This window comes from Photobacterium iliopiscarium (assembly GCF_003026395.1).
Classification (GTDB): Bacteria; Pseudomonadota; Gammaproteobacteria; order Enterobacterales; family Vibrionaceae; genus Photobacterium; species Photobacterium iliopiscarium.
Genome location: NZ_PYOO01000010.1, coordinates 1 through 115343, shown reverse-complemented (window position 1 = coordinate 115343; position 115343 = coordinate 1). Strand labels below are relative to the sequence as shown.

Sequence of the window (115343 nt, the reverse complement as noted above, 5' to 3'; positions counted from 1 at the left end):
ATACGAAGATGATGTTGATAATACCGTCGATAACTTGGGTCAAATTTTAGAGCCGTTTATTATCATTATTCTTGGTATCATTATCGGTGGTTTATTAGTCGCGATGTACATGCCTATCTTTACGCTAATGAGCGTTATGGGGTAATGACAACCCAGTCTAGCCGTGACGTTAATGTTAGCAGATCCATTTTTTAAGAGAGTATTGCATGGCTGTACTGAGTTATTACCCGTGGCTGTATCCGCTGTTCGCCACTATTTTTGGTTTATTGATTGGCAGTTTTTTAAATGTGGTCATTTACCGCTTACCAATCATGATGGAACGTCAATGGCGTCAAGAATGTCATGATTGCTTCCCTGAACTCGATGTACCGCATCAAGATGATCCAACGCCATTTAATTTAAGCGTACCGCGCTCCCGTTGCCCCCATTGCAATCATGCCATCAGTGCGCTAGAAAATATTCCAGTGATTAGCTGGTTAGTATTAAAAGGTAAATGCCGCGCGTGTCATGCCCCTATTAGTAAACGCTACCCTGCGATTGAAATACTAACCGCGATTATTAGCTTAATCGTCGCCTTAGTATTACCGCCAACATGGTGGGCAGTCGCGGTATTAGGCGCAAGCTTTGCCCTGATTGCACTGACCTTTATTGATCTCGACAAAATGCTACTGCCTGACCAAATCACGCTGCCATTAATGTGGGCGGGTATTTTATTGGCCGTCATGGGGATTAGCCCGATTTCATTAACCGATTCCGTTATAGGCGCAATGGCGGGGTATTTATCACTGTGGTCTGTTTTTTGGGGCTTTAAACTGCTGACCAAAAAAGATGGCATGGGTTACGGTGATTTTAAACTGTTAGCGGCTATTGGGGCGTGGGTTGGGTGGTCATTATTACCGTTTGTGATCTTACTCTCCTCTCTTGTCGGGGCAATCTTTGGCATTATCATGCTGCGCAGCAAGCAGGAAGATCAACAAACCCCGTTCTCTTTTGGACCATACCTTGCTGTCGCTGGCTGGATTGCTATGCTATGGGGCGAACCAATTTTAAATTGGTATGTTAGCTCTTATTTAGGATTCTGATTGATGACAATGGTGATTGGTTTAACCGGAGGAATTGGCAGTGGAAAAACCACGGTAGCCAATGTATTTGCTGAATACGGCATTGATTTAATCGATGCCGATATTATTGCCCGTGACGTAGTTGCCATCGGCAGTGTCGGTTTAGCTCGTATCACTGAAAAATTCGGTAACCGTATACTGCTTGATGATGGCAATCTTGATCGTAGCCAATTAAGAACCGCTATTTTTAGTGACCCACAACTCAAAAACTGGCTCAATCAACTGCTGCATCCGTTGATCCGTGAAAAGATGTTAGCGGATATAGATCGTGCAACATCGCCGTATTGCCTGTTGATTGTGCCGTTGATGATCGAAAATAACCTTCAAACCCTAACCGATCGGTTACTGGTGGTTGACGTTGACCAACAAACACAGATAATGCGTACCCAGCAGCGAGACAATGTATCGCTTGAGCAAATAAATAATATTCTTGCAGCGCAAGCTTCGCGCCAACAACGGCTCGATGCAGCCGATGATATCATTTGTAATAACGGTGATAATCAGGCACTGTTGACGCAAGTTGCTCAGCTACATCTGCATTATCTTGCTCTCGCGCGAGCGGCGAAATAACGCTCTGCGTGCATTGATTATTCTTTTTTGTCTTCCACTGGTTTCCGTTATGCAAATACATCGTTATGAACACCCACTGAATGAAAAAGTGCGTATTTATTTACGCCTAGAACACTTACTCAAACAATTACATGACAGCAACGACCTTAGCGACCCATGGCAATATACGATTTTCTTTAACGCCTTGTTTGATCTGTTAGAGTTAATTGAACAAATTCCGGTTAAAACCGATCTTGCTAAAGCGCTCGATAAGCAAAGCACAAAATTAAAAGCATGGTTAGATTATGACGGTGTTGATCCAACGGCGATCCAATCATTACTCGATAACATGAGTCATGCTCAGAAAAACTTATTAGCAGCACCACGTTTAGGCCAAAGCCTACGTGAAGATCGTTTTCTAAGCTCGATTCGTCAACGTTTCTCGATTCCTGGTGGCACTTGTAGTTTTGACCTGCCAGCACTGCACTTCTGGCGTCAATTGCCATTAGAAGATCGTCAACAAACCACTCAAGCATGGCTTGATCAATTAGCTGAAGTCGATGAAGCTCTCAAGCTATGGCTACACTTAGTCCGTCAATCTGCACAATACCAACCACAATCAGCGCATAATGGTTTTTTCCAAAATGATGCGAGCTTATCGTGTTTACTTCGCATTGAAATCGATGCAAGTTATGGTGTTTATCCTGTAGTATCAGGTCATCGCAGTCACTTCTCGATTCGCTTTTCTCCTTATGAAGAAGGCTCGACAGTGGCAAGTAATATCGATTTTAAACTAGCTATTTGCTGAGGTAACTATGTCGCAATCTCAACCGACGGTGGTGAAATGCCCAACCTGTAAAACTGATGTCGTCTGGGGCGAACAAAGTCCGTACCGTCCATTTTGCTGTAAACGCTGCCAATTGATTGATCTTGGTGAGTGGGCGGACGAAGAAAAAGCCATTGCTGGCGCGCCAGATATGTCTGACACTGATGTGTGGTCAGAAGATAATTACTAAGTCTTCACACTGCAAACAAGCAACCGATTACTGATTAAGGGCGAGCCAATGTTGACATTAGCTCGCCCTTTTTTTAATAACGACATTATTACTGACTAATGAAATGTAGGCTCTGACTATGATTAAAAAACGCCTTTGGATAGCCGCAGGGATCATTTTAAACTCAACCCAAGATCACGTTTTTATTACGCGTCGCCACGCTAATGCTCATCAAGGTGGATTATGGGAATTTGCAGGCGGCAAAGTAGAAGCCAATGAAACCGCTGAACAAGCGGTTATTCGTGAACTTAACGAGGAAGTGGGTATTCAAGTCATTACGCTAACGCCATTGATTAGCCTTGCTCATGATTACCCCGATAAAGCCTTACAGTTTGATTTTTTCGCCATCACAGCATTTGCAGGTGAAGCGTGTGGTAATGAAGATCAAGCGGGATTGTGGGTCGCAATTAATGAGCTTGAGCAATACCCATTTCCTGAGGCTAATGCGAGGGTATTGGCGAAGATCATTGAGGTTTATGGGAAATAAAAAAAGGTCGCTCTAGGCGACCTTTTTTATAACAGCTTAACGGCGATCTTAGTCGATCTTACCGTGACACTGCTTGTATTTCTTACCAGAACCACATGGGCAAGGCTCATTACGGCCGACTTTACGCTCTTCGCGCTCAAACGTACCTTGATGGCTATCATCTTCTTCTTGAGATGACTCATCAACAATTTGATTGTCAGCATTTTGATGTTGGAATTGTTGACGACGTGCTAGCATTTCTGCCATTTGACGACGTTCTTCTTCTATGCGATCAACTTCTTCCTGCTGCTGTACTCTTACCTTACTTAAGATAGAAACAACATCACTCTTTAAGTTATCTAACATCTCTTCAAACAGTTCAAACGACTCACGCTTGTACTCTTGCTTAGGGTTCTTTTGTGCATAACCACGTAGGTGAATACCTTGACGAAGATGATCCATCGCCGCTAGGTGTTCTTTCCATAATGTATCGAGGTTTTGCAGCATTACCGTTTTTTCAAAGTTACGTAACACTTCAGTGCCAACAACTTGTTCTTTTTCACGGTAAAGCTCAAACGCTTTTTCAACAATACGCTCACGAAGGGCTTCTTCATAAAGCTTATCTTCAGTGTCTAGCCAGTTTTTAATTGGTAGCTCTAAATCAAAGTCTTCTTTTAGGCGCGCTTCTAGGCCGTCGATATCCCACATTTCTTCTAGCGATTGCTGAGGAATGTAGTTATCAATAATTGCGTTCAACACGTCTTCACGGTTGTGCTCAATCATTTCACTGATATCGTTCGCATTCATAAGCTCGTCACGTAGTTCATACACTACCTGACGTTGGTCGTTCGCAACATCATCAAATTCAAGTAATTGCTTACGAATATCGAAGTTACGTCCTTCAACTTTACGCTGTGCGTTCTCGATAGCTTTTGAACCCCATGGATGTTCAATTGCTTCGCCTTCTTCCATACCTAGCTTCTTCATCATGCCTGAAACACGATCAGAGGCGAAGATACGCATTAAGCCATCTTCCATTGAAAGATAGAAACGAGACGAACCAGCATCACCCTGACGACCCGCACGACCACGTAACTGGTTATCGATACGACGAGATTCGTGACGCTCAGTACCAAGAATGTGTAAACCACCTGATGCTAATACGGCATCATGCTTGATTTTCCAATCAGCACGGATTTTCGCGATTTGCTCATCAGTAGGATCAATCAGTTTCTCAACGTCCGTTTTCCACGAACCACCGAGCATGATATCGGTACCACGACCAGCCATGTTAGTAGCGATAGTTACCGTACTTGGCGCACCCGCTTCAGCGATAATGTCAGCTTCTTTTTCGTGGAATTTAGCATTCAGTACGTTGTGCTTGATGCCTGCATCTTTCAACGCTTTAGATAGCATCTCTGATTTTTCAATCGAAACCGTACCGACAAGACATGGCTGACCATTTTTAACACGTTCAGAGATATCTTTACTGATTGCCACGAATTTTTCAGCTTCAGTCATGTAGACTAAATCGCCGTTATCAATACGTGCCATTGGGCGGTTAGTCGGTAGCACTACCGTGTCTAAATTATAAATAGACTGGAATTCAAATGCTTCAGTATCCGCAGTACCTGTCATACCTGATAACTTCTCGTATAAACGGAAGTAGTTCTGGAAGGTAATCGATGCCAAGGTTTGGTTTTCGTTTTGAATCTTAACGCCTTCTTTCGCTTCAACAGCTTGGTGAAGACCTTCAGACCAACGACGACCCGGCATAGTACGGCCAGTGTGCTCATCGACAATGATAACTTCATCATCTTGAACAATATAATCGACGTCTTTTTCAAACAACACGTGTGCACGTAAACCGGCATTAACGTGGTGTAATAAACTAATATTAGCTGGAGAATACAGGGTATCGTTCTCAGCCATAATGTCGTTTTTAATCAACAATTCTTCGATGAATTCTTGACCTGTTTCAGTAAAGTGCGCTTGTTTTGATTTTTCATCAACAGTGTAGTGACCTTCACCACGGTAATCGACGCTGTCTTCTTTATCTTGACGCACCAATAACGGAATGAGCTTGTTCACTTTAATGTACATTTCTGAGCTATCTTCAGCAGGGCCAGAGATAATCAGTGGTGTACGCGCTTCATCAATTAGGATGGAGTCAACTTCATCGACAACCGCAAAGAAGCGCTCACGTTGAACGCGATCTTCAGGACGGAACGCCATGTTGTCACGTAGGTAATCAAAACCAAATTCGTTGTTAGTACCGTAAAGTATGTCGGCAGCGTATGCTTCTTTTTTCGCTGGCGGTGACATATTAGGTACATTAACGCCAATACTCATACCGAGGAATTCAAATAATTCACGGTTAGTTTCGGCATCACGCGCAGCTAGGTAGTCGTTCACGGTTACGATGTGAACGCCTTTACCTGTAAGGGCGTTAAGGTATGACGGCAATGTTGCAGTAAGAGTTTTACCCTCACCAGTACGCATTTCAGCAATTTTGCAGTCATTTAGAACCATGCCACCCAGTAGCTGTACGTCAAAGTGACGCATGCCATAGACACGGCTTGATGCTTCGCGAACAGTCGCAAAGGCTTCTGGTAGTAGTTGATCTAGCGTTTCGCCTTGATCTAAACGCTCACGAAATTCAGCTGTTTTTGCTTGCAGCTCATGATCTTGTAGGCTTTCAAACTGAGGTTCTAGCTTATTGATTTGATCAACAATTTTGCGCATACGACGCAGAGTGCGGTCGTTACGGCTACCGATAACTTTAGTCAGTAGTTTTGATAACATGGTGATGCCGTTTTCTCTTTGTTATATCAGCGTTTCTATTGCTGAATCGCTTAATTCGGGTTTCATTCCTAGGGGGACCTAAGCCATCCATATCCCACAGGAATCGTCACAACGGTGACTAAGAGATTAATCCTAAAACGTGTAATAATGATATTGTGTCATGATAGCTGCTTTTCAAGGGCTAACATTACTATCCTAACAAAAAGCACCTTACTCAATGCTAAACTAATACTATTTATTGCCACTTCAGCACAAAAAATACAATGCGCGCTGTTGGGTGGCAGACATATCACTCGACATATATTAACCTATATGCCTGATATGATAAGTCATATTAGTGTCATCGCCTATGATAAAAGCCGCAGCAAAGCTTTTTATCTTTGAAAAATTAAGATCATATCCGCAAAAGTGACATTTTTATTCTATCGAATATCCAGGAATTAAAATCATGAGAGATCATCGCCCCCAAACCGCAGCACATCTACTTGAGAGTGACGGTCTAACATCGATTCAACAACGGGCGGCGGCATTAAGCCAATTGAATACTGCGGTAAAAAACCATCTCAATTGTGCTGAGCATTGTCGCGTCAGTAATTATCGCCAAGGAGTGCTGATTATTGAAACAGCATCGGCGGCATGGTCGATGCGACTTAACTATGAACGTTACCAATTAACGCTTAAATTACGCGAAAAATTATTACCTAAATTGCGTGAAATTGAGGTTAAGGTAAACCCTACATTGGCAGCGGTGACGATTCGTAAACAAGATAAAATTCCCGATATTATTCAAAAACCAATCAGCAATGTGGCAGCGCAACATCTGTTAGCTACCGCTGCGAATGCACCGGATAAAGTCAAAGCTTGTTTAGAACGATTAGCAAAGCTGGCACAAAAGAACCCCCGCTAATGCTTTGTTGAACACAAATATCGCATCGGCAATTTGACAAACAACAGATACAAAAACGCCGAACATAAATGCTCGGCGTTTTTTAATACAAGGCAGTTGCGTGATTTACGCCAATACCATACCCGGTTGAGCAAAAGTGACTGGCACTTCACGCTCATCTTCAAAGGTTGACCACTCATAGGCTTCTTGATCAGCCAATACTGCACGCAGTAGTTGGTTGTTCAGCGCATGACCTGATTTATAAGCGCGCATTTCACCAATGATATTGTGACCACACATGTAAAGGTCGCCAATGGCATCCAATACTTTGTGAGTAACAAGTTCATTGTCAAAACGCAAACCGTCATCGTTCAGGATGCGGTAGTCATCCAGTACAATTGCGTTATCAAAGCTACCACCAAGACACAAGTTTTGTGATTGAAGGTATTCGATATCGCGCATGAAACCGAAAGTACGTGCACGGCTAATCTTTTTAACAAAAGACTGGCTTGAAAAATCTAACACTAGACGCTGCTGATCTGAATCAATCGCAGGGTGATTAAAGTCGATAGCAAAATCGAGACGGAAACCGTTATAAGGTACGAGTTCCGCCCACTTGTCGCCATCTTCAATGCGAACAGGCTTTTTAATACGTAAAAAACGCTTAGGCGAATTTAGCGTATCAATACCTGCTGATTGAAGCAGGTAAATAAATGGGCTTGCGCTACCGTCCATAATAGGAATTTCAGGTGCATCAACTTCGATAATGACATTATCGATACCCATACCGGCTAGTGCAGCATTCAAGTGCTCAACAGTTGAAATGCGCACGCCTTGTTCATTCACAAGAGCGGTACATAACATGGTATCGCGCACTGAGTCTGCATTTGCAGGGAAATCCACAGGTGGATTAAGGTCAGTACGGCGATAAATCACGCCAGTATTTGCGGCTGCAGGACGCAGGATAAGCGTCACTTTACGTCCAGAGTGGAGGCCCACACCAGTCGTCTGCACAATGCTTTTAAGTGTACGTTGTCTGATCATCTGCTTTATATCTCAACGGTTAAACAAACTTTTGCTTGCAAACTTATTAGGTGAATAGAAACTATTCTCAACACCGAATTGGTGAATTGAACACTTATCATACCATAACCTAAAAAATATCCAAAATAATTCACGGTAGATATAAAAGAGCACCTTTTGTGGTGAAACAAAAGATGCAACTCTTACTCAGCTAAATTAGCTCTACAATCAATATGTTGGCTATTTTAGTCTGCTTGCTTACGCAAGAATGCAGGGATATCTAAGTAGTCATGATCCGCACCCTGAGCTTTAGCTTGTTGAGTTTCAGCAGGCTTATCTTCAGCGATTGCAGCAGGTTTTTCCTGTGCAACAACAGGTGCAGGTTTTGATGACGTTACTAATGTGATATCAGGCTTACACTCTTTACCAATGCCTGTTGCAACTACGGTTACACGTAGCTCATCAGTCATATCTGGGTCAAGTGAAGTACCAATAACCACGGTAGCGTTATCAGAAGCGAATGCTTTAACTGTGTTACCTACAGTTTCGAATTCGTCAAGACGCATATCCATACCAGCAGTAATGTTAACTAAAACACCACGTGCGCCAGCTAGATCGATATCTTCTAGTAATGGGCTAGAAATTGCCATTTCAGCAGCTTCTTCAGCACGGTCATCACCAGCAGCAACACCACTACCCATCATTGCATGACCCATCTCAGACATTACGGTACGTACGTCCGCAAAGTCGACGTTGATCATGCCAGGGCGAGTGATTAGCTCAGCAATACCTTGAACTGCATTCTTAAGTACGTCGTTTGCTTTCGCAAAGGCATCAAGTAATGTGATACCACGACCAAGTACTTTAAGTAGCTTTTCGTTAGGAATAGTAATTAATGAATCAACATGCTTAGAAAGCTCGTCAATACCTTGCTCTGCAAATGCCATACGCTTCTTACCTTCGAAGCTAAATGGTTTAGTCACAACAGCAACGGTAAGAATACCAAGCTCTTTCGCTACTTCAGCAATGATTGGCGCAGCACCAGTACCGGTACCACCACCCATGCCCGCTGCAATGAAGATCATGTCAGAGCCTTCAAGCTCTTTCTTGATTGCTTCGCGATCTTCTAACGCTGAATCACGACCCACTTGTGGGTTTGCACCTGCACCCAAACCTTTAGTGATATCACCACCGATTTGAATAACAGTACTTACGCTTGTTTTACGAAGAGCTTGTGCATCAGTGTTAACACTAATGAACTGCACGCCTTCAATAGACTCACGTACCATGTGATCGACTGCATTACCGCCGCCGCCGCCAACGCCAATGACCTTAATTACAGCTTCATCAGACATTTCCATCATCGGTTCAAACATTTGTTCTCTCCGTTATCCTGTTCGCATCAGGTTTAAAAATTCTTTTCGAACCAACCACTGATTCGTGAAAATAACCCAGTTACCGAGCGTTTCGGTTCTTGTGCATTTTCATCAAATGATTGACTATCCTTTCCGTAATGCAGTAATCCTACTGCAGTAGCATAGGGTGGAGCCTGAACATAGTCAGTCAATCCACTCAGATCAAGAGGCTGACCGATACGTACTTGATTGCGGAAAACCCGCTCAGCACATTCAGTTAAACCTTCCATTTGCGCAGCGCCCCCGGTAAGGACGATGCCCGCTGCTAGGTGGTGTTTAACACCAGCCTCTCGCAATTGATCTTGTACGGTTAGTAATTTTTGATTTACTAACCCTAGCAATTCACTATATCGAGGCTCTATTACTTCTGCTAGTGTTTGACTTTGCAAGCTTCTAGATGGACGACCACCAACACTCGGTACATCAACCTTAGCATCTTTGCTCACCAATTCACTTAGAGCACAACCGTATTTCACTTTAATATCTTCAGCGTCACCCGGTGGTGTACCAAACGCATAAGCAATATCACTGGTTACAACATTACCTGCATACGGAATCACTTCCGCATGACGCAATGCGCCGCCAGTCCAAATGGCAAGATCCATTGTACCGCCGCCAATATCGACCACGCATACGCCGAGCTCACGCTCATCTGGGGTCAGTACAGCATGGCTTGTTGCTAATCCTGAAAAAATCAGATGATCAACAGTTAAACCACAACGCTCTACTGCTTTAACGATGTTGCGCGCCATGTCGTTATGACAAGTGATCAAGTGAACACTTGCTTCCATACGAACACCTGATAAACCAACAGGGTTTTTAATACCCTCTTGGTAATCAATCGCAAATTCTTGTGGAATCACATGCAACGTACGTTGCTCATCGCTTATTTTTACTGATTTCGCCGTATGAATAACATTATCGACGTCATCTTGAGTTACTTCTTTATCAGAAATAGGCACCATGCCTTTTTCTGTTTGGCAACTAATATGTTTACCTGATAGCGATAAACACACGGAACCAATTTGGCAGTCAGCCATCAGTTCAGCTTGATCAACAGCACGCTGAACAGACTTCACTACTGACTCAAGGTCATTAACCCCACCTTTATCCATTCCGCGTGATGGGCTGCTACCTACACCAATGACATTAACATTGCCATCGGGTAGGACCTCCCCAACCAAAGCGCAAACTTTGGAAGTGCCGATATCAAGACCAACGATGAGTTTTTTATCTGCAGCCTTAGTCATCAGTGCACGCTCTTATTTTTTATCCGGCGTATGATTATCATACTCCGGCATTGTTTTCCAACCCACAGCTGCGCCAGTATCATAACGCAAATCTACATAATCAATCGGCTTATCCTGCTTTAATAAGTCAGGATAAATCTCGATAAAACGCTTTATACGTTGCATTCGAGCATCATGCCCCAATTCAAGTTTAATTCCGTTTGTTAATACCACGCGCCAAGCACGGCGTTCATTAAACGATAATGACGCAATCCCAAAACCCGCTTTTTTCAACACTGGACGCATTTCTTTGAGTCCAGCTAAAACTTCTTCACTGCTGCCTTTAGGACCAATAAGATTGGTTAATCCTAACCCTGCCACTTGTAATGCTGGTGCTTTAAAAACCACACCAGAACGATTCACTAAATAGGTACCGTTCCATTCTGCGACAGGTTGATTCTCAACCAAAAATACTTTAATGGTATTGGGCCATTGTTTACGCACAGCAGCTTGAGCAACCCAAGGTAACGCCTCGACGGATGCTTGAATACTATTCACATCTTGGGTCATAAAACTACCCAGATGGTTTAAATGTAAAATTGACTGTCTAACATCATCTTTAGTGAGATAATGTAACTGCCCTTGAATGACTAAATTTGACAAGGGTAATCGGTTTGCATCTGTCATCCAGTCTTTGGTAGCACTGACAAGCCAAACCGTAAAACCAATGACAAAGAGAAAAAACGCTAATCCACCCCAACGCTTCAAACCACGAGGAGAGGATGATATATGCTCTTTATTTTCGACTTGTTCAGTCATCGCGTGTCTATTTACCTTACCATTTAAGCCAAACCATTCCATAAAGGTATTTTATGATGGTGCGCTCAGTCAGGTATAACGAGCAAAGTTAAACGATTATACCGAGCAACTCGACCCACTCCAACACTCATAAGGCGTTTTCCGAGCATAACCTGACAATAAATTTATCTATTTGTCGAGAAATAGCAAAAAACAGCGATCACTGACACTAGAATCTTCATTTTATAACCAGTGATCAGTGTTTATGCCATAACTCAAAGTAAAAAATACCAATTAAGCATCTTGGCGCATAGCTGCAATATTCAACTGCAATTCGGCCAATTGGCGGGCTATTTTGCCAACATCACCCGCACCTTGTGTCAGAACCAAATCATCATTTTGGATAATATTGGCTAAAATCGCAGGCAAATGTTCGGCCTGGGGCACAAAAACAGGATCAATTTTAGCGCGAGATCGAATAGTTCGGCACAATGATCGACTATCCGCGCCAGCAATAGGCGTTTCACCTGCGGAATAAACATCCAGCATCACTAACACATCGACTTGCTCTAATACATTAGCAAAATCATCGTATAAATCACGGGTACGACTATAGCGGTGTGGTTGGAATATCATCACTAAACGCTTATCAGGCCAACCTGCACGTGCTGCTTGAATAGTAACGTCAACTTCACTTGGGTGATGACCATAATCATCCACCAACATCACGTTACCATTGCCCGTTTCAAATTCACCAAGATGATCAAAACGACGACCCGTCCCTTCAAATTCAACTAATGCACGCATGATAGCATCATCACTGACGCCTTCTTCAGTGGCGACTGCAATCGCAGCGGTTGCATTTAAAGCGTTATGTTTACCGGGAATATTAAGCGTAATATTCAATGCAGGTTTATCATTACGCAATACCGTAAAGTGACCTTGCTGACCAGTTTGGGTGTAATTAATCAAACGTACATCGGCATCTTCAGCAAACCCGTAGGTCAACATTGGACGACCAACGCGTGGTAATAATTCACGTACCACTGGATCATCAATACACATAACTGCTAAGCCATAAAATGGCAGATTATGAATAAAATCAATGAAGGTTTGTTTTAACACTTCAAAGTCGCCACCATAAGTATCCATATGGTCAGCTTCAATGTTAGTGACTACACACACCATCGGTTGTAAGTGTAAAAACGACGCATCACTTTCATCAGCTTCTGCGATTAAATAACGACTACAACCTAAACGTGCATTAGTACCGGCACTTTTAACTAAACCGCCGTTAACAAACGTTGGATCAAGACCTGCTTCAGAATAAATCTGAGTGGTCAGTGCGGTAGTGGTAGTTTTACCGTGTGTTCCTGCAATCGCAATACCATGACGGTAGCGCATTAATTCTGCCAACATTTCAGCGCGACGAACGACGGGAATACGTAATTCAGTTGCCGCTAATAATTCTGGATTTTGTTTGTTGATAGCGGTTGATGCCACCACTACACTTGCGCCGATGACATTTTCAGGCGCATGGCCAAAAAAGATCTCTGCGCCTTTTGCAGTAAGACGATTAGTCACGGCATTGGGTGCGATATCAGAACCACTAATACGGTAACCTTCGTTAACCAATACTTCTGCGATGCCGCTCATGCCAGCACCACCAATACCAACAAAGTGAATTCGTTCGACTCGGCGCATCTCGGGCACCATAGTTCGAATTTTTGCTAATTGCTGGTTATCCAGTTTACTCATCACTTTGTTCCTGTTTAATTCTTTGCTAGTGATTTAATCACATCAGCAACACGCTGGTCTGCGTCAATGATAGCAGCATTACGCGCGGCACAAGCCATGTGCTCAAGCGCAATGCGATTTAATAAATTAATTTGTTGGGCTAAACCATCAACCGTTAATTGCGGCTGTTCAATCATTTTAGCGGCACCACATGCGACTAAATGTTCAGCATTTAAGGCTTGTTGACGATCTTTATGCATAAACGGAATGAAAATAGCGCCAATACCCGCCGCCGATAATTCCGATACCGTTAACGCACCAGAGCGACAAACAACTAAATCAGCCCAACCATAAGCAGCGGCAACATCGTCAATAAACTCAGTCACTTTATGTGGCGTTTGAGTACATTTTGCATAGGCTTGCTCAGTAGATTGCTGATTACCTTTACCGGCTTGATGCCAAATGGTGACGTTCTCCCCTAGAATCCCCGCCACTTCTGGCATGGTCTGGTTTAAGATACGTGCACCTTGGCTGCCACCCATAACAAGGATTCGAATCGGCCCAGTACGTTCAGCAAAACGTTGTTTAGGTGCAGGCAATAATGTCACATCTTCACGAACCGGATTACCGACCACTTGCTTATTTTTAAATGCACCGGGAAAAGCTTGCAGCACTTTGCTGGCAATTTTAGCGAGCCATTGATTGGTTAATCCAGCCACTGCATTTTGTTCATGCAAGACCACGGGAATACCCAAAGACCATGCCGCTACACCACCAGGGCCACTAACATAACCACCCATGCCCAGCACCACATCCGGTTGCCATGCTTTGATGTATTTACGTGCTTGAATAATCGCTTTTATAATTTTAAATGGCGCACCTAATAACGATACAATACCGCTACCACGTAATCCTTTAACTTTAATAAAATCAATATCAATACCATGCTTAGGGACTAAATCCGCTTCCATACGATCAGCGGTACCCAACCATCGAATTTCCCATCCTTGTTGCTGCAATCGACGTGCAACTGCTAGCCCAGGGAAAACGTGACCGCCAGTACCACCAGCCATCACTAATAATCGTTTATTCTTTGTCATTAGAATGCTTTTTATCTTGTTCTAGTTGTGAATTATCAGCAGTTGCAAGCACTTGAGAATCTAAAGAGACTTGTTCAACCGCTACTTCCATATTATCCAGTGCTTCATCGTCAACCTCAGCTGGTTGCTCTGATGCAAATTTAGCCGCGACCCGTTGCTCAAAATCAATTCGAATCAAAATAGCCACGGCGGCTGCCATGATAAATAGACTTGAACCACCATAACTGATCAAGGGTAACGTTAAGCCTTTGGTCGGTACGATACCAGCGGCAGCACCAACGTTAACCAAGGTTTGAAACGCAAACCAAATACCAAAACCAAACGCTAAATAACCGCCAAATAATAACCCGCTTTCTAGACATTTTCGTCCAATAACGATCGCTTTAAACACTAAGGCAAATAATAATGTTAAAACAACAATTACCCCAGCTAAGCCTAACTCTTCGGCTAAAACAGCAAATACAAAGTCAGTATGAGCTTCAGGTAAATACGCTAATTTTTGAATCGAGTTACCGAGTCCCTGCCCAAACCATTCACCACGACCAAATGCCATTAATGATTGAGTTAACTGATAACCACTACCATAAGGATCTTGCCATGGGTTTAAAAACGAGGTTACCCGTCGCATACGATAAGGTTCAAAGGCAATCAGCATTGCAATACCGACTAAGGCAGTTGCTAGCATCACTAAGAATTGCCATAACCGCGCACCCGCAATAAATAGCATCCCGATAGTACCAACAAACATTACCACGAACGAACCTAAGTCAGGTTGTTGTAGCAATAGAAAACCCATAATACCGAGTACAACTAATGGCTTAGCAAAACCGATAAAACTACCACGCACTTGGTTATATTGACGGACTAAATAGCCCGCAAGAAACACAAACAGTGACAATTTAGCGACTTCTGCTGGTTGCAGGTTAAATACGCCTAATGGAATCCAACGTGCAGCACCATTAACGGAGTGGCCGATAGCCAATACTACAATCAATAATAAAATTGAGGTCAATAACATCGGTACGCTGTACTTTTCCCATTTAGCTAATGGGATCCGCATAACAACCGCAGCGATCACTATCGAACAGACTAAAAAGAAGCCATGACGAAGTGCGAAGAAGAAAGGAACACCAGTAAGACGAGTTGCGACAGGTATGGATGCTGAAGTAACCATGACTAAACCGATCATCATCAGAGCTATTGCTATCCACACCAATTGGCGGTCATACAGAATCGGTTTGGCAGGTTTTAAAAACCAACCAGAAACTACCGATAATCCGTTACGGGCCATTTTAAACATTACATTTTTCCTGAGACTGAATCTTGTAGCCGAATGGCTTGTTCAACAAAAGCATCACCGCGTGCCATAAAGTTGGCAAATTGATCCCAACTCGCACATGCCGGTGATAATAAAACCATATCGCCAGCTTTTACGGTAATTGCTGCGCGATCCATTGCTTCACTCATGGTATCGACATTTATCGCGTTTTCGACTAATTCGCTAAACAAATGACCATCACGACCAAAACAATAAAGTTGTACATTTAAGTCAGCCAGAACCGGTTTAAGTTCACTAAAATCAGCGCCTTTACCGTCACCACCCATTAATAAATGCAGTTTCCCTGCCAATTGCAAGCCGGTTAATGCGGCCACTGTGCTGGCAAGGTTTGTTGCCTTTGAATCATTAACCCATCTCACACCATGGCTATTTACCGCCAGTTGACAGCGGTGAGCTAATCCGGTGTAACGACGCATTGTTTGGCAAGCTGCTGCGCGATCAATACCAACCGCATCGGCTAATGCTAATGCCGCTAAACAGTTCGCCACATTATGACGGCCAACTAACGCAATTTCACTGACCGCCATTAATGGTTCACCCGCAATGGCTAACCATTCCGCGCCATCAACCATCATTAAACCATAATCAGCATTATCAAAACCAAAACTGGTCATTTTACCGTTAAAATCAGGCTTAGTCGCAAGATCGTCACGGTTATAAACGGCTAATTTAGCATGATCAAAAACACGCATTTTGGCATTGCTATAGTCGGCTAAACCACCGGGATAGCGATCCATATGATCTTCCGACAAGTTTAGATACACCGCGGCTTCAACCACTAACGACGAGGTAGTTTCTAACTGAAAACTCGATAATTCAAGAACATAAAGATCATGATCTTGCGCCAGCATATCTAGCGCTGCAAAACCAATATTACCGCCGACACCGACATTAACACCGGCCTCTTTAGCCATTTCACCGACTAAACTGGTGACGGTACTTTTGCCATTAGAACCAGTGATAGCCACTACGGGTTTATTAACCGCACGAGCAAATAGCTCAATGTCACCAACAATTTCAATGCCAGATTGAGCGGCAACCACTAATTCAGGGGTCGCTAATGCAATCCCTGGGCTGGCGACAATTAAATCCGCCTCAAGCAACCATTGTTGATTCCATTGGCCAGCACACACATCAATACCCGCCGGTAATTGTTCTTGGCCTGGCGGATTATCACGGGTATCAATTACTTTAATATCCAGCAATTGTGGTAATCGAACTAAATGATTCACCACCGATAGACCTGTCATACCAAGTCCAATCACAACAACCTTGTTAATACCTACCAAGCCATTCATGTTAACGCACCTTCAATGTCGCTAATGCAATCAATACCAGCATCAGAGTAATAATCCAAAAACGAACAATAACTCGTGGTTCTGGCCAACCTTTTAATTCGTAGTGGTGGTGAATCGGTGCCATACGGAAAATACGTTGTCCACGCAGTTTAAACGAGCCAACTTGTAAAATTACCGATACCGTTTCCATCACAAACACACCGCCCATGATCACCAATAAAAATTCTTGGCGAACCAAAACAGCGATAGTACCTAATGCACCACCTAATGCTAATGAGCCTACATCGCCCATAAATACTTGGGCTGGATAGGTGTTAAACCATAAGAAGCCTAAACCTGCACCAACGATGGCAGTACATAGAATGACTAACTCACCCGCATTACTTAAATAAGGGATATGTAAGTATTCGGCATAATTGTAGTTACCCGTCGCCCATGCAATAAAGGCAAAACCTGCGGCAACCATCACCGTTGGCATAATCGCTAAACCATCTAAACCATCGGTTAAGTTAACCGCGTTACTGGTACCAACAATCACAAAATAGGTCAGTACAATGTAAGACAAACCAAGTTGTGGCATCACATCTTTAAAGAAAGGCACCACTAATTGTGTCGCGGCGGTGTCTTTACCGTAGGCATACAGCACAAAAGCCACCACAAGTGCGATGGCTGATTGCCAAAAATATTTCCAACGCGCAATTAAGCCATCGGTATTTTTACGCACAACTTTACGGTAGTCATCGACAAAACCAATCACACCATAACCTAGCATCACAGCCAACACTGCCCATACATAAGGGTTGCTAAGATCACACCACAATAATACGGTTAACGTGATCGCGGCTAAAATCATTAGCCCGCCCATGGTTGGCGTACCACGTTTACTAAAGTGTGATTCGGGGCCATCGTTACGTACAATTTGACCGATTTGCAGCATCTGCAAACGCGCGATCATGCGCGGGCCTAACCATAATGAAAACAGTAACGCTGTTAAAATACTCATGATGGCGCGGAACGTCAGGTATTCAAACAGACGAAAAAAGGGGATTGAGGACTGAAAGTGGTCAGCTAACCAGTAAATCATTATTTATCTTCCTGCAGTGCAATAATAACATCTTCCATACGTGAGCTACGCGCGCCTTTAGCAAGCACAGTCACTTGAGGAGTATTAGATTGGCTAAATTGTTGATGTAATTGTTGTTTAAGTTCATCGATCAGCGCAGTTTTATCACTAAAATGCAGACCGTTATTCAGTTCACTGACCACAGCACTGGCACGACCAAACGTCATCACACCATCAAACTGTTTATCACGTGCATATTCACCGACTTCACGGTGTAAGCTTCCGCTTTCTTCGCCCAGTTCAGCCATGTCACCTAAAATAAAGTAACGCTTTCCACTGAGGCTATGCAGTACATCAATTGCCGCTTTCACAGAAGCAACACTGGCATTATAAGTGTCATCAATTAACCGTAATCCAGACGGAAGCATCGTGATCGCTAACCGACCTTTTACATTAACAACATGCTCTAACCCTTGTTTCACTTCCGCAAGAGTTGCACCCAACGCCATGGTTAATGCTGCTGCTGCCAGTGCATTACTCACATTGTGAGTACCCGCTAACGTTAAACTAATATCAATCGCGCCCATCGGGGTTTGCATTGTAAAACACGCTAGCCCTTGAGCGTTGACTTTTATATCAGCCGCAAAATAATCAGCATTTTGTTGTGTCGTAGAAAAGTGACTCACCGTGTGCTGCGCGAGCAATGGCTGCCACGTTGCAAGCTGGTTAGAATCAAGGTTAATCACCGCCTGCCCTTGCGCTGCCAGTCCTTCAAAAATCTCACCTTTGGCTTTAGCAACACCGTCTAATGAACCGAAACCTTCAAGATGCGCTGCCGCAAGGTTATTGATTAATGCCACATCGGGTTTAACTAAAGCGGTGGTGTAAGCAATTTCACCTAAGTGATTAGCGCCAAGTTCAATCACTGCATAATCATCGGCAGCGGTTAAACGCAATAATGTTAACGGCACACCAATATCATTATTAAAATTACCTGCGGTGGCTAATACTTGGCCTTTAGTGGCTAAAATTGCCGCCGCCATTTCTTTAACGGTGGTTTTGCCACAACTGCCTGTCAATGCTAATGTTTTTAGACCATGTTCAGCGGTCATTTTAGCTTTTAGCCATGCACCTAATTGTCCCAATGCTTGATGGGTATCAGCAACAACCAGTTGTGGAATATCAACAGCTAACGGTTTACTAACCAATAATGCTTTCGCCCCATTCTCAACGGCATTTTGACAAAAATCATGAGCATCAAAACGCTCGCCAATTAAGGCAATAAAAAGGGTGTTATTATCAATGGTACGTGTATCGGTTGATACCGCAGCTATCTCAGTATCCATACCAATGAGTTCGGCATTTAATACTGACTGTAGATGACTTAGTTGAACCTTTATCATGCCTGTTCTCTAAACTCTAAATAATGCGGCCACGGTTTCGCGGTCTGAATAGTGGATCGTACGATCAGCTAAAATTTGGTAATCTTCATGGCCTTTTCCAGCCACTAAAATAATATCATTTGATGCTGCCTGCATAATCGCATAAGCACATGCTTGAGCGCGATCATGAATCACAGTCGCTGCCGTTGCGGCAGTTAATCCCGCTTGCATATCTAACATGATTTGCTGTGGATCTTCACTTCGCGGATTATCATCGACTAAAATAATATGATCCGCATATTGCTCTGCAATCGCAGCCATCATCGGGCGTTTACCCGTATCACGATCACCACCACAACCAAATAGGCACCACAATTTTCCTTCACAATGAACACGTAAGGCTTGCAGGGCTTTTTCTAGCGCGTCAGGCGTATGAGCATAATCAACCACCATCATCGCTTTGTCGTTAAGCGGTGACTGAAACACTTCCATTCGTCCAATAACCGCTTGTAAACGTGGGGCTACCGCTAATAACTCAACTAATGAATGGCCACTGACTAACAATGTCGCTAATGCCAATAATAAATTGGTCGCATTAAATGAACCGACTAATGGCGCGGTAAACGTACCGCCACCCCAGCTCGACTCAAAACTAATGGTGACACCTTGGGTGCTAAAATCGACCGCTGTTGCCCATAGTTTTGATCCTGAGAATGTCGCAACAGCATCGGCGCTCATTGCGACAGCAACCGCTTGAGGTAAATCAGCTAACCATTGCTGACCGACGATATCATCGGCATTAATGACCGCAACACCGCTATTATGTTCAGTAAATAAACTTTTTTTCGCTGCGGCGTAATGTGCCATATCACCATGATAATCAAGATGATCTCGGCTAAGATTAGTAAAGATACTCGCGACAAAATGTAACGCGCTAACCCGTCCTTGTACTAACCCATGCGACGACACTTCCATTGCCGCAAAATTAGCGCCTTGTGCAACCAATTCAGCTAAAGTCTGCTGGATCTCAATCGCACTACCCGTGGTATTGGCGGCTGGACGTAGATCCGTTAACAGACCATTACCCGTCGTACCCATCACACCAGCACGATAACCGACTAAATCAGCCCACTGTGCCAATAATTGGCTAATGGTGGTTTTGCCATTGGTCCCCGTGACGGCATACAATTTAAGCTTGCTATCAGGTTCAGCATAAAAGCGCCCAGCAATAGCGGATAACTTATGCCCGAGATTGTGCAAATAGATAATAATGATCCCATTGTTAAATAGGATCTTACCGTCAGTGGCAACATCATCGGCTTCTGCAATAATCGCGCTCGCACCAGCAGCAATAGCATTATCAATAAAACGACGTCCATCTACGGTATGACCATTAACCGCAGCAAATAAACAGCCAGTGGTTACTTGGCGGCTATCTAATGTCATTGCGGTTAACGCCAACTGTAAATATTCAGTTGGTACCTTTGCGGCTGTTAACCAAGGCGCTAACACAGCGCCTAATTGTACTTCCTGTTTAACCAATGCCATGAATCACACTCATTTATCTATTTTTAGCGTATCTGCATCTGGCGGCACGTTTAAGATCTGTAATGCGCCACCAAGTACTTTTGATAAAATTGGCGCAGCAACTGCACCGCCGTAAAATTTATCGCCTTTAGGTTCGTTCACCATCACCACAATCGCTAACCGAGGATGACTAATGGGTGCTACACCGACGGTATAAGAGAAGTAGTCATTACCATAACCACCAGCAATTGCTTTTTTCGCGGTACCGGTTTTAACACCCACACGGTAACCAGGAATAGCAGCACGCCAACCACCACCACCGCCCGCTTTATCGGTAACAGATTCAATCATCAACAGAATTTTTTTAGCCACTTTAGGATCAAGCACTTGCTCACCCGGTACGACTTTTTCTGTTTTTAAAATTGATAGTGGACGTTTAATGCCATACGCACCTAAGGTGGTGTAAGCATGCAACAATTGGATTGGCGTTAATGAAATACCATAACCATACGCTAAAGTAGCGCGACCAATGTCAGACCAACGATAGCGATTCGGGAAGTGACCCGTTGTTTCACCAATCAAGTTGATCCCTGATGGTTCATCAAAACCGACTTTACGGTACGTATCTAAAATATCTTCTACAGGCATCGCTAACGAGAGTTTACTCACACCGATGTTGCTCGATTTTTGTAAAATACGTTGTACGGTCGCTAGAGGTTCAATGCGTGATACGTCAGAGATAACCTTACTACCAACACGGAAACGCTTACTTTGCGGAATATTAATCAAAGTATGTTCGTTAACAACCCCAGTCTTAAGCGCGGTATAAACCACAAAAGGTTTCACCGTTGAGCCAGGTTCAAAGGTATCGGTAATAACTCGGTTACGCATTTTATACGGCTGACGATCATTGCGATCATTGGGGTTAAATGATGGTGCATTAACCATCGCTAGAATTTCACCAGTACGCACGTCTGAAATGGCAATACTGACCGAGGTCGCTGGAATATCCATCACCCCTTCTTTAGCGGCACGGTAAGCAATCGCTTGAATGCGCTGATCAATACTCAGTTCTAACGGTTTACCCGGTTGACGACTTTTCTGGGATATATTTTCAACAACACGACCATAACGATCTTTACGTACCGTGCGTCGACCCGGCTCACCGGTTAACCAACCATCATAGGTTTTTTCGATACCATCAAGTCCATGACCATCAATACCTGTAAAACCAATTAATTGCGCACTCACTTCACCCGATGGATAAAAACGACGTGATTCCGCTTTTAAACCAATACCGGGTAATTTAAGTTTTTTAACGTAATTCGCCATGGGAGGGCTAACTTGGCGAGCAAGATAAATAAAACGACGGGTCTTATTTTTTTCTAAACGGTGGAGTAATTTTGCGCGGTCAAGATCGAGGACATCTGCAAGTGCATTCCAGCGGTTAGTTTCACTTAAACCACCGTGTTTAAATATTTCGACGGGATTGGCAAATACGGCTTGTACCGGCACACTAACGGCAAGTTGCTCACCGTTCCGATCGGATATAATACCGCGTGCGGAGGGCATTAGCTGTACGCGTAACGAACGAGCATCACCCTCTTGAATAAGACGGCCAGGTTCAAGTACTTGAATATAAGCTGCTCGAGCAATTAAGCCAAAGAAACCTAATAAAATAAAACCACAGACGATGACAAAACGCCATTTTAGAAATGGCGTGCTCTTAGGACTAACCTGAGTCTTTTTATTTAAGCGGTTAAATAATTTCATCTTTTAATGTATAACAATTTCATTATCAACTGATGGACGTTGCATTTTGAGCTCAGTTTCAGCTAATCGTTCAATCCGGCTGTGCTCTGCAAGTGAATTTTCTTCAAGTATTTGATTTCGCCATTCGACATCATAGGTTTCACGTTGCATTAATAGCTTTTCTTGCTTAGCAATTAATTGACGAGACTCATGAGTAACATAAACAACAGACAAGGCAGAAATGAGGATAGTGAAGGCTAGAATCAGCGGCACCAACCCGACCGTGACGAGGTCTCGTCCGATCAGGCTAGCCAGATTCATTGAAGATTCTGTTGTTTTCATAGACGCTCGGCCAAACGTAGCACTGAACTACGAGCGCGAGTGTTATAACCTAGTTCATTTTGTGATGGTTTAATTGCTTTGCCGATAGGTTTCATATCAGCACTGCCTAACGCTTTAATTTGATCTTCGGTCAATGGTAAGCCAGCAGGTACATCAGGCCCTTTACTTTGCTTACGAATAAAGCGTTTTACCATGCGATCTTCCAGTGAATGGAAACTGATCACAGATAATCGACCACCTGATGCAAGGGTATTCATTGCGCCATGCAAAGCCGTATCAATTTCTTCTAATTCACTGTTGATGTAAATTCGAATCGCTTGGAAACTACGGGTTGCTGGGTGTTTATGTTTATCTCTAAACGGTGATACTTCAGCAATCAAGCTCGCTAATTCACGCGTACGTGTTAATGGCTCTTTATCAGCATTTTCACGGTGATCAACAATACCGCGAGCAATACGTTTAGCGAAACGCTCTTCACCAAACTCTTTTAATACCCAAGCAATATCATCAGCATCCGCTTCAGCTAGCCATTCTGCGGCAGACATACCTGAAGTAGGATCCATACGCATATCAAGTGGGCCGTCACGCATGAAACTAAAACCGCGTTCCGCATCATCAAGTTGTGGTGACGAAACACCTAAATCAAGTAATACACCGTCAACACGACCAATCAGATCACGTTCTTGCATGTATTTTTCCATGCCCGAAAATGGACCATGGATAATTTCAAAACGTGGATCATCAATTTTTTGCGCTTCTGCAATGGCTTGAGGATCGCGATCGATACCATAAAGGCGACCGTTGTCACCTAATTTAGAAAGAATTAAACGGCTGTGACCGCCACGACCGAAAGTACCATCGATATAGATACCGTCGGGTTTAATTGCTAATCCGTCTACTGATTCATTAAGTAAAACGGAAACGTGCTCAAATTGCTCAGACATAAATATAATTTCAGCTAAAGTGAAAGCTCACTAAGGCGCGGGGAACATTCCGGCGCATCCTCAGCCTGAAGGTCGATATCATGTTCAATTTGCTGTTGCCATAAAGGCGCGGACCAGATTTCAAATTTATTTAACTGGCCGACGACCACTATTTTATTCGCTAATTGAGCATATTGTCTTAACGTCGGTGGAAGTAATATCCGTCCCTGCGCATCCAGTTCACATTCGCTAGCATGACCAAGCAACAATCGTTGTAATCGGCGTTCTGCGGGGTGAAGGCTAGATAGACGTACTAATTTAGCTTCAATTCGTTCCCATTCATCGATGGGATATAGCAACAAGCAACAAAACTGGTGATCGATAGTACATACAAAGTGTCCCTGACATTGTTCAATTAATGCAGCACGGTAACGCTTAGGCATTGCCCAGCGACCTTTATCATCAATAACAATGTTAGTGGCACCTCTTAACATTTGGGGATCTCGGTTAAATTACACGATAAAAAGAGTACGTTAAATACTCACTCTAGCAGCATAACAACAAAGATAATAAGACAACACCACTTTTCCCCACAAATTCCCACCACAAAGTGTACGTATGAGACAAAAACGATGTCAAGCAATTAGCAGTAATTCAGACACACTTCTAACAGTGGCCGAATAAACCTGATTGCGAAATGTAATTTTGGCGGAAAATAAAACGAAAAAAAGGTGGTGCTTGTAATCAAACACCACCTTCTCTAAATGTAGGGAGTCGGTCGATAAGCCGGGTTTTGTTCCGCTTTCGCGGCGGCAATCATTCGTCTAGGTCTGCAATCGCTCACAGACTCAAGCAACCTACCCGTCCCCAACGCGGGCCGCGCCATTAGGGACCTATTTGGTCTTGCTCCGGGTGGAGTTTACCCTGCCACAAACTATTACTAGCCGCGCGGTGCGCTCTTACCGCACCCTTTCACCCTTACCTGTGCACCATTGCAAGCAATGGGCCATCGGCGGTTTGCTCTCTGCTGCACTTGTCGTGGGCTCGCGCCCCCCAGACGTTATCTGGCACCCTGCCCTGTGGAGCCCGGACTTTCCTCCCCTCCATTGATTTCCCGAAAGTTATCAACGAAGCGGCGATTACCTGACCAACTCCGCGGCGAATTGTATAAGACAACGCTCACAGTTACCAGTGAAAATATCACCAAAATTACAGCTTGAACAAAAAACCAACGGCTCAATTTTAATTTGTTGATTAAATCCACGCTCTTGGTACTGCAAGCAAATCTAAACAATCACCGATAATGCTTATTCTAGATTTTCAAGGCCCCACTTATACAATGCATTTTTCTTCGCCCCATGAATCTCAGCAGTTAATGCTGCTGCTTTTTTAAGCGGTAATTCTGCCGCAAGCAATGTTAGTGTACGTAGAACCTCAACTGACAATTCGTCTTTCTGAGCACGGTGTCCTGCAACAAGGACTACCATCTCACCACGAACACGATTACTGTCTTCTGCAATCCAATCAATCAACTCGCCAAGAGGGGCGCTATGGATAGTTTCATAAGTTTTTGTTAACTCACGCGCTAATACTACTTGGCGATCAGGGCCAAGCACAGCTAACATATCACTTAGGGAATCATTAATACGATGTGGCGATTCATAAAAAATCAATGTTCGCGCATCGTCAGCTAATGCTTGAAAACAATCGCGGCGGCCTTTACTTTTTGGAGGAAGAAAACCTTCAAAGCTAAAACGGTCAGAAGGTAAACCAGAACCGCTCAAGGCTGTAATTACAGCACATGGGCCAGGTAATGGCACAACTTTAACACCCGCATGACGACAGCGATTAACAAGATGATACCCTGGATCACTGATCAGCGGCGTACCAGCATCAGACACAAGCGCAATGCTAGTACCAGCCTGAAGTTTCTCAATCAAAAAGTCAGCTTTTTGCTGCTCATTATGATCGTGAAACGCAAAGGTGCGGGTCGAGATAGAGAAATGGGACAACAATCGCGATGTATGACGTGTATCTTCAGCAGCAATTAAATCTACGTTTGCTAATACGTCTAATGCGCGCTGCGTTATATCAGCAAGATTGCCAATAGGTGTCGGTACGATGTACAAAGTTGCGACATCTACCATGCTTGAATTGCTCTCACTCATTTGTCTAAGATCTCATCTGCAATTAATATCAAGAGTAATTTGTCACAGTTGAATAAATTCAATGCCCAATTTTACCCATAAGCGTAAAAGTGTATCACGACTGATGGCGCCTGTAGCCCTTGCTGTTGCTTTAGCAGGGTGTAGCACGCCAAACCTGTACAACAATCAGGTGCCATTAACGGATATCACTGCGGTAGCCGCTCAAAGCTCAACCGCCTATTTAAGTAAAGCCAATACCAGTGATGGCGCAGAGCGCACTAACTGGGAGATCATGGCTGTTAAAGCAATGATCCTCGAAAATAAATGGCAACAAGCCGATCAATGGATTGCTAAATTATCACAGCAATCTATGAGCCCAACTCAAATCGCGGAATGGCAACTCGCGCGTGCAATGGTACGTGAGCATCAAGGTCAACCACAAGCGGCACTTAACAGTTTAAACTTTCAGCCATCGTGGTCACTAACAAAAAGCCAATATCAACGTTATTACACGTTACGCGCTAACCTATTGGAACAATTGAATCATCAGTTCCAAGCAGCACGTGAACGTACTAAGCTTGATTTCTATTTAGATCACAGCCAAAAAGCGGCTAACTGGCAGCAAGTTTGGCATGATCTATCGGGTTATACTAACGCTCAATTAGGCAGTGTTAAGCTGACTGATAACGACAGTGTACTCAAAGGTTGGGTTGAACTCGCAATGTTGAAAAACAGTGCGACGTTACCAGCAATGCAACTTAAACAAGCGATTGAACAATGGCTGTCTCGTCATCCAAACCATCCTGCAAATCAATATTTACCGGCTGATTTAAAAGCGTTAATCGAAATGAAAGCCGTTAAGCTTGATAATATTGCCTTATTATTGCCTTTATCAGGTCGTTTTGCTGCACAAGGCAAAGCGGTTCGTGATGGTTTCATTAATGCAATGATGGATGATAAAGGTCGCGATACTGATAATGAGCTCAATATTTATGATACTGAAGCTCAATCAATACCAACGATCATGGCACAGCTACAACAAAACGGTACTCAGTTTGTTGTTGGTCCATTACGTAAAAACGTTATTACTGAATTTCAGCAAGACAATACCAGCCATATCAATATGCTGGCGTTAAATATGCCGCCACAAATCAGTAATAATAAACCTAATGCTTGTTATTTTGCGTTATCACCAGAACAAGAAGCCCAACAAGCGGCTGAACGTATTTATGCTCAAGGTCACCGTAACCCTGTCATATTAGTACCTTCAAATAGTTTTGGTCAACGCGTTGCACAGGCATTTAGCCAGCAATGGGCGCAACTTGATGGTCAACCAGCGCTAACCGTTAGCTTTGGTAATCAAGCGCAAATACCGCAACAAATAAGAAGTGCTTTTGGCCATGGTGCCAGTAGTCATGCTGATGCGATTTATATGGTCGCAAGTCGTAATGAATTAATGCTACTTAAACCTTTCATTGAGGCGGCAATGCCACCAACGGGTGATCCTGCACAAATCTATGCAAGTTCACGCAGTAACCCTGATAGCCATAACACTAATCGTGAGTTACGTGGTATCGAATTGAGCGATATTCCATTACTGATTAACCCGCAATCCGCTTATATGGAGCGCTTTAATCAATTATGGCCAAACCAAGGTAACACCAGTATCCGTTTACATGCCTTTGGTATGGATGCTTACCTTATCGCCAAGCAACTACCTGAAATGCGTGCTAATAACCATTACAGTGTTGGTGGTGAAACCGGTCAACTTACCGTAAATAACCAATGTGTTATTCAACGACAAATGGATTGGGGGAAATTTAGTAGTCATGGCATAGTCTCGCTATCTACGACACATATCCCAACCGCAACCATTCCAGATGCTACCAACAATATTGATCTTATTAGTGGTGATACGCCTGCCCAATAAGCGTCAGATTGGCCAAGCCTATGAACAGATGGCGGAACAGTATTTGTGCCGCCATCATCTGATCCCTATTACTCGAAATTTTAGCTGCCGTAGTGGTGAGATTGATTTAATCATGCAACAAGGTAAATGTTTGGTATTTATTGAAGTAAAATACCGAACGCAATCTCATTATGGTTCTGCAGTTGAAGCCGTTAATTGGCAAAAACAACAAAAACTCAAGCGAGCTGCTTTTTTTTGGATGCACAAAAATGGCTACTCTATTGAGCATTGTCAATTTCGTTTTGATGTCATTGCCATCCAAGGTCACCACCACCATATTGAGTGGTTTACTAACATATTAGTTGAAGGTTAGTCATGCTAGATAGCATTCGAGAAAGTTTTACCGAAAGTATTCAAACCCAAATTGCGGCTGCGGAAGCACTACCTGACGCAATTTCAAAAGCTGCTCAAGTGATGGTACAAAGCTTATTAAATGGTAATAAGATTTTAAGTTGTGGCAATGGCGGATCAGCAGCTAATGCTCAACAACTCGCATCATGCTTAATCAACCGTTTTGAAATTGAACGCCCAAGTCTACCCGCTCTGGCATTAACAGCTAACAGCACCGTTTTAACCGCTATTGCTAACGATTATCACCATGATGAAGTGTTTTCAAAACAAGTGCGCGCTTTAGGTCAAGCTGGCGATATTTTAGTGGTGTTATCAACCAGTGGTAACAGCAAAAATATCATTAAAGCAATGGAAGCGGCATTAACACGAGATATGAATATCATCGCCTTAACAGGTAAAGATGGCGGCGAAATGGCAGGATTATTAGGTGTGCAAGATGTTGAAATACGGATTCCGTCGCAACGCACGGTTCGAATTCAAGAAGGCCACTTATTAACAATACATTGCTTATGCGATTTAATTGATCAAGTTTTATTTCCACACAACGAAGGCTAATCGATGAAGTGGTTATTGATATTACTCGTTATATCAAGCCTATCATTATCTGGATGTTCGGTGTTTTCAACCAAAGATCCTCGCGATAATGCTCAACATTGGCAAGATCAAAAAATAGAAATGGATATTGCGGGAATAGCCCACACTCGCGAATATACTAAACGACTCAGTATGGATAGCATCGCGCTAGATGGGACGGTATTGTTGGTTGGTCAAGCCACGTCACAGCCCGTAAAGCAGGCATTTGTTAGTCAAGTACGTCATGTCACGGATGTTAATCGTGTTTATGATCAAATCCAAGTGCGTCCTTTGTTATCAATGGCAAATATTAGTGAAGATGCATGGCTAACAACCAAGGTAAAATCACAACTGATTGCTAGCAAACAACTCACCAAGGTGGTTATTAAAGTGATCACTGAAAATAAACGAGTATTTTTATTAGGCTATGTTGCACCAGAGCAAGCAACAATAGCGGCAAATATTGCGCGTAATGTTTCAGGTGTTGAACATGTAATTACCCTGTTTGAAAAGCCTCTGACTTTCTAATCAGGATCTTCATTTTGCAGTGATAAAAAAACGCAGCCAATGGCTGCGTTTTTATTTTAGCTAATTGCCAATGTTATTTGACAACGCGTAAGCTTGGACGACCACGAGGACGTGGTGGCTCATCATTAGGTTCATCACTTTCAGTTGCTTCAGTAACAACAGCAAATGGTGAAACACTAGGAGCGACAACATTATCGGAATGCTCGTCTTCTAACGCATGCTCATCATCATAGATAGCAGAATCAGTATCATATGCAGCTTCAGGCTCGAACATCGTTCCTGCACCGTTTTCACGGGCATAAATAGCTAAAACAGCATACATTGGTACGATAACTGAATGTGGACGACCACTAAAACGCGCACTAAAGCTTACCGCTTCATTACTGAGTTCTAAGTTACCCACAGCCATAGGTGCAATGTTAAGGATGATTTGACCATCACTAACAAATTCCATTGGCACCTTTACACCAGGTAAAGTCGCATCAACGACTAAATGAGGTGTAAGGTCGTTATCAACCAACCAATCATAAAACGCGCGCAACAAATAAGGGCGACGCGGCGTCATATTTTCCATATCCATAATTACTGACCAGTTAAACGCATTTCACGTTCAGCTTCAGTTAAAGAAGCAAGGAATGAATCACGTTCAAATACGCGCGTCATATATGCTTTCACTTCTTTAGCACCAGTTCCACTTAGCTCAATACCCATTTCAGGTAAACGCCATAGTAGTGGAGCTAGGTAGCAATCAACTAGGCTAAATTCATCACTCATAAAGAATGGATATTCAGCAAATACAGGTGCTAGCGCTAATAACTCTTCACGTAATTGCTTACGTGCTTTATCAGCTTCATCAGTAGTGCCTGAGTTAATCTTGTTTGCTAGTGAGTACCAGTTACGTTCAACGCGGTACATCATTAAACGGCTATTACCACGGGCAACAGGATAAACAGGCATTAGAGGTGGGTGAGGGAAACGCTCATCCAAGTACTCCATGATAATGTTAGCTTGGTATAACGCTAATTCGCGATCAACCAATGTTGGAACTGAACTGTATGGGTTCAATTCTAACAGATCTTCCGGCAGGCTCATTGGATCAACCAGCTCAATTTCAACACTAACGCCTTTTTCGGCTAGTACGATACGCACCTGATGGCTGTAGATGTCTGAAGCATCAGAATACAGAGTCATCACAGAGCGTTTATTGGCAGCAACAGCCATCAACCCCTCCAGTATATTTAATACACAAAAAGCAATGGAGGCTTAGGCCCCCATTGCGAGATTCTTAACCGACTAGATTACCTTATCAGTGGACATCACGCCAATATTCTTTCTTCAACAACACGGTTAATACCAAGAATATGCCAATAAATCCCATCACCCACAGCCCTAATCGCTGCCGTTCCAGTTTCATCGGCTCGGCGGAATAGTCTAAAAAGTTCACTAAGTCACGCACGGCAGTATCATATTGCTGTGGATTTAGATCACCACTACCATCGGTTTCAATCCCCATTAACACTTGCGTAGGGGTGCCATCGATCATCTGAGTGTCATAAACCTTTCGTGGGATCCCTTGAAGTTCTTCTAATACATGTGGCATTCCTACACTAGGAAAAAGGCTATTATTTACGCCAAATGGACGACTAGGATCAGCATAGAAGGAATGTAAATAAGTATATAACCAATCTGTCCCCCGTACCCTTGCGACCATGGTTAAATCAGGTGTTGGCGCACCAAAAGAAGCGGCTGCATATTGTTTTGACATTGCATTTGTCATTAAATCGCCAATTTTTGCATTAGGGTTAAACATTAAATTTTGCTGCATAAGATCAAATGGGATCCCTAAATCAGTTGCAACCCTTTCATAACGTTGGTATTGAGTTGAATGACAACCTGCACAATAATTCATAAACAATTGTGCTCCGCGTTGTAAAGACACTTGATCGGTTAAATCATTATTCGCAGCTTGCAAAGGTACATTTCCACCACCAGCAAATACCAATGTCGGCAGCCAAATCAGCAGTGCTACAATCCATTGTTTCATTTGAAGTTCACCCTCTTTGGTAGCGGTTGAGTCGCTTCATTTTTACTGTAGAAAAACAACACAATAAAAAACATAAAATAGGTAAAACTAAATATTTGCGCCAACACTGTAAATAATGGAGTGACGGGCAATGATCCTAAAATACCCAGCGCAATAAAACTTACCGTAAATTGAGCAAGATTAATCAAATGCCATTTACTCCGATAACGGAACGAACGCACATTACAGCGATCAAACCACGGTAATAAGAACAAAAATACAATTGCAGCGCCCATTGCGGCAACCCCCAGCAATTTATCGGGCACGGCGCGCAAAATGGCATAGAACGGAGTGAAGTACCAAACAGGAGCAATATGTTCAGGGGTTTTCATTGGATTAGCCGCTTCAAAGTTTGGCGCTTCTAAAAAATAGCCACCCATTTCAGGCGCAAAAAAGATCACATAACTGAAGAACAATGCAAACACCGCCACCCCAATTAGATCTTTTACCGTGCCATAAGGATGAAACGGGATCGAATCAATAATGTCGTATTTTTTAGTGTAATCTTCATGAAATGTAAATTGGGTCTGATAGTCATCACCTTGGCTACCTTTAGGTAATTTTGTCTCAATACCATCGGGGTTATTTGAACCCACCTCATGTAGCGCCAGCACATGCAACACCACTAGCAATAATAAAACTAACGGTAAAGCAATAACATGCAAAGCAAAGAAACGGTTTAAGGTTGCGCCAGAAATGACATAATCGCCACGGATCCATAAAGTGAGATCATCGCCGATCACCGGAATAGCCCCAAACAGCGAAATAATAACCTGTGCGCCCCAATAAGACATTTGTCCCCACGGCAACAAATACCCCATAAAGGCTTCTGCCATAAGCACTAAAAAGATTAGCATTCCAAATAACCACAATAGCTCGCGTGGTTTTTGGTAGGAGCCATAAATTAAGCCACGAAACATGTGTAAATAGATCACCACAAAAAATGCTGATGCACCGGTCGAATGCATATAACGTAATAGCCACCCATACTCAACATCCCGCATAATATATTCTATTGATGCAAACGCCCCATCCGCTGACGGCACATAATTCATGGTTAACCAAATACCTGTAATTATCTGATTCACCAGCACTAACATCGCTAATGAACCAAACACATACCAAAAATTAAAATTCTTCGGCATCGGATATTGAGACAAATGTTTACGGTACGCATTGGTTATCGGTAAGCGCTTATCGATCCAATCAACTAAGCCCGCCATTATGTTGTCTCCTTATCAAGCCCAATCAAAATGGTGTTATCGTCCAAGAATTGATGAGGGGGGATCACCAGATTAAGAGGTGCTGGAACACCTGCAAACACACGACCAGCCATATCAAACGTAGAACCATGACATGGACAAAAGAAGCCAGCGGCGACACCATTAACTTGTTCATTAAAACTATTCGGTAAATATGTCGGTGAGCAACCAAGATGAGTACAAATACCCACGGCTAAAAAAATTTCAGGTTTTAATGATCGATAGGGATTTTGCGCGTAAGCAGGTTGCTGTGGTTCTGCTGAGATAGGATCACGAAGTTGATCATTGTGCGTGGTTAATTGATCTAAAACGGCTTTACTGCGACGTACGATCCATACTGGCTTGCCTCGCCATTCAACGCGGATCATTTGCCCATCCGCTAATTTACTGATATTGACTTCAACTGGCGCCCCTGCGGCTTTTGCTTTTTCACTTGGGTTCCATGATTTAATAAATGGAATGGCGACCGCAATTGCCCCCATTCCGCCAACAACCGATGTTGTAACCGTTAAAAAGCGACGTCTTCCATTATTTATTCGCACATTGCTCATCCATTTTCTCCAATAGCTCCTGCTTGGATTTTATTTTTTTTATATGATTACCGTTTAGCTTGATGTTTACCTCAGAGAAACAACATCACAATCTGATTACACCATTAAATTATTAGTAACATTTAAAGAATAAGTAAAGCTCAACATATTCACAAGTTCAAGCCATTGTTTAGCAACAAATGTTGGATAAACGTCATTTTTCATGATTATGCATTAGTGTTTATTGAAAAAGATGACGAGGTGCGAGGTGCGAGGTGCGAGGTGCGAGGTGCGAGGTGCGAGGTGCGAGGTGCGAGGTGCGAGGTGCGAAAATATTCTATTAAAGATAAGAAACAATACTTTTATAGAAAATAATCAAAAAAAAAGCCCAACCCGAGGGCTGAGCTTTTCTGTACACAGTATCCAGATATAAAAATCTGGAAGCGTAATATTAACGCTTAGAGAACTGTGGACGACGACGTGCTTTACGTAGACCAACTTTCTTACGCTCAACGCAACGAGCGTCGCGAGTAACGTAGCCAGCTGCACGTAGAGCAGGACGTAGAGTTTCATCGTATTCCATAAGAGCACGAGTGATACCGTGACGGATAGCACCAGATTGACCAGTGATACCACCACCTTTAACAGTGATGTATAGGTCAAAATTCTCAGTCATACCAACAAGCTCAAGAGGCTGAAGAACTACCATGCGCGCTGTTGGGCGGCTGAAGTACTCTTCGATGCTACGCTTGTTGATTACGATGTTACCAGTACCCGGTTTGATGAAAACGCGAGCTGCTGAGCTTTTACGGCGACCAGTGCCGTAGTATTGATTCTCTGCCATTGTCATAATTCCCAATTAGATGTCTAGTACTTTAGGCTGTTGTGCAGCATGGTTGTGCTCAGTACCCGCGTAAACTTTAAGCTTACGGAACATAGCACGGCCTAGAGGACCTTTTGGAAGCATGCCTTTAACAGCAGTTTCAATAACCATTTCTGGTTTCTTAGCAATTAGCTTATCAAAGCTGATTGACTTAAGGCCGCCGATGAAGCCAGTGTGGTGATGGTACATTTTATCTGTACGCTTCTTACCAGTTACTGCTACTTTCTCAGCATTGATAACTACAATGTAGTCACCAGTGTCAACGTGTGGAGTGTACTCCGGCTTATGCTTGCCACGTAGACGAGAAGCGATTTCAGTTGAAAGACGACCTAGAGTTTTACCTTCAGCGTCAACAACATACCAGTCACGTTTTACAGTTTCTGGTTTAGCAACGAAAGTTTTCATGCTAATTAATACCCATTATTTAAATAGTTTCACTTACTAGAACCATCGAATGATGATTCCTCTGTTAAGAGCCCAGTCATCACCCCTTCGAGTGGGTGGTACTCCTGGCTTTCGCCATACAGGTACGGTGGGTCGCAAGATTATAGAGAAGGGTGCGGAAAAAATCACCTTTTTTCCCAAAATAAATGGTTTTTTTTCATATCAACGGCCATTAATTGCTAATTAGGCCAATAAATCACAACTTAATGTGTGCTAATTGAACCAAAACGCCAATAACATGAGCCAACTTATTTCTCACTTGCTAGTCAATCAAATGTGGTTTTGCTAAATATTGTTCACTTTGCATTTCAATTAAGCGCGAACAACAACGCTCAAATTCAAATAATAACCGCCCTGTAGTATAAAGTTCAGCCAATGGCACCTCGGCAGAGATAATTAATGTGACATGGCGCTCATAAAACTCATCAACCAGAGCAATAAAACGTCGCGCAGCGTCTTGATGGTGTTCTTCCATCACCATCACATCAGCCACTAATACCGTATGATAGAGCTGAGCAATTTCAATATAATCATTTTGACTGCGTGCCGTTTGGCATAATTGCTGAAAACTAAATTGAACAATACCATTCGCTTCACGTTGAGCGATGATTGGCCGCTGATTAATAATAATATCTTTCGTCTTATAACGTGGCTCAACACTTAATTGCTCAAAATAATGGGCTAAATTTTGAGTGGCTTGCTGCCCTAATGGTGAATAGTAAATCTCGGCTTGAACTAACGACCGTAAGCGATAATCAACACCAGCATCCACATTAACCACTTGGCAATATTGTTCAATAAGTGCAATTGCAGGTAAGAAGCGTGCACGTTGCAAACCATTTCGATATAAATCATTAGGTACAATATTCGATGTCGCCACCAATGTTATGCCGCGTTTAAATAGAGCATCAAGCAAAGTGGCTAAAATCATCGCATCAGTAATATCACTAACAAAAAACTCATCAAAACAAATAATATCTGTCTGTTGTTTAAAATTATCGGCTACGTGCTCTAATGGATTCTCAGTGCCATCAAGCTGTTGCAACTGTTGATGAACCTGATACATAAAACGATGGAAATGAATCCGCATCTTTCTTTCGATAGGTAAACTATGATAAAAAGTATCAACCAAATAGGTTTTCCCTCGCCCGACACCGCCCCAAAAATATAATCCAGTTACTGGCACGATATCTGCTTGAACATCAGCGCTAACAAATGATTTTGTTATTATGGACCATAATCGTTGCCATCCTGTCAAGGTGGGTAATGGTGCAACTGGTATTATCAATCTATGATATAAATCATCTAAATGAGCGACAGCTTGAGCTTGCGCTGAGTCGGCAAAAAAATCAGGACGTTGTAGATCTACATAATATTTATCGAGCGGTGTCAGCGTCTTCATTTAAGGTGATCCCTTTTAATCTTATTACCATAAAATTAGATCATAAATAGTCATAATATATGTTTGAATCAGTATCATGAACAACCTGCTCAATGTATAGTAACAAGGTTATTACATACGAATAAACAGCGACCTAACTAAAAAACACGTATTAACACCAAAATCACAAGGAGTTATCATGGCTATGAGTTGGATTATTGCAATTGCTATTTTTATTGCCGGAATTTTTGTGGGCTTCATCATAAATCGATTAACAAATAAAAATCAAAATCAGCAAATATCACTAAAAAAAGATCTTGATAAATCAAAATATGAACTAGAACAATATCGACAAGAACTTGTCGATCATTTTGCGCGCAGTGCTGAATTATTAGATAACGTCTCAAAAGATTACGCTAAGCTTTATGAGCACATGGCAAAGGCATCAACAGAACTAATGCCTAATTTACCCACCCAAGATAATCCATTTGCACAACGAATCACCACGTTGAAACCGGTAGAAAACGGTACGCCGATCGAAGATGAAGTCATGGATCATCAACCGCGTGATTACGCCAATGGTGCAACCGGACTCTTTAGTGACAAACCAACATCCATTAGCAATGACGAACTACCAGCGTCAGATCAACCAGCAAAAGTTGGTTAACATTAACGCCAGTTACCAATAATTGGCTGTAATATCATAATTATGGAACTTAATTCCAGTTAACAAGTCATACTTTAACTTGTTAACTGGGAGTTAAATCATGCGTAAAAAAAACCGTTTCGTTATTAGTGTGTTAGCCTTAGCCGTTAGTAGCTTAATGACACCAATAATCGCTAATGCTGCATTACCTATCGCGGTAAATAATCAATTAATACCGAGCCTTGCTCCGATGCTTGAACAAGTAACGCCAGCCGTTGTCAGTATCGCTATTGAAGGCAAGCAGGTTTCAAAGCAACAACTTCCTGACGCTTATCGTTTTTTCTTTGGACCTGACTTCCCTACCGAACAAGTTCAAGAGCGCCCTTTTCGAGGTCTTGGCTCTGGCGTCATTATTGATGCCGACAAAGGTTATATTGTCACCAACCAACATGTCATCAATAACGCTGATAAAATCATGGTTCAACTTTATGATGGTAATGAAGTCACCGCGAAGCTGGTTGGGAGTGATAAATCCTCCGATATCGCATTATTAAAAATCGATACTCCAAAAAAATTAACTGCAATTAAATTAGCCAACTCTGACAAGTTACGTGTGGGTGATTTCGCAATCGCTATTGGTAATCCTTTTGGTCTTGGGCAAACCGTTACCTCTGGCATTGTCTCAGCCCTAGGACGTAGTGGCTTAAACCTTGAGAATATAGAAAATTTCATCCAAACCGATGCGGCGATTAACAGTGGTAACTCTGGAGGCGCACTGATCAATCTTAATGGTGAATTGATCGGCATCAACACCGCTATTCTTGCCCCGGATAAAGGTAACGTCGGGATTGGTTTTGCTATTCCATCGAATATGGTTAAAAACCTTACCGCACAAATTATCAAATTTGGTCAAGTTCACCGTGGAACATTAGGTGTCCAAGGACGTGAACTAACCGCAGAATTAGCGCAAACCTTTGGTTATGACACCAACCATGGCGCATTTATAAACCAAGTAATGCCAAATTCCGCAGCCCAAAAAGCAGGCTTAAAAGCAGGCGATATTATTACCGCGGTTAATGGTGATCCTATTCGCTCATTCAGTGAATTACGCGCTAAAGTCGCAACGTTAGGAGCAGGAAAAACCTTAACCTTACAAGCAATGCGTAATGGTAAGTTACAACACTTTACAGTCACTCTTAGTGCGAGTGCTGATAATATCGTTGATGCAGACGATCTTCACTCTAGCTTAAACGGCGCGCAATTTAGCAATGCTACCGCTAATGGAAAAGCACTCGGGGTTGAGGTTACACAACTGGCTAAAGGATCACTCGCGGCCCGTTCAGGGTTAATTAAAGGTGACATTATTATTGGGCTCAACCAACTGACGATTAATAATCTAGGCCAATTACGTAAAGCATTAGAACACCCACCCAAAGTCATCGCGTTAGAAATTCAACGTGATAATAATGTGCTGTATCTTATTATTCGTTAGTTTTAACGAATAGACGTATATTAAGGCCTAATTGTGGGATTAATTTAACAACAGCATCAATGCCAGTAGTTGGTCTCACTTAAGAGGGGTGCTATTCTGTTAGCACCTTTTTATTACTCACTTTATAAGGACTGTTAATGCTGGCATTTTTTGGTCGTTCTATTTTTCTCGGCCTTATCGCGGCGATTATTCTACTGATTGCCGTTCCTGATTTACGTCCGACGACGCCAGTGTCCTTATCATTACCAGACAGCAACGCTACCCCACTTTCTTTTAATTATGCGGTTCGCCGAGCTTCGCCTGCGGTGGTTAATATTTATAATCGCCGTTATGACAATAGTAATAGTGAAGAACGAGAATTACGTACTCAAGGGCTAGGATCTGGCGTCATCATGAGTGACAAAGGCTATATTGTTACTAACTACCATGTTGTAGCCCATGCTGATCAAATCATTGTCGCGCTTCAAGACGGTCGAGTGCTGAATGCACAATTAATTGGTTTAGACCAACTGACCGATCTGGCAGTATTAAAAATCAATGCCGATAATCTGCCCGTTATTCCGGTTAATTCCCATTATAAAGCCGCTGTGGGTGATGTCGTACTTGCGATTGGTAATCCCTATAACCTCGGCCAAACAACAACCTTTGGTATCATCTCGGCAACGGGACGATCAGGAATGAGTTTTTATGGCCCACAAGATTTTCTCCAAACTGATGCGGCGATTAATAAAGGCAATTCAGGTGGTGCTTTAGTCAATACTGATGGTGAATTAGTCGGTATTAATACCGCTTCTTTTCAGCAAGCAACGGATATTGAAACCTATGGTATTTCGTTTGCGATCCCCTATCAGCTAACAATTAAAATTATGCAGAAATTAATTGCAGATGGACGTGTTATTCGAGGTTGGATTGGCATTCAGGGACGTGAAATCAACCCATTAATGGCACGGCTTTATGACGTTGCTAAAGTGAATGGCATCATTGTTGAAGGCATGGATCCAACGGGCCCAGCATCAAAAGCAGGATTTGAGAAAAATGATATTGTGATTGAAATAGCAGGTAAAGAAGTCACCAATGTGCAGAGCGTGCGTGATATCGTCACGGATATTCGCCCAGGTACTCACATTGAGGTGAAGATTTTACGTAATGGCAAACCGATGATGATTCCAGTAACAGTGGCTAATCGACCACCAATGACGAACCCACCCAAATAGCCTGTTATTACGAAACTAACAATGATGATAAGAATAACCAACAACCAATAATAGAAAAAAACGCCATAAAAAAACCTCGCACAATGGGCGAGGTTTATTATTTGTAGTTCGACATCAAACCATTATAGTTTATGCAGAAATACGCTCGATGTTCATACCTAGCGCACTGAATTTCTGCTCAATAAACTCGTAACCGCGATCGATATGATAAATACGATCAACAATGGTTTCGCCTTTAGCAATACTGCCCGCAATAACAAGACTCGCCGATGCACGTAAATCTGTCGCCATTACTTGCGCGCCGCTTAATCCTTCAGTGTCACCGCAAATCACAGTATTACCTTCGATTTCAGCGTGGGCACCCATACGAATCAATTCAGGAATATGCATAAAACGGTTTTCAAAAATCGTTTCAGTAATAATACCTGTACCTTTCGCGATAAGGTTTAATAGCGAAAATTGTGCTTGCATGTCAGTTGGGAAACCTGGATGCGGAGCGGTACGAATATTAACAGCCTTCAGCTCACGATCAGTCATGTCTAGGCTGATCCAATCAGAGCCCGTTTCAACTAATGCGCCCGCTTCTTCTAGCTTGGCTAATACAGCTTCAAGTAACTCAGGCTTAGTGTTACGACAAACAATTTTGCCACCAGACACTGCTGCTGCTACTAAAAAAGTACCCGTTTCGATACGGTCAGCAACCACTTCATGGTAACCACCAGCAAGACGTTCAACGCCTTCAATCGTAATTGTTGCTGTACCTGCACCTGTGATTTTTGCACCGATAGCATTTAAGAATGCCGCAGTATCTTCAATTTCAGGTTCACGGGCCGCATTTTCAATCACGGTCGTCCCTTCAGCTAGCGTTGCCGCAGACATAATAGTAACAGTTGCGCCAACACTGACTTTATCCATTACAATATGTGCGCCTTTAAGACGACCATCGACAGAGGCTTTAACATAACCTTCATCAAGCATGATGGTTGCACCAAGCTGCTCAAGACCAACAATATGCAAATCAACTGGACGCGCGCCAATCGCACAACCACCAGGTAATGATACTTGACCTTGACCAAAACGAGCCACTAGTGGACCTAATGCCCAAATAGACGCGCGCATGGTTTTTACTAGATCATACGGTGCACAAAACTCATTAACATCACTAGCATCAATATGAACAGATGAACCATTACGAGATACTTTCACGCCTAAACGTGACAGTAATTCCATGGTAGTATCAATATCGCGCAACTGAGGAACATTGGCAATTTCTACCGGACCTTCAGCAAGTAACGCAGCAAATAAAATCGGTAGTGCTGCATTCTTAGCACCAGAAATAGACACTTCACCACTTAGTGGGCCACTGCCCTGAATACGAAACTTTTGCATCATTTAGCTCTCTATAACGACATTAATTTTTTATCACGCGCCCACTCTTCAGGCGTATATGTTTTAATACTTAACGCGTGAATGTCGTTTGCTGCAATACGATCCATTAATGGACCATAAATTGTTTGTTGTTTTTTAACACGGCTCATGCCGTCAAATAATGTACCCACTGCGATCACTTGATAGTGGCTACCTTCACCTTTAACGATGATTTCATCAACGTCTAAAGCGCTTTCTAGAATTTGTTTAATCTCAGAGATTTCCACAAGCTATCCTCTCTACAGCTTACTCCATGCAAGCTGTTAACATTGGTTCGATATGGCTTAAGCGAAACAGCGTTTTAAGCTGTTGAGGTACATTGTGCAACATAATGCTATTCCCTGCTTGCTTAAGGTGTTGGCACAAATGCAGTAACATCACCATACCCGCAGAGTCTACTCGATACAAATCAACAAGATCGAGCACGATTTGCTTATTATGCGGCATCCATTCGCTTCTTTGGTGCCAAAAAGCTGGCACTGTGTCACGATCTAACGACCCTGACAAGCGGTATTGCCCTTCAGCAACCACCTGCCAACAAATCTTATCAGCAGTCATGGTTATTTGTTCTCAATTTGAATCGGTTTCGCCGCCAAATCACGTAAACTTTGTGTCACAGCATCAATACCTTTGGTACGTAACTGACCACTCCATTCACTCTGCTTAGTAGAAAGCATACTGACACCTTCAGCTACCATGTCAAATCCCTGCCATTCTTTGGTTTTTTTATTCAAACGCAATTTAAAATCCAGACGAATAGGTGGGCGTTGCGGATCAATAATATCAACCCGAACCGAAATAATACTGCGATCAGCAGGAACGGGTTTAGGTGATTCTAATTCAATTTTTTGATCGGTATATTGCGTTAATACTTGCGCATATGACGCCACTAAATAATCAGTAAAAGCCGCAGTGAATGCATCACGTTGTTCAGTCGTTGTATTACGTAAATTAGCCCCTAAAACTTTATAAGCGGCATAACGGGTATTAATGTACGGCAATAATTCTTGCTTCACGATCACCCGTAATTGTTCTGGATTCGCTTGAATTTTTGTTTGTTCCGCTTTTAAAGTACCAAATAAATGTGCAGATACAGTGTCCATCATGCGATAAGGATTGGTCTGATCAACCGTTGCTGCTTGCGCTAACATTGGTACAGCCAATAAGCACAGCATTAAACCTCGTATAAATTTCATGGTGATTCTCCTCGTTATTTTTTATCACCGCCAAGGCTATACAGCACTTGACCAATCATATCTTCTAATACTAACGCAGATTTGGTGTCTTCAATTAGGTCACCGTTATGTAGCATTTCAGTATCCGTATCAACAAATCCTGGGCTAATGCCTAAGTATTGTTCACCTAATAGACCTGAAGTCAAAATAGAAGCTGAACTGGTCTCAGGGAAATAACCAAACTTTTTATTAACGTCTAACGTTACTATTGGCACATAGGTCTGTTTATCTAAGGTAATCGAGGTTACCTCACCAACAGTAACACCACCAACCTTAACAGGTGATCGTACTTTTAGGCCGCCAATATTGTCAAAGTGGGCTTTTAACGTATAGGTTTCAGTACTGCCAAAACTTTGTACATTTGCGACTTTAAACGCTAATACTAATAAAGCACTAATGCCGGCTAGCATAAACACACCAACCCACAATTCTAATCGTTTATTTTGTTGCATTATCTTTTATCCATGTAGTTTATGCCGTCGTATGCATGCGGCTAAGTGAATGTTTAGCTACCAAACATTAATGCTGTTAACACAAAATCAAGTCCAAGTACCGCCAGTGATGAATTCACCACTGTCCGGGTTGTCGCACGGCTGATCCCTTCAGAGGTTGGCACCGCGTCATAACCATTAAAGACGGCAATCCATGTAATCACGATAGCAAATACGACCGACTTGATAATGCTATTACCAATGTCAGTACTGAAATCAACCGATGACTGCATCACCGACCAGAAACTGCCGTAGTCAATGCCTTTCCAATCGACACCAACCAGTTGTGCACCCCATAAGCCAATAAGTGAGAACATCAACGCTAATAATGGCATCGAGATAACACCTGCCCAAAAACGTGGAGCAATCACGCGGCGTAGAGGATCAACCGCCATCATTTCCATGCTCGATAATTGTTCGGTGGTTTTCATTAATCCAATTTCAGCAGTTAATGCTGAGCCAGCACGCCCCGCAAACAGCAGTGCAGTAACAACCGGACCTAATTCTCGCAATAATGATAATGCGACCATTTGTCCAAGACTGGTTTCTGCGCCATAACCTGCCAAGACCAAATAGCCTTGCAGGCTTAACACCATGCCGATAAATAATCCTGAGACTAATATAATCGCCATTGATAACACCCCAACTGAATACAGTTGTTTGATCACTAACGGCAACATTTTTATCGGTTGGGGCTTACACACTAACGCCCCATATAACATCAAGCTTGCACGACCGCATGCCTGACACTTTTCAATGGTCGCTCGCCCCAATTGGGAAATAGCATTAATTATCATTTTTTGCTCATATTCTCTGTTGTCATTCACTGATGTCATTACTGCCATGAGTGCTACACATTAGCCAAATAAATCATCACTTAATGGCTGCGCGGGAAATTGAAACGGTACCGGACCATCAGCATCACCATCTAAAAATTGGCGAACTTGAGGGTTGGTATCAGCGCGTAACTGATTTGGCGTACCACTGCCAATGATCTTAGCACCAGAGAGAATATAGACATGATCGGCAATACTCATCACTTCCGGCACATCATGCGATACAATCACCGATGTGATATTTAAGGCTTGATTAAGATCGCGGATTAACTTGACCAACACCCCCATTGTAATTGGGTCTTGACCAACAAAAGGTTCATCATACATCATCAAATCAGGATCAAGGGCAATTGCGCGCGCCAATGCAGCTCGACGCGCCATACCGCCCGATAACTCATTTGGCATTAATTGTGCCGCCCCTCGCAAACCAACTGCTTCTAATTTCAATAACACTAAGGTGCGCAGTAGATCTTCGGGTAGCTGAGTGTGTTCACGTAATGGAAAAGCCACATTATCGAACACGGTCATATCGGTAAATAAGGCCCCTGATTGAAACAGCATACTCATCCGTTTACGTGCTTGATAAAGCTCACTACGACGTAATGTAGGTATATTCCATTGATCGAACCACACCTCACCACTTTCAGGGGCAATCTGACCACCAATCAAACGTAATAAAGTCGTTTTACCTATTCCTGATGGCCCCATAATTGCGGTGACTTTTCCGCGTGGAATATCAAGACTAATATTATCAAAAATAGGTCGTTCACCACGGGAGAAGCTCAGATTTTTAATCGAAACTAGTACATCATCATTGAGCATTATGTTTACGTTACCTCTAGCTAACTAGCTTGCGTAAGCGATGGATATTGGTGATATTTGACATAATAGCGTTTCATGTCACTTTCTAATAAACAACTTAAAAACAATCAGTCGATATTATAAAAATAGAGCGTTGATGATAGGAGGAATTAAACGCCAACTCAACCTAAGCACAGTATTATCACGCTTTAATGATGGATTTTTATCAAAAATAATATATTTACGATAAAACTGACACTAACTGCATTATTCCATCCTAAAACAAATCACCCTGATTATAATTCACCTAAAATAAAACATCGTTTTAATACTGTAAATAGTCAATTGCTATTTTCGAACCTTAATCGGTTCTGATTCAGCGTTAGTTAATCAATCAGGGACACTAAAACCGTCTTAAGATGATAATTAGTATTGGCTTATGCTTCCCTTTTGCATGAGTTAACGTCAAAATTAGCAACTCAAATTGAAAATATTTCATCAATTGACTAAAAATCGCTGTTTTAGCGGGTCGTACTAAAAAGGAATTAAAATGCTAGAAGCCATTGTGTTGCTCTGTATCGGATTAGCTTTACTGGTTTGGAGTGCAGATAGATTGGTATATGGTGCCGCAGCATTAGCAAAAAACTTTGGTGTTGCACCACTGGTTATTGGTATGACTATTTTGGCAATGGGATCTTCTGCGCCAGAAATGATGGTTTCAGCCACCGCAGCCCTGGCAGATAAAACCGATACCGCCGTCGGTAACGTACTAGGTTCAAACATTGCTAATATCGCATTAATTCTCGGTATTACAGCGATAATAAAACCATTATGCATTAGCTCGACCATTATTCGACGTGAATTACCGATAATGTTGGGTGTTACCGTTATTGCTGGTGCGGTTTTATGGGATAATTATTTAAGCCGTCATGAGGGTATTATTCTCGCGGTACTGTTTGGTATTTTCTTAATCGCTATGCTAAAAATTAGCCGCGACAGTAAGAGCGATCCATTAGCAGAAGAACAACAAGCAGATATTCCCGCAGGCGTCAGTAATACTAAAGCGATTATCTGGGTATTTATCGGCCTAGGTATTTTATTATACTCTTCTGATATGGTGGTAGGGTCAGCAGTTACTATCGCTAAATATTACGGTATGAGTGACTTAGTGATTGGTTTAACCATCATTGCTGTCGGTACCAGCTTACCGGAACTTGCCGCCTCAATCGCCAGTGTTTTTAAAGGCGAAGATGACATGGCAGTGGGTAATATTATCGGTTCTAATATTTTTAATATTTTAGCGGTAATGGGCATTCCAGGGCTATTGAACCCATCAGCATTAAGCCCACTGGCTATGAGCCGTGATTTTTATGTTATGTTGGCGATTTCAATTCTATTACTCGTAATGGCACTGGGTAAGCGCCGCCTGATTAATCGCATTGAAGGCGGAATACTCGTGGTTTGCTTTATTGCTTATCAAGCGTTCTTATTTCTTAATGTTACCGCATAACAGGAGCATTCACTGATGTCTGGTCAATTTGATTTTTGCAGCCTTGGTAAAAAAGTACTCGATACTGAATTACACGCCCTTGAAAAAATCCGTGATTACATTGATAACAGCTTTACCCTTGCGTGTGAGTTAATCTTACACTGCCAAGGTAAAGTGATTGTAATGGGTATGGGAAAATCAGGTCATATTGGGCGGAAAATAGCCGCAACATTGGCCAGCACAGGAACCCCTGCATTCTTTGTTCATCCAGGCGAAGCGAGCCATGGTGACTTAGGCATGATCAAGAAAAGTGATGTCGTGATTGCCATTTCTAATTCAGGTGAAGCGGTTGAAATACTCGCATTACTGCCCGTTATTAAACGACTCGGTATTGCGATGATCAGCATGACGGGCAAACCTGAATCCAGCATGGCAAAAATGGCACAAGTTAATCTTCAAATCACGGTAGATAAAGAAGCCTGCCCATTAAACCTCGCGCCAACCTCAAGCACCACCGCCACTCTGGTTATGGGGGATGCAGTTGCTATCTCAGTAATGGAAGCTCGCGGTTTTACTGCTGACGATTTTGCACTATCGCATCCTGGTGGTGCGTTAGGTCGTAAATTATTGCTTCGTATTGCCGATGTGATGCACAGCGGTGAGTTACTACCTATGATTGAAGAGCATGCAAGTATCAAAGATGCGCTGCTAGAAATATCACACAAAGGTTTAGGAATGACGGCAATTGTTGATCATAACCAACAATTACGTGGTATTTTTACTGACGGTGATTTACGCCGCTTGCTGGATAATCATATCGATATTCACAACACCAGTATTGGTGAAGTGATGTCAAATAACCCACAAACGATTTCACCTCAACTTTTAGCCGCAGAAGGGCTAAAATTAATGGAAGATAATAAAATTAATGGCTTATTGGTGACAGAAAACAACCAATTAGTCGGCGCACTAAATATGCATGATTTGCTTAAAGCCGGTGTTCTATAACGTTTATATATCTAAAAATCATCGGTAACACCTAAGAAAATAAAGGCTTAAGTCTATGACTTTTAAAAAGCTATTCTATGTACTGTTAATGATTATATGTGCATGGCTCGGCTACTATCTACTTGAACAACATTGGCAACAAGATGTCCAAATCAAACCTAATGACGAAAAACCAATGTTTATTGGTAATAAAGTCAGTAACACCAGCTTTGATTTAAAAGGTATACGCCAATACCAAATTGATGCTGAACATCTTGAGCATTTTAACGTCAGCGGTGAAACAACATTTATTCACCCTGTCTTGTGGGTCTTTAAGCAAGGTCAGAATGCTGAATGGCGAGTAAGTGCTAATAATGCCAAACTAGAACAAGATAAAATCTTACACTTACAAGGTAATGTGCGTATTTTCAATCTATTACCTGACTCTGATGTGCAAGTTATTAAAACAGATAGTTTACGCCTAAATTTAGTCAATAAAGATTTTAGTACCGATGATCATGTCACTATCAATGGTCCTGTTTTCCAAAATCAAGGCGATGGCATGAAAGGTAATATGACTCGAAATGTGGCAACTCTTCTAAAAAATGTAAAAGGTAGATATGAACCGACTAAAAATTAGTACTCTACTATGCTTGTTGTGTATCAGTGCACCAACATGGGCAATGAAAAGTGATACCAAGCAACCTATTTATATTGATTCAGACAGTCAACAAGTTGACATGCCGAATAATATTGTCACGTTTATCGGTAATGTTAAGTTACGCCAAGGAACGATTGATATTCACGCTAATAAAGTTGTAATCACTCGAAAAAACGCTAAATCACAGCAACAAACCATCATGGCATATGGACAACCAGCAACATTTCATCAAGTAATGGATGATGGTAAACCTCTTGATGGTGAAGCACTTAAAATGCGGTATGAAACCGCCACTGAACGCTTAAAGATGACAGGCAAAGCAGAACTCAATCAAGATGGGAGTAATATTAAAGGTAATATCATTACTTATAATATTCGTGACCAACGTTTGGTAGCAGAAAGTGGCAACAAAGAACGTGTCACTACCGTGATACTACCAAGTCAATTAAACAATAATAAGAAATAAACATTATTTATGGCTATTCTAAAAGCTGAGCACCTTGCAAAAAGTTACAGCGGACGCAAAGTCGTTTCCGATGTCAGCCTTGAGGTAGAATCAGGAAAAATTGTTGGTTTACTTGGTCCTAACGGTGCCGGTAAAACTACCTCATTTTATATGATCGTTGGTTTAGTTAGCCGCGATGAAGGCACAATTACTATTGATGGTGAAGATATCAGTCTCCAACCGATGCATAATCGTTCACGGATGGGTATTGGCTATTTACCACAAGAAGCATCGATTTTTCGTCGCCTAACGGTTTATGACAATCTGATGGCGGTATTAGAAACCCGTAAAGAGCTCACCAAAGAAGATCGTCAAGACAAAGCAGAAGAGTTGCTGGATGAGTTTAATATCCAACATATTCGCGATAGTTTAGGACAAGCATTATCCGGCGGAGAACGCCGTCGAGTTGAAATAGCTCGCGCATTAGCAGCCAATCCTAAATTTATTTTACTTGATGAACCCTTTGCTGGTGTTGATCCTATTTCGGTTATCGACATCAAAAAGATCATCAAACACTTACGCGATCGTGGATTAGGGGTATTAATTACCGATCACAACGTCCGTGAAACACTGGATGTCTGTGAACATGCCTATATTGTAAGTCAAGGCCATCTGATTGCTAATGGCACCCCTGATCATGTTCTCAATCATGAGCATGTTAAGCGGGTTTATCTAGGTGATCAGTTCCGTCTCTAGCATTCACCATTGGCTATTGATTACAGATAATAACAACAATAACAATAAGGTGTATCAACGTTAATGAAAACTTCGCTCCAACTTAAGCTCGGTCAACAGTTAGCAATGACGCCTCAATTGCAGCAAGCTATTCGCTTGTTGCAACTCTCTACGTTAGAACTCCAACAAGAGATCCAAGAAGCGCTTGATGGTAACCCTCTCCTAGAGCTCGATGAAACCAATGAAGCGGATGAAATAAACACTAACAATGAAACCTCAACCGCAGAAGCACCCACTAACGACGCAAATGAAAATCTTGACGATGTAGAAAGCTTTGATACCGCAGAAGTCCTTGAAACCCGTGAATTGCCAACAGAACTTCCGATTGATAGTACTTGGGATGATGTCTACAGTGCTGGCACTGGTAGCGCGGGAATTGCGATGGATGATGACATTCCAATCTATCAAGGTGAAACAACAGAATCATTACAAGATTATTTAATGTGGCAAGTGCACCTAACGCCATTTAGCGAAACGGATCTTGCAATTGCAACGGCGATCATTGATGCAGTTAACGACAAAGGCTACCTCAGTTGTACCACTGCTGAAATTCTAGAAAACTTTGAAGATGAAGAGCTCGATGTTGAGCTTGATGAAGTAGAAGCGGTACTCAAACGCGTACAGCAATTTGATCCTCTCGGTGTCGCTTCGCGCAATTTACAAGAATGCTTATTACTTCAACTCGCCACCTATCCCAAACAAACGCAATGGCTTGCTGAAGCAAAAATCTTATTAAGTGAACACATTAATTTATTAGGTAATCGCGATTATCGCCAACTGATGCGCGAAACCAAACTTAAAGAACCGGAACTTAAAGCAGTTATGGATCTGATTCATAACCTAGATCCTCGTCCGGGCAATCACGTTATTTCAACTGAAACCGAATATGTCATTCCCGATGTATCGGTCTTTAAAGATAACGGCAAATGGGTAGTTAGCATCAACCCAGACAGTATTCCTCGCATCAAAGTTAATCAGCAATACGCCGCATTAAGTAACAACACGCGTAATAGTGCTGATGGTCAATTTATACGTACTCACCTTCAAGATGCCAAATGGCTCATCAAAAGCCTTGAAAGCCGCAATGAAACCTTGTTGAAAGTTGCTCGTTGTATTGTAAAACAACAACAAGATTTTTTTGAATTTGGCGAAGAAGCCATGAAGCCGATGGTTCTCAACGATATTGCCCTTGAAGTTGAAATGCACGAATCCACCATATCTCGAGTAACTACGCAAAAATATATGCATACACCTCGAGGTATTTTTGAATTGAAATACTTCTTCTCAAGTCATGTCAGTACGGATAATGGCGGTGAATGTTCATCGACAGCTATTCGCGCACTGGTGAAGAAACTTGTTGCTGCTGAAAATCAGGTTAAGCCCCTGAGTGACAGCAAAATTGCGACTTTATTGGCTGAACAAGGGATCATGGTTGCGCGACGAACTATCGCAAAATACCGTGAATCTCTAGGAATTCCGCCATCAAATCAGCGAAAATGCCTGATCTAAATCGGATCAGCGCCAACAAAAGGAAGATGTCTATGCAAATCAATATCACCGGACACCATGTTGATGTAACCGATTCTTTGCGAGAGTATGTCAGTACTAAGTTTGAAAAATTAGAACGTTTTTTCGACAAAATCAATACCGTTCAAGTGATCTTAAATGTCGAAAAACTTCAACAAATTGCTGAAGCAACTTTGCATATTAATTCAGGAGAAATTCACGCTAAAGCTGATGCTGAAAATATGTATGCCGCGATTGACGAATTGACTGATAAACTGGTCCGTCAATTAAACAAACACAAAGATAAACTCAATAGTCACTAATCATGCAACTGAGTAACGTATTGAGCCTGGACTGCACCAAAAGTGCAGTCCCTTGCTCCAGTAAAAAACGCGCGCTTGAGCTCATTAGTGAGATCGCCGCAACACATCTTGATCAAAACCCACAGCCATTATTTGAATGTATGCTCAATCGTGAAAAATTGGGTACTACCGGTATTGGTAACGGGGTTGCGATCCCTCACGGCCGAATCAGTAACAGTGATCATGCGATCGCCGTACTCATTCAATGCCAACAACCGATCGATTTTGATGCTATAGATGGTCAACCTATTGATCTCTTATTTGCACTTCTGGTACCAGAAGAACAATGTAAAGAGCACTTATCGACCCTTGCAAGCATGGCGGAGAAACTCGGTAATAAGAAAATTTGTAAGCAACTTCGCAATGCAACAACAGATCAAGAATTATATAACATACTGATTGATGAAGAAGAAGTCAGTGTAACCCCACAATAAAAGGTAGCTTAGCCATGAGGTTAATGGTTGTTAGCGGCCGTTCAGGTTCAGGTAAATCTGTTGCGCTTCGCGTACTAGAAGATTTAGGTTATTACTGTGTTGATAACCTTCCTGTTCATCTGCTGCCGCAATTTGTAAATGATATTGCCAACAACGAACAAGATATTGCCGTTAGTGTCGACATTCGTAATATGCCGCCCCATCAAGGTGAGCTTGACACTATTTTCAAAAATTTACCCAATGATGTTGATATCAACGTTATTTTTCTTGATGCCGATGACAAAGAGCTGGTTAAACGTTTCAGTGAAACACGCCGTTTACACCCGCTTTCTCGCCACAATATGAGCCTTGAGCAAGCTATTCAATCTGAAGCGATTCTACTTGGTGAACTCAAAGAGCACGCTGACTTAGTGATCGATACCACCAATAGTTCAATTCATGATTTAAGTGAAACAGTTCGTGCTCGCGTTCTAGGTCGTGAAGCACGCGAATTAGTATTAGTGTTTGAATCTTTCGGTTTTAAACATGGTCTCCCTTCTGATGCTGATTATGTATTTGATGTCCGTTTTTTACCTAATCCGCATTGGGTACCAGAACTTAAATCTTTAACAGGCCTTGATCAACCCGTTAAAGATTTCTTAGCCGCGCATGCCGAAGTCAATAAACTCAATTATCAATTGCGTAATTTCCTTGAAACATGGCTACCGATGCTAGAGAAAAATAATCGCAGCTATGTCACGGTTGCGATTGGCTGTACCGGTGGTCAACACCGCTCAGTGTATATTGCTCAACAACTGGCTGATTATTTTACCCAACAAGGTCAACAAGTACAGATACGTCACCGTACTTTGGAAAATCATAAATGACCATTAGCCGCGAATTATTTATTCGCAATCGTCTCGGGCTTCATGCCCGAGCGGCAATAAAGTTAGTTGAATTAGCACAAAGTTTTACGGCGATAATTACCATTACTAATGGTGATAACAGCGCTACTGCTGATAGTGTCATGGGCTTACTAATGCTAGATTCAGCCCAAGGTCAAAAAATCATGGTTAGCGCTGACGGCCAAGATGCAAAACCTGCATTAATCGCCATTTCAAACTTAATTGAAGCTGGGTTTGATGAAGAAAATTAATCGCCAATATTACTAGCAGCAAATGATCAGTTAGAAACCTTCTTTTATGGTTGATATTAATAATTATTTAACACGTAATACTTTGCCATCAAATGTGCTAGTTAGCTGTTATTAGCAGAGAAAATGCATAAAATGTAGATATCTCGCGATTATAATCATACATATTGCCAATACTTCATCAGTTTATAAGCTAATAAAATAGTAATCAGCACAAGACAAAGACTCACTGATTACGTTAAAATTCAGCTTATTGCGCCATCAAATATAAGTGGGCCTAATACCTATGGCGGATGTATTAGAACAAGATCAAACCCATCACACACTCCAAGAAGTTAACAAAGCCCTTGAAAATGGCATGTTTGTCCATGTTCGCCGGTTACTCCAAGATATGGAGCCGGAGGATATTGCTCACCTGTTAGAAGCGTCACCACCAAAAGAACGTCAAGTCTTATGGCAATTGACGGATCCAGAGGAACAAGGTGAGATCCTTGATGAGCTTTCTGAAGATGTAAAAGATGGCATCGTCTCGCAAATGGAACCAGAAAAACTGGCAGCCGTTACCGAGGGGATGGAAAGTGATGACGTTGCATACGTATTGCGTAGCCTCTCTGATGAGCGTTACCAAGAAGTATTAGCACAAATCGATACCACCGATAGGCATAGAATCGAGGAAGCATTAGCTTATCCGGAAGATACTGCCGGTGGAATGATGAGTACCGATTTTATCACCATCCGTGGTGACGTAACGGCGGATGTAGTATTACGTTATTTACGCATGCGTGGTGAGTTACCAGAAGCAACCGATTCGTTATATGTTGTTGATAAAAATCAAATATTAATTGGTCATCTATCACTTTCAACCTTGATCACTACGCAACCTGACATTGAAATTAAAGATGTTATGCAAGATGCTGATGAAGCGATTGCGGTGGATATGGCTGACAGTGAAATTGCTAACCTTTTTGAACGTCGAAATTGGTTATCAGCTCCAGTTGTTGATGTGAATAACCATTTATTAGGTCGTATTACTATCGATGACGTGGTTGACTTGATCCGTGAAGAAGCGGAGCACTCAATGATGTCCATGGCGGGTATGGATGATGACGAAGATACTTTTGCGCCAGTCTTAAAATCAGCTAAAAGTCGAAGTATTTGGCTTGGTGTCAATGTACTAACGGCATTAGCAGCCGCATCTGTTTCCAATATGTTTGAACACACTTTACAACAGATGGCGACCGTTGCTGTATTAATGACTATCGTTCCCTCAATGGGTGGCGTTGCGGGTAATCAAACGGTTGCCTTGGTTATTCGAGGTCTTGCTGTTGGTCATATCGGTGACACCAACACCCGTTGGCTACTCAGTAAAGAAGCTCGCGTCGGTTTAATTAACGGTGTGGTTTGGGCATTAATTATCGGTTTGGTGGTCTTTGTTTGGAAAGGCAGCTTGATACTTAGTGTGATTATGGCAGGAGCGATGTTAGCTAACCTGTTTATTGCGGGTGTCGCTGGAGTATTAATTCCAATTGGACTTAAAAAACTCAAGATTGACCCAGCCTTAGCGGGCGGAATGGCACTCACCACCTGTACTGACATTGTTGGTTTAATGGTGTTCTTAGGCCTAGCAACAATATTTATTACACCTTAACTCGTAGCCAAATGATTAATCAAAAAAGCCCGAATCAATAACTTGATTCGGGCTTTTTTATTCAAACTAACTGATTGGTTTGAATAATATTATTCACCAGCTATTTTCATTGAATCTAATAACATTGAGCCAGTTAGGATCTGACTGCGCATCTCAGTATCACTACCAATTGCGACGATGTTTTGCATCATATCTTTAAGATTACCTGCAATGGTAATTTCAGAGACAGGGTATTGAATTTGACCATTCTCAACCCAGAAGCCAGCCGCACCACGAGAATAGTCACCCGTGATAATGTTAACCCCTTGACCCATCAATTCAGTCACCAGCAAACCACGATCCATCTTCTTCAGCATTTGCTCAAAGTTTTCACCGGTTGATGACACGATCCAGTTGTGAATACCACCAGCATGACCTGTTGGTTGCATCTTCATTTTACGCGCCGCATAGCTGGTTAATAGATACGTTTGCAGTGCACCGCCAGTGATGATCTCACGATCATAGGTCGCTAACCCTTCGCTATCAAACGGTGTACTTGCCATACCGCGTAGAATATGAGGACGCTCACTGATATTTAACCACTCAGGGAAAATCTGCTCACCCAACTTATCAAGTAAGAATGACGATTTACGGTATAAATTAGCGCCGCTGATCCCCATCACTAAATGACCAAACAGTCCGGTTGCAACATCCGCGGCAAACATTACTGGCGCTTCACGTGTTGTCAGTTTTTGTGGATCAATACGGCTAACAGTACGCTCTGCTGCATGACGGCCCACGCGTTCAGGCGTCCACATGTCAGACGCTAAGCGTGAAGTGGTATAGCTATAATCACGCTCCATATTGCCGTCTTTACCTTCACTAATCACACAGCAACTGATGCTATGACGACTAGAAGCATAACTGGCTAACATGCCATGGCTATTCCCGTAAACACGCACACCATAGTGACTGTCGTAACTCGCACCATCACTTTGTTTTACGCGCGGATCAAAAGCAAGTGCAGCTTCTTCTGCTGCAATGGCAATCGCCGCAGCACGATCGGGTTCAGGCTCATCAGGGTGAAATAAGTCTAAATCAGGAATATTACGCGCCATCAGTTCCGCAGGGCCTGGGCCTGCAAACGGATCTTCTGAGGTGTAATTGGCAATATCTAAAGCCGCAGCAACCGTTTGTGCAATGGCTGCTTCACTTAAATCAGAAGTTGAAGCACTACCTTTACGGTGACCGCGATACACAGTAATACCCAGTGCACCATCGCTATTAAATTCAACATTTTCTACTTCACACATGCGAGTAGAAACACTGATACCTGTTGTTTTGTTAATGGCTACTTCGGCTGCATCAGCCTGTTTACCAGCGACTTCAAGCGCTTTTGCTACTGCGGCTTCAAGTTCAACACGCTGATGAGCAACCTGTTCTCTTACGTCCATACAATCACTTAAGGTTAGGGTTTAGCTTATTAGTTATAGAATAATGTAATTTACGCCCAAAATCGTTATTAAACTGATAAAATAGAACTATTGATACAATAAGTGAGCCCATTTATGAGCCGTAAAAATAAAAAAGCCCCTTGGGATGAAGAAGAAGAAATCATCTGGGTAAGTAAGTCTGAGATGAAACGCGACATGGAAGAGTTGCAAAAAATTGGCGAAGCGTTAGTTGAACTAACGCCTAACGCTCTTGCAAAAGTGCCATTAGATGAAGAAATGATGGCCGCAATTAAAGACGCCCAACGCTTTAGTAAAGAAGCGCGTCGTCGTCAATTGCAGTTTATTGGTAAACAGATGCGTCATATGGATCTCGATCCAATTCAAGCCGCACTCGACAAATTAAATAATAAGCACTCCCAGCACACAGTTGCCCTTAAAAAGCTTGAAATTAAACGTGACAAGCTAGTTGAGAATGGTGACAGCATGCTAAATGCTATTTTGGTTGATCATCCTGATGCTGATCGCCAACACCTACGCCAATTGATGCGTCAAGCAGCAAAAGAAAAGGCGCAGGAAAAACCAGGCAAGGCCAACCGTGAGATTTTTCAATATTTGAAATCTCTTTACCTTGCTGATTAATCGCTTCGATTAATGTACATACGAACAAAAAATGCCAGCATCTCTGCTGGCATTTTATTTATTACTTTTATTCAACACCATGGCTTTTTATTTCAAACCATGTCGCAATAAAAAATTATTCAGTACCACCAACGGTCATTGAATCAATTTTCAATGTTGGCTGACCAACACCCACAGGCACGCTCTGGCCCGCTTTACCACACACACCAACCCCACGGTCAATATCAAGGTCATTACCGACCATAGAGACTTGCTGCATGGCTTCAATACCACTACCAATTAAGGTCGCACCTTTAATTGGACGGGTTACTTTACCGTTTTCAATTAAATACGCTTCTGAGGCTGAGAAGACGAACTTACCGGAAGTAATGTCGACCTGTCCACCACCAAAGTTTGGCGCGTAAATACCATTTTTAACACTGGCAATAATTTCTTCAGGTGTATGCTCACCCGGTAACATGTACGTATTGGTCATGCGCGGCATAGGTAAATGGGCATACGATTCACGACGACCATTACCTGTTGGAGCAACGCCCATTAGACGCGCGTTCAACTTATCTTGCATATAGCCTTTAAGCTTGCCGCCTTCAACCAGTACATTATGTTGTCCTGGTGTACCTTCATCATCAATGTTAATTGAACCTCGACGGTTAACTAACGTACCATCATCAACAATGGTACATAACGGTGATGTCACTTGCTGTCCCATTTGACCGGCAAACATTGATGAACCTTTACGGTTAAAATCACCTTCTAAACCGTGACCAACAGCTTCATGCAATAAAACGCCAGGCCAACCTGCACCTAATACAATCGGCATTGTGCCCGCAGGAGCAGCATCCGCTTCAAGGTTCACTAATGCTTGACGAATCGCTTCATCAGCAAAAAAGATCGCTTGGCTTTTACCGGTAGAATCTTCCGTTAAAAAGGTTTCGTAACCATAACGACCACCGCCACCCGCACTACCACGCTCACGCTTATCACCTTTCTCAACTAATACTGTTACCGATAATCGTACCAATGGACGAATATCTGCCGCATAAGTGCCATCTAATGCCGCGACTAATACTTCTTCGTAGACACCATTAATGCTGGCGGATACTTCAGTAACCAACGGCTCTTTAGTGCGAATATAACAATCGATTTCTTCAAGTAAGGCAATCTTTTGGTATTTATCAAAGCTGCCTAATGGATTAATCGGTGAATAAATACCTGACGATGCCATCGGCGCAAAAGTTTGTACTTTACCATTACCGCCTTGACGCACAATTCCGCGCGCCGCTTTTGCACTTTGAGTCAGTGCTAATAAATTAATTTGATCGGAGTAAGCAAAACCCGTTTTCTCACCCGCAACAGCACGAACACCGACACCGCGATCAATATTAAACGAGCCGTCTTTAATGATACTGTCTTCTAAAACTAACGACTCATGCCAGCATGACTGGAAATATATATCAGCATAATCAACATCACGAGTAGCAATTAAGCCAAGGATCTTATGCAATTCATCACGACCAAGACCAGATTGGTCTAGCATGGTACTTTCTACAGTGTTAAGGGTCATTAATTTGCTCTTAATTATTGAATATGACTGAACACCAATCGGGCATGATCAGCCACTGGCATATTGGTACGGATCTTATGGGTTAATTGTAAATCAACATTTGCTGTCAGAACACCCGTTCCTTGTTGTTGGCTGGCAATCACTTGTCCCCATGGATCAACAATCATTGAGTGCCCCCATGTTTCTCGCGTTTCATTATGCTCGCCCCATTGCGCAGCGGCAACAACCCAACACTGGGTTTCAATGGCACGTGCTCGAACTAATATTTCCCAATGAGCACGCCCTGTTAATTTGGTAAAGGCTGCTGGAATAACAATAATATCAGCACCTTGCTGGCGTAACTCACCGTAAAGCTGAGGAAAACGAATATCATAACAAATTGATAATCCGAGTTTACCAAAAGGTGTATCAATCACTTTTATGTCATTGCCCGCTTCAAAGGTATCAGATTCTCGGTAACTCTGATGCTTATCCGCAACATTAACATCAAACATGTGCATTTTATTATAATGACCATGAAGTTTACCTTGATCATCAAATAACACCGCCGTGGTGGTAATACGACCATCCGCTTGTAAGATTGGCATCGAACCAATCAATAACCAAATGCCTAATTGTTGTGCAAATTGAGATAATTGTTGTTGTAATGGCCCATTACCTAATGGCTCAGCCCAACGTTGATAATCGGCTTTACTGCCAAAAACGATACTATTTTCAGGGGTCAAAACTAATTTAGCCCCTTGTAGTTGTAACCCTTGCAAAAACTTTTTTAGCTGGCTCAGGTTACGCTCAGGATCAGTGCCTGAATTCATTTGTACTACACCAATTTTAGTCATGGCAATTTCCCTGAACGATTAAATACATCAGATATATCAAACGTCTCCGCGCTCGTAACAAGCACAATTTAAGCACGCTTGTTCTTAAAAGCGCTTACGCTTAAAAACTATTACTCTCAGGTACCTTATATTCGCCTTCCAACCGAGAACGTTCGATAACTTTCGGTGAGGCGATAGGTCCGGTCACTTGATAATTCACTTGGGTGATAACATCTAATACTGGCGATAACACGGTTGATATTGCAAACACATATAACGCAACTTGTGGTGCAACAGCAAAGGCCGTCATCACGGGTAATCCGGAGGTAAAATCAGGAATAAACTTAACGTTAGCATTCACTTTTTCATCAATCAGGTTCACTTTACCGTTGATATACATATCACCCGCTAACGCTTGCATCTTAATATTATCGCTATCAAAAATACCGTCTTTAATGGTGCCGTTACCCCGAATATAATTAAAGGCTAAACCATTATCAAATACCCCTGAAAAATCGAGTTTCATTTTTCGAATAATTGAATCAAGACTAAATAAACCTAAGAGGCGTCCTGCGCCACCGACACCACTGACGATACCTTTACCAATGTCCGTCTTCACCGTACCATTTAATGTAGTACGATCAATACCCCAAGGCGTACCTTGCCAGTTAACGATGACATGAGTATTAAATGGCGCATCCTGTACACCACCGGAAATGCCAAACCGATCAAGTAAATCGGTACTGTTAGTGCCACTAATAACAGCATCAAGTTTAGTCTGATTATGATGTTGGCGTATGCTCCAATCACCCGAAGCCGTTAATTTTACATTTCCCGATTGAATCTTAAACTGCTGTAATTGTAATTGCTGGTTATGCTTAATTATATTCGCGGTAACAGATCCCAACCGGTAGCCTTGTAACCAAGCATCAGCAATCGATAAATCTATTGCAGGTATGGCAGCCATGATGCTGCTATCATTCGCGGTAACTACCGTTGATTGTGGTTTTGCCGTTAAGATAGGGCTTAATAATTCCGCTGGAGGTTGCTGATTAAATTGCGGTAAATTAAGGTGTAACGATTTCAAAATAACGTTTAATGGCTGATTTTTAATCCATGAGATATAACCATTCGCTTCTTGTGACGCTAACTTAATCGACCATCCTCGCCCACGCGTTGCAATCGCATCCAGTTGATGCCATTCAAGACCGCCTAAGGTTAATTGACCGACCTTTGCCATCACTCGCGTTGGTAATGGTAATGAAAACGCAGGGACATTCCCCGTTGTCATTGTTGATGATCCAATATTATTGCTATCGAATTGTTTCACCACCGTCAGCCATTGATCCGCATTAAACTGACGACTATTAATACGCACTAATTGACCTTGCCATGGTGATGTTAATAACTTTTTACCACCGATAGAAAGATTACTCGCAGTAATTTTAGGCACAGTAGCCAACAATGACACCTGAGCTTGATAAGCAACATTTGGTAAATCAGCTTGTACTTCTAATTGACGCTTATCACCATTAACCTTCACCGTCAGAGCTGAACGGGTGTGTTTGGCTTGTTGTAATGGGTAAGGTAGCTGACTACTCACATTAACCAAAGGCACCGTAACACCGACATTATAGTTAAAACCTTGAGGCTTAATATCAACCCCAACCAAAGCTTTCCAATTACTACTACCCGTTATATTGTTCAATACTACCAACGGTAAATAATCTTTTAATTTAGCAAGTTGCCATTGCCCACCAACATTGACATTCACTTTATAATCAGCTGCTTTTTTAACGTTATTACCATCAAATCCAAACTTAATGGGCTGTTGATATAACAAACCAGTTAATCCTGTGGCTTTAATCTCACTGTTATTAAAACTCAAACTACCATTAACGTTTTCAATCGCTAAATGAGGGGTCTTTAATGTGATCGGATTATGTTTAAAATACACCTTACCGCTAGCATCAACATTACTGCCATCAAACGGAATATCCAAATTAAGCTTGGCAGTAACAGCTCCTGCAACATCGATGGTCTTCAAGGCACTTCCCACCGAGCTTGCCAATGGACTGTTAAGCATATATTGCTGAACTTGAGGCCCAGTAGCCGCAAGATCGATGGCGAGCTTAAGCCGTCCGTGGGGTGCTAAGTCAGCCTCACCAACCACTTTTGAGCTACGCGCACCTAAAGTTTTGACATGATTAGCATCAAGGTACATTTTGTCATTTTCAAATAACAAATTAAGCTGTAAATCACGTAATAAAGGCCATGCCGGATCAAAGCTAAACTTCGCCTGTGTTAATGGTACAAAAGCTTGGAACACTCCATCATGATGCTGATAAGGAAAATCATTAAGTGCGCCATACCATAAAATACGCGCCGATTTAACTTTTCCGCCTTTAATGGCCGTCGCTAAATAATCAGCGAGGCGATCACCCAACGCTGGACGAGGTAAATAACGCCAAGTTTGGCCAGCATCAATAACATTGGCTTCACCAAATAACGATAGCCATGGCGAACCGATGGTTGGTATATCAACGCGAACTTGTCCGGCAAAGGTTAAATCTGGTGTGGCTACTGCCAACTGATCGCTCCATAACGTTGTTTGGTGTCCATCACGGTGCCAATACGCCTGCACCTGAGCTTGGTTTATTTTTAAAGGCTGACTAAATACACGCTCATAAGCAAAACTATCTGTCGCGACATTAAGCGTCACTTTTCCTTGTTGACCATCACCAACAATGGTGGCATTTAAATGATTAATACCTGGAACCCATTGCCACGGCTTAACACTCAGTTGTTGCACCTTAAATGAAAAACGCGGCACTTTATTGGGCTCACCCGCCACTCGAATATGGGTCAATAATCCACTCGGTTTAAGGTGCTGAACCGCATTGACTAATTCATTCGTTGGCGGTAAAAAATTAATTAATGGCAACAACCGCTGTAAGGCAATGTTACTTAGTGCTAATTTCCATTGCTTTAATTGGTCATGGTCATCAAAACGTAATTGTCCCGCAATATCAAACGTGGGCCAGGCTACATCATCAGTAGAAATAGCAAATTTTTCAGTATCAATCCGCCATGTTCGAGACCCATCAGCCAATCGAATCGGTCTTAACGCCACCAGCCCCTGTTTAATTTTAATCTGATGCTGTTGCTTTCCAGCTTGCCAATCAATAATGCTGTTATCAACTTGCGCTTTACCACTGGTAATCTGACCTTTTTTTAAGCTCAACCATGCTTCAACGCCAATTTCACTATTGGTGATATTCGCCACCCCAGCCAATTGTTTATTCAACCATGGTGTTACCGAAACATGTTTACCTTTGATATATAACGTACCAGACAGACTATCAAGCCCACCTTGTTCTGACATATTGGCTTTAACAGCTAATTGCCCTAAATCTGTATTGGCAAAATTAATACTGCCTTGCGCCAGATGTCGACCATCAATATTGGCCCAATCAAGTTGTTTAATATTCAGTTGTTGTTGCGTACCGGAAGGCGAAATAAAAGATACCGATGAATCGAGGAGTTGGAACTGCCCCAAGCGTGTAAAAAACAACTGTTCTAAACGCTGAGCTAAGCTGACATCGGCAACATTAGTCGACGATGAAGATGGTTTTATTGTAGTGAGATCAATATTAATTCGATCAATCGCAACATGCTTAAAAATAGGCCGTAAATGTAAAACTGACTGCCAAATATCAAAATAAACTGACACCTGACCAATGTTGGCTAATGGCTGAGAATGTGGTTGAGCGGCAACCGTAATTCCGGTTAATGTTACAGCAGGGCCAGCAGCTTGCCAGCGCCCTTCAATATCGGTTAATTGTAACGAAACCCCCGCCTGTTGTGACGCCCACTGCACGATGGGTTGGCGGTAATCATTAAGATGAGGAAGCAGTAACCTTAGGCTAGTGACTAATGATGCTAATAATAACGATATAATCACTATCAACCATAACCCACCACGTACAAGGCGTACGAGTATTTTCGGCACTATTACTTCCTCATGAGATCTTACATCATTACTACATCAAACTGCTCTTGAGTATAAAGCGGCTCAGGTTTGATTTTTACTTGTTTACCAATAAACACTTCAAGCTCAGCAAGTGCATGATATTCATCCCCAGCTAAAGCATCACCGACAACGGATGAGACATAAACCACAAATCGATCAGCATCATAAGCACGGTTAACTCGAGTGATTTCACGTAGAATTTCGTAACACACGCTTTCTACCGTTTTAACGGTACCGCGACCTTCACAAGACGAACAGGTATTACACAATACATGTTCAATACTTTCACGGGTACGCTTACGGGTCATTTCAACTAACCCCAACTGCGTAAAGCCATTGATATTGGTTTTCACCCTATCAAATGACAATGCTTGTTCTAGCGCTTGTAATACGCGACGTTGGTGTTCTTCTAAAGCCATATCAATAAAATCGATAATAATAATACCACCTAAATTACGTAATCGTAATTGGCGGGCAATGGCTTTAGTCGCTTCAATATTAGTATTAAAAATGGTTTCATCAAGATTACGACGACCAACAAACGCACCTGTATTAATATCAACGGTGGTCATAGCTTCAGTCTGATCAATAATTAAATAACCACCTGACTTCATTTCAACTTTACGATCAAGTGAACGTTGGATTTCAGCTTCTGTATCGTAAAGATCGAAAATAGGCTGATCACCAGAATAATATTCAATATTTTCGGTAACTTCAGGTACAAACTCATCAGTAAATTCTTTGAGTTTATCAAACGCCACTCGCGAATCGACCTGAATATGGTTAATTTCAGTCCCAACAAAATCACGTAAAATACGCTGCGCTAGTCCAAGCTCACCATATAGCATTGAACGTGGCTTGTATTTCGCACGGCGCTCAATGACCTTACGCCATAAATGTTTAAGGAATGCCGCATCTTGTGCCACTTCATCAGGATCTGCACCTTCTGCGGCGGTACGAATAATAAACCCACCAAGATGATCACAATGTTGTGATACCGCTTTTTTCAATCGATCACGCTCTTTTTCACACGCAATACGTTGTGATACGCCAACATGACTTGCGCCAGGCATAAACACTAAATAACGCGATGGTAGCGTAATATCGGTAGTTAAACGCGCCCCTTTAGTACCTAAAGGATCTTTAACTACTTGGACGACGATATCTTGGCCTTGACGAACCAACTCTGAGATATCGCGCACTTTAAATTGTTTTTTTTCATTCTCCGCCACACATTCAGTGTGCGGGACAATGTCTGATGCATGTAAAAAAGCCGCTTTATCTAAACCGATATCAACAAATGCAGCCTGCATTCCCGGTAAAACACGACTAACACGTCCTTTGTAAATATTGCCGACGATGCCTCGCTTTGATTCACGTTCAATGTGAATCTCTTGCAAAACACCCCCCTCAATCATTGCGACACGTGTTTCACTCGGCGTCACATTTATTAGCAGCTCAGTGCCCATGGTTGCCTCTACTTATAACTTTAAAAAATCTTGTACCATGATGTCGGTTTCCACTAACGGTAACCCCATCACAGCGTAATAGCTGCCGTCTATACGGGTAACAAATTTGCCACCTATGCCTTGAATGCCATAACTTCCGGCTTTGTCTTGCGGTTCACCACTTTGCCAGTATTTTTTAATATCGTTATCGGACAAAGTTTTAAACCACACTTGGGTGGTAACTAAACAGGTTTGGCTGTGTGATGATGTTGCTAAAGTAACAGCGGTCATCACTTGATGTTGCCGCCCTGATAATAACCTCAGCATACGCGCAGCATCTTCAAAATCGACTGGTTTTTCTAGAATTTGTTGATCTACTACAACAATAGTATCAGCCCCCAGTACTGGAATGTCATTATTCGCTGCTTTTACACCAGCAAACGCTTTATCACGCGATAAGCGTTGAACATATTGGGCTGCCGTTTCTTGAGCTTGATGACATTCTTCAACATCTACCATTATGCGTTCAAAGTTATAACCAAGTTGGGTTAAAAGCTCCATTCGACGTGGCGAACCAGAGGCAAGATAAAGTTGAATAGACATCATAATTATCCTTTTTTAAATAATACGTTGATCAGCAATAATTGTTAAATAATTGCGCCAAAAGAGCAAAGGGGGATACCAATTGGCTCCCCCTATAATATTAATAATAACTAACGAATAGCGAATTTACGTCGAATTCGGCGTAATAATAAGAATAACCACGGCCACAATATAAAGTTTAATAACACGGCAAAGAATTGCTGTGGATAAAAACTAATATTTGATACTAAATATTCCGCCCAGAATTCAATTAACTTAGCCGCCAATGACAATAACGCTATCACAATTGCTTGCTGCCATAATGATAGATTACGCAAGACTCTAAAATTAAGCGCAATAATATAAGCAATCACTGACAACATTAAGCCGCGTACACCCAGCGTTGAACCTAAAGTTAAATCCCACAGTAGACCGACGACTAGCGCAGTACCAACATTAACGCGATGCGGCAATGCTAACACCCAATAACACGTCACAAGCACGACCCATGACGGCCGAAAAGGTTCTAATTCTCCCGGCCATGGCACGGCTTGTAACACTAATGCTAAGAGAAATGACAACCAAATCCAAATTCGACCATGTGCTTTATTAGTTGGCATTATTTACCTTCCTTGGCGCTGGAACCGTCGAATCTATTGGGTTTACAGCCGGTGTCGTCAGTGTCACTGGAGCGGCTGCATTTACGGGTGTCACTGCGGGTGCTATTGGTGCGCTCTCAGCGGCAACAGCCGTTTGATGTTTCATTTTTGATCGATCTGTTGGCCATACCAATAATAGATAACGCAAGCGATCAAATTGTACCGTTGTCTTCGCCGTAATTTGTGCAAATGGGCGTTTATTATCAAACGTAAATGATGTTACACGCGCCACGGGATAACCTTCAGGATAACGTCCACCAAGACCAGAACTCACCAGTAGATCACCCTTTTTAATATCAGTGCTGCTGGGTACATGTTCTAATAAAATCTGATGATTACGCCCACCACCAGTAGCAATAACACGAATGTCATTACGTACAACCTGTACTGGAATCGCATTGGTAGGATCAATGAGCAATAACACGCGGCTATTATGCGCACCGACATAAGAGACTTGGCCGACAATACCTTTATCATTGATCACAGGCTGGCCTTCATAAACACCGTCGACACGACCTTTATTTATCATCACTTGATAACTATAAGGATCAGAATCAACTGCCATGACCTCTGCCACCATTTTACGTTCATCACGCACAAATGGAGAGCCGAGTAAATCTCTTAAACGCTGGTTTTCTTGCTGTAATTGATCGAGTAATAACACATTACTTTTCATGACTAATAAATCACGTTTTAATGCTTTATTTTCAGTCAATAGTCGTTGATGAGAACTGAATTGCCCACGCAAAACATCTAACATTTCACGAGGTAAATTGGCAGCATATTGCAGCGGTGCAACCGCCGAATTCAATAAATAACGAATATTGGCAAAAGCACCAAGACGACTATCGGCTAGCATTAAGCTAGCCGATAATAATATGGCAAGAAACAGGCGCAATTGCAGAGATGGACCTCTGCCAAATATAGGTTTCATATAACACTATAACCTGTTTAATTAGGATCCTATGATGGTATTATTCTTCGCTGAAGAGATCGCCACCATGCATATCGATCATTTCAAGCGCTTTACCGCCCCCTCGAGCTACACACGTTAATGGATCTTCCGCCACAACAACAGGAATACCTGTTTCTTCAGTGAGTAGGCGATCAAGATCGCGCAATAATGCACCGCCGCCAGTTAACACCATGCCACGCTCTGAAATATCAGACGCTAATTCTGGTGGACATTGTTCAAGTGCAACCATAACCGCAGATACGATTCCGGTTAACGGCTCTTGCAATGCTTCTAAAATTTCATTGGAGTTCAATGTAAAGCTACGTGGTACACCTTCTGCAAGGTTACGGCCACGGACTTCAATTTCACGGACTTCATCACCAGGATAAGCCGAACCAATTTCGTGCTTAATACGCTCAGCCGTTGCTTCACCAATCAAGCTGCCGTAGTTACGACGAACATAGTTAATAATCGCTTCATCAAAGCGATCACCACCAATACGAACTGATGATGAATACACCACACCATTCAATGAAATAACCGCAACTTCAGTAGTACCACCACCGATATCGATCACCATTGAACCCGTTGCTTCTGATACAGGCATTCCCGCACCAATTGCCGCCGCCATTGGTTCATCAATAAGGTAAACTTCACGTGCACCTGCGCCTTGCGCTGATTCACGAATCGCACGACGTTCAACCTGAGTTGAACCACAAGGTACGGCGACTAGCACTCGTGGGCTCGGGCGTAAAAAGCTATTATCATGCACTTGTTTAATAAAGTGCTGCAACATTTTTTCGGTGACGTAAAAATCAGCAATAACGCCATCTTTCATCGGACGAATCGCCGCAATATTACCCGGCGTACGGCCAAGCATTAATTTGGCGTCATGACCTACTGCTGCAACACTTTTGGTTGTCCCTGAGCGATCTTGACGAATAGCCACTACAGAGGGTTCATCAAGAACAATTCCTTGTCCTTTGACATAAATAAGGGTGTTGGCAGTGCCCAAGTCAATAGACAAGTCATTGGAGAACATTCCACGAAGCTTCTTAAACATAGTCTTCAGCTATTCCTGCAAGCGTTAAAAAATCGTAAATTGCGCTCAATGTATCAAGTGCACCTTAGTGAAACAAGATATGGATCGCGAAACTACGTCTAGACACGCAATTTATTTACTTGATGGGTTGATTGAGACCTTTTTCAGCGCGATAAATGATTCGATCATTACCACGATAGCTACCAAAGGTCGCCAGCCCTGATGGATCCTCATCACCAACACCTCGCCAGTTAAATGTTAGCCATGGCTGATTAACCGTTTCATTCTCAGTGCAACCAATATTACTCGCAGGCAGTGATGCTATTCGTAGCCAAAACCGCCATTGTTGTTTTAAATATGGTTCATTTTCTGCCACACCTGGCAATACCTGTAACGCATAACTTTTACCGTCAACTACATCACCGCTCGTTGCCATGAGATGAGCTTTATCATGCGGCTTTAAGGTATCATAGATTATCTGCTTACATGATAATTGACTATTAAAGTGTGAGCGACTGTCATCAGAATTAATCGCAAATTGATCGCCATTCCAATATTCAACTTTTAGCGGCATCATTAACGGCTGATCAAATACGCCACTGACATCGTCTAACACCATCCGTCCATAACGACTATCAACCTCACCGTTAAATGGTGCAGTTAACACGAGTGGTTGGTTATAGCGCTGCAATGATAGCGGTTTGTTCGCAAAATCAGTACAACCTAGCCTTGAGCACTGAGATCGAGGCTCGACAGATAAACCTAACCCAACCTTAAATGGACCATCAGCAGTCGTCATTATAGTGCCCACATTATTGCCTGATTTAGGTAAACGCTTAAACGTTAATTGACGTTCACTTAGGGTCAGTTGTGCCTGTTGCCAATCGCGCTGCCAACCATCATCTAAATGGGATTGATCAAGCCGTAAACTGAGATCATTCAAACCCGTTTCGGCATTAAGGTCGACCGCCGACAATTGTAATGTTTCTTTTAATTGCGGAGCAAATTCACCGTAATTCAATGTCGATCCACCAGTAACATTTTGCGCCTCAATGATCGCATTGACGGTGAATATTTGATCCATATAAGTGAACGGCGATGATTCAGTATGGGCATTGATAATTGCACTGTATTTAATGACAAACTGTTTCGGATAAAAACGCCCAATCGCGCGCTGACTCGAATTTATTGCCATACCGAGATAATTCGAGGAAGTCATGGCTAGCTTCACGCTTCCCACTTCACTCCAACGTAAATCCGTAAACAACAGCGCAGTATTGTCATGATATTGATTATTTTTCTGATGAGTACGCCCACTCAGCTCACCTTGATCGCCGTTTTTTGGCGTCGCAATACCTATTATTTGAGCTGTCACTGTTGCAACTGGCGCGTCGTTAGCAAAAAAATTGGGCGTAATTGGACGTTGGCAGTAATTGTTATTGGTAACATCAATATCATTATTTATCTTATCACCCGTCTGCCATTGCAATGGCTTAGCCCGCACCACAAAAGCTTCTCCTGCGGCAACTAAACCATCACCACCACTCGCCGTCCCAGTAAAACTATCGTTAGCTTGAGGGCACATCGCAAATGTCCAAGGTCGAGAGTGAATCACCACCGAGCCATCTAATTGAGTCCAATCATCCGCTTGAAATCTTAGAGGTGATCCAATGTCACAACCACGATCACTATTACAATCACGATCGATAATATTCAGCACGACTTTACCTGCATCTGAATACCTTAATTGCCCCTTCGCTATCCCATTTTCAAAAATTAATTGAGCCTCATCCATTGACCAAGATTGTTGCTGCATCGCACGTAATTCAACCTTGCTATTAGCTTGAGTCGCGGGTGCTATAAATTGAGTTTCCAATGATAATGTTCTAGTGCCACTGTAGCCTGTCGCGACCGTATTACTGTTTTGATCGTCAGCACATGCCATTGCCGTAATAGTAATATCATGCGGTTTATTGGCGATCATGAGTAAAGGATCATGGCTTATTTCAAACTTAAAAGGTACAACAGTATATTGCCCTGTAGCCGTCGCTAATACGCTCGTATTTTGCCGTAAAACCCCACTAACATTAATATTTCCAATATGGTTTTTACTTTTTAACCATAACCTAGCAACGCCATTTATTACTTTTACTTCAATAGGTTGTGAAGCATCATTGAAGTTAGTATTGTTATTTTTAGACGTAAACCAATAGGCAAGAGTGGGCTTACTTAAACTCGTCGATACGACAATATTACCGTTATACGTCGTGTCTATCTGGTGATTATTTTTTTGATGAACATTAAACGTTACCGGTAAACGATCACAACTTAATATCTGTGCTTTTTCAGGGGTAATAATCAAATCATATTCTTTCTCTTGCACACAAGATCCCCCCGCCCAAATATTACTGTCGGTATCAATTCGTAAATTACGCGCCGTTACTGCGCCACGTAATGTTTGAGGCCGATCGGCAATATCCACCTTATTACCATAATTTGCAGAGATATTAATATTGCCGGCAGAATACAAATAACCCACCATCTCAACCGTACTGGATAAGTTAATTGAGGCTTTTATTTCAACATCAGAAACAAAAGAATCCGCATCATTATTGGTACCAAATATATAGAGGTTATCAGGTGATCCGCGCTTATTGATATTGCCACTCAATGCTGCTTGTTCAACATAAATAATGGCTTGCTGACCGTTAGCTACCGTAATATTGGCGCCTTGCATCACCAATAATTGTTTTATTTTATAGATACCGCCTTGTAATTGGGTTTTGGTATTTGAGCCTAATTCAACTTTTAAATAATTCCCTGGCGGTAACATTAAAATATTATTACTGCCATAACTCTCAATACATTGATCGCGATATTGCTCTAATTCTGGAGCACTACATACAATATCACCCAACGGAATATTATTATAAGTAGGCATTATTGGCATTTGTTTGGATCTTACTATCAAGCTCGAATCCATTTCACACGCCCATTGACTCGATAGGTTTTGGCATGATTTATCTCTATCTCCCCCTTGATCAATAAAATGATTAAAACCTAACTGGTATTTTTTATTGTTGTCAGATTTAAAATAGGGATATTGAAACCCCATCCTGATTAATTGACCATCTAATCTCCCTTTTGAATGGGACTGTGCCAATTGCGGAAAATATTCACAAAAATTTTGAGTCGGTGGGAATGTTAACGCTTGAGACTGATTAAGATTAGTCTGTGCTATGGCATGAAGAGTAAACATCACCGGCAAAATAGACAATAACCGCATTACTATTTTTAAAACAACTTTCATTGCGCTAATCCCTTCACCCACACTTGTTGTTGGCGAGCAACTTGATATTGACCATTACCACAACGACCTATACTGCGTAATTGAATTCGACGCATAGGCTCAACGCTATGTTGCTTACACTCAATAGTGACACTACAGCCATTAAAATCCACCAGCGAGATTTGGGTAGGAATGTCCTTACAGGTTAACATTTGCAGCGGATCCCCAATCGGAAACAATTTATTTAAACTAATTTCAATCCCGCTATGAGCAGCAAACCATGCGCGAGTACCCAATATTTCTTGAGTTGTCGTGACCGCTTGAGAAGCATTAATTTTGATCATCGCAGCTGCCATCATCGACATTACTGTAATAATAAAAATCGCCACCACCAAAGCACTGCCAGTTTGTGAGGCTAATGAGGATCTACGGCGCATTCATCACCTGTACGGTATGGTTATAACGACTCGATTCACCATTACGGATAAAAGTTAATTGCCAAGCAACTAATGCATTACGCGCAAGAGCTGCATTATCCAATTCAAAATAAGACATATTGGTATCAATATATTGGGCCAGTAATATTGGCTGAGATTCACTGCCAGAATGATGAATGGTGGTGCGGGTGAGACTATTATTTTCAAGACAAAATTTAACGCTTTGAGTATAGGTATAAAAGCGCAATGCCAATGATCCACTGCTAAAACTATATTGACCATCAAGTTCAAACAGCCACTGATTAGCGGCTGTTCCTTTATTTATTGCCGTTACTTTGGCGACTTGATCACTAAGAACATCAAAATCTTGAGGTTTATGCGGGTTAATCACTACCATCATATTGGTTTCAAATAGTGGAGCTACGGTCTGAGTAAGAAACCCTGAAATTACATCAATATGAGTTAAGCTTGGATTAACATAATCACCGCTGTATTGAATAGGTCGAAAAGCTAAACAATGCCCTTTTTCATCATTTGTCACCTCAAGACTGTTGGGCACTGCATCTCGTAATTCACGCGTTATTCGTTCAACCGCAAATCGTGCCTGAGATTGTAATTGTTCTCGATCACGAGTGTATAAATAGCCTTCAGCACCCAAACTGACAAAGCGACCGATACCGATAGTTATAAATGCCATCACCACCATTACCATCACTAATTCAATTAAAGTAAATCCTTGTAATCGCCTTGATTGCATTAATAATTACCTCGATAAGCCGCAAACTGATAACGGCCATAACGACCACTATCAACCACCATATTGATACGCTTATAATTGTGCGGAATGGCCGTGATAGCGAGATCTGAATCGAGTGTATTGGTTAAGTGGTTATCGTAAAAAACAGTCACCGTCACCGTAAAATGGCTGTAATCCGCAGCAATCAAGTCACCCATAGCGTTACTTAATGCACGCCCATTACCGTCGTCACACTCCGCAGCTTTGCCCTGCCAGCAACCAATATAATCATCAACCGTAACGAATTGCTGTCGATCAGTGCTTGAGGCTAGAGTTAGCGCACACGGGTTATCAATCGCCTGACCTTGTAAGTTTTGAGTGTCATCACAACGAATTTGCTCACCATTATCATCACTATTAACATCAAACTTACGCGCGAGAATTTCCGTCATCATCGCATTAGCTAATGCCGCAGCACGCGCTTGATAATGCGGCTGAGCTGATAGAGTCATTTGTGGAAATAAAAATCGGCTTAAAACAACCATCGCAACAGCAAAAATAACCAATGTGATGATCATTTCAATCAGTGTAAATCCACGTTGAACTTGACCATAACAACACTTCATACACACGCCCCACTATGAATGTAGCCTTGCGGATTAATACACATTTTCGCCTGATTATTATTACTCGCTGTAAAGGTGATCTCACAACCTGATCCCGTCATACACTGACGCTCACCTTGTGGATTAAATGGCTGACCGAGTAAATTAAAACCAAGAAAATAGTTCGGGGTGATCGTAACCTGATCGTTTGCTGTCGTAAGATAATTGGTGGAATTTTGTCGCGTCGCACAGCCAAATAACGCATCGGTGATTGTTAATGTCGTACACGCTAACTGTTGTTGCTGCATGGCGCCAATTTGAATTTGACGCGCAATAGACATTGCTTGATCACGTATTAGCTCAGCGCTAAAACTTGACTTAGAAGCGTAGCGGCTAGCGGCAGTGACGGAAATAATCGCTAATACAATAATCACCATCACTAATTCAATTAAGGTGAACCCCTGTTGTCGCGCCACAGCCTAACCTTTTGTGAGAATTATTTAGTGATGCTATTTCAAATAAAAATAGCATCGCTAAAGAGCGCTAAATATTAATTATGATTTTGCTGGTTCAGTACAGCCTGGACCATATGTAATCGAAGTAGAAGCAGCGACTGATGGACTTGTTGCTTGAGTGTAAGTCACGATACATGTATCAGTTGCATCGTTACTTTTATAAGTATATTTAATTTTACCACCCGTTGGAGCAGCAACCACTTTCCAATCATCTGCAAGACCAGTCACAGCTGCTGCTAATGCTGCCGATGTTGCTGTTGGGTAACCATAAATAATCTCGATACCATCAAAAGTAGTATCGGCTGTAGATACACTCTCAACACCCTGAATAGCAGCCTTACCGTAAGTAATACCTGCAGCGCCTTCAATCGCACCTTTTAAGCCTTGCAGTGATGACGCACGCGCATCATCTTGCAGGTTTAAAAACTTAGGTGCCGCAGTAACCGCTAAAATGCCCAAAATAACAATTACAACCACGAGTTCAATTAATGTAAAACCGTTTTGACGTTTCATAACTTAATCCTTTCCCTGTGTATATTCACTTCAGCTCGACCTTGAGTCGGTATGTAAGTAAACGAATGTCTTACCATCACATTAATTGCATTCAAGCGATAAATGTTAGATATAATTAATAGTTTTATTTTCATTAATTTTTTAACTAATGATCAAGATTCAATTATGCTCAACCAAAAAGAATAACCGTAAAAATAACCACTATATAATTACAATAGCGTTTTTTGATGCGTTCACATTCATAAATAACAACGTGACAATCATTAATTAATAATTAAATAACAATAACTAATGCAATCAATGAACAGTGTTTAACTGCATTAAATGTATTGATTTATAATAATATAAATCATTGCAAAAATACGCTATTATTCTCGCATTCCGTTAAAATATTTCAATTTATTATTTGTAAGAAATTAATAACTCACAAAAAATACCAATTAATATAAATATTATTCTTTATTAGGATATCAATATTGATATAACGTCAAATAATCGGAATTAACAATTAATATTATTGTTAATATCAAATTAATATTTCAATCAATTATATTACTATATTAAAAAGCCGTGGTTTATTTCATTTTATCCAGCATTAGCCACATCTAACATTCCCCACATTGGTAAAAAGATACCAAGGGCAAGTAATAGCACCATGGCTGATACCACCACCAATAACAACGGCTCAATACGTGCGGTTAAAGTGGCTAAATCATAATCAACTTCACGATCATAAAAATCAGCGGCATCTAATAATAGTTCGTCAATCTGTCCGGTCTCTTCGCCAACCGCAATCATCTGTAGCACCAGTGGAGTAAAAATATCAGTATTGGCTGCGGTTGTTGCAATACTACTGCCACTTTCAATACCTAATTTCATGTCTAATAATCTCTGCTCTAAAAAGCGATTATCTAATGCTTCTGCTGCCATTTTTAAAGCCTGATTTAACGGTACTCCAGCGCGTATCATTAGCGCAAAAGTACGAGAAAAACGTGCCATCAAAGCACGATTAATAATACTTCCGATAATCGGTATTTTTAATCGCCACAAATCCCACCGCTGCTGTCCTTGGGGTGTATTACGCCACAGACGCACACCAACCCACATTGCGCCAATGCCAATAACCATCAATGGCCAATAATAAACAAATAGGTTTGAGGTCGAGATCAGTACTTGAGTCGGCCACGGTAAATCAACCCCAAACCGAGCAAACATACCTGCAAATTGCGGAATAACCTGAGTATTTAACACGATCATTGCCAGCCCAATCGCAATCATGACAAACATCGGATAGCGGATTGCAGATTTAATCTGGCGCCGAGTATCCATTTCTTGTTGATAGTAATTCGCCAACTGCAATAGGGTTTGATCTAACCGTCCGGTATTTTCACCAACATGGATCATCGACACAAATAAATCAGAAAATACCCGTGGATGTTGCTGCATTGCCGCAGACAGCGAATGACCATTTGTCAGTTCAGTTGTCACTTCAGCCAAGGTTGAGCGTAATAATAAATGACTGGCACTTTGCTCTAACCCTTTAAATGCACGTAACAATGGTACTCCCGCTTTGGTTAAGCTATAGAGCTGGCGACAGAAAATCACTAGAACCTCAATGGGTAACGGTCGTTGCCATAATCCATCAAGTGTTAATGATGGACGATGATGTGTTGCCAGTTTAATTTCTAACGGAATAATTCCTTGGCGTAATAATTGATCGGTTGCCGCAGATTGGGTTAAAGCTTCGACCTGTCCACGTAAAATCGTCCCCTGAGCACCACGACCACGATAATTAAATCGTTTCATTTATATATCACCCAATATAACCATCATAAAAATCCCCTTCCGCTAATATCATTACTTCATCTAAACTAGTGATACCCGCGCAAGCTAAAGCTAAAGCTGACTCAACTAATGGTTTATAACCTGCACTCTGTCGTGCTATTTGACTAAACAAAACCGCATTATTATTACGTAATGCATCCATCATCGGTTGGTCAATTTCTAATAATTCAAACACCCCAATACGGCCTTTGTAACCGGTAAAATTACAACTTTGACAGCCTAAACCTAAGCTAAAGTGACGCGATTGCTCATCAAAACCACGTGCTTGTAACCAACTTTTTTTCTCGTCTTCCAAAACTGCAATTTGTGCACAGTCTGGACAGACACGGCGTACTAAGCGTTGTGCTAAAACCGCTCTTACTGCACTCGCGACGAGGTATCCTGGTGCCTGCATATCTATCATTCGCAACGCACTATCAATCGCATTATTGGTGTGTAAAGTCGAGAGTACTAAATGGCCGGTTAATGCCGCACGTAAACCAATTTCTACTGTTTCTTGATCGCGCATTTCACCCACTAAAATCACATCAGGATCTTGGCGTAAAAAAGTCCGTAAAATAGATGAAAAAGTTAATCCAATCTTATTATTCACTTGCACTTGATTAACGCGCGACAGCCGATATTCAACCGGATCTTCCACAGTAATTAATTTTTTCCCCGGTTTATTAAGCTCATTAAGCGCACCGTATAAAGTTGTCGTTTTTCCTGATCCTGTCGGCCCGGTAACTAAAATCATGCCATGCGGACGCTTTAACTGCCGCCGAAGCCGTAACAGAAGATCATCGGGCATACCAATATGATCTAAATCGAGAATCCCAGCAGATTGATCAAGTAATCGCATCACTACCGATTCACCGTATTGCACCGGCATTGTTGAGAGACGAATATCAATCGAGTGATCGCGAACTTTAATATTAAAACGCCCATCTTGAGGTAAACGTTTTTCTGATATATCAAGCCCACTCATTAATTTCAGTCGTAATACTAATGCCGCAGCAACACTATTCTCGTTAAGTAATGTTTCATGCAAAATACCATCGATCCGCTGCCGAATTCGAAGCACGTCCTCATCCGGCTCAATATGAATATCTGATGCCCCCACTTGTAGCGCATCTTTAAATAAAGAATTGATCAGCTTAACCACCGTCATTTCATCATTGTCACTATCATCAAATCCAAACCCATAATGAGTTTGAGTTTGATGCTCTGCATTTAGCTGTTCAGCAAACGATGCAATTTCTTTGGTACGACGATAATAACGATCAAAAGCAACAATTAACTGTCGTTCAGGCACGATAACAAACTCAACCTGATACTGTTGTAATTGGTTAAGTAAGGCTTCTTGCATTGCAAGATCAGCGGGATCACTCATCGCAAGACGTAACACATCGCCACAACGACCAATCACCAATGCACGTAAACGTCGCGCATGCACTTCAGATAATAAATTCACGACATCACTATCGATAACGATCCGTGTTAAATCGACCAACGGAATATCTAACTGACGGGCTAAAAACTGCAACATTTGTTGTTCACTAAGAAACCCCATACCAATCAAGGTATCACCTAATTTACGCCCAGTGAGTTGCTGTTGCTGAAGGGCTTGGTCTAATTGTTGCTGCGCAATAATATGATCATCAACCAACAAATCACCTAACCGTTTACGTAAGCGTATTTGCATCTGTTAGTGCCTTTTAGTTTGTAATGCCATGATTCGTTGTTGGATAAATTGTTGTGAGGCGACAGAAAGACCACCATGAACAGCCCCTTGACGATAAGAGGTCAACGCTGCCGTAAATTGCTGGCTTCGCTCTTGTGCAATTGCAAGCCCTAACCACCAGCGTCCATCTGTCGCATCATGTAAAACTAATTGTTGGTAACTGCTAAGCGCTAAAGCGGTCTTTTGCAACTGCTGAGCCAAAGCGGCTCGCATCGCTAAAAAAGATACTGAATCAACAACTTGAGCTTGTTCCAATACCGTTAATGCTGTTTGGGGTTGTTGCTCATTAACCAATAATTTAGCTAAAGTTAAGCGTAATTCGGTACTGTGAGGTTGACGTTGTAATCCTTGCTGCAACATTGCTACAGCTTGGCGATTATCACCGCGTCCATAATATAGTGCCGCTAATTTTTGGCGAGCAATAACCCACTCAGGACGATACTTCAGTGCCGCTTCAAGATGCACAATTGCTTGACGACTATTGGCTTGGCGTAATACTTTTTCAGCATTGTTATATTCAACCATTGCTAGCTGTATCGGTGTTAATGCCACCGTTTCAATCGATAATCGACTGACTACAGGTTTAGGCGATACCACGACCTCGATCTTTGGCGAGGCGGTGATTGTTGATTGTTGTTCAACGAATGCTTGTTGATAACCACTGTCATAACCTTGTTCATAGGAACTTGCGAGCTCTTGTTTAATATCAAGAGTATCAAGCGCTGGCTCAGCAACTGGCATTGCAGCCAACAGCATTGATTCGGCATCCACTGACATTGGCGACGGTGATCTTACTGCCTCTTGTGAAATCAGCTCTGGTATTGATAACTCTGGTTTATTCGAGGCTTGTTTTTTTATTGGTGTCGGTATCGTCGGTAAAGTCGATACCACAGGCACAGCAGCGACAGGTAAAAACAAAGGGGTAATCACTGGCGTAACAGTAACTCGCAGCCAATGAATAACGCCCCCAGCGAATAACAGAATAACCGCCATTAAAAGAATAGCCATTCCATAGCGACCACGTTTATTGGGTAACGGTTTGATTGTCGCTGCCTGTAACACTGGTGTCGCATCATGAGATTGTTGTGCCAAAGCACTCAAACGACGGTTTAACTCACTCATAAATATTTCCACCCGAGCCAGCGCCACCACATGCAACTTGATTGGCGCGCGGCAACAGTATCAGCAATCGCTATATGAATATCTTGTCGACAAAGAGAATGGCGTTGTTGGCTATAAGCCACTAATAATGCTTTGTGTGCTAATTGATTAATCAACCTTGGAATACCACCACTCGCAAACCAAATCGCTCGAGATTGGGCGATAGAAAATAACCCTGAACAACAACCTGACAATGACAATCGATGATCGATATAAGCCACCGCTTCAGCCTCATTTAATGGCAATAACGTCGCCCGTAACGTAATTCGTTGCTGCAATTGGCGTAATTGATAACGGGCTAAACGTTGATCTAATTCAGGCTGACCAATTAAGACAATATGGAGTAGTTTATTTGATTCTGTTTCAAGGTTGCCTAATAAACGGATCATTTCTAATGCATCATCAGTTAATGCCTGTGCTTCATCAATAACCACCACTACCGCATGACCATTGGCTTTACGCCGCAATAATTGATCATGTATATCAATCGTAAGTCGATGGCGATCACCGCCAAATTTAAGCCCTAATTCAGAGGCTAGTGCTACTTGTAACGTCATTCCACATTGAGCGGGCGTCGGTAAATACACTAAATCATATTGTGGTGGTAATCGGTTGATCAACATACGACAAATAAGGGTTTTCCCCGTCCCCACTTCTCCAGATAACTGCATAATGCCCTCACCCATTGCCAACCCCGCTAATAGGGTATCAATGGCGGTTAGATGGCTCGGCAATGCATGGAATAATGCCGTATTGGGGGTAAGTGAAAACGGCGCTGAATGAAAGCCAAAATGTGATAAATACATAGGTTACTTATCTTCTGGAAACCATTCATTAACCAATGATCGCGAACGTTCGATCTCTTGCTGCCATGTTTGATCGCTGACGACGGTTGGTTTTAATAAAATAACCAACTCTGTTTTTTGCTTCACTTTATTGATATTACGAAACAAATTACCCACCAACGGAATGTCACCTAATAGTGGTACTTTTGAAACTTGATCCGTCATTGCCGTTTTCATCAAGCCACCAATCACGACCACATCGCCACTACGAGCATGAATAATTGAATCAGATTCACGAATAGTACTTTTGGCTAGTGGCAATTTATAAACCCCAAATTTAGCGCCAAGATCGACCGCTTTGATCTCGTTTTTAATATCAACCACCGCCGGATGAACATGCAATAACACACCACCTTGATCATCTATTTGAGGGGTGACATCTAATGAAATCCCTGAGAAAAAGGGCGTTAATTCAATATCAGGCGCCGCAGTACTGTTATCACCAGAAACATTACTGCTTGATACATTGGTAACAAAATATTCATCACCACCCACTTTAATCACTGCCTTTTGATTATTTGCCGCGGTTACTCGTGGGCTTGATAGCACATTAAGATCCCCTTGGGTTTCAAGAAAACTTAATACTGAGGTAAAGTTACCATCACTGATCGTAATATTAGTTTGGCCACCTAGCAGATTTGAAATCGCATTACCGCCCGGTAATGCGGCAATGGCCGAGGCATCAACGATAGGCGTTGAACCAATCACAATATTGGTTCCGCCAATACTGCGACTGATATTTTGCCAATTAATCCCTTGCTGATAACTGTCATTTAACGTGACTTCCATGATCTTGGCTTCAAGTACCACTTGTCGAATTAAACGTTGTTGTGAAATACCCAAAAATTGTTTTACTTCACGTAATTCATTGGGAAAAGCACGCACAGAAATCAATCCAGCCTGTGGGGATACCATGACATTTCGGCCATCACCATGACCAATCATACCGCGCACAACTTTTTCTAACTGTTGCCAAAAATCACTTTCAGAGGTGGTTTTTATGGTCGTTCCACCGGTAGTGGTACTAAGATCTTGATTTAAGATGGCATCGTTATTGTCGACATCTACGTTTGAATTAGTATTGTTTTCATTGGCTATTGAACCAGTCGTAATTGAGGTTAATGACACCCCCTGACGCTGAAGCTGTAAATAATCGACGGGAATAATATCGGTACGTAATGTGGCAGGAAACACCTGAATAATATTGCCTTTGCGGGTAATGCTATACCCATAAACATCATCAATAACATTCAACACTTCATCTAACGTGACATCTTTTAACTGTAAGCTAATCAAGCCACTTACACTCGGATGGATCACTATATTAAATGGTGTGCCTTGCACTAAACTCGAAAAGAATACGTTGGCATCGACATTACGGGCATTCACTCGAAATCGTTTTTCTAATGCATGCGTAGGCAGCACTTGATCGGTATCGAGTGCGGGCATTAAATCAGCATTGACCGCGTCAGGTAATGCAAGCAGTGGTCGACTGGCGGCATCATTAGCTGCTTGGTTAAGTGTTTGTTGTATAGCAACTGGAGCTTGGTGCCCCATTTGGGTAGAGCACCCCATTAATGAAGTGATAACCACACCAAGTATGATTCGTTGCATATTTTTATATCCCTTCACTGCTTAATGTCGGTGCTAAATAGCGACAATTGCCACTGTTTTTTATTACGGGTTAATATCACTGAACTGGCATTAATTCGACTGACTCGATAGCCTGTTATATAACTGCCAACCGCCACGGTTTGACCACTTAAAATGGCTCGGCATTGCTGTTCACAAATAACACTTTGTAACTGGGGTAATGAAGAGCGAGAGAGGGTTAATGATGATCCTTGTGAATGCCATTCCAATGGTCGAGTTGGGTCTTGCTGTGCATTGACATTTACGCCATAAAATAAACAGCTAATAACACACCCTGTTACTGTATATTTACCCACCAATAAAATCCTTACTTTCACCTAAGGTGTAAAGTTCAAGCTCAATGTTAGCCCATGGATATTGCGTCACTTGATAGTTTAAATTACGCCAATAATACTTTACGGGTAACGCTTCAATCTGGGTTAAATAACGAATAACATCGAAATATTTACCTTCAAATGTCATTCGTAATGGATGCAAAAAATAACCTTGCTCATTACCATTCATCAACGGTATCGCAGGTAATGACACTATTGTTTGTAAACGTAAGTCTTGGCTATGCTGTAATACTTGTTCCAATAGATAAGACATCTGGGTAGGAGAAACTAACCGCCCTATCGTCTGTTGTAACTGTTGTTCCAATTGGGCGTTTTTGTGAGTCAATGAAGTGATTTGAGTATCAATTTTTTTATTAGGACTTTGCGCCAATTTTTGCTGTAACCGCTGAATATCATGTTCAACAGTAATAATATTTTTGGCCGCAACATCGATAGTATTGGTCTGGTTTTGCAATAGAATCCATTGCGGCTCAAGTACCATAAACACCCCAATTAAGATAATCGCTATCCAACCAGAAATCGCAATCAGCCATTGTTCTCGTGATGATAACCCACTGAATCGTTGTTGCCATTCACACCAGATAATCTTCATCAAAGCGCCTCTTGTATGCGTTGAGCTTGCAAGGTGAAGGTAACTTGGTTGTGCTTATTTCTACCAATATTAAGTAACTGAAATCGGCGTTGAGCTAACGTTGAATAATGATTAAATGTCCCTAACCATTGAGGAACAGCCTCTGGCGTGCGAGCAACACCCTTTAAATCCATTGCGGTACCTGAAATTGAAATACGTTCAATAGCGATATTATCTAAAGCAGCATCAGCTAATTGCGTTAATACTTGGCCATAACCGACCATCAAACTGACATCATGATTCGCAACGGCTTTTAACGTCGCTTGCTTAGCCGTAACCGCTTGTTTTAAAGCGCTCAGATATTGCTGTTTTATCGGACTAACAACATGCAATTGCACTTCTTTTTGGGTTAACATTAATTGGTGTTGCACGGTTGTTAGTTGCGCCTTATTCGATATAAATGCGGGCGTTAATTGATGTGACTTAAAACTAAATACAGCACTTGTTAAGCCAATCACTAACATCAGCGCTAACCAACCGATCAGCATATTATTAAGCGTTAACCATTGACGTTTAGGTTGCAGAAATTGTGAATAGAAATTAATTGAAGATGAAAAACTGTGCTTAAGTCCAGCCCAAGCAATACGTCTTCCCGTTGAGGTTAATAAGGTCAATGATGGTTCAACCGCTTGAACTACCACATTTAAACGTTCATTTAATGCCACTGCCAATTGTTGGTTATTATCATTGTCACAACTAATTAATAACTGACTAATCGGATTATTACGTAATTGTGCACTCAGAAAATCCAATGATCGCTGAAGTTCTAACGCCAAATTATCAAGTTGTAATACTTGAACATCTGAATTAGATGCCGTAACCAACGGCGCATCAAAGCCTCGTAATTGACGTTGAAAAAAAAGTTTATGCTGACTAAATGCGGTTAATTGTAGATTGCCATTACCATAACGATGTACGACTAATTGGCTAAGGTTTGGTGCCGTAAATTCACACCAAACAACGCTTTCCACCGTCATACAGCTAATACTGCAACCCACCGCTTGGCAAGCTAAAACAATTTGATTAACTTGTTGACGCGCAGTAACAAAGACTTGAATCCGATCATTATTTAAACTGTTAAAACCATCAGCAACAATATCATCTGGTGACTCATTGACTAAATCTTTAACTAAATAAGGTAAGGCTAAGACTAATTCATCATCACTTAAATTAGGTTTATCAATCAATAAGCTTTGGTATAAACCACGCCCTAAAACAATCACTATTTGACTGCCAGTTAATTGATGTTTAGTGATTAAAATTTCAATGGCACTCTGCCACTCAATTATTGATTCAATTGGCACTGAATCAATAATGATATCGGCTTCATTATCAGCCACTAAAACAACCGCATCAGAAAATAAAGCCAAAGCCACATTTAATACGTTTTTTTTACGTAAAAAAAGCGAAGAGAGTACATGCAGAGTCATGATAGAAGTAAGCCGAAAGTTAGAGCCAAATAACAGCCCGCACTTTAGGTAAAGAGTGATCACTTCACAATATTAATGTATTAAATGTCTGACCTGCATCACTTTAAATGATAACTTTAACATTAACTAATTAACAACCATTCCTTTTAAGCGTTATTCTTCGTGAAAATCGGTTTCTCAGCAACAAAAAGACGTCCTTGTGCAGCAACCACACCGAGCTGTTGTAATACTCGCCATTCTTTATTCGTTTCAACCCCAACCGCAATCACTTTTGCATCACTGTTGGCACAGGCTCCGAGCATACTTCGCACAAATAATTGATTTTCTTGGCGCTGATGAATATCTCGCACTAAACCACGGTGTAATTTAATATAATCCGCTTTAATATCTTTAATATAGTAAGTGCTAACTATTGTTCTTCCTGCTTGTGAAACAACAAGTTTACAGCCAAGACCTGTTAATACCCGTAATACAGGTCGAATCGCATCAAGATGTTTAACTAACATACTTTCTGATACTTCGATTAATAATCGATTTAACACCGGACGTGGTAATTGAAGTAATTCATCTCGCAGCCATTTGACGAATTTTTTGTCACGTAAACTGATGGTGGTAATGTTAACCGCATAACTATTGTCTGCCGGTTGCTGTTTGAGTAACAATAGGGTTTGCGTAATAACCGCCCGATCAAAGCGCACTGAATAACCCACTTGTTCTATTGCCGACATAAAATGAGACGCTTTGATAATATCGCCATTATCATCTTGAATGCGAGCCAATAAGGCATAACTCATTAACTGTTCATTTTCAGCCATAATAATCGGCTGTTGATATAGCAATGGTCCACCTTGAGTTAAGGTTTTATCTATCAATGTTCGCCAGCGCACATTACCGCGTGATTTATCCCACTGATGTTCTTTATTAAAACTGTTCCAGCTGTTTGCACCTTGTAGTTGCGAACTACGTAAAGCAGTATCAACTTCATCCATAATCCGTCCACGGCGATCGCCACCATGAAAATATGTCACCCCAATATGACACCAATTGTCTTTTTCCATTGGTGCTGGCGGCGATAAACGCTCAACCGCATTTAATAATTGATGGGTAAATATTTTAATTTCTTTGGCGGGTTGCTGTGGAATAAGAATTGCAAACTCAGCGTCAAAATATCGCGCAAGGACGGTATCAGGAAAACGCTGAATGAAATTAGAGAGGATCACACTAATGTCTTGTAACAACTCATCAGCAATACCTCTTCCTTGCTGAGCACACATTTCGTCCCAGTCACTTAAACGCAATAAAACAACAGCACCGTGGCTATCTTGATCTTGCACCATCGATTGCAATCGACTATCAAATAACACCCTATTCGCAGTACCCGTTAATTGATCTAAAAAAGTATGGGTACGAATAAAAGTATCAAATCGACTTCGCTCTTGGCGGGCATCTTTAAGTTCACTAATTAATTGATCGAGTGCCAAACTTGCCGTTGCTGGCCATTCATAATCATCGCCTTCAGCATATTGATCAACACGACCAGCCAAAATCATCCGTCCACGCTCTTCTAATAATTCAGAGCCATGGAGTTGAGTACGCAACCAATGAACACCACGCATTAACCCTAAAGCGACAATCAACATCGCTAATGAAATTGAAGACATTGCGCCTAAAGAATAGGTAAATTCACTATAAAGAGGAATTGCCGCAATCGTGACTTGATAACCGGGGTGTAATGGCAATTGATATTGATGATGGTAAATAACATTAGGATCAGAAACAATTTGGCGACCTTTAAAATCAAACAATTGCTTCTTGCTGTCATTAATAGTTAATGTCACCACATTACTGGCTTGCAATAATGTCGGTAGCCAACGAGGTAAGGCTTGAGCACCTTGAGGGTCCGCTAACTCTTGATCAATAACCGTCACTACCCCATCAAGATAATGTGCTAATGAATCTTGGCCGAGTTTACGAAAACTCAACGCTCCACCAATAAAAATTACTAAAATCGCGCAAATCACGATCATGGTAACAAAGGCAACTAAGCGATTTGTTAACTTCATCCTTGAGGCTTTTCTCATAGCATCCTTACTTCACATATGCCATTAAATAGGTAATCATTAAACGATGTTAATCATTTTTTCCTTGCTTAGCATACGCTACATTAGACCTGTTAATCGATTATTAATATTGTAATAAAGGAATAATACATTTATGGATTGGATCACCTGTGCCAATAGTTTTATTACCGTGGTTGAGCAAGGTTCATTAGCGCAAGCCGCAAACAAACTCAACACCTCCAGTTCGGCGTTATCAAAGCGATTATCTTGGTTAGAAAAACAGCTGGGCGTACAACTGTTAAAGCGAACCACTCGCCATTTAACCGTAACAGAAGCAGGTCAATTGTTTTATCAACGTAGTGCTTTGTTAGTTAATGATTGGCAACAAATGCTAGCAGAAACAACGGCAACCAATAGTGAAATAGGGGGTATCTTACGTTTAGGTGCACCACTTGCAACCGGAAGCCGTTTACTGGTGAGCTATCTGGCTGAATTTAGCCACAGTTATCCCAACATAAAAATTGAGCTCCATACGGTAACGCCTGGACAATTACCGGATCTAAACCTCGATGTTTTCATTAGTCGAGAGATCACTGAATTTAACTCCTCTAGCTATATCGCCACCAAATTACTTAGCTACAGTAATGGCTTTTATGCTGCGCCCTCATACCTTGAAAATAATCCTCAAATCACGACGCCAGAACAACTATGCCAACATAATTACCTGCTATTTGGTGAACAAAATCACCAACAAGATCATATATTTGAGCATAATCAACGGCTTTTATTACAAGGCAATTTTATTACCACTAATCCGGAAGCGCTCGTTGCTGGAGCTGTTGCTGGAATGGGGTTAATTTTAACCAGCAGTCAAACAATAAAACGTGAATTAGACAATGGTTTGTTAGTACCCGTACTACCAACATTAAAGCAGCCAATTAATGCCATATACGCATACTACCCAAAACTAAATTATCATCATGTTAAAACGAAATTATTTATCGATTTTATCAAACAAAAAGCAGCCACAATGGAACCTGTTTATTGATCACATTTCCAAATAACCTGCTTTTATTGTTATGTTTAACGATGAATTATTTCATCTGGATCATTTTTTAATGATTTAAATAGCACCATCTGATTACCGTTTAATACTTGAATCTTTTTATTTTGTGGCAATTGATAAACATTCAATGAGGGTAATTGTGCTGTTTTAACACCAATCCAATTTGAGAAAATCGACATAAAATCAAAAGCACTAATTTGCTTATTCAACATTGTATGCTGGTGAATATCACTGGCAATTTCAATTAGTGGCACTTCATAATCTTGTTTATATAAATCACCATGCACTAATTGTGTCTTTCCTTTGATAGTACTGACATTATTTAAACCATGATCAGAAAAATACATTAATGAATAACTATCTTGGGTTGCTTTTAAATCATTAACTATTGTTTTAATAATAGTATCAGTTTGGTTATATGTTGATAAATAACAAGATAAATCTTTATCTTTAAAATTATAAATATCTTTTTTTATGCGATCACAAAAATTCTCATGGGACCCCATAATATGCAACACAATTAATTTTGAACCATTATAGGGCTGTGCTAATGCCTGTTTAAATAACGGTAATAATGCATAATCACTGGTATTATTGGTAAGAAAATTACCTTTTTTCAAAAATTTCCGTTCTGAAGCATGAACAGCTATTGCTGAAACAGCCGTGTCATACTGACCAATAAACCCTTGATTTGATAACCATATCGTTTTCATTTTAGCCACATTGGCTAAGGTGATAATATTATTTGCAGGGTGTAAATCTAGGCCATGACTGATAGCTAATGTTCGAGGTAATGACACCGCAGTATGAGAGGCAGTAGAAAGATAACCATTGACCAATATTCCCGGTGTTGTTGTTAAAAAAGGCGTGCTATTAATCGGATAGCCATAACTTGACATATAATCCTTACGCATACTTTCACCAATGATGAGAACATAAGTTTTATACCTCGGTTTATTCTTTAAAATATGCCAATTTGCGCTTTGATGAATACTATTTTTCAACGTATTCATTTGAGCAACATAGTGGTTAATACTGGTATAAGAATGATATATAAATAAATTTAAAGACGAAAAACAAAAACAAAAAAAACCAAATAGACATACTGTTTTATGCCATTTAAAAACAAATTTAACTCGTATTAAATAATAACTAAATGCAACAAATAAAATAGCATTTAATATTTGAACATTTCTTGGAATAGCTAATAAAAATTCAATAGTTTCGCGTTTATTTGTTTCAAATAACGATGCAACAATACCTATATTAGGTTGCCCATAAATATAACCCGAATAAAAGTATAATACCGCCACCAATCCAGTTGGAAATATAAACAGCCATTTTAACCACCATTTAGATGACAGAAAGATCAGTGCTAAAAACAAACACCCACCTGCTATCATCATTCTATTTTCATATCCAACCCCAATAGTAAGTAATATAGATAATAATAATGTAATAACGACATCTAAATACTTCATAAAGATAACAATATCAATAAGTAACAAAAAGAGGCATAGTTTAGCTTAGGTCAGATATTTTTAACACAAAAAAACCCAGTAAATATACTGGGTTAGTATTTAATTCTGTTTGTATTAGTGCTTATTCTCACACTTTAACGTATACCAGTCCTAGAACGGTTATGGTTACCTTGAACAAAAAAAACAAGATATAAGTAATTGTTAATAAAAGGACAACCAACAAAAAAGTAAAGAATTACGTTAAGTTTGTTTCTTTTAATCTCTTAAACTTTACAAAATCACTGCTTATAACATTCAATAAAAGAGACATTTTTAGTTATAACACACAAAAACTTTTCAATTATTAACGGTCTTGTTATATTTCGAAAAGATAAAAACGTAACACAATTCTGGTCATAAATGAGTTTCATTGAATCGTAAATAAGTACTTCATGAATTATCTCAGGGATAGAAAAAGCCGACAGACAAAACGCAAGATCTGATCCTGATATTTGCGTTAATACAAAAATACAGCCTATGGCCTAGAATGAAAAACCGTCAGATTGATTTCTAACGGCTTAAAGGCTTTACTGAAACGAATGGTCAAGCATTAGAATGAAAGTCTGTAGATTATCTTTATGAATACGGAAACGTCCTGTTCGAGACAATTCAATGTCTATGCCATTCACGACCATGTGAACAGTATCAATTACGGCAGGCGTTTCGCTGTAATTTTTCAGATAGAACGGATTCAGGTCTTTAGAGCTAGCGATCTTTGTCTTAGCAACAGTATTAGGATCGCACTGGATATTAGACAACGACATAGATTTTATTACGTGGTCATACTTAATATCAAATACATCCAATAACTTCTTCAAATCAAGTTCCACGGGTTTTAACCCGCTATCTGAACCAAACAGCGTTCGTATCATTTCAAATGGGTATTTCATGCTACGTGGTGGATTTATCACATACAATGCATGTTTAGTTCCGAAGCGAACACCAAACTTCACTTTGATATAGGAAACAGTTTCTATTTCAGAAACTTCACCATCTGGTAGTTCAAATTCTTGCTTACTTATTACACGTTCAATAAACTGCATAATAAAGTTGTCATCACTGTCATCAAGCAGTTCAAATCCAAAACCTTCATCATCAGAATATAAGTTCTGACTCAAGCGGTCATAGAAGTCACCTTTGTTTACATGTATTCCTGATTGATACAGTTTAACTTTAAGCATTACTTACTTCCTTTTGATCAGTTGAACTACCTTCATACAATGCAAGAACATCATCCAATGACTTAAATATTGCATCTTCAAGTTCACGAATAATGATATTAAAGTCAGCACCATCCACAGGCTCTTTGCCGCCTTTACCATCAACTGCCTCTTTACCAATAATTCTGAATTTTAAATCTTTTGCTTGATGCTTATCATCAAAAGTAAGTTCAAATGTTACTATCGGTTTGTCTTTTAATGACAATGCCTTAGATGACCATTTGATGCGACTTCGGTAGAAGTTATTATTACAGAATTCTGTGACTTCATCTGCGTCATGCAGTAATTGACCATCAAACTGAGCATTATAGATACTGCATTCACGTTCATCTTTAAGTTCATCAGATGCAGCATCACTATCACCATCAAGTAGATCACTGTCTAAATCATCTTCCAATACATCTTCATCTAAACTTGCACAAGCTTCACTTGCACCTTGTAATGAAGGATCAAGAATTGAATACACCTTACTGACACGAACCTTTTCCAGTTCTAAGAACTTAAGAGGCTTGACCGTATCATACAATCTAAGCATAAACTGATTTCTTAAATCTGCATCTAGTACTGCTGACAAATCAACATCTTGTACTATGAAATCTTTGTTAACAGTATCGCGATACATCTTAATAATATCATTCAGTATTTCTTTAATACGCTTTGTGTATGTGTACTGAATTGAGATATAGTTTTTCTTTTCTAAGAATTGAATGTATCCACCATGTCGCTTCTTCTGTTGGTACTTACCGCGACCAAAATCAAATTCTGTGTAGTCAATTTCTACATAGAATGATTGGATTGAACGTGAAGGTGTTATGTATTCAGCACCGACAAAACGTGGGCGACCTTCTTTTACCTTTTCTACAACGTCATTTAGGGTAGAAAGGTCGAACTTACCAGCAATACGTTTGACTGAGTACTGATCACGGTTAATCTTTGGTGTTAGACGATTAGTCAATTCTGTTAAGTGTGAATATGAAAACGGCAAGTCTGATATGTGTCCAATCAATTCATCACGATCCAATGATATTGGATAAATTATTCCACGTTTAAAGACTAACTTACGTAAAGCGTTTTCTGAAAGTTTCGCTTTATTAGATTGCAACGCGATATAGATATCATTTTCATCAGAGAAAATTGTCGATTTAAACTTAAGCATTTGCAGTCCCTTTGACTAAATTACGCCAAGCACCTTCAAGAATAATAGGAAGTGGGAAAAGTGATGTCTTAATCGTATCCATGCCGATCAGTTCAATTCTTTCCAACTTATCACGTTGTGTTTCAGTAACAGCATACTGCGCACGATACAAACGCTGAGCAGTATTGAAATACACTGGAGCTTTCCCTGAAAAAGGAGTAATGATATAGACCTTTTCGAACATATTAAGCATTTGATAATTAAAGATATATTCGAATAAATAGATAAAGTAATTGTCTGAAATAATATCTTCATCCCAGTAAATGTTCAGCACTTTCTTTTTATGAATTGGATGTTCATACGAATACAACAACATACCAGAAGTGACCATTTCATTTGTTGCAGGATGCTTCACTGAGTCAGATGAGCACTTATTATGCTTATCAGGATAGTAGAATCCACATTTGTTGCGCTTCGGTATCATCTTCCAAACATTTGATCCTGATTCATCTTCTTCTATGTTTCTACGTTCTTTGATATTTTCAACAACAGTCATTAGGAAGCGGATCAAACGAGGTGAATAGATGTTTAGTGTCGAGTCTCTTGGTAGGGCAAAGTCACGCATAGCATTTGAGTCAATCTTTTCCAACAAATCGTCATCATATCTATCATCATTATTGTAGATAAACAGCATCCCATGAAGCCCGTATTTAGTTTCACCTTCACGATAATAATCTGCCCATTCAGTACTATCACGAGCGCACTTAACTTGCATAGCAAGACTTTTGATCGCTGTACCTACTTTCTGTGTACTAATCGATTCTTTCTTATAAGACTTAAGATCTGTCTGAATGTACTGAGTTAGTTCTGTATATGGGTCAACATACGAGAATACAAGATCAGTAGGATGTGTCTTTCTAGCATGTGCTCTATCGCAACAATCCCAATTAATATCTGTATACTCTGAATTCCATTTCCATTTCAACTCAGTAAAAATTTTATCTGAAATTAGCTGAGCCATTTCATCTATATTCTTAGTTTCGCCGCCCATTTAACATTTATCCGTAATTACTTGATAGTTATACAGTCATTTTATAGGTACATGCATTAAGCAGCAATGATGTAATGCACACAGATGCACCATTAACTTGCGCATTCGAAAATCAGAATTATCTTATTTACTCTGATGCCGCTTATAGCTCATTTCAGAACATCAGAAGTTCTAAATAAAGTTATTGAAGAAAATGAATATTCTACATGGATCTGGTTTTACGGTATTGATGCATTAAAGGATTCAAACTTTGCAGGTTGGCTACGTACCCGATTAACAGTCCGAACTATTGAGAATTTACGGATAATATTTATTGCTGAATCTTGTGAGGATTTCCGAGACGTTTTCTGTGATAGCAAAGCTACTTTCTATCAATCTACAATGTTACTTCGAACTAATTTTGACATCAAAAGTTAAGGTGAATGTGTAAGAGAAAATATTCTAATATTTGCAATAAAAAAACGGCTATCTCTTTCAATAGATAGCCGATTAACACACTCCACGATCAAGATTAAAGACCTATAAATCAATACTATAAAAACAAAACCTAGCTTAAAAGTTACGATTATCATTAACTTTTATCCACAGATGATTCAAACGTTACAAAAATGAAGATTTAAAGCTAATCTATAATCCATTGTTAGAGTGCTTTATCTCAAAAAGATTGATAGTATCTATCTTATCTTTATGGATAACAATCGTAAGCTTTGCTGGATGCTTAAATCTCATTTCACTAATCCTAAAAGTCCACAGCATGATTTTCAACAGATCTTCGTCTTGTATATTTTTATGCTCTTTAATTCGGGTAATGCCAGAACCAAAAATCGGTACAGCTACACTCTTCTGTGCATAGACTCTGTTAACTTGATCCCAAAATTTTATTAAGAACTCGATGTACTCTGGCATAGTGAGTATGGCTCTATTCTGTTCATCAAACTTTGCAAAAGCTGTAAGCAAAAAATCTTCATAAACACAGATAGTTCCTGCATCGTATTTTTTCGTTTTACCTGATTTCCTTGCTGGATTTTCATTTACTTCTACATCATCATTTTGAAAGTAATCTTCGATAAACTGATCCAAGCTCGCAGTGGACTCAAGAAAAAATTTGTTTATAAATAGTCCATTAAGCGTTCTTTTTGCAACAATTTTATCATCAACCAATGTATCGAAATACTCATTGAAAGCAATCGCTTTTAGGCCATCCTCATTGAAGATGTCACCCTCTTTAACAATAACTTTAGTACCTTCAATATCTACCTCAATAGACTTCAAATCATTTGCCCGAAACCAGATCCAAATATAAATAACTATGGATGCTCCAAGGAATATAAGCCCATAGGTTGACTTTTGATTAGAGTCCAAAGTAAAAAATGCAAGTACTATCGTAAAAATACTAGCGATAACAGATATGTAGACAGAGTACAATTTCAGTACTCGCCGATCAAAAAAAGAAACCTTACTCAAATTTGCACCTCTACTATTTACACTCACAACCGATAAATATATACGTCAGGATCAATTGATGTTCCGACCATAAAATCTTTAGAGTTCAAAGCTGATGAGATTAAATTCTTGTCCATAGGAACGTGCACTGTAGGAACTTTATGCATAGAATCTCGAAGAATAGGCACTTTCCCCCAAAGAGCTTTAACACTCTGTTTTAAATTATTATTTACTAAGAGACTAGCTTTACTATCATAGTCAGGATAGACAACAATAATAGGCAAACCCAACGTGTTAATACCATAATCCATCTCTTCACGGACAGCTCTTGAGTTTTGTGTTCTTTCACTCAAGAACAATATTACGTTTTTCGAATTTCTTAATCTTTCCCGAAGTCGTGGCTTTAAAGTAAGCTCCCAATCACTACCATCTCGAACGTTATAATTTTTTTGGTGCGAGTCATTAAAAGGAAATGTCGCATCTTTGCCTTTCCACATTTTAAGCATGTTATAGTAAACGAAGTCTTTAATTGCATTAGCACCCAATGAGCCTTGATCGAAAGGTTCCGCTACGTAGAATGCGGCATAGTTACCATTTTTGTATGTCATTAAAATTCCTTAAAGGTAGTAAACAGTTGCATTATATTAACTATTTACAAAACTACGAAGTGTGCTTCCGTCACAAACTAACTTATTTACTGATTGTCCTTTGTAGGAAGTGACTCATTCATCTGATCAATCGTTACTCCATGACGATACGCGTTGTAAAGCCACACCTGAAACTGCTCTAATAATTGCTGATTCTCTCGCTTCAATCGCTCGATTTCTCGTTGCTGCTTCTCTAATCGCTCAGCGGCTACTTTCAGGCTTGGTGGCAATTTCGGCTTATTTGAAGGCACCTTACCCGATACAAGCGACTTTACTTCCTGAAACGCAGTCTTGATCCTGTTCTGTTTTTGCAATGTCTGCCGTGTTGTCTTGAACTTATATTCATGTTCAACGGCCTCAACAAGCCTATCCCATGAAAGCTTGGAGTCAGTCGGCCAATCATCCAAAACTTCAACAACGTTTGATATATCTTTATCAGTCAAATGCTTAGCCATTAACCTTCTTCCTCCATCATGTAATCAAGCTCATCCAAATCATCTAGGTCATCAAAAACACTATCATCCATTTCAGGTAACTCGACGTCCGCTTTTCCGATAAGCGCCTCGACCGAAACAGATTGAACACGTTTGAAATTGACGATTTCAGGCAAACGCTTTTTGCCATTAGCTTCCAATGCTCTATCCAGTTGAGTCACATCTTCGACATTGGCAAGCTTGATCAAGGCACCATCTTCGATATTTGGGTCTTCCATCATTTCCAGCAGTTGCTCACAGCGCTCTGTTGTTAGTTTTCTACGCTGATACCATTGTTCAGCCCCCTGAACACCATCATCAACCGCTTTTTTATCTTGCTTCAGGAGTTTTTGTTCACGAGCCAGTCGATGCCGTATACGCTCGCATTTGCCATCATCACCCTTGGTACAAACATGCTCATTACAGTTAACGCAATCCCTGTACTTGGTGCAGGGTTCGCTTAAATACGAAGTCACACACATACCAAACTCGGTCGTGTGGGCCGTCAGGGACGCCTTGGTGTTTAACTCTTGAACCGTTCGAGGAGTGGCAACCTGTATTTGAATTTGCGTGCTAGGTGCTTGCTCTTGCGTGGCAAGTTCGTTTTCACGATCTTCGATGAAGTCCGCACCGTACTCTTCAGGAGTCGTATGGTTATAGTAACGATTGTGCTTCGGATCAGAACGTTGCGCCCACTTCGCTCGCATTTCCCCATCCATACCATTTACCGCAGCCATGGTATCTAGCATGTGTCGCAACTGATGTGAGGTTAAGGATAAATCGCCATACCCCCAACGCTGAAATACAGATGGAACTCCAGTAGCAAGCTCTCCCGTTTTCTTGTTCTTTTTCTTGGTGGGCGCTAAATCTTCATTTAACGTATTGATGGTTGGCATCGCCAACTCGGTGTGACACGTAACTTTCTGTGCTCCTAATGCGTTTGCGAACCCTGCGTACAATGCATCAGACCATTTGAGTTTTACCTTACCTTCACCCTTTTTAAAGGGGATAAATGGGAAGCCCTCAGGCAACTCGCTGCGAACAATTTTGTTCAAATCTCGCAAGCTCACCACATAGTCTTTGCGCTCTATCCCCTTACGCTTTAAAAGTTGATTAACAGCACCATTAAGTTTTTTACCCTTTTCATACACGGATATATCTAGCCCCAACGCCAGAGCAACTTCGTTCTTTGTTAATAATTGTTCTTCAGGCACATCAGGACAAAGAGGATGGCGAGGAAAGTCAGGCGATTCTTCCAACATTTTCGCAAAAGCACGAGCATCGGCAGATTGCGCCTCAAGCCGCTCAACCGCAGTCGTAACAGAATCAATCATGACCGTTGGCAACCATTTATTTTCATGCCCATAACCCTTACCAGAATACCAACGAAGTCCCTTAAGCGTGATTTCATCATCATAGTTGAACCTTGAAGGTGCATCGTCACTACGTTGCTTTTGCAAAAGCAGCTCAATATCCTCTTTCGCCAGCCCTAATTCCATTGCTCGATTGGCTTTCATTTTCTCTAGATGCAAGCAGTCAGCACGTAAATACAAAGGCTCAGAGACACGGGCAGGCGCACTAAACAACAAAGTCATTGTTGATGTAGTAAAGATATCCCGAGGACTTAAATCTTGGGTTTTAGCAGCAGATATTTTGGCGAGTGCCATGAGAGAATTCTCATCAGGCATTTTCTTTTGTCTATGTTCGTCTGCCTTATCGCCCGTTGCATTGTCTGCGGGCTTCTTGATTGGACTTTTCCAAGTGAACGGAGTCACCATTTTATTTTCGATCAAAAACTTCAGCAGATTTTTAAGTCCTCGACCTGCTTGGTATGCAGCCCCCGCACCAATCGATTCCCTAGCAATTTGTGCAGCCTGATCGAAGTCACCAATAGTTAATTTGGTAATGTTTACAGAGCCATATTGTTTAACACATGCCGTGTTTATTGCTTTCAATGCATAAAACTTCACGCCTAATCCAGCTTTAGTACTCTTGCCGTAGACAACATATGCTTTGGCAAACGGAAGTAGTGATGCATCAAAGACATTAGTAGGATCGCGATCCTGATTGGACACACCAAAATTGGTGAAATTCCCCACACCCGACCAGTAGTTGCTGTCGTAGTCGTACTTATCATTTAGTGGCGGCAGATGACGAGATAGCTCAATGAATTCTTGCAGGTTTTTTTTATGCTCCAGCTCGTGCTGAGGAGTAAATGTAAAAACATTAGACATTATTTTGCTCCTGACACAGCTTGATTACTTGACACACCGCAACAATTGCACGGTCATTAATAGTTACGACTACCATATCATCATCGGTGTCTGCTTTTAATCGCTCACGCTCTTCCATTAACCATTGCAAAACAAGGTGATGTGGTGCATTAGCCCACGGTCTAAACTTTGGACATAAATAACATGCAATAGGGGCATAATCTTGGCAAAAGGCACTTGTTCCACACGACCCAACATCACAATCTTTTTCCCGTAACGGTATACGGGTCGCACCTGCGTTTTCCTCGTTTGCCTCGTCCTCATCCTTCACTAGCTTTCCAGCAAAAGTGGCAGCATAACGAGCCAAAGGCTGATTCATAATCTTAGATATTTCAATTGCGAACTCTGGAACATTAGCGACATACACATCTACATTTTGGGTATCCGAATGATCCAGAAGCCTAGCAATGGTGAGTGTCCCCGCACCTTCAATGGCAGCACGGGTGCCTAGCGTGTATCGAAAGCGATATGGATTAACGTGAATGAGTTCACCAGTACGCTCAGAAACCACTTTAAGCTTACTTGTTGCAGTAACAAGCCTTCCGCTAAGTGCTGAACTTGAAATATGTGAAAGTTCAGATTTAAGGAAATCAAGGAAGTCTTCGCCAGACAAAGTTTTCATGGTGTCGATTTCATTGCTGCCCACAAACAACGGTAATTCACTTTGCTCCACAGGTGTCAACTTACGCTCTAACTGAGCTTCCACATCTGCAATGGATTCTTTTATGTGCTGCTCGATGACTTGCCCAACAGATTTCACTAAACCAAAAGGTTTGAACTGGGTACGAAAACGACCACCACGCTGCTTAATCCTCGGTATATTAACCACATAAGTTGGGTTGCCAGTGAATTTACTGGTAAGAGAGAAGTCTCTGACTTTTAGTGAGGCTATTTGTTCGGTACGTCGTCCTGTGGCCTTAAACAATAACAAAACGGCGTAGCGTTCTGTAGAGAGATCCCCCTCAGCATATTTGTGGGCAGCATTAAGCCCAATAGCTTCAAACTCAATCGAACTAAATGGGCCTATTTCAGGGTCGAGAGATAAAACTGCAACACCTTTTTCATTACTCGATAAGCGCCACTGATCAGTTAGCTTGTAAACAGCTTCATTAATGTTGCCATTAAGCCCCAAATATCGCATCTGCCGAATAAACCCTCTCACCACAGAGAGCTTATATTCATCCTTTTTAAGTAAGCTCCCTTTAAAAGTAAGAAAACCTAACTCTGAAAAGTTATCAGCCTTACTAAGGCTCAAATACAATTTTAAATTATCAGTTAAATTACGCACATGAGGAGCTGAATTGTTTTCAGAAAAATATACCAATGTATCACGAACATCTTCCGCAACTATATCTTTAAACTGTTTCAAAAACGCTAGATTAATAGTGACATTGCGATTTAACACCCACTTATCTTGAAGATAATCAAACTCAAATCCGTTGTGGGAAATAGCAAGTGTCACCTTGCCTTGTTGCTCTAAATGCTGAATAGGCACAGACCTATTACCTCCATTATTGGTCAATTTCTTCATCGTAAGCACCGACAACCCCGTTAATTAAGGTGCTTTCTTCTTCTTGTAGTTCCATACCAACTTCAAAAGCACGCTTGTCATCATGACGCTTGCTGTACTCTTGCGCCATTTTTGAACCTTCATGCCAGCCCATTAATTTCTGACGGTCACTTTCGGATTTAGCTTCAGACACTTTGCCTTCTGCAATACGTTTATCGGCATGTTTACTAAACTTGTCATTCCAAGAGTGACGGAATGCGTGCGGATGTACCCTAAAGCCAACGACTTCCGATATTTCACGGCATATTTTATTAACAGCAGCAGTAGAAAGTGCTTGGTTGGTTGAGGTGCGGTGGTTATGAGTGACAAACAAATAAGGGATGAACTCGGCACCATTGGCATTACTTCGGTGGTGTATTAAGTAATTGTCGTACATCTCGCTCAGGCGCTTATCCATGGGCACATGCCGTCCCAAAGTTTTCGCTTCAGGTCTATCCAAGCGGGTGTCATCTAAATCTACCTTTGAGCGGATCGTGACATAGCGCCGCCCGTTTTTAGGGTGGTTTTTAACATCCCTTGGTCGAACTTTAAGTAATTCGCCTCGTCGGAAGCCTATCGCTCCTAGCATATTGATGATGAGTTGGTTTCGATAGCGTAATGATTCGTTTTTCCATGGATTATCGGATGAATCTGGACGAATAACATCCAGTACCCTTAAGATTTGATGGGGAGTCAAAGATTTATAATTCTCATCCATATTTTCCGTCTCGTCTGCCTTACTGAATTTTTGGGGACGAAGAGACTTCAACAATTGTTCAGCAGTTGTATCTTTTGATGGAAATAACACTTCTTCAAGCCACCCAATATATTCAGCAAAAGTGGTCAAACGGTTATAAGCAGTGGCTGGTGAGATATCTCCGTCATGATCAATAACGATAACCGCCCTTACTGTTTCCAGTTTTTTCATCTTGGGTGTAAACGAAACAATATTTCCTGATTTTTGCCTAGCCACATGCTCTCGAAATGTCTTCACTGTGCGCTTAGCCCACTTAACGAGAGATTCCATTTCTTGCTTTGATAAAAAATCTCCAGTAATACATCGTTGAACAATATCGATATTGAGAAAACTACAAATTTCATAAAGATATCGGATATGTTCAAATACGGAATAACATGTGTTACTTGCATCAGACTTATTACGATGATTTATTGTTACGAACAAATTGGGATAAGGAATTGGAACTCCACTATCATCAAGTAAAATTGCATACGCCTCACCATCTGACATTAGAAATTTTTTTATCTTCATTCTCTTTATTCCCTAGAGATAGAACATTGTAAAACCAAATCTAAGAACCTATCAAAAATCTTGTTTATTTATTAACTAATAATCAAATCAAATATAAATAAACAATTATTTAATAAATCACAAAAAATATTAAGACATCACTTTCATGTCGATAATTTAAATTAAATATTAAATTATCAAAGATATTACCCATCAATAAACATTACAATAATTCAAGGTAACCTATAACCTAAAAACAACTATAAAAAAAGTTCACAAAAATAACAACAATTAATGTAAACTTTTTTATAACAGATTGTTTTAAAGTGATTTATATGCAATATTTAACAAAAACCACTCTTTGGTAACTGTCAAAAAGGAATATCGTCGTCAAAATCCATTGGTGGTTCATTATATTGCTGCTGTGGCTGTTGTGGAGCCGACTGTTGTGGTGTCGATTGTTGCTGTTGCTGTTGCTGTGGTTGTTGCGGTGCATAATTTTGCTGTGGTGCAGCAACCGGTTGCTGAGGTTGACCCCAGTTACCTTGATTCTGCTGTTGTTGTTGACCACCCATTGGCGCACCTTGGCCACCATTACGGCCACCTAACATTTGCATTACGCCGTTAAAACCTTGAACAACAACTTCAGTAGTGTATTGATCTTGGCCTTGCTGGTTTTGCCATTTACGTGTTTGTAATTGGCCTTCGATGTACACTTGTGAACCTTTACGTAGGTATTCACCAGCAACTTCTGCTAATTTTCCAAATAATGCTACACGGTGCCACTCTGTTTTTTCACGTTGTTCACCGGTAGATTTATCACGCCAAGACTCAGAGGTTGCAATAGTAATGTTAGCTACTGCACCACCGCTAGGCATGTAACGAATTTCTGGATCATTTCCTAAGTTACCGATTAGAATAACTTTATTTACGCCACGACTGGCCATAGTTCACTCCAAAGCTGATAGCGACGGTTTTGGGTATCAATAGCCGCTTAGTGAAAGTTTATACTCAATCACACAGTTTATCATGTCAGCAAGGTCAAGGCATAGCGCCAAAGTATGTATCGTGGCGCAATTGTTTATATTGATCACAATATAAATAATAACAAAAAGATATCTAATTTCTATGAAAATATCACATCAGAACAATTTGAATGCCAAAACTGTCATTTTTATGACACTTCAAACAATTTAAAATATAAACTGTTATACACTAATAAATACTATTAATTTTAATTATATAAATATCCACTAACTTTATTTAATAAAAATGATGTATCTATTGATAAAAACATTAGAGTTTCACTTGATTATATTAAAAACAAATAAATACGACTTAAATATACTAAAAATAACGTTGCAACTTTATAAATAATAAAGCGTCCTGAATATAAATATTCTTACTGGCATTAACAATTAAAGATTATACATCTTATAATTATTATTTTTTGCGAGTTCAACACTGATATTCAGTTGATTTATTGTTTAAAGTCTCTAACATTATGCACAATTTGTTTTAGCGTTCGCAAAAAAATAACTACTATTTTTTTGTTAATTCTCAACAACGAAATTAGCGGATAGATTTCAATCTGCACTCAACACATTATCAATTACATTAAATCTAGGAAACACTATGATCAAGAAATGTCTATTTCCAGCAGCAGGCTACGGTACACGTTTTCTTCCAGCAACAAAATCAATGCCAAAAGAAATGATGCCCGTCGTAAACAAGCCATTGATTGAATACGGTGTTGAGGAAGCGATCCAGGCAGGCATGAACGGTATGTGCATCGTTACTGGTCGTGGTAAAAATACCTTGATGGATCACTTTGATAAAAACTACGAACTAGAACATCAAATCAGCGGCACAAACAAAGAAGATCTTTTATTTGATATCCGCCGCGTAATTGATTCAGCGCACTTCACTTACATTCGTCAAGGCGAAATGAAAGGTCTTGGCCACGCGATCCTTATGGGCCGTGAATTAGTCGGTAACGAACCATTTGCAGTAGTACTTGCCGATGACCTTTGTGTAAATGAAGAGCAAGGCGTATTGGCTCAAATGGCTGCGCTTTACAAGCAATTCCGTTGTTCTATCGTTGCAGTTGAAGAAGTACCAGAAGAAGATACCCATAAATACGGTGTGATCGCAGGTCAAATGATTCGTGATGACCTATTCCGTGTTGATAACATGGTAGAGAAACCAGAACCAGGTACAGCACCAAGCAACCTTGCTATTATCGGTCGTTACATTCTAACACCTGATATTTTTGATATCATCGAAGAAACAGAACCAGGTAAAGGCGGTGAGATCCAAATCACTGATGCTCTACTAAAACAAGCACAATCTGGTTGTGTTCTAGCATTCAAATTTAAAGGTAAGCGTTTTGACTGTGGTAGTGTTGATGGCTACATTGAAGCAACAAACTACTGCTACGAAAACATCTATAAGAAAGACCAATCTTCTACACTCGCTAAGCAACAAACTAGCAAGAAGTAAGTAAACGCCAAACTCAAACAATCCCGCTTTTTTATAGCGGGATTTTTTTTATTTGAGTTACTGTGTTTTTATTCAGTATCTTTTGCTCATTAAAAGCGGCTATGAAATACTACTCACTAACAATTAAGTAAAACAATAGTGATGGGTATGGATTACATCGAAGTACAGGGTGCACGCACCCATAATCTCAAAAATATCAATATTTCCATTCCTCGTGACAAGCTCGTTGTTATCACGGGCTTATCCGGTTCGGGAAAATCATCTTTAGCATTTGATACTTTATATGCCGAAGGTCAACGGCGCTATGTCGAATCACTGTCAGCTTATGCTCGTCAATTTCTATCATTAATGGAAAAGCCGGATGTTGATCATATTGAAGGCTTATCACCCGCCATCTCGATTGAACAAAAATCAACATCACACAACCCTCGCTCAACCGTCGGTACCATTACTGAAATTTATGACTATTTACGCTTGCTCTATGCCCGCGTAGGTGAACCTCGTTGCCCAACCCATAATATTACTCTTGCAGCCCAAACCGTTAGCCAAATGGTCGATCAAGTACTCGCCATGGATGAAGGCAGCAAACTAATGTTACTCGCTCCCATCGTAAAAGAGCGCAAAGGCGAACATGTAAAAACCCTCGCCAACCTTGCCGCTCAAGGTTATATTCGAGCGCGTATTGACGGTGAAGTGTGTGATCTCTCCGATCCTCCAACATTAGAGCTACATAAAAAACACACCATTGAAGTGGTCGTTGATCGGTTTAAAGTACGAGAAGATCTACAATTACGTTTAGCTGAATCATTTGAAACGGCACTTGAGCTTTCTGGTGGTACGGTAATTATCGCCCCGATGACAGCAGGCGATGCTCCAGAACAGGTCTTTTCCGCTAATTTTGCTTGCCCACATTGTGGCTATAGCATGCAAGAGCTTGAGCCACGATTATTTTCGTTTAATAACCCCGCGGGAGCTTGTGGCACTTGTGATGGTTTAGGGGTGCAACAATATTTTGATCCTGAGCGCGTGGTCCAAAATGGTGAGATCAGTTTAGCCGGTGGTGCTATTCGCGGCTGGGATAAACGTAATTTTTACTATTTCCAAATGCTAAAATCATTAGCTGAACATTTCAATTTTGATATTGAAGCACCTTTCGATACCTTACCTAAAAAAATTCAAACCTTGATCCTGAGTGGATCTGGCACCACTGATATTGAATTTAAATACATAAATGATCGTGGTGACATTACCGTTCGTCGGCATCCATTTGAAGGTATTTTAAATAATATGGAACGCCGTTATCACGAAACAGAATCTAACTCTGTGCGTGAAGAACTGGCTAAATTTGTATCGACGAAACCTTGTGCAAGCTGCCATGGTTCACGATTACGTCAAGAAGCACGCCACGTTTTTATTGGTGAAACTAACCTTCCTCATATCTGCGACATGAGTATCAATGACGCATTTACTTTCTTTGATCAATTAGAATTAACCGGTCAACGAGCTCAAATTGCCGCTAAAATACTCAAAGAAATCAATCAACGTTTAAGTTTCTTAATCAATGTTGGCTTAAATTATTTAAGTATTTCTCGTAGTGCCGATACCCTTTCAGGTGGTGAAGCACAGCGTATTCGACTCGCAAGCCAAATTGGTGCGGGCTTAATGGGAGTAATGTATGTACTTGATGAACCTTCAATTGGTCTCCACCAGCGTGACAACGAACGATTACTTAAAACCCTGATCCATTTACGTGATCTGGGTAATACCGTGATTGTTGTAGAACATGATGAAGATGCTATTCGTGCCGCTGACTATGTGATTGATATCGGCCCTGGCGCAGGTGTACATGGTGGTGAAATTATTGCAGAAGGCACGATTACAGATATTTTAAAATCAAAAAAATCGTTAACTGGTCAATATCTTAGCGGTAAAAAATCAATCGCGATTCCAGCACAACGAATACCTTTTGATCCTGCAAAAACAGTCAAACTTTTAGGGGCTAGCGGTAATAACCTTAAAGATGTTAATGTCGAAATTCCTGTTGGATTATTGACCTGCATTACGGGTGTTTCAGGATCGGGTAAATCAACATTGATCAATGATACTTTCTTTAAGATCGCCCACCAACGGCTCAATGGTGCGACGACGGGTACACCTGCACCTTATAAAGAAATTCAGAATTTAGAACATTTTGATAAAGTGATCGACATTGATCAAAGCCCGATTGGCCGCACACCACGTTCAAACCCCGCCACTTATACGGGTATTTTTACGCCTATTCGTGAGCTATTTGCGGGTACTCAAGAATCTCGTTCTCGTGGTTATAAACCGGGTCGCTTTAGCTTTAATGTTCGCGGTGGGCGCTGTGAAGCGTGCCAAGGTGATGGCGTTATCAAAGTTGAAATGCACTTTTTACCTGACGTTTATGTTCCCTGCGATGCGTGTAAAGGTAAACGCTATAATCGTGAAACCTTAGAGGTACGTTACAAAGGCAAAAGTATTGATGAAGTGTTACAGCTCACAGTTGAAGATGCACATCAATTTTTTGAACCCGTTCCAGCAATTGCGCGAAAATTGAAGACATTAATCGATGTCGGCTTATCGTATATTCGTCTCGGTCAAGCCGCGACAACCTTATCGGGTGGTGAAGCACAACGGGTTAAACTTGCTAAAGAATTATCTAAACGTGATACAGGCAAAACCTTGTATATTTTAGATGAACCGACAACAGGCTTACACTTCCACGATATTCAACAATTGCTAACGGTATTACATAAGCTACGTGATCGTGGTAATACCATTGTGGTTATCGAGCATAATCTCGATGTTATTAAAACAGCTGACTGGGTAATTGATCTCGGTCCTGAAGGCGGTAATGGTGGCGGTGAAATTATCGCAACAGGTACTCCCGAGCAAGTCGCACTAGTGGCAGGATCCCATACCGCAAGGTTTCTTAAACCTCTACTTAACATCTAATTGTAAAGCGTAATCATGCTCTATCAGGCAGGTTGACATTGGTCAGCCTGTTTGCTTTTTACTCAGGACTCACCATGACAGTGTTACAACTTCAAGGTACGAAATTAGAACAGAAACGGATTTCTACACCTTTACCTTTAGTGCGTTTTTTCTTAGCCAGTATTGGCGTGTTTTTTATCGTGGCTATGCATTATTTTCAGCACAATCCTGGCGGTTCAGGGCTTGAACTGTCTTTTAATGCCAGTGCCTGGATTCCATTTAGCTTTGCTATTGGTTGTGGTCTATTAGAAATTTGTCGTCAAAAAATCTGGCGCTATTCTCGTATGACGATCATTTTATTTAGCTGCTGTGTCTTACTCTCACTACCCATCTTTTATACTAATGCCGATAGCTTTGCCGTTTTAAACCGTTTACTCACCCTTTGGGCTGGTTTTCTATTTTTTATTAGCTTACAACAATTTGTTTTTACTCATAATCAACGCCAACGACTATTATGGTTTATCACTATTGCAGTGTTGATCGAAGCAGCGTTTGGTTGGTATCAGTTTTTAGGGCTATCAACACACAACCAGTTTGGTTATGACGTCATTGCCAACCGTCCTTACGGCATATTCCAACAACCGAATGTTATGGCGAGCTTCTTAGCCACGGGACTGGTTATTGCCGCTTACCTATTAGCTCGCTTACCTCGTTATCGCGGCAAATGGGCATGGCAGCATCTGATCGTATTAGCCGTTCCCGTTATGACTATTCCGCTATTGGTGGTACTTAACTCACGTACAGGTTGGCTAGGTGCTGGCGTTGGTTCTTTATTAATACTGCCTTACCTCTACCATTTTTCCGCTAGATACCAACAGCGAATGTGGGGCTTAATGTTATTGTTAGGAATAGCATTAGCTTGGCAATTTAACACAATAACAGACAGTTCTTTTTCTCATAAAGCACGAGTGACACTTGAGAGTCAACGTACAACCATTATGCCTCAAGCTTATGATATGTTTACCGCTAAGCCATTAACAGGTTATGGCTATGGAAAATTTGAAGTTGCTTATATTACTCAAACCGCACTATGGCATCAGCAAGATCCACAATATCCAGTGGGAGTGGCAAGTTTAGATCACCCTCATAATGAACTGCTTTATTTAGCAGCAGAAGGAGGGATTGTACCGTTACTCGGTCTAATAATAGCCGCGCTAGCCGTACTGGTTAGTATCAAAAAAGCCCCCAATGGTACTCAGTTAGCGTTAGTCGGATTATTTTTTCCGATAGTGTTACATACTCAACTTGAATACCCGTTTTATCACTCCTTTGCCCATTGGATTATTTTTATTATTCTGATTTTTTGGGTTGATAACCTCACAACGAAATATCATCGTTATCAAACTCAATATATATTAGCGCTCAAAACCAGTGCCATCGCATTACCAATAATAATAACCAGTTTTATGATCACCACCTTATATTCAGGTTGGTTACTGACTAAGTTTGAAACAACACATCCAGTTGATATCAATTATTTAGTCAAAGTAAATAATCCATGGGCATGGCAACATCGCTTTGAATGGGATTTGCACCTCACCCAATTACAAGTGGGTATCGCCACCGATAAACCTCAATTAGTGACTGATTATATTTTATGGGCAAATCAAAAAGCACAAACATGGCCGCGACCTGCACTATATCAAAATTTAATTTTAGCCTATTCTCATCAAGGTAATACAGCCCAAGCCGAGCAAGTAGCGACAGAAGCACAACAATTATTTCCGGGGATCACGACCTCTAACGCAATAACAGCGACAGTCTCTGCTGCAAAATAATAACCTATAACCATCAATGGTGAACGATCACCATTGATGGTAAATATCAGGTTTATTTTAGCGTGCTTTCAAGGGCTTTTAGACACAAAGCAACGTTTTCATTGCGCGCAGCATAGCCCATTAACCCAATACGCCATGCTTTACCTGCGAGTGTACCTAATCCCGCACCAATCTCAAGATTATAGCGTTCTAATAAGGTCGATCTTACCGCCGCATCATCGATACCTTCAGGAATATACACCGCATTAAGCTGTGGCAGTCGATACGCTTCTTCAACCAGAAATTGAATCCCTAGCGCTTCAAGTCCTGTTTTTAATTCAAGATGCGCTCGGTGATGTCGCTGCCATGCTTGCTCTAAACCTTCATTGTGTAACAACACTAATGCTTCATGTAATGCATATAAGCTATTGACGGGCGCGGTATGGTGATAGCTACGCTTACCTTCACCACTCCAATAACCCAGCACTAAACTTTGATCTAAAAACCAACTTTGGACTGGTGTTTTACGTTGTTGAATTTTAGCAATGGCTTGCTCGGAAAACGTCAGTGGAGACAATCCTGGCACACAAGATAAGCATTTTTGACTGCCCGAATAAACCGCATCCAGTTGCCATTCATCCACCAGCAAAGGAACGCCACCTAAAGATGTTACGGCATCAACAATGGTTAAACAGTCATACTTTCGCGCAATTTCAGCCAAAGTTTTAGCATCAGATAGCGCGCCCGTTGACGTTTCTGCATGTACAAAGGCAACAATTTTAATATCAGGGTCGGTCTGTAATGCTTGTTCAACCAAAGCAGGAGATACAGGCTCGCCCCATGCATTATCAACCATGATTGCGATGCCACCACAACGTTCAACGTTCTCTCGCATGCGGTCACCAAAGACACCATTACGGCAAACTAAAACCTTATCACCCGCCTCAACTAAATTAACAAAACACGCTTCCATGCCAGCACTGCCCGGTGCTGATACTGCGATCGTAAACGTATTTTTAGTTTGAAAAGCGTATTGCAGTAGTTGTTTAAGCTCATCCATCATTTTAATAAACAATGGATCAAGATGGCCAATTGTCGGCCGACTTAGGGCTTGTAATACTTGCGGATAGATATCAGAAGGACCCGGTCCCATAAGTGTTCTTTGGGGTGGTATAAAACTGGTGATAGACATAGATTCAACTCCATTAAATCATGATTATTATCAATAAGGTGATAGCACGATAGTGGTCACTACAGAGTATTAGAGCAACACAAAAGCCGCAAGTAATAACCCAAAAACCCGTCACAAATACATACTTTTTATTAACCTTAAATAAATAATCATTTAACAATTGACAACTAAGGGCGATTTCCTATTCAATGACAACAGTGATTATTCACTACAGAAGAGGTGCGTGACTGCCTATTACCTCCTCGACAATGGACGTCGGGAATTCTTCCGAAGCAAAAGCCTACCTTGCACTATTGACAACAAAAGGGAGAACACCGTAATGAGCATGATTCCGACCGCAACAACAAATCCATTAATTGTGGCTAAATTTGGTGGCACCAGTGTTGCCGACTATGCAGCAATGTGCCGCAGTGCAAATATTGTTATTACCAATCCACACACCAAAATAGTGCTAATAAGTGCTTGTTCAGGCGTAACTAATTTACTGGTCGCCTTAGCTAATGGCATTAGTGATATCACGCTACGCCAGCAACATTTACAGCAATTAACTGATACTCACCAACAGATACTGAATCAATTACAGCACCCACACACGGTCAGTGATGCTATTTACGCATTATTCGATGATATAGCCTCAGCTTCTGCACAAGCAGCAATTGCATCATCCCCCCAACTCACGGATAAATTAGTTAGTCATGGCGAGCTATTATCAACCTACCTCTTTAACCAAATTTTAGTTGAGATGAATACCGCTGCGATTCGATTTGATATTCGTGATGTAATGCGTACCGACACCCAGTTTGGTAAAGCTATTCCACAGCCAGATCTTATTCGTCAATTGGCTCAACAATATTTGGTGCCACTCGTCGATACCCAAATTGCGGTGTCACAAGGCTTTATAGGTCGTGATGAATTTGGTAATACCACCACTCTTGGCCGAGGTGGAAGTGATTATAGTGCTGCACTAATTGCAGAAGCGGTTGATGCGACCACACTAGAGATCTGGACCGATGTTCCGGGAATGTACACCACTGATCCTCGCATTACCGCAGCAGCAAAACCCATTAAAGAAATCAGTTTTAGTGAAGCCTCTGAAATGGCTAATTTTGGTGCCAAGATCCTCCATCCATCAACACTGGTTCCAGCTATTCGCCATCAGATCCCCGTCTTTATTGGCTCATCAATAGCACCGCAACAAGGTGGAACATGGATCAGAAAAACCGTTGAACAAGCACCACTATTTCGAGCATTAGCGTTGCGTGGAAATCAGACCATGGTGACTTTAACTAGTCTCAATATGTTTCAAGCTTATGGTTTTTTAGCCGAAGTATTTCGTATTTTGGCAGAACATAAAATCTCGGTCGATTTAATTACCACCTCAGAAGTCAGTGTTTCATTAACCCTTGATCAAACCGATACTGGCAGCGGTGCTCCGACATTACCCTTAGCCGCAGTTGAACAATTAAACCAATTGTGTCGCGTTGATATTGAACAAGGTTTGTCGTTAGTGGCGTTGATTGGTAATCATATGAGTGACAGTAAAGGCTCCGCTAAGCATATCTTTGGCGCGCTTGATGCGTATAATTTACGTCTTATTTGTTATGGTGCTAGTCCGCATAATCTGTGTTTTTTAGTCAATGAAGCCGATGCTAAATCTGTCATAACAACACTGCATCAGCAACTTTTAGAATAACCACTATCAGCACCAACAAGAAAAAAGACCCAAAAAAGGCGCAACGTTTGCGCCTTATTTATTTTAACCTAATAATTTTATGACAAATTAGGCCCTAACCACTTTTCAGCTTCAATTAAATCCCAACCTTTACGATCGGCATAACTTTCCAATTGATCATGTTGGATCTGCGCGACCGCAAAATAACGCGCATCTGGATGTGAAAAATACCAACCGGATACCGCAGCACCCGGCCACATTGCATAGCTCTCGGTCAGCACCATTCCTGTATTGGCTTCAGCATTTAATAACTGCCAAATAGCGCCTTTTTCAGTATGCTCTGGGCAAGCCGCATAGCCAGGAGCAGGACGAATACCTTGATACTTTTCACGGATCAAATCATCATTACTAAGATCTTCATCCACTGCATAGCCCCAAATTTGTTTACGTACCATTTGGTGCATACATTCAGCAAACGCTTCTGCTAATCGATCCGCCACCGCTTGAACCATGATCGCGTTATAATCATCACCCTGCGCTTTAAACTGATCAGCAATATCATACTCACCAATACCACCTGTCACGGCGAACGCACCAATCCAATCCGCTTTACCACTTCCTTTAGGGGCAATGTAATCTGATAAACAATAATTGGGACCTTTGGGTTTCTTGGTTTGTTGGCGTAAACCATGCAGTACCGTTAATACTTCTGTGCGCGTTTCATCCGTGTAAACTTCAATATCATCACCAATATTATTTGCAGGGAATAAACCACAGACGCCATTGGCTTTGATCATGCCTGTGCGTTCAATATCATCGAGGATCTGATTTGCATCTTCAAACAACTTAGTTGCTTCAACCCCCACCACTTCATGGCGTAAAATGGTTGGATATTTTCCACTTAATGACCAAGTCATAAAAAATGGCGTCCAATCGATATATTGACGTAATTTAGCAACCGGAAAATCAGTAAAGGTATGCACACCAGCATTTTTAGGCGCTGGCGGCGTGTAATTAACCCAATCAAGGGCGACAGCATTCGCTCGAGCTTGATCAAGTGTGATTGGTGGTGTTCGTGGTTTTTTACGCGCATGTTGTTCACGTACAACATCATATTCAGCGGCTAAGCGCTCTACAAATGCAGGTTTTTGTTGTTCAGATAACAACGCAGAGCAAACGCCAACCGCCCGCGAGGCATTAGAGACATACACCACTGGCTGTTGATAATTTTGTTCAATTTTTACTGCGGTATGTGCTTTTGAGGTAGTCGCTCCGCCAATCAGTAACGGCACCTCAAAACCTCGGCGCTGCATTTCTTTAGCGACATATACCATTTCATCAAGCGAAGGGGTGATCAAACCACTCAAACCAATAATATCGACATTCTGCTCTTGAGCGACCTGCAAAATTTTATCGCATGAAACCATGACACCTAAATCAATAATTTCATAGTTATTACATTGCAGTACCACTCCAACAATATTCTTACCAATATCGTGTACATCACCTTTTACCGTCGCTAATAAAATTTTACCATTGGTATATCCGGCTTGCTTTTCCGCATTAATGTACGGCTCTAAATGGGCAACGGCTTGTTTCATAACACGAGCAGATTTAACGACTTGAGGTAAAAACATCTTACCTTCACCAAACAAGTCACCAACGACATTCATTCCCGCCATCAAAGGACCTTCAATCACTTCTAATGGCTTATCCGCATTCACTCGTGCAAGCTCAGTATCCTCGACAATAAACTCAGTAATACCTTTTACAAGTGCATGTTCTAACCGTTTTTCAACTGGCCAACTGCGCCACTCTTGCAGGGTACGATCTTCTTCAACGGCACCACTATCACGATAATTAGCGGCGATATCGAGTAGGCGATCAGTACTATCATCACGACGATTAAGCACTACATCTTCAACCGCGTTACGCAATTCATCAGACAGATCATCATAAATCGCTAACTGACCCGCATTAACGATCCCCATATCCATACCATTTTTAAAGCAGTAATATAGAAACACCGCATGGATCGCTTCTCGAACAGGGTTATTACCTCGAAATGAAAACGACACATTAGATACGCCGCCAGAAATCATCGCATGGGGTAAGGTACGTTTAATATCAGCAACCGCTTCAATAAAATCAACCGCATAATTATTGTGCTCTTCGATGCCAGTGGCGATAGCAAAAATATTAGGATCGAAAATAATATCTTCCGCTGGAAAACCTACTTCATCGACCAATATATGATAAGCATTAGTACATATTTCAATTTTACGCTCGCGAGTATCAGCCTGACCCACTTCATCAAATGCCATTACAATCACTGCTGCGCCATAACGACGTAACAACTTAGCTTGCGCAATAAAGTTCTCTTTGCCTTCTTTGAGTGAAATAGAGTTAACAATCGGTTTGCCCTGAACACATTTAAGTCCAGCTTCAATAATTTCCCACTTCGATGAATCAACCATGATTGGCACTTTGGCAATATCTGGCTCTGTTGCACACAAATTAAGAAAGCGCACCATCGCAGCCTGCGCATCCAACATGCCTTCATCCATGTTGATATCAATAATTTGCGCACCCGATTCTACTTGCTGACGGGCAACATCTAATGCTTCATCATAAAGTTCATCTTTAATTAAACGCTTAAAACGTGCAGATCCGGTGACATTGGTCCGCTCACCAACATTAACAAATAAACTTTCAGCTTCAATAGTCAGCGGTTCTAACCCCGATAATCGACACGCAACTTTAATTTCAGGTAACACCCGAGGTTTAATATTCTTGGTAACTTGATACATCTGTCGAATATGTTCAGGAGTAGTACCACAACATCCACCAACTAAATTTAAAAAGCCTTGTTGCGCCCATTCTTTAATATGCTCAGCCATTTCATCGGCTTCAAGATCATACTCACCAAATGCGTTAGGCAATCCGGCATTTGGGTGGGCTGATACTGCACATTCAGAAATACGCGATAGCTCAGCCACATATTGGCGTAATTCATCAGGGCCGAGGGCGCAATTTAAGCCAAAGGAAATCGGCTTTACATGGCGCAAAGAATTATAGAACGCTTCAGTCGTTTGACCAGAAAGCGTACGCCCAGAGGCATCAGTAATGGTGCCTGAAATCATCACAGGAAGCTCATAACCAAGCTCTTCAAAAACCCCCGTAACCGCAAAAGCACAGGCTTTGGCATTCAGAGTATCAAAAATGGTTTCAATCAAAATAATATCGACGCCACCGTTGATTAACGCGAGGGTAGACTCGCTATAAGCAATTACCAACTCATCAAAAGTGACATTTCGAAACCCAGGATCATTCACATCAGGAGAAATAGAACAGGTACGGTTCGTTGGTCCTAGAACTCCAGCCACAAAACGGGGTTTATTCGGGGTTTGTGCCGTCCATTCATCTGCTGCCTCACGAGCAAGCGTTGCTGCGGCAAAATTAATGTCGGCACTGAGGCTTTCCATATCATAGTCAGCCATTGCAATGGTGGTCGCGTTAAAGGTGTTGGTTTCTAAAATATCAGCGCCAGCTTCAAGGTACTCAAGATGAATATCTTTAATTAATTGCGGCTGAGTTAAAACTAATAGATCATTATTACCTTTAAGATCAGCATGCCAATCACTAAATCGTTGGCCTCGATAATCTTGCTCGTCGAGCTTATAACTTTGAATCATGGTGCCCATGCCACCATCAATGATCAAAATCTGCTGTTCAAGTCGCTTATGCAGTACATCCTTGTCTTTTAACACTACATTATATCCTTATAATCCATTACAGCTTGATAACATCCTATCACAATTCAAATAGGAATCTAGACGTCTAAACATGTACAATGGCAAAATAAGTTAATTAACAATAGCCATTACTAACTGATGGTTTTACTATCACAAACCATTAAATCTACTCAATAATTTAATCTAGAGGTTTTGCATGTCGGTTTACAACACCCTCTGTTTCCTAGCTGCAGCAGCAATGCTTATAGCTTTTATAAACAGTAAGATAGGTAAGATGCAAACCACCATCGCCATTACGGCTGGTTCTCTTATCTTATCGCTACTTATTATTTTTGCAGGCCATAATGGCTGGTTTCATCTTGAAGATATTGCTTCAACCCAGATGGGAAAAATCAACTTTGAAGACTTTTTGTTAAAAGGGATTTTAGGATTTTTGCTCTTTGCAGGTGGGCTTGGTATTAAATTGCCACACCTCAAAGAGCAAAAATGGGAAATCACTACCTTAGCTTTAGGTTCCACACTCTTTTCAACCTTTTTTATTGGCTTTAGCTTATGGAGTATTTGTCAGTTACTAGGGATCCAACTTGATCTTATTTACTGTTTATTATTTGGCTCACTGATCTCACCAACCGACCCCATTGCCGTACTTGCTATTGTTAAAAAGATGAACGCCCCTCGCCGAATCTCGACTCAAATCGAAGGTGAGTCATTATTTAATGATGGTTTTGGTTTAGTTATCTTCGTGACTCTATTTACCGTCGCTTTTGGTAATCAAACGCCAACAGTCTTAAGCGTGACCCAATTATTCTTACAAGAAGCGATAGGCGGCATTGTTTATGGTTTCATTTTAGGTTTAATCTTCCATTACCTTATCTGCTCGACTAACGACCACTCAATGGAATTATTATTAACCATTGGTATTCCAACGGCTGGTTATGCTTTTGCCGAAATTATCCATGTATCAGGCCCACTCGCCATGGTTGTCTCTGGCATTATGATCGGCAACTGGACGCGCTATATTGGCTTTTCAAAAGAAAGTGAAGAGCACCTTGATCACTTCTGGGAATTAGTTGATGAGTTCCTAAACGGTCTATTATTCTTACTTATTGGTATGACCATGCTTGAATTCAGTTTTCACCAAGAGGACTGGATATTAATGGCAATTGCAATTCCATTGGTATTACTAAGCCGTTATTTAAGCGTAAAACTGCCTTATATTGGCTTTAGCCATTACCGGCAATATAATCCAATGTCAGTTAAGATTCTAACGTGGGGGGGGTTACGTGGTGGTTTAGCACTGGCGATGGCCATGGCGGTACCTGCGGGAGTGATCGTTATTCCAGCCAAAGACATTGATGTTAGAGAAATAATCCTCGTCATGACTTATTCAGTGGTAGTTTTCTCTATATTGATTCAAGGTTCAACAATTACCTCATTAATTGAAAAAGCCAAACTATGGGAAAAACAGAATAAACATTAATTTCTGCCTCACGCATAAATAATAAAAAGGCCAGCTAATTAAGCCGGCCTTTTTATTAATCTTTGGTAAAACTGGCTTCTGAAAAATGCGCCAAATCATAAGGTGTCTGTTGGTAAACACAATAATTAAGCCAATTACTAAAAAGTAAATGACCATGACTACGCCAACTCGCAACAGGTACGCTATTAACATCATCATTAGGATAGTAATTTACAGGAATCGTTGGCTCCATCCCTTGCCCACTATCACGAACAAATTCATGATGGAGTGTATCTACATCATATTCAGGATGACCCGTAACAAAGACATTACGCTTATCTTTAGTCGCAGCTAAATAAACCCCTGCTTGATCAGATGTCGCTAAAATATCTAGGTCAGTATGCGTACTTAGATAATCTGCAGAAAAATCAGCATAACGAGAATGGGGGGCAAAAAAGGTATCATCAAAACCACGCAACACAGGGTGATGGCAATCATGAATACGATGATGATAAACCCCAGACAGTTTTTCTTTACGTGTACGCTTAGGCAAATCATACAACAACTTCAATCCTGCTTGAGCAGCCCAACAGACAAATAATGTTGAGGTCACATGATCCTTAGCCCAATTCATGATCAGCTGAATTTCTTCCCAATACAGTACATCTTCAAACTGCACTAACCCTAGTGGCGCTCCCGTCACAATCAACCCATCAAAATTACGATCTTTCACCATTTCAAATTGACGATAAAACGTATCTAAATGTTCCTGAGGAGTATTTTTTGTCGGTCTGTTATCAATCCGTAATAACTCAACATCCACTTGTAATGGGCTATTAGAAAGTAAGCGTAAAAACTGGGTTTCAGTCTCAATCTTCTTTGGCATCAAGTTTAGTAATAATACTTTCAATGGTCGAATACCCTGACTCGCAGCACGTGCTTCAGTCATAACAAAGATATTCTCACTTCTTAAAATATCTGTTGCTGGTAAACGATCCGGTATTTTAATTGGCACTTTGGTTTTCTCCTTACCCCAAAATAGCTTTAGCCGTCTAGATATCTAGTTAAAGCTATAGAAAAAACAATATTGGTGCAAGTAAAATCCCATAACCTCGATCGATATTAAATTGAGGTGTGATTTTAATAAATAAAAAATAATGAGGAATAATCAGGGGGGAATAAAAACATTGAAAAGCTAGAAATGAAAAAACCCAACCGATGGCTGGGTTTCAAAGAGGTATTTAGCAATGTCCTACTCTCACATGGGGAGACCCCACACTACCATCGGCGCTACAACGTTTCACTTCTGAGTTCGGCATGGGATCAGGTGGTACCGCTGCGCTATGGTTGCTAAAAAAATGAATGGTGCTAGTACCCAGAGTCGAACTGGGGACCTCACCCTTACCAAGGGTGCGCTCTACCAACTGAGCCATACCAGCACACAAAGCTGTTATGAATCTGCAAGTGCAAATTCTAAATCTTTTTATTTCCACTTTTAAAAAAGTGAAAGAAAATTTTAAGCCTGGCGATGTCCTACTCTCACATGGGGAGACCCCACACTACCATCGGCGCTATTACGTTTCACTACTGAGTTCGGCATGGGATCAGGTGGGTCCATAACGCTATGGTCGCCAAGCAAATTCTGTTTTATTTATTGTCTTATGACAATAAATAGCAATCTGGGAAAAATCTGACTAGTTGTTCTCAACACGCATTCAAGCGTTTGTAGAGTCCGTCTCTTCTCTTTAGAGAAGAAAAACCCCTTGGGTGTTGTATGGTTAAGCCTCACGGGCAATTAGTATCAGTTAGCTCAATGCCTCGCAGCACTTACACACCTGACCTATCAACGTTGTA

At 41.2% G+C, this 115343-nt stretch carries 102 protein-coding genes, 1 tRNA gene, 3 rRNA genes and 1 other RNA gene (1 of these 107 running past the window's edge); 32 read left to right on the top strand and 75 right to left on the bottom strand.

The features are described 5' to 3' along the window. The 6 genes from C9J51_RS14525 to mutT form a co-directional block, all read left to right on the top strand. Positions 1–145 carry the final stretch of a type II secretion system F family protein gene (locus tag C9J51_RS14525; protein WP_045040540.1) on the top strand. It extends 1076 nt beyond the left edge of the window, so the window shows 145 of its 1221 coding nt (coding positions 1077–1221); its start codon lies beyond the left edge, outside the window; the stop codon is at positions 143–145. Positions 146–206: 61 nt separating this feature from the next. Continuing rightward, entirely contained in the window at positions 207–1082 is an 876-nt protein-coding gene (locus C9J51_RS14520) for a prepilin peptidase (protein WP_045040539.1), read from the top strand. A gap of 3 nt (positions 1083–1085) precedes the next feature. Then, complete coding sequence (coaE, locus tag C9J51_RS14515) at positions 1086–1691, top strand: dephospho-CoA kinase (RefSeq protein WP_045040538.1); 606 nt, start codon at positions 1086–1088, stop codon at positions 1689–1691. Positions 1692–1740: 49 nt separating this feature from the next. Continuing rightward, positions 1741–2478 carry a cell division protein ZapD gene (zapD, locus tag C9J51_RS14510; protein ID WP_045037342.1) on the top strand — a complete coding sequence of 246 codons (738 nt, stop codon included), beginning with the start codon at positions 1741–1743 and terminating at the stop codon, positions 2476–2478. Positions 2479–2485: 7 nt separating this feature from the next. Continuing rightward, positions 2486–2686: a DNA gyrase inhibitor YacG gene (gene yacG, locus C9J51_RS14505; RefSeq protein ID WP_045037341.1), complete on the top strand. Its 201-nt coding sequence runs from the start codon at positions 2486–2488 to the stop codon at positions 2684–2686. Between the two features lie 118 nt (positions 2687–2804). Next, a complete protein-coding gene (gene mutT / locus C9J51_RS14500) occupies positions 2805–3212 on the top strand; it encodes an 8-oxo-dGTP diphosphatase MutT (protein ID WP_107275227.1) in 408 nt (135 codons plus the stop codon). Positions 3213–3260: 48 nt separating this feature from the next. Here mutT and secA read toward each other — a convergent pair whose 3' ends face one another. Next, positions 3261–5996 (bottom strand): preprotein translocase subunit SecA, encoded by a 2736-nt coding sequence (secA, locus tag C9J51_RS14495; protein WP_045040536.1) that lies wholly within the window; start codon positions 5994–5996, stop codon positions 3261–3263. Between the two features lie 448 nt (positions 5997–6444). Between secA and C9J51_RS14490 the strand changes: the two genes are divergently transcribed. Further along, entirely contained in the window at positions 6445–6903 is a 459-nt protein-coding gene (locus C9J51_RS14490) for a DUF721 domain-containing protein (protein ID WP_045037338.1), read from the top strand. 105 nt (positions 6904–7008) lie between these two features. Here C9J51_RS14490 and lpxC read toward each other — a convergent pair whose 3' ends face one another. From lpxC to rsmI, 17 genes are all read right to left on the bottom strand, one after another. Beyond that, on the bottom strand, positions 7009–7926 hold the full coding sequence (lpxC, locus tag C9J51_RS14485) for a UDP-3-O-acyl-N-acetylglucosamine deacetylase (RefSeq protein ID WP_045028092.1): 918 nt from the start codon (positions 7924–7926) through the stop codon (positions 7009–7011). Positions 7927–8150: 224 nt separating this feature from the next. Beyond that, the gene (gene ftsZ, locus C9J51_RS14480) at positions 8151–9281 is read right to left on the bottom strand and encodes a cell division protein FtsZ (RefSeq protein ID WP_045037337.1); all 1131 of its coding nucleotides are present in this window, start codon (positions 9279–9281) and stop codon (positions 8151–8153) included. 32 nt (positions 9282–9313) lie between these two features. Continuing rightward, complete coding sequence (ftsA, locus tag C9J51_RS14475; protein WP_045040535.1) at positions 9314–10570, bottom strand: cell division protein FtsA; 1257 nt, start codon at positions 10568–10570, stop codon at positions 9314–9316. Positions 10571–10582: 12 nt separating this feature from the next. Continuing rightward, on the bottom strand, positions 10583–11368 hold the full coding sequence (locus C9J51_RS14470; protein ID WP_045037375.1) for a cell division protein FtsQ/DivIB: 786 nt from the start codon (positions 11366–11368) through the stop codon (positions 10583–10585). Positions 11369–11641: 273 nt separating this feature from the next. Next, entirely contained in the window at positions 11642–13105 is a 1464-nt protein-coding gene (gene murC / locus C9J51_RS14465; protein ID WP_045040534.1) for a UDP-N-acetylmuramate--L-alanine ligase, read from the bottom strand. 14 nt (positions 13106–13119) lie between these two features. Beyond that, on the bottom strand, positions 13120–14184 hold the full coding sequence (gene murG, locus C9J51_RS14460) for an undecaprenyldiphospho-muramoylpentapeptide beta-N-acetylglucosaminyltransferase (RefSeq protein ID WP_045037334.1): 1065 nt from the start codon (positions 14182–14184) through the stop codon (positions 13120–13122). Beyond that, positions 14171–15484: a cell division protein FtsW gene (gene ftsW, locus C9J51_RS14455; protein ID WP_045037333.1), complete on the bottom strand. Its 1314-nt coding sequence runs from the start codon at positions 15482–15484 to the stop codon at positions 14171–14173. Before ftsW ends, murG begins: the two co-directional genes overlap by 14 nt. Further along, the gene (murD, locus tag C9J51_RS14450) at positions 15484–16821 is read right to left on the bottom strand and encodes a UDP-N-acetylmuramoyl-L-alanine--D-glutamate ligase (protein ID WP_045037332.1); all 1338 of its coding nucleotides are present in this window, start codon (positions 16819–16821) and stop codon (positions 15484–15486) included. The genes ftsW and murD overlap by 1 nt, the downstream gene beginning before the upstream one ends. 1 nt (position 16822) lies before the next feature. Continuing rightward, complete coding sequence (mraY, locus tag C9J51_RS14445) at positions 16823–17905, bottom strand: phospho-N-acetylmuramoyl-pentapeptide-transferase (RefSeq protein ID WP_045040533.1); 1083 nt, start codon at positions 17903–17905, stop codon at positions 16823–16825. Further along, the gene (murF, locus tag C9J51_RS14440; RefSeq protein ID WP_045040532.1) at positions 17905–19287 is read right to left on the bottom strand and encodes a UDP-N-acetylmuramoyl-tripeptide--D-alanyl-D-alanine ligase; all 1383 of its coding nucleotides are present in this window, start codon (positions 19285–19287) and stop codon (positions 17905–17907) included. Before murF ends, mraY begins: the two co-directional genes overlap by 1 nt. Before the next feature lie 9 nt (positions 19288–19296). Beyond that, on the bottom strand, positions 19297–20814 hold the full coding sequence (gene murE / locus C9J51_RS14435) for a UDP-N-acetylmuramoyl-L-alanyl-D-glutamate--2,6-diaminopimelate ligase (RefSeq protein WP_045040531.1): 1518 nt from the start codon (positions 20812–20814) through the stop codon (positions 19297–19299). Between the two features lie 9 nt (positions 20815–20823). Then, positions 20824–22566, bottom strand: coding sequence for a penicillin-binding transpeptidase domain-containing protein (locus C9J51_RS14430; protein WP_045037328.1), 1743 nt, complete (start codon positions 22564–22566; stop codon positions 20824–20826). 3 nt (positions 22567–22569) lie between these two features. Beyond that, positions 22570–22866 carry a cell division protein FtsL gene (ftsL, locus tag C9J51_RS14425; protein WP_231579404.1) on the bottom strand — a complete coding sequence of 99 codons (297 nt, stop codon included), beginning with the start codon at positions 22864–22866 and terminating at the stop codon, positions 22570–22572. Positions 22867–22883: 17 nt separating this feature from the next. Beyond that, positions 22884–23831 carry a 16S rRNA (cytosine(1402)-N(4))-methyltransferase RsmH gene (gene rsmH, locus C9J51_RS14420; RefSeq protein ID WP_045037326.1) on the bottom strand — a complete coding sequence of 316 codons (948 nt, stop codon included), beginning with the start codon at positions 23829–23831 and terminating at the stop codon, positions 22884–22886. Positions 23832–23845: 14 nt separating this feature from the next. After that, on the bottom strand, positions 23846–24304 hold the full coding sequence (gene mraZ / locus C9J51_RS14415; protein ID WP_045037325.1) for a division/cell wall cluster transcriptional repressor MraZ: 459 nt from the start codon (positions 24302–24304) through the stop codon (positions 23846–23848). Positions 24305–24576: 272 nt separating this feature from the next. Beyond that, positions 24577–24965, bottom strand: an RNA gene (rnpB, locus tag C9J51_RS14410) — RNase P RNA component class A. 152 nt (positions 24966–25117) lie between these two features. Continuing rightward, entirely contained in the window at positions 25118–25978 is an 861-nt protein-coding gene (gene rsmI, locus C9J51_RS14405; RefSeq protein WP_045037324.1) for a 16S rRNA (cytidine(1402)-2'-O)-methyltransferase, read from the bottom strand. 103 nt (positions 25979–26081) lie between these two features. On the opposite strand from rsmI, the gene C9J51_RS14400 reads away from it, so the two are divergent. Genes C9J51_RS14400 through C9J51_RS14385 form a run of 4 tightly spaced genes read left to right on the top strand, consistent with a single transcriptional unit; the run spans position 26082 to position 29378 of the window. Next, positions 26082–27887 carry a penicillin-binding protein activator gene (locus C9J51_RS14400; protein WP_244907478.1) on the top strand — a complete coding sequence of 602 codons (1806 nt, stop codon included), beginning with the start codon at positions 26082–26084 and terminating at the stop codon, positions 27885–27887. Continuing rightward, complete coding sequence (locus C9J51_RS14395; protein ID WP_373455645.1) at positions 27865–28239, top strand: YraN family protein; 375 nt, start codon at positions 27865–27867, stop codon at positions 28237–28239. The genes C9J51_RS14400 and C9J51_RS14395 overlap by 23 nt, the downstream gene beginning before the upstream one ends. A 2-nt stretch (positions 28240–28241) precedes the next feature. Continuing rightward, on the top strand, positions 28242–28832 hold the full coding sequence (locus C9J51_RS14390; protein WP_045037322.1) for a phosphoheptose isomerase: 591 nt from the start codon (positions 28242–28244) through the stop codon (positions 28830–28832). 3 nt (positions 28833–28835) lie between these two features. Continuing rightward, a complete protein-coding gene (locus C9J51_RS14385) occupies positions 28836–29378 on the top strand; it encodes a BON domain-containing protein (RefSeq protein WP_045037321.1) in 543 nt (180 codons plus the stop codon). 73 nt (positions 29379–29451) lie between these two features. Here the strand turns inward: C9J51_RS14385 and sspB are convergent, their stop codons facing one another. From sspB to zapE, 8 genes are all read right to left on the bottom strand, one after another. Further along, positions 29452–29958: a ClpXP protease specificity-enhancing factor gene (sspB, locus tag C9J51_RS14380; protein ID WP_045037320.1), complete on the bottom strand. Its 507-nt coding sequence runs from the start codon at positions 29956–29958 to the stop codon at positions 29452–29454. 2 nt (positions 29959–29960) lie between these two features. Beyond that, complete coding sequence (gene sspA / locus C9J51_RS14375) at positions 29961–30599, bottom strand: stringent starvation protein SspA (RefSeq protein WP_045037319.1); 639 nt, start codon at positions 30597–30599, stop codon at positions 29961–29963. An 85-nt stretch (positions 30600–30684) separates the two neighbouring features. Further along, positions 30685–31422 (bottom strand): cytochrome c1, encoded by a 738-nt coding sequence (locus tag C9J51_RS14370; RefSeq protein ID WP_045040529.1) that lies wholly within the window; start codon positions 31420–31422, stop codon positions 30685–30687. After that, complete coding sequence (locus C9J51_RS14365) at positions 31419–32684, bottom strand: cytochrome b (protein ID WP_045040528.1); 1266 nt, start codon at positions 32682–32684, stop codon at positions 31419–31421. The genes C9J51_RS14370 and C9J51_RS14365 overlap by 4 nt, the downstream gene beginning before the upstream one ends. Further along, a complete protein-coding gene (gene petA / locus C9J51_RS14360; protein WP_045037316.1) occupies positions 32684–33274 on the bottom strand; it encodes a ubiquinol-cytochrome c reductase iron-sulfur subunit in 591 nt (196 codons plus the stop codon). The genes C9J51_RS14365 and petA overlap by 1 nt, the downstream gene beginning before the upstream one ends. Positions 33275–33704: 430 nt before the next feature. Beyond that, complete coding sequence (gene rpsI, locus C9J51_RS14355; RefSeq protein ID WP_036793177.1) at positions 33705–34097, bottom strand: 30S ribosomal protein S9; 393 nt, start codon at positions 34095–34097, stop codon at positions 33705–33707. Between the two features lie 15 nt (positions 34098–34112). After that, a complete protein-coding gene (gene rplM / locus C9J51_RS14350) occupies positions 34113–34541 on the bottom strand; it encodes a 50S ribosomal protein L13 (RefSeq protein ID WP_045030122.1) in 429 nt (142 codons plus the stop codon). A 301-nt stretch (positions 34542–34842) separates the two neighbouring features. Beyond that, positions 34843–35973, bottom strand: a complete 1131-nt coding sequence (zapE, locus tag C9J51_RS14345) for a cell division protein ZapE (protein ID WP_045040418.1) — start codon at positions 35971–35973, stop codon at positions 34843–34845. A gap of 193 nt (positions 35974–36166) precedes the next feature. Here zapE and zapG point away from each other — a divergent pair, with 193 nt between their 5' ends. From zapG to degS, 3 genes are all read left to right on the top strand, one after another. Beyond that, on the top strand, positions 36167–36628 hold the full coding sequence (gene zapG, locus C9J51_RS14340) for a Z-ring associated protein ZapG (RefSeq protein ID WP_107180485.1): 462 nt from the start codon (positions 36167–36169) through the stop codon (positions 36626–36628). Positions 36629–36728: 100 nt separating this feature from the next. Continuing rightward, complete coding sequence (locus C9J51_RS14335; protein ID WP_045040415.1) at positions 36729–38099, top strand: Do family serine endopeptidase; 1371 nt, start codon at positions 36729–36731, stop codon at positions 38097–38099. Between the two features lie 137 nt (positions 38100–38236). Then, positions 38237–39313, top strand: a complete 1077-nt coding sequence (gene degS / locus C9J51_RS14330) for an outer membrane-stress sensor serine endopeptidase DegS (RefSeq protein ID WP_107275226.1) — start codon at positions 38237–38239, stop codon at positions 39311–39313. Positions 39314–39442: 129 nt separating this feature from the next. Here the strand turns inward: degS and murA are convergent, their stop codons facing one another. The 7 genes from murA to mlaF are packed head-to-tail and all read right to left on the bottom strand — an operon-like array spanning position 39443 to position 44125. Continuing rightward, entirely contained in the window at positions 39443–40702 is a 1260-nt protein-coding gene (gene murA, locus C9J51_RS14325) for a UDP-N-acetylglucosamine 1-carboxyvinyltransferase (RefSeq protein WP_045037553.1), read from the bottom strand. Positions 40703–40713: 11 nt separating this feature from the next. Continuing rightward, positions 40714–40968, bottom strand: coding sequence for a BolA family iron metabolism protein IbaG (gene ibaG / locus C9J51_RS14320; RefSeq protein ID WP_045030117.1), 255 nt, complete (start codon positions 40966–40968; stop codon positions 40714–40716). 19 nt (positions 40969–40987) lie between these two features. Next, on the bottom strand, positions 40988–41299 hold the full coding sequence (locus C9J51_RS14315) for an STAS domain-containing protein (protein ID WP_045037548.1): 312 nt from the start codon (positions 41297–41299) through the stop codon (positions 40988–40990). A gap of 2 nt (positions 41300–41301) precedes the next feature. Beyond that, positions 41302–41937, bottom strand: a complete 636-nt coding sequence (mlaC, locus tag C9J51_RS14310) for a phospholipid-binding protein MlaC (protein WP_045040413.1) — start codon at positions 41935–41937, stop codon at positions 41302–41304. A gap of 14 nt (positions 41938–41951) precedes the next feature. Then, positions 41952–42428: an outer membrane lipid asymmetry maintenance protein MlaD gene (gene mlaD, locus C9J51_RS14305; protein ID WP_045037546.1), complete on the bottom strand. Its 477-nt coding sequence runs from the start codon at positions 42426–42428 to the stop codon at positions 41952–41954. Positions 42429–42481: 53 nt separating this feature from the next. After that, the gene (gene mlaE / locus C9J51_RS14300) at positions 42482–43264 is read right to left on the bottom strand and encodes a lipid asymmetry maintenance ABC transporter permease subunit MlaE (protein ID WP_045040412.1); all 783 of its coding nucleotides are present in this window, start codon (positions 43262–43264) and stop codon (positions 42482–42484) included. A 60-nt stretch (positions 43265–43324) separates the two neighbouring features. Then, complete coding sequence (gene mlaF, locus C9J51_RS14295; RefSeq protein ID WP_045037544.1) at positions 43325–44125, bottom strand: phospholipid ABC transporter ATP-binding protein MlaF; 801 nt, start codon at positions 44123–44125, stop codon at positions 43325–43327. A 529-nt stretch (positions 44126–44654) separates the two neighbouring features. On the opposite strand from mlaF, the gene C9J51_RS14290 reads away from it, so the two are divergent. The 11 genes from C9J51_RS14290 (at position 44655) to mgtE (ending at position 53563) form a co-directional block, all read left to right on the top strand. Beyond that, positions 44655–45614, top strand: a complete 960-nt coding sequence (locus C9J51_RS14290) for a calcium/sodium antiporter (RefSeq protein WP_045040411.1) — start codon at positions 44655–44657, stop codon at positions 45612–45614. Between the two features lie 15 nt (positions 45615–45629). Further along, positions 45630–46601, top strand: a complete 972-nt coding sequence (locus tag C9J51_RS14285; RefSeq protein ID WP_045040410.1) for a KpsF/GutQ family sugar-phosphate isomerase — start codon at positions 45630–45632, stop codon at positions 46599–46601. Between the two features lie 55 nt (positions 46602–46656). After that, the gene (gene lptC / locus C9J51_RS14280; protein ID WP_045037542.1) at positions 46657–47220 is read left to right on the top strand and encodes an LPS export ABC transporter periplasmic protein LptC; all 564 of its coding nucleotides are present in this window, start codon (positions 46657–46659) and stop codon (positions 47218–47220) included. After that, positions 47201–47707, top strand: coding sequence for a lipopolysaccharide transport periplasmic protein LptA (lptA, locus tag C9J51_RS14275; RefSeq protein ID WP_045037541.1), 507 nt, complete (start codon positions 47201–47203; stop codon positions 47705–47707). Before lptC ends, lptA begins: the two co-directional genes overlap by 20 nt. A 9-nt stretch (positions 47708–47716) precedes the next feature. Further along, a complete protein-coding gene (lptB, locus tag C9J51_RS14270) occupies positions 47717–48442 on the top strand; it encodes an LPS export ABC transporter ATP-binding protein (protein WP_045037540.1) in 726 nt (241 codons plus the stop codon). Positions 48443–48505: 63 nt separating this feature from the next. Further along, positions 48506–49990, top strand: coding sequence for an RNA polymerase factor sigma-54 (locus tag C9J51_RS14265; protein WP_045040409.1), 1485 nt, complete (start codon positions 48506–48508; stop codon positions 49988–49990). Positions 49991–50022: 32 nt separating this feature from the next. Beyond that, positions 50023–50310: a ribosome hibernation promoting factor gene (hpf, locus tag C9J51_RS14260; protein WP_045037538.1), complete on the top strand. Its 288-nt coding sequence runs from the start codon at positions 50023–50025 to the stop codon at positions 50308–50310. A 2-nt stretch (positions 50311–50312) separates the two neighbouring features. Next, the gene (gene ptsN / locus C9J51_RS14255; protein WP_045037537.1) at positions 50313–50783 is read left to right on the top strand and encodes a PTS IIA-like nitrogen regulatory protein PtsN; all 471 of its coding nucleotides are present in this window, start codon (positions 50313–50315) and stop codon (positions 50781–50783) included. 14 nt (positions 50784–50797) lie between these two features. Continuing rightward, complete coding sequence (gene rapZ / locus C9J51_RS14250) at positions 50798–51649, top strand: RNase adapter RapZ (protein WP_045037536.1); 852 nt, start codon at positions 50798–50800, stop codon at positions 51647–51649. Continuing rightward, complete coding sequence (locus tag C9J51_RS14245) at positions 51646–51918, top strand: HPr family phosphocarrier protein (protein WP_045040408.1); 273 nt, start codon at positions 51646–51648, stop codon at positions 51916–51918. Before rapZ ends, C9J51_RS14245 begins: the two co-directional genes overlap by 4 nt. Before the next feature lie 283 nt (positions 51919–52201). Beyond that, a complete protein-coding gene (mgtE, locus tag C9J51_RS14240) occupies positions 52202–53563 on the top strand; it encodes a magnesium transporter (RefSeq protein WP_045037534.1) in 1362 nt (453 codons plus the stop codon). 89 nt (positions 53564–53652) lie between these two features. Here the strand turns inward: mgtE and pmbA are convergent, their stop codons facing one another. Continuing rightward, positions 53653–54996, bottom strand: a complete 1344-nt coding sequence (pmbA, locus tag C9J51_RS14235) for a metalloprotease PmbA (RefSeq protein WP_045037533.1) — start codon at positions 54994–54996, stop codon at positions 53653–53655. Positions 54997–55110: 114 nt separating this feature from the next. Between pmbA and yjgA the strand changes: the two genes are divergently transcribed. Continuing rightward, on the top strand, positions 55111–55635 hold the full coding sequence (gene yjgA / locus C9J51_RS14230; RefSeq protein ID WP_045030081.1) for a ribosome biogenesis factor YjgA: 525 nt from the start codon (positions 55111–55113) through the stop codon (positions 55633–55635). A gap of 115 nt (positions 55636–55750) precedes the next feature. Here the strand turns inward: yjgA and tldD are convergent, their stop codons facing one another. The 23 genes from tldD to csrD all read right to left on the bottom strand — a co-directional run bounded on the left by tldD (position 55751) and on the right by csrD (position 84532). Next, complete coding sequence (gene tldD, locus C9J51_RS14225; RefSeq protein ID WP_045040406.1) at positions 55751–57199, bottom strand: metalloprotease TldD; 1449 nt, start codon at positions 57197–57199, stop codon at positions 55751–55753. Between the two features lie 14 nt (positions 57200–57213). Beyond that, positions 57214–58035: a carbon-nitrogen hydrolase family protein gene (locus C9J51_RS14220; RefSeq protein ID WP_045037531.1), complete on the bottom strand. Its 822-nt coding sequence runs from the start codon at positions 58033–58035 to the stop codon at positions 57214–57216. A 100-nt stretch (positions 58036–58135) separates the two neighbouring features. Continuing rightward, a complete protein-coding gene (locus C9J51_RS14215; protein WP_107275225.1) occupies positions 58136–62026 on the bottom strand; it encodes a YhdP family protein in 3891 nt (1296 codons plus the stop codon). Between the two features lie 20 nt (positions 62027–62046). After that, positions 62047–63516, bottom strand: a complete 1470-nt coding sequence (gene rng / locus C9J51_RS14210) for a ribonuclease G (RefSeq protein ID WP_045037529.1) — start codon at positions 63514–63516, stop codon at positions 62047–62049. 12 nt (positions 63517–63528) lie between these two features. Continuing rightward, positions 63529–64098, bottom strand: coding sequence for a Maf family protein (locus C9J51_RS14205; protein ID WP_045037528.1), 570 nt, complete (start codon positions 64096–64098; stop codon positions 63529–63531). Positions 64099–64208: 110 nt separating this feature from the next. Then, positions 64209–64697 (bottom strand): rod shape-determining protein MreD, encoded by a 489-nt coding sequence (gene mreD, locus C9J51_RS14200; RefSeq protein ID WP_045040404.1) that lies wholly within the window; start codon positions 64695–64697, stop codon positions 64209–64211. Beyond that, positions 64687–65670, bottom strand: a complete 984-nt coding sequence (gene mreC, locus C9J51_RS14195) for a rod shape-determining protein MreC (protein WP_045040403.1) — start codon at positions 65668–65670, stop codon at positions 64687–64689. The genes mreD and mreC overlap by 11 nt, the downstream gene beginning before the upstream one ends. 40 nt (positions 65671–65710) lie before the next feature. Further along, positions 65711–66754, bottom strand: coding sequence for a rod shape-determining protein MreB (gene mreB / locus C9J51_RS14190; RefSeq protein ID WP_045037525.1), 1044 nt, complete (start codon positions 66752–66754; stop codon positions 65711–65713). 115 nt (positions 66755–66869) lie between these two features. Further along, on the bottom strand, positions 66870–70043 hold the full coding sequence (locus tag C9J51_RS14185) for a DUF6701 domain-containing protein (protein ID WP_045040402.1): 3174 nt from the start codon (positions 70041–70043) through the stop codon (positions 66870–66872). Then, complete coding sequence (locus tag C9J51_RS14180; RefSeq protein WP_045040401.1) at positions 70040–70459, bottom strand: pilus assembly PilX N-terminal domain-containing protein; 420 nt, start codon at positions 70457–70459, stop codon at positions 70040–70042. The genes C9J51_RS14185 and C9J51_RS14180 overlap by 4 nt, the downstream gene beginning before the upstream one ends. Beyond that, positions 70449–71216, bottom strand: coding sequence for a PilW family protein (locus C9J51_RS14175; protein ID WP_045040400.1), 768 nt, complete (start codon positions 71214–71216; stop codon positions 70449–70451). The genes C9J51_RS14180 and C9J51_RS14175 overlap by 11 nt, the downstream gene beginning before the upstream one ends. Continuing rightward, positions 71216–71821 (bottom strand): type IV pilus modification PilV family protein, encoded by a 606-nt coding sequence (locus C9J51_RS14170; protein ID WP_045040399.1) that lies wholly within the window; start codon positions 71819–71821, stop codon positions 71216–71218. The genes C9J51_RS14175 and C9J51_RS14170 overlap by 1 nt, the downstream gene beginning before the upstream one ends. Beyond that, complete coding sequence (locus tag C9J51_RS14165) at positions 71818–72276, bottom strand: type II secretion system protein (RefSeq protein ID WP_045040398.1); 459 nt, start codon at positions 72274–72276, stop codon at positions 71818–71820. Before C9J51_RS14165 ends, C9J51_RS14170 begins: the two co-directional genes overlap by 4 nt. A 78-nt stretch (positions 72277–72354) precedes the next feature. Next, the gene (locus tag C9J51_RS14160; protein ID WP_045037519.1) at positions 72355–72828 is read right to left on the bottom strand and encodes a type II secretion system protein; all 474 of its coding nucleotides are present in this window, start codon (positions 72826–72828) and stop codon (positions 72355–72357) included. A gap of 585 nt (positions 72829–73413) precedes the next feature. Then, positions 73414–74634 carry a type II secretion system F family protein gene (locus C9J51_RS14155; protein WP_045040397.1) on the bottom strand — a complete coding sequence of 407 codons (1221 nt, stop codon included), beginning with the start codon at positions 74632–74634 and terminating at the stop codon, positions 73414–73416. Positions 74635–74641: 7 nt separating this feature from the next. Continuing rightward, complete coding sequence (locus tag C9J51_RS14150; RefSeq protein WP_045037517.1) at positions 74642–76357, bottom strand: GspE/PulE family protein; 1716 nt, start codon at positions 76355–76357, stop codon at positions 74642–74644. Positions 76358–76360: 3 nt separating this feature from the next. Beyond that, a complete protein-coding gene (locus C9J51_RS14145) occupies positions 76361–77518 on the bottom strand; it encodes a tetratricopeptide repeat protein (protein ID WP_045040396.1) in 1158 nt (385 codons plus the stop codon). Then, on the bottom strand, positions 77515–78363 hold the full coding sequence (locus C9J51_RS14140; RefSeq protein WP_045037515.1) for an ExeA family protein: 849 nt from the start codon (positions 78361–78363) through the stop codon (positions 77515–77517). Before C9J51_RS14140 ends, C9J51_RS14145 begins: the two co-directional genes overlap by 4 nt. Positions 78364–78366: 3 nt before the next feature. Beyond that, the gene (gene mshL, locus C9J51_RS14135; protein ID WP_045040395.1) at positions 78367–80016 is read right to left on the bottom strand and encodes a pilus (MSHA type) biogenesis protein MshL; all 1650 of its coding nucleotides are present in this window, start codon (positions 80014–80016) and stop codon (positions 78367–78369) included. 14 nt (positions 80017–80030) lie between these two features. After that, on the bottom strand, positions 80031–80351 hold the full coding sequence (locus C9J51_RS14130) for a hypothetical protein (protein ID WP_045037513.1): 321 nt from the start codon (positions 80349–80351) through the stop codon (positions 80031–80033). Then, complete coding sequence (gspM, locus tag C9J51_RS14125; protein ID WP_107275224.1) at positions 80344–80982, bottom strand: type II secretion system protein GspM; 639 nt, start codon at positions 80980–80982, stop codon at positions 80344–80346. Before gspM ends, C9J51_RS14130 begins: the two co-directional genes overlap by 8 nt. Further along, the gene (locus C9J51_RS14120) at positions 80982–82451 is read right to left on the bottom strand and encodes a type IV pilus biogenesis protein PilM (RefSeq protein WP_107275223.1); all 1470 of its coding nucleotides are present in this window, start codon (positions 82449–82451) and stop codon (positions 80982–80984) included. The genes gspM and C9J51_RS14120 overlap by 1 nt, the downstream gene beginning before the upstream one ends. Positions 82452–82597: 146 nt before the next feature. Continuing rightward, the gene (gene csrD / locus C9J51_RS14115) at positions 82598–84532 is read right to left on the bottom strand and encodes an RNase E specificity factor CsrD (protein WP_045040394.1); all 1935 of its coding nucleotides are present in this window, start codon (positions 84530–84532) and stop codon (positions 82598–82600) included. A gap of 133 nt (positions 84533–84665) precedes the next feature. On the opposite strand from csrD, the gene C9J51_RS14110 reads away from it, so the two are divergent. Then, positions 84666–85559, top strand: coding sequence for a LysR family transcriptional regulator (locus tag C9J51_RS14110; RefSeq protein WP_045040393.1), 894 nt, complete (start codon positions 84666–84668; stop codon positions 85557–85559). A gap of 35 nt (positions 85560–85594) precedes the next feature. On the opposite strand, the gene C9J51_RS14105 is transcribed toward C9J51_RS14110, so the two are convergent. From C9J51_RS14105 to C9J51_RS14055, 11 genes are all read right to left on the bottom strand, one after another. Next, positions 85595–87058 carry a phosphoethanolamine transferase gene (locus tag C9J51_RS14105; RefSeq protein ID WP_107275222.1) on the bottom strand — a complete coding sequence of 488 codons (1464 nt, stop codon included), beginning with the start codon at positions 87056–87058 and terminating at the stop codon, positions 85595–85597. 566 nt (positions 87059–87624) lie between these two features. Further along, entirely contained in the window at positions 87625–88215 is a 591-nt protein-coding gene (locus tag C9J51_RS14100; protein ID WP_244907488.1) for a hypothetical protein, read from the bottom strand. A 55-nt stretch (positions 88216–88270) separates the two neighbouring features. Next, positions 88271–89473 carry a hypothetical protein gene (locus tag C9J51_RS14095; RefSeq protein WP_045040391.1) on the bottom strand — a complete coding sequence of 401 codons (1203 nt, stop codon included), beginning with the start codon at positions 89471–89473 and terminating at the stop codon, positions 88271–88273. Continuing rightward, on the bottom strand, positions 89466–90503 hold the full coding sequence (locus tag C9J51_RS14090) for a hypothetical protein (protein WP_045040390.1): 1038 nt from the start codon (positions 90501–90503) through the stop codon (positions 89466–89468). The genes C9J51_RS14095 and C9J51_RS14090 overlap by 8 nt, the downstream gene beginning before the upstream one ends. Positions 90504–91130: 627 nt before the next feature. Further along, positions 91131–91967 carry a macro domain-containing protein gene (locus C9J51_RS14085; RefSeq protein ID WP_107275231.1) on the bottom strand — a complete coding sequence of 279 codons (837 nt, stop codon included), beginning with the start codon at positions 91965–91967 and terminating at the stop codon, positions 91131–91133. Positions 91968–91990: 23 nt separating this feature from the next. Next, entirely contained in the window at positions 91991–92554 is a 564-nt protein-coding gene (locus C9J51_RS14080; RefSeq protein ID WP_045040389.1) for a TIR domain-containing protein, read from the bottom strand. A gap of 86 nt (positions 92555–92640) precedes the next feature. Continuing rightward, positions 92641–93048, bottom strand: a complete 408-nt coding sequence (locus C9J51_RS14075) for a hypothetical protein (RefSeq protein ID WP_045040388.1) — start codon at positions 93046–93048, stop codon at positions 92641–92643. Continuing rightward, on the bottom strand, positions 93048–95300 hold the full coding sequence (locus C9J51_RS14070; RefSeq protein ID WP_107275221.1) for an integrase: 2253 nt from the start codon (positions 95298–95300) through the stop codon (positions 93048–93050). Before C9J51_RS14070 ends, C9J51_RS14075 begins: the two co-directional genes overlap by 1 nt. Next, positions 95293–96870, bottom strand: coding sequence for a site-specific integrase (locus tag C9J51_RS14065; RefSeq protein ID WP_045040386.1), 1578 nt, complete (start codon positions 96868–96870; stop codon positions 95293–95295). Before C9J51_RS14065 ends, C9J51_RS14070 begins: the two co-directional genes overlap by 8 nt. Further along, positions 96851–98158 carry a tyrosine-type recombinase/integrase gene (locus C9J51_RS14060; RefSeq protein WP_107275220.1) on the bottom strand — a complete coding sequence of 436 codons (1308 nt, stop codon included), beginning with the start codon at positions 98156–98158 and terminating at the stop codon, positions 96851–96853. Before C9J51_RS14060 ends, C9J51_RS14065 begins: the two co-directional genes overlap by 20 nt. A 350-nt stretch (positions 98159–98508) precedes the next feature. Next, the gene (locus C9J51_RS14055; RefSeq protein WP_045040384.1) at positions 98509–99084 is read right to left on the bottom strand and encodes a single-stranded DNA-binding protein; all 576 of its coding nucleotides are present in this window, start codon (positions 99082–99084) and stop codon (positions 98509–98511) included. A gap of 688 nt (positions 99085–99772) precedes the next feature. On the opposite strand from C9J51_RS14055, the gene galU reads away from it, so the two are divergent. The 3 genes from galU (at position 99773) to C9J51_RS14040 (ending at position 105432) form a co-directional block, all read left to right on the top strand. After that, positions 99773–100639, top strand: coding sequence for a UTP--glucose-1-phosphate uridylyltransferase GalU (galU, locus tag C9J51_RS14050; protein ID WP_045037509.1), 867 nt, complete (start codon positions 99773–99775; stop codon positions 100637–100639). Between the two features lie 147 nt (positions 100640–100786). Next, positions 100787–103615, top strand: a complete 2829-nt coding sequence (gene uvrA, locus C9J51_RS14045; RefSeq protein ID WP_045037508.1) for an excinuclease ABC subunit UvrA — start codon at positions 100787–100789, stop codon at positions 103613–103615. Between the two features lie 74 nt (positions 103616–103689). Beyond that, positions 103690–105432 (top strand): PglL family O-oligosaccharyltransferase, encoded by a 1743-nt coding sequence (locus C9J51_RS14040; protein ID WP_045040383.1) that lies wholly within the window; start codon positions 103690–103692, stop codon positions 105430–105432. Between the two features lie 52 nt (positions 105433–105484). Here the strand turns inward: C9J51_RS14040 and C9J51_RS14035 are convergent, their stop codons facing one another. Beyond that, on the bottom strand, positions 105485–106603 hold the full coding sequence (locus C9J51_RS14035; RefSeq protein ID WP_045040382.1) for a pyridoxal-phosphate-dependent aminotransferase family protein: 1119 nt from the start codon (positions 106601–106603) through the stop codon (positions 105485–105487). A 325-nt stretch (positions 106604–106928) separates the two neighbouring features. On the opposite strand from C9J51_RS14035, the gene lysC reads away from it, so the two are divergent. Next, on the top strand, positions 106929–108296 hold the full coding sequence (gene lysC, locus C9J51_RS14030; RefSeq protein WP_407675587.1) for a lysine-sensitive aspartokinase 3: 1368 nt from the start codon (positions 106929–106931) through the stop codon (positions 108294–108296). Positions 108297–108373: 77 nt separating this feature from the next. Here the strand turns inward: lysC and metH are convergent, their stop codons facing one another. After that, a complete protein-coding gene (metH, locus tag C9J51_RS14025; RefSeq protein ID WP_045040380.1) occupies positions 108374–112045 on the bottom strand; it encodes a methionine synthase in 3672 nt (1223 codons plus the stop codon). Between the two features lie 181 nt (positions 112046–112226). Here metH and C9J51_RS14020 point away from each other — a divergent pair, with 181 nt between their 5' ends. Further along, entirely contained in the window at positions 112227–113510 is a 1284-nt protein-coding gene (locus C9J51_RS14020) for a cation:proton antiporter (protein WP_107180481.1), read from the top strand. A 55-nt stretch (positions 113511–113565) separates the two neighbouring features. Here the strand turns inward: C9J51_RS14020 and metA are convergent, their stop codons facing one another. The 5 genes from metA to C9J51_RS13995 all read right to left on the bottom strand — a co-directional run. Further along, on the bottom strand, positions 113566–114504 hold the full coding sequence (metA, locus tag C9J51_RS14015; RefSeq protein ID WP_045040379.1) for a homoserine O-acetyltransferase MetA: 939 nt from the start codon (positions 114502–114504) through the stop codon (positions 113566–113568). A 224-nt stretch (positions 114505–114728) separates the two neighbouring features. Next, positions 114729–114844, bottom strand: a 5S ribosomal RNA gene (gene rrf / locus C9J51_RS14010). 8 nt (positions 114845–114852) lie between these two features. Further along, positions 114853–114928, bottom strand: a tRNA-Thr gene (locus C9J51_RS14005). Between the two features lie 81 nt (positions 114929–115009). Then, a 5S ribosomal RNA gene (gene rrf, locus C9J51_RS14000) occupies positions 115010–115125 on the bottom strand. Between the two features lie 138 nt (positions 115126–115263). After that, positions 115264–115343, bottom strand: a 23S ribosomal RNA gene (locus C9J51_RS13995); the annotation flags it as partial.

What these genes read in the sequence shown, in the direction of transcription:
- uvrA (WP_045037508.1), top strand. Translation starts at nt 100,787, where the DNA reads ATGGATTACATCGAAGTACAGGGTGCACGCACCCATAATCTCAAAAAT.
- C9J51_RS14060 (WP_107275220.1), bottom strand. Translation starts at nt 98,158, where the DNA reads ATGAAGATAAAAAAATTTCTAATGTCAGATGGTGAGGCGTATGCAATT.
- C9J51_RS14205 (WP_045037528.1), bottom strand. Translation starts at nt 64,098, where the DNA reads ATGTCTATTCAACTTTATCTTGCCTCTGGTTCGCCACGTCGAATGGAG.
- ftsW (WP_045037333.1), bottom strand. Translation starts at nt 15,484, where the DNA reads ATGTTTAAAATGGCCCGTAACGGATTATCGGTAGTTTCTGGTTGGTTT.
- lptA (WP_045037541.1), top strand. Translation starts at nt 47,201, where the DNA reads ATGAACCGACTAAAAATTAGTACTCTACTATGCTTGTTGTGTATCAGT.
- mreD (WP_045040404.1), bottom strand. Translation starts at nt 64,697, where the DNA reads ATGCCAACTAATAAAGCACATGGTCGAATTTGGATTTGGTTGTCATTT.
- yacG (WP_045037341.1), top strand. Translation starts at nt 2,486, where the DNA reads ATGTCGCAATCTCAACCGACGGTGGTGAAATGCCCAACCTGTAAAACT.
- C9J51_RS14035 (WP_045040382.1), bottom strand. Translation starts at nt 106,603, where the DNA reads ATGTCTATCACCAGTTTTATACCACCCCAAAGAACACTTATGGGACCG.
- C9J51_RS14285 (WP_045040410.1), top strand. Translation starts at nt 45,630, where the DNA reads ATGTCTGGTCAATTTGATTTTTGCAGCCTTGGTAAAAAAGTACTCGAT.
- mreC (WP_045040403.1), bottom strand. Translation starts at nt 65,670, where the DNA reads ATGAAACCTATATTTGGCAGAGGTCCATCTCTGCAATTGCGCCTGTTT.
- murD (WP_045037332.1), bottom strand. Translation starts at nt 16,821, where the DNA reads ATGAATGGCTTGGTAGGTATTAACAAGGTTGTTGTGATTGGACTTGGT.
- mlaC (WP_045040413.1), bottom strand. Translation starts at nt 41,937, where the DNA reads ATGAAATTTATACGAGGTTTAATGCTGTGCTTATTGGCTGTACCAATG.
- C9J51_RS14020 (WP_107180481.1), top strand. Translation starts at nt 112,227, where the DNA reads ATGTCGGTTTACAACACCCTCTGTTTCCTAGCTGCAGCAGCAATGCTT.
- C9J51_RS14075 (WP_045040388.1), bottom strand. Translation starts at nt 93,048, where the DNA reads ATGGCTAAGCATTTGACTGATAAAGATATATCAAACGTTGTTGAAGTT.
- C9J51_RS14065 (WP_045040386.1), bottom strand. Translation starts at nt 96,870, where the DNA reads ATGAAGAAATTGACCAATAATGGAGGTAATAGGTCTGTGCCTATTCAG.
- C9J51_RS14365 (WP_045040528.1), bottom strand. Translation starts at nt 32,684, where the DNA reads ATGGCGGGCTTAGTTGATTGGATCGATAAGCGCTTACCGATAACCAAT.
- lptB (WP_045037540.1), top strand. Translation starts at nt 47,717, where the DNA reads ATGGCTATTCTAAAAGCTGAGCACCTTGCAAAAAGTTACAGCGGACGC.
- C9J51_RS14385 (WP_045037321.1), top strand. Translation starts at nt 28,836, where the DNA reads ATGAAGTGGTTATTGATATTACTCGTTATATCAAGCCTATCATTATCT.
- murG (WP_045037334.1), bottom strand. Translation starts at nt 14,184, where the DNA reads ATGACAAAGAATAAACGATTATTAGTGATGGCTGGTGGTACTGGCGGT.
- C9J51_RS14185 (WP_045040402.1), bottom strand. Translation starts at nt 70,043, where the DNA reads ATGAAAGTTGTTTTAAAAATAGTAATGCGGTTATTGTCTATTTTGCCG.
- C9J51_RS14370 (WP_045040529.1), bottom strand. Translation starts at nt 31,422, where the DNA reads ATGAAACAATGGATTGTAGCACTGCTGATTTGGCTGCCGACATTGGTA.
- mraY (WP_045040533.1), bottom strand. Translation starts at nt 17,905, where the DNA reads ATGATTTACTGGTTAGCTGACCACTTTCAGTCCTCAATCCCCTTTTTT.
- C9J51_RS14160 (WP_045037519.1), bottom strand. Translation starts at nt 72,828, where the DNA reads ATGAAACGTCAAAACGGTTTTACATTAATTGAACTCGTGGTTGTAATT.
- mgtE (WP_045037534.1), top strand. Translation starts at nt 52,202, where the DNA reads ATGGCGGATGTATTAGAACAAGATCAAACCCATCACACACTCCAAGAA.
- ptsN (WP_045037537.1), top strand. Translation starts at nt 50,313, where the DNA reads ATGCAACTGAGTAACGTATTGAGCCTGGACTGCACCAAAAGTGCAGTC.
- sspB (WP_045037320.1), bottom strand. Translation starts at nt 29,958, where the DNA reads ATGGATATGGAAAATATGACGCCGCGTCGCCCTTATTTGTTGCGCGCG.
- C9J51_RS14095 (WP_045040391.1), bottom strand. Translation starts at nt 89,473, where the DNA reads ATGCTTAAGTTTAAATCGACAATTTTCTCTGATGAAAATGATATCTAT.
- mreB (WP_045037525.1), bottom strand. Translation starts at nt 66,754, where the DNA reads ATGTTTAAGAAGCTTCGTGGAATGTTCTCCAATGACTTGTCTATTGAC.
- ftsZ (WP_045037337.1), bottom strand. Translation starts at nt 9,281, where the DNA reads ATGTTTGAACCGATGATGGAAATGTCTGATGAAGCTGTAATTAAGGTC.
- C9J51_RS14245 (WP_045040408.1), top strand. Translation starts at nt 51,646, where the DNA reads ATGACCATTAGCCGCGAATTATTTATTCGCAATCGTCTCGGGCTTCAT.
- C9J51_RS14055 (WP_045040384.1), bottom strand. Translation starts at nt 99,084, where the DNA reads ATGGCCAGTCGTGGCGTAAATAAAGTTATTCTAATCGGTAACTTAGGA.
- murF (WP_045040532.1), bottom strand. Translation starts at nt 19,287, where the DNA reads ATGATAAAGGTTCAACTAAGTCATCTACAGTCAGTATTAAATGCCGAA.
- csrD (WP_045040394.1), bottom strand. Translation starts at nt 84,532, where the DNA reads ATGAGAAAAGCCTCAAGGATGAAGTTAACAAATCGCTTAGTTGCCTTT.
- C9J51_RS14335 (WP_045040415.1), top strand. Translation starts at nt 36,729, where the DNA reads ATGCGTAAAAAAAACCGTTTCGTTATTAGTGTGTTAGCCTTAGCCGTT.
- C9J51_RS14145 (WP_045040396.1), bottom strand. Translation starts at nt 77,518, where the DNA reads ATGAGTGAGTTAAACCGTCGTTTGAGTGCTTTGGCACAACAATCTCAT.
- rapZ (WP_045037536.1), top strand. Translation starts at nt 50,798, where the DNA reads ATGAGGTTAATGGTTGTTAGCGGCCGTTCAGGTTCAGGTAAATCTGTT.
- ftsA (WP_045040535.1), bottom strand. Translation starts at nt 10,570, where the DNA reads ATGACTAAGGCTGCAGATAAAAAACTCATCGTTGGTCTTGATATCGGC.
- hpf (WP_045037538.1), top strand. Translation starts at nt 50,023, where the DNA reads ATGCAAATCAATATCACCGGACACCATGTTGATGTAACCGATTCTTTG.
- rplM (WP_045030122.1), bottom strand. Translation starts at nt 34,541, where the DNA reads ATGAAAACTTTCGTTGCTAAACCAGAAACTGTAAAACGTGACTGGTAT.
- C9J51_RS14105 (WP_107275222.1), bottom strand. Translation starts at nt 87,058, where the DNA reads ATGAAGTATTTAGATGTCGTTATTACATTATTATTATCTATATTACTT.
- C9J51_RS14290 (WP_045040411.1), top strand. Translation starts at nt 44,655, where the DNA reads ATGCTAGAAGCCATTGTGTTGCTCTGTATCGGATTAGCTTTACTGGTT.
- C9J51_RS14430 (WP_045037328.1), bottom strand. Translation starts at nt 22,566, where the DNA reads ATGAAATTATTTAACCGCTTAAATAAAAAGACTCAGGTTAGTCCTAAG.
- mutT (WP_107275227.1), top strand. Translation starts at nt 2,805, where the DNA reads ATGATTAAAAAACGCCTTTGGATAGCCGCAGGGATCATTTTAAACTCA.
- sspA (WP_045037319.1), bottom strand. Translation starts at nt 30,599, where the DNA reads ATGGCTGTTGCTGCCAATAAACGCTCTGTGATGACTCTGTATTCTGAT.
- petA (WP_045037316.1), bottom strand. Translation starts at nt 33,274, where the DNA reads ATGAGCAATGTGCGAATAAATAATGGAAGACGTCGCTTTTTAACGGTT.
- rsmH (WP_045037326.1), bottom strand. Translation starts at nt 23,831, where the DNA reads ATGTCTGAGCAATTTGAGCACGTTTCCGTTTTACTTAATGAATCAGTA.
- mlaE (WP_045040412.1), bottom strand. Translation starts at nt 43,264, where the DNA reads ATGATAATTAATGCTATTTCCCAATTGGGGCGAGCGACCATTGAAAAG.
- coaE (WP_045040538.1), top strand. Translation starts at nt 1,086, where the DNA reads ATGACAATGGTGATTGGTTTAACCGGAGGAATTGGCAGTGGAAAAACC.
- rpsI (WP_036793177.1), bottom strand. Translation starts at nt 34,097, where the DNA reads ATGGCAGAGAATCAATACTACGGCACTGGTCGCCGTAAAAGCTCAGCA.
- C9J51_RS14120 (WP_107275223.1), bottom strand. Translation starts at nt 82,451, where the DNA reads ATGACTCTGCATGTACTCTCTTCGCTTTTTTTACGTAAAAAAAACGTA.
- C9J51_RS14110 (WP_045040393.1), top strand. Translation starts at nt 84,666, where the DNA reads ATGGATTGGATCACCTGTGCCAATAGTTTTATTACCGTGGTTGAGCAA.
- C9J51_RS14140 (WP_045037515.1), bottom strand. Translation starts at nt 78,363, where the DNA reads ATGTATTTATCACATTTTGGCTTTCATTCAGCGCCGTTTTCACTTACC.
- C9J51_RS14090 (WP_045040390.1), bottom strand. Translation starts at nt 90,503, where the DNA reads ATGGGCGGCGAAACTAAGAATATAGATGAAATGGCTCAGCTAATTTCA.
- C9J51_RS14490 (WP_045037338.1), top strand. Translation starts at nt 6,445, where the DNA reads ATGAGAGATCATCGCCCCCAAACCGCAGCACATCTACTTGAGAGTGAC.
- C9J51_RS14470 (WP_045037375.1), bottom strand. Translation starts at nt 11,368, where the DNA reads ATGACTGAACAAGTCGAAAATAAAGAGCATATATCATCCTCTCCTCGT.
- lptC (WP_045037542.1), top strand. Translation starts at nt 46,657, where the DNA reads ATGACTTTTAAAAAGCTATTCTATGTACTGTTAATGATTATATGTGCA.
- C9J51_RS14220 (WP_045037531.1), bottom strand. Translation starts at nt 58,035, where the DNA reads ATGACTAAAATTGGTGTAGTACAAATGAATTCAGGCACTGATCCTGAG.
- pmbA (WP_045037533.1), bottom strand. Translation starts at nt 54,996, where the DNA reads ATGGACGTAAGAGAACAGGTTGCTCATCAGCGTGTTGAACTTGAAGCC.
- mraZ (WP_045037325.1), bottom strand. Translation starts at nt 24,304, where the DNA reads ATGTTAAGAGGTGCCACTAACATTGTTATTGATGATAAAGGTCGCTGG.
- ftsL (WP_231579404.1), bottom strand. Translation starts at nt 22,866, where the DNA reads ATGAATCTGGCTAGCCTGATCGGACGAGACCTCGTCACGGTCGGGTTG.
- mlaD (WP_045037546.1), bottom strand. Translation starts at nt 42,428, where the DNA reads ATGCAACAAAATAAACGATTAGAATTGTGGGTTGGTGTGTTTATGCTA.
- C9J51_RS14180 (WP_045040401.1), bottom strand. Translation starts at nt 70,459, where the DNA reads ATGCGCCGTAGATCCTCATTAGCCTCACAAACTGGCAGTGCTTTGGTG.
- mlaF (WP_045037544.1), bottom strand. Translation starts at nt 44,125, where the DNA reads ATGCTCAATGATGATGTACTAGTTTCGATTAAAAATCTGAGCTTCTCC.
- C9J51_RS14175 (WP_045040400.1), bottom strand. Translation starts at nt 71,216, where the DNA reads ATGCAATCAAGGCGATTACAAGGATTTACTTTAATTGAATTAGTGATG.
- tldD (WP_045040406.1), bottom strand. Translation starts at nt 57,199, where the DNA reads ATGACCCTTAACACTGTAGAAAGTACCATGCTAGACCAATCTGGTCTT.
- zapG (WP_107180485.1), top strand. Translation starts at nt 36,167, where the DNA reads ATGAGTTGGATTATTGCAATTGCTATTTTTATTGCCGGAATTTTTGTG.
- C9J51_RS14315 (WP_045037548.1), bottom strand. Translation starts at nt 41,299, where the DNA reads ATGACTGCTGATAAGATTTGTTGGCAGGTGGTTGCTGAAGGGCAATAC.
- secA (WP_045040536.1), bottom strand. Translation starts at nt 5,996, where the DNA reads ATGTTATCAAAACTACTGACTAAAGTTATCGGTAGCCGTAACGACCGC.
- C9J51_RS14080 (WP_045040389.1), bottom strand. Translation starts at nt 92,554, where the DNA reads ATGACATACAAAAATGGTAACTATGCCGCATTCTACGTAGCGGAACCT.
- C9J51_RS14520 (WP_045040539.1), top strand. Translation starts at nt 207, where the DNA reads ATGGCTGTACTGAGTTATTACCCGTGGCTGTATCCGCTGTTCGCCACT.
- C9J51_RS14390 (WP_045037322.1), top strand. Translation starts at nt 28,242, where the DNA reads ATGCTAGATAGCATTCGAGAAAGTTTTACCGAAAGTATTCAAACCCAA.
- C9J51_RS14265 (WP_045040409.1), top strand. Translation starts at nt 48,506, where the DNA reads ATGAAAACTTCGCTCCAACTTAAGCTCGGTCAACAGTTAGCAATGACG.
- murA (WP_045037553.1), bottom strand. Translation starts at nt 40,702, where the DNA reads ATGCAAAAGTTTCGTATTCAGGGCAGTGGCCCACTAAGTGGTGAAGTG.
- murE (WP_045040531.1), bottom strand. Translation starts at nt 20,814, where the DNA reads ATGGCATTGGTTAAACAGGAAGTACAATTAGGCGCTGTGTTAGCGCCT.
- yjgA (WP_045030081.1), top strand. Translation starts at nt 55,111, where the DNA reads ATGAGCCGTAAAAATAAAAAAGCCCCTTGGGATGAAGAAGAAGAAATC.
- C9J51_RS14170 (WP_045040399.1), bottom strand. Translation starts at nt 71,821, where the DNA reads ATGAAGTGTTGTTATGGTCAAGTTCAACGTGGATTTACACTGATTGAA.
- rng (WP_045037529.1), bottom strand. Translation starts at nt 63,516, where the DNA reads ATGGGCACTGAGCTGCTAATAAATGTGACGCCGAGTGAAACACGTGTC.
- C9J51_RS14155 (WP_045040397.1), bottom strand. Translation starts at nt 74,634, where the DNA reads ATGAAACGATTTAATTATCGTGGTCGTGGTGCTCAGGGGACGATTTTA.
- C9J51_RS14150 (WP_045037517.1), bottom strand. Translation starts at nt 76,357, where the DNA reads ATGCAAATACGCTTACGTAAACGGTTAGGTGATTTGTTGGTTGATGAT.
- lpxC (WP_045028092.1), bottom strand. Translation starts at nt 7,926, where the DNA reads ATGATCAGACAACGTACACTTAAAAGCATTGTGCAGACGACTGGTGTG.
- degS (WP_107275226.1), top strand. Translation starts at nt 38,237, where the DNA reads ATGCTGGCATTTTTTGGTCGTTCTATTTTTCTCGGCCTTATCGCGGCG.
- rsmI (WP_045037324.1), bottom strand. Translation starts at nt 25,978, where the DNA reads ATGAGTGAGAGCAATTCAAGCATGGTAGATGTCGCAACTTTGTACATC.
- C9J51_RS14400 (WP_244907478.1), top strand. Translation starts at nt 26,082, where the DNA reads ATGGCGCCTGTAGCCCTTGCTGTTGCTTTAGCAGGGTGTAGCACGCCA.
- lysC (WP_407675587.1), top strand. Translation starts at nt 106,929, where the DNA reads ATGATTCCGACCGCAACAACAAATCCATTAATTGTGGCTAAATTTGGT.
- C9J51_RS14040 (WP_045040383.1), top strand. Translation starts at nt 103,690, where the DNA reads ATGACAGTGTTACAACTTCAAGGTACGAAATTAGAACAGAAACGGATT.
- zapD (WP_045037342.1), top strand. Translation starts at nt 1,741, where the DNA reads ATGCAAATACATCGTTATGAACACCCACTGAATGAAAAAGTGCGTATT.
- C9J51_RS14070 (WP_107275221.1), bottom strand. Translation starts at nt 95,300, where the DNA reads ATGTCTAATGTTTTTACATTTACTCCTCAGCACGAGCTGGAGCATAAA.
- gspM (WP_107275224.1), bottom strand. Translation starts at nt 80,982, where the DNA reads ATGAAGATTATCTGGTGTGAATGGCAACAACGATTCAGTGGGTTATCA.
- galU (WP_045037509.1), top strand. Translation starts at nt 99,773, where the DNA reads ATGATCAAGAAATGTCTATTTCCAGCAGCAGGCTACGGTACACGTTTT.
- murC (WP_045040534.1), bottom strand. Translation starts at nt 13,105, where the DNA reads ATGAGTAAACTGGATAACCAGCAATTAGCAAAAATTCGAACTATGGTG.
- mshL (WP_045040395.1), bottom strand. Translation starts at nt 80,016, where the DNA reads ATGCAACGAATCATACTTGGTGTGGTTATCACTTCATTAATGGGGTGC.